At 67.7% G+C, this 85495-nt stretch carries 77 protein-coding genes and 2 pseudogenes (1 of these 79 only partly in view); 33 read left to right on the top strand and 46 right to left on the bottom strand.

The window, feature by feature from the left end; genetic code table 11:
* Window positions 1-56: 56 nt before the first annotated feature.
* Window positions 57-1877: a sulfoacetaldehyde acetyltransferase gene (gene xsc, locus QLQ86_RS08165; RefSeq protein WP_282816526.1), complete on the bottom strand. Its 1821-nt coding sequence runs from the start codon at window positions 1875-1877 to the stop codon at window positions 57-59.
* A 222-nt stretch (window positions 1878-2099) separates the two neighbouring features.
* Between xsc and QLQ86_RS08160 the strand changes: the two genes are divergently transcribed.
* A complete protein-coding gene (locus QLQ86_RS08160) occupies window positions 2100-2900 on the top strand; it encodes an IclR family transcriptional regulator (protein WP_282816525.1) in 801 nt (266 codons plus the stop codon).
* 185 nt (window positions 2901-3085) lie between these two features.
* The gene (locus QLQ86_RS08155) at window positions 3086-4222 is read left to right on the top strand and encodes an aminotransferase class V-fold PLP-dependent enzyme (RefSeq protein ID WP_282816524.1); all 1137 of its coding nucleotides are present in this window, start codon (window positions 3086-3088) and stop codon (window positions 4220-4222) included.
* 111 nt (window positions 4223-4333) lie between these two features.
* Here QLQ86_RS08155 and QLQ86_RS08150 read toward each other — a convergent pair whose 3' ends face one another.
* The gene (locus QLQ86_RS08150; RefSeq protein WP_282735622.1) at window positions 4334-5017 is read right to left on the bottom strand and encodes a CBS domain-containing protein; all 684 of its coding nucleotides are present in this window, start codon (window positions 5015-5017) and stop codon (window positions 4334-4336) included.
* 111 nt (window positions 5018-5128) lie between these two features.
* Complete coding sequence (locus tag QLQ86_RS08145) at window positions 5129-5863, bottom strand: DeoR/GlpR family DNA-binding transcription regulator (protein ID WP_282816523.1); 735 nt, start codon at window positions 5861-5863, stop codon at window positions 5129-5131.
* A 127-nt stretch (window positions 5864-5990) separates the two neighbouring features.
* On the opposite strand from QLQ86_RS08145, the gene QLQ86_RS08140 reads away from it, so the two are divergent.
* The 7 genes from QLQ86_RS08140 to QLQ86_RS08110 all read left to right on the top strand — a co-directional run bounded on the left by QLQ86_RS08140 (window position 5991) and on the right by QLQ86_RS08110 (window position 12679).
* On the top strand, window positions 5991-7259 hold the full coding sequence (locus QLQ86_RS08140) for a NupC/NupG family nucleoside CNT transporter (protein ID WP_282816522.1): 1269 nt from the start codon (window positions 5991-5993) through the stop codon (window positions 7257-7259).
* A 96-nt stretch (window positions 7260-7355) separates the two neighbouring features.
* The gene (gene deoC, locus QLQ86_RS08135; RefSeq protein ID WP_282816521.1) at window positions 7356-8132 is read left to right on the top strand and encodes a deoxyribose-phosphate aldolase; all 777 of its coding nucleotides are present in this window, start codon (window positions 7356-7358) and stop codon (window positions 8130-8132) included.
* Entirely contained in the window at window positions 8132-9472 is a 1341-nt protein-coding gene (gene deoA, locus QLQ86_RS08130) for a thymidine phosphorylase (protein WP_282816520.1), read from the top strand. The genes deoC and deoA overlap by 1 nt, the downstream gene beginning before the upstream one ends.
* Window positions 9469-10734 (top strand): phosphopentomutase, encoded by a 1266-nt coding sequence (locus QLQ86_RS08125; RefSeq protein ID WP_282816519.1) that lies wholly within the window; start codon window positions 9469-9471, stop codon window positions 10732-10734. Before deoA ends, QLQ86_RS08125 begins: the two co-directional genes overlap by 4 nt.
* Window positions 10734-11468, top strand: a complete 735-nt coding sequence (gene deoD / locus QLQ86_RS08120) for a purine-nucleoside phosphorylase (RefSeq protein ID WP_282816518.1) — start codon at window positions 10734-10736, stop codon at window positions 11466-11468. The genes QLQ86_RS08125 and deoD overlap by 1 nt, the downstream gene beginning before the upstream one ends.
* Window positions 11465-11887 carry a cytidine deaminase gene (cdd, locus tag QLQ86_RS08115; protein ID WP_282816517.1) on the top strand — a complete coding sequence of 141 codons (423 nt, stop codon included), beginning with the start codon at window positions 11465-11467 and terminating at the stop codon, window positions 11885-11887. The genes deoD and cdd overlap by 4 nt, the downstream gene beginning before the upstream one ends.
* Before the next feature lie 51 nt (window positions 11888-11938).
* Window positions 11939-12679: a dienelactone hydrolase family protein gene (locus QLQ86_RS08110; RefSeq protein ID WP_282816516.1), complete on the top strand. Its 741-nt coding sequence runs from the start codon at window positions 11939-11941 to the stop codon at window positions 12677-12679.
* Window positions 12680-12794: 115 nt separating this feature from the next.
* On the opposite strand, the gene QLQ86_RS08105 is transcribed toward QLQ86_RS08110, so the two are convergent.
* Both QLQ86_RS08105 and QLQ86_RS08100 read right to left on the bottom strand, forming a co-directional pair.
* Window positions 12795-14279: a hypothetical protein gene (locus QLQ86_RS08105; RefSeq protein WP_282816515.1), complete on the bottom strand. Its 1485-nt coding sequence runs from the start codon at window positions 14277-14279 to the stop codon at window positions 12795-12797.
* 5 nt (window positions 14280-14284) lie between these two features.
* The gene (locus tag QLQ86_RS08100) at window positions 14285-16585 is read right to left on the bottom strand and encodes a mechanosensitive ion channel family protein (protein ID WP_407650068.1); all 2301 of its coding nucleotides are present in this window, start codon (window positions 16583-16585) and stop codon (window positions 14285-14287) included.
* 158 nt (window positions 16586-16743) lie between these two features.
* Here QLQ86_RS08100 and QLQ86_RS08095 point away from each other — a divergent pair, with 158 nt between their 5' ends.
* Window positions 16744-17739, top strand: coding sequence for an amidoligase family protein (locus QLQ86_RS08095; RefSeq protein WP_282816514.1), 996 nt, complete (start codon window positions 16744-16746; stop codon window positions 17737-17739).
* Window positions 17736-18422 carry a gamma-glutamyl-gamma-aminobutyrate hydrolase family protein gene (locus QLQ86_RS08090; protein ID WP_282816513.1) on the top strand — a complete coding sequence of 229 codons (687 nt, stop codon included), beginning with the start codon at window positions 17736-17738 and terminating at the stop codon, window positions 18420-18422. The genes QLQ86_RS08095 and QLQ86_RS08090 overlap by 4 nt, the downstream gene beginning before the upstream one ends.
* A 102-nt stretch (window positions 18423-18524) precedes the next feature.
* On the opposite strand, the gene QLQ86_RS08085 is transcribed toward QLQ86_RS08090, so the two are convergent.
* Window positions 18525-18956 carry an OsmC family protein gene (locus QLQ86_RS08085; RefSeq protein WP_282735635.1) on the bottom strand — a complete coding sequence of 144 codons (432 nt, stop codon included), beginning with the start codon at window positions 18954-18956 and terminating at the stop codon, window positions 18525-18527.
* Window positions 18957-19111: 155 nt separating this feature from the next.
* On the opposite strand from QLQ86_RS08085, the gene QLQ86_RS08080 reads away from it, so the two are divergent.
* Window positions 19112-19996, top strand: coding sequence for an aldo/keto reductase (locus QLQ86_RS08080; protein WP_282816512.1), 885 nt, complete (start codon window positions 19112-19114; stop codon window positions 19994-19996).
* Between the two features lie 15 nt (window positions 19997-20011).
* Here the strand turns inward: QLQ86_RS08080 and QLQ86_RS08075 are convergent, their stop codons facing one another.
* Window positions 20012-20557, bottom strand: coding sequence for a DUF1415 domain-containing protein (locus tag QLQ86_RS08075; RefSeq protein WP_282816511.1), 546 nt, complete (start codon window positions 20555-20557; stop codon window positions 20012-20014).
* A gap of 62 nt (window positions 20558-20619) precedes the next feature.
* Window positions 20620-21330: a deoxyribonuclease V gene (gene nfi, locus QLQ86_RS08070; protein ID WP_282816510.1), complete on the bottom strand. Its 711-nt coding sequence runs from the start codon at window positions 21328-21330 to the stop codon at window positions 20620-20622.
* 75 nt (window positions 21331-21405) lie between these two features.
* Here nfi and QLQ86_RS08065 point away from each other — a divergent pair, with 75 nt between their 5' ends.
* Together QLQ86_RS08065 and QLQ86_RS08060 are read left to right on the top strand one after the other, a co-directional pair.
* Window positions 21406-22674: an exonuclease SbcCD subunit D C-terminal domain-containing protein gene (locus tag QLQ86_RS08065; RefSeq protein ID WP_282816509.1), complete on the top strand. Its 1269-nt coding sequence runs from the start codon at window positions 21406-21408 to the stop codon at window positions 22672-22674.
* Window positions 22671-25976, top strand: coding sequence for an AAA family ATPase (locus QLQ86_RS08060; protein WP_282816508.1), 3306 nt, complete (start codon window positions 22671-22673; stop codon window positions 25974-25976). The genes QLQ86_RS08065 and QLQ86_RS08060 overlap by 4 nt, the downstream gene beginning before the upstream one ends.
* Before the next feature lie 46 nt (window positions 25977-26022).
* Here QLQ86_RS08060 and QLQ86_RS08055 read toward each other — a convergent pair whose 3' ends face one another.
* Window positions 26023-26217: a hypothetical protein gene (locus QLQ86_RS08055; RefSeq protein ID WP_282735641.1), complete on the bottom strand. Its 195-nt coding sequence runs from the start codon at window positions 26215-26217 to the stop codon at window positions 26023-26025.
* 98 nt (window positions 26218-26315) lie between these two features.
* Complete coding sequence (locus tag QLQ86_RS08050) at window positions 26316-26834, bottom strand: peroxiredoxin-like family protein (protein WP_282816507.1); 519 nt, start codon at window positions 26832-26834, stop codon at window positions 26316-26318.
* A gap of 238 nt (window positions 26835-27072) precedes the next feature.
* On the opposite strand from QLQ86_RS08050, the gene QLQ86_RS08045 reads away from it, so the two are divergent.
* Complete coding sequence (locus tag QLQ86_RS08045; protein ID WP_282816506.1) at window positions 27073-28005, top strand: formate/nitrite transporter family protein; 933 nt, start codon at window positions 27073-27075, stop codon at window positions 28003-28005.
* A gap of 51 nt (window positions 28006-28056) precedes the next feature.
* Here QLQ86_RS08045 and QLQ86_RS08040 read toward each other — a convergent pair whose 3' ends face one another.
* The 7 genes and pseudogenes from QLQ86_RS08040 to QLQ86_RS08010 all read right to left on the bottom strand — a co-directional run bounded on the left by QLQ86_RS08040 (window position 28057) and on the right by QLQ86_RS08010 (window position 33146).
* Entirely contained in the window at window positions 28057-28407 is a 351-nt protein-coding gene (locus QLQ86_RS08040) for a DUF3147 family protein (protein WP_282735644.1), read from the bottom strand.
* Window positions 28408-28492: 85 nt separating this feature from the next.
* Entirely contained in the window at window positions 28493-29803 is a 1311-nt protein-coding gene (locus QLQ86_RS08035) for a carboxypeptidase-like regulatory domain-containing protein (RefSeq protein ID WP_282816505.1), read from the bottom strand.
* The gene (locus tag QLQ86_RS08030) at window positions 29800-30192 is read right to left on the bottom strand and encodes a hypothetical protein (RefSeq protein ID WP_282816504.1); all 393 of its coding nucleotides are present in this window, start codon (window positions 30190-30192) and stop codon (window positions 29800-29802) included. Before QLQ86_RS08030 ends, QLQ86_RS08035 begins: the two co-directional genes overlap by 4 nt.
* A 163-nt stretch (window positions 30193-30355) precedes the next feature.
* Entirely contained in the window at window positions 30356-30499 is a 144-nt protein-coding gene (locus QLQ86_RS08025) for a hypothetical protein (protein WP_282735647.1), read from the bottom strand.
* A 315-nt stretch (window positions 30500-30814) separates the two neighbouring features.
* Window positions 30815-31648 carry an ion transporter gene (locus QLQ86_RS08020; RefSeq protein ID WP_282816503.1) on the bottom strand — a complete coding sequence of 278 codons (834 nt, stop codon included), beginning with the start codon at window positions 31646-31648 and terminating at the stop codon, window positions 30815-30817.
* 73 nt (window positions 31649-31721) lie between these two features.
* Window positions 31722-32141, bottom strand: a pseudogene (locus QLQ86_RS08015) (IS1380 family transposase); the annotation flags it as partial.
* Window positions 32142-32220: 79 nt separating this feature from the next.
* Window positions 32221-33146: pseudogene (locus QLQ86_RS08010) on the bottom strand (IS481 family transposase).
* A 345-nt stretch (window positions 33147-33491) separates the two neighbouring features.
* Here QLQ86_RS08010 and QLQ86_RS08005 point away from each other — a divergent pair.
* Window positions 33492-34037: a phasin family protein gene (locus tag QLQ86_RS08005; protein WP_282816502.1), complete on the top strand. Its 546-nt coding sequence runs from the start codon at window positions 33492-33494 to the stop codon at window positions 34035-34037.
* 312 nt (window positions 34038-34349) lie between these two features.
* Here the strand turns inward: QLQ86_RS08005 and QLQ86_RS08000 are convergent, their stop codons facing one another.
* The 5 genes from QLQ86_RS08000 to QLQ86_RS07980 all read right to left on the bottom strand — a co-directional run bounded on the left by QLQ86_RS08000 (window position 34350) and on the right by QLQ86_RS07980 (window position 39454).
* Window positions 34350-35519, bottom strand: a complete 1170-nt coding sequence (locus tag QLQ86_RS08000; protein WP_282816501.1) for a mandelate racemase/muconate lactonizing enzyme family protein — start codon at window positions 35517-35519, stop codon at window positions 34350-34352.
* Between the two features lie 9 nt (window positions 35520-35528).
* Complete coding sequence (locus tag QLQ86_RS07995) at window positions 35529-35984, bottom strand: tripartite tricarboxylate transporter TctB family protein (RefSeq protein ID WP_282816500.1); 456 nt, start codon at window positions 35982-35984, stop codon at window positions 35529-35531.
* Window positions 35981-37519, bottom strand: coding sequence for a tripartite tricarboxylate transporter permease (locus QLQ86_RS07990; protein ID WP_282816499.1), 1539 nt, complete (start codon window positions 37517-37519; stop codon window positions 35981-35983). The genes QLQ86_RS07995 and QLQ86_RS07990 overlap by 4 nt, the downstream gene beginning before the upstream one ends.
* A gap of 87 nt (window positions 37520-37606) precedes the next feature.
* Window positions 37607-38557 (bottom strand): Bug family tripartite tricarboxylate transporter substrate binding protein, encoded by a 951-nt coding sequence (locus QLQ86_RS07985; protein ID WP_282816498.1) that lies wholly within the window; start codon window positions 38555-38557, stop codon window positions 37607-37609.
* Between the two features lie 159 nt (window positions 38558-38716).
* Complete coding sequence (locus QLQ86_RS07980) at window positions 38717-39454, bottom strand: FadR/GntR family transcriptional regulator (protein ID WP_282816497.1); 738 nt, start codon at window positions 39452-39454, stop codon at window positions 38717-38719.
* A 121-nt stretch (window positions 39455-39575) separates the two neighbouring features.
* Here QLQ86_RS07980 and argE point away from each other — a divergent pair, with 121 nt between their 5' ends.
* A complete protein-coding gene (gene argE, locus QLQ86_RS07975) occupies window positions 39576-40730 on the top strand; it encodes an acetylornithine deacetylase (protein ID WP_282816496.1) in 1155 nt (384 codons plus the stop codon).
* Window positions 40731-40767: 37 nt separating this feature from the next.
* The gene (locus QLQ86_RS07970; RefSeq protein WP_282816495.1) at window positions 40768-41511 is read left to right on the top strand and encodes a glutamine amidotransferase; all 744 of its coding nucleotides are present in this window, start codon (window positions 40768-40770) and stop codon (window positions 41509-41511) included.
* A gap of 100 nt (window positions 41512-41611) precedes the next feature.
* Here the strand turns inward: QLQ86_RS07970 and QLQ86_RS07965 are convergent, their stop codons facing one another.
* Window positions 41612-43312: a DEAD/DEAH box helicase gene (locus QLQ86_RS07965; protein WP_282816494.1), complete on the bottom strand. Its 1701-nt coding sequence runs from the start codon at window positions 43310-43312 to the stop codon at window positions 41612-41614.
* Between the two features lie 422 nt (window positions 43313-43734).
* Between QLQ86_RS07965 and QLQ86_RS07960 the strand changes: the two genes are divergently transcribed.
* On the top strand, window positions 43735-44190 hold the full coding sequence (locus tag QLQ86_RS07960; protein ID WP_282816493.1) for a YaiI/YqxD family protein: 456 nt from the start codon (window positions 43735-43737) through the stop codon (window positions 44188-44190).
* 263 nt (window positions 44191-44453) lie between these two features.
* Here QLQ86_RS07960 and QLQ86_RS07955 read toward each other — a convergent pair whose 3' ends face one another.
* Window positions 44454-45458 carry a glutathione S-transferase family protein gene (locus tag QLQ86_RS07955; protein WP_282816492.1) on the bottom strand — a complete coding sequence of 335 codons (1005 nt, stop codon included), beginning with the start codon at window positions 45456-45458 and terminating at the stop codon, window positions 44454-44456.
* A gap of 100 nt (window positions 45459-45558) precedes the next feature.
* Window positions 45559-46473 (bottom strand): LysR family transcriptional regulator, encoded by a 915-nt coding sequence (locus QLQ86_RS07950; protein ID WP_282816491.1) that lies wholly within the window; start codon window positions 46471-46473, stop codon window positions 45559-45561.
* A 98-nt stretch (window positions 46474-46571) separates the two neighbouring features.
* Between QLQ86_RS07950 and QLQ86_RS07945 the strand changes: the two genes are divergently transcribed.
* The 3 genes from QLQ86_RS07945 (at window position 46572) to QLQ86_RS07935 (ending at window position 51355) form a co-directional block, all read left to right on the top strand.
* On the top strand, window positions 46572-47420 hold the full coding sequence (locus tag QLQ86_RS07945; RefSeq protein ID WP_282816490.1) for a pirin family protein: 849 nt from the start codon (window positions 46572-46574) through the stop codon (window positions 47418-47420).
* Between the two features lie 221 nt (window positions 47421-47641).
* A complete protein-coding gene (locus QLQ86_RS07940; RefSeq protein WP_282816489.1) occupies window positions 47642-49375 on the top strand; it encodes a peptidoglycan DD-metalloendopeptidase family protein in 1734 nt (577 codons plus the stop codon).
* A gap of 126 nt (window positions 49376-49501) precedes the next feature.
* Window positions 49502-51355 (top strand): ABC transporter ATP-binding protein, encoded by a 1854-nt coding sequence (locus QLQ86_RS07935; protein ID WP_282816488.1) that lies wholly within the window; start codon window positions 49502-49504, stop codon window positions 51353-51355.
* 31 nt (window positions 51356-51386) lie between these two features.
* Here QLQ86_RS07935 and QLQ86_RS07930 read toward each other — a convergent pair whose 3' ends face one another.
* Entirely contained in the window at window positions 51387-52970 is a 1584-nt protein-coding gene (locus tag QLQ86_RS07930) for a L,D-transpeptidase family protein (RefSeq protein WP_282816487.1), read from the bottom strand.
* Between the two features lie 191 nt (window positions 52971-53161).
* Here QLQ86_RS07930 and QLQ86_RS07925 point away from each other — a divergent pair, with 191 nt between their 5' ends.
* The 3 genes from QLQ86_RS07925 (at window position 53162) to QLQ86_RS07915 (ending at window position 55306) form a co-directional block, all read left to right on the top strand.
* Window positions 53162-53896 (top strand): murein L,D-transpeptidase catalytic domain family protein, encoded by a 735-nt coding sequence (locus tag QLQ86_RS07925; protein ID WP_282816486.1) that lies wholly within the window; start codon window positions 53162-53164, stop codon window positions 53894-53896.
* Between the two features lie 177 nt (window positions 53897-54073).
* Entirely contained in the window at window positions 54074-54760 is a 687-nt protein-coding gene (locus QLQ86_RS07920) for an SDR family oxidoreductase (RefSeq protein ID WP_282816485.1), read from the top strand.
* A gap of 51 nt (window positions 54761-54811) precedes the next feature.
* On the top strand, window positions 54812-55306 hold the full coding sequence (locus QLQ86_RS07915) for a peroxiredoxin (RefSeq protein ID WP_282816484.1): 495 nt from the start codon (window positions 54812-54814) through the stop codon (window positions 55304-55306).
* 190 nt (window positions 55307-55496) lie between these two features.
* Here the strand turns inward: QLQ86_RS07915 and QLQ86_RS07910 are convergent, their stop codons facing one another.
* Both QLQ86_RS07910 and QLQ86_RS07905 read right to left on the bottom strand, forming a co-directional pair.
* Window positions 55497-55898, bottom strand: a complete 402-nt coding sequence (locus QLQ86_RS07910) for an ectoine synthase (protein WP_282816483.1) — start codon at window positions 55896-55898, stop codon at window positions 55497-55499.
* A 42-nt stretch (window positions 55899-55940) separates the two neighbouring features.
* Window positions 55941-57356, bottom strand: coding sequence for an amidase (locus QLQ86_RS07905; RefSeq protein ID WP_282816482.1), 1416 nt, complete (start codon window positions 57354-57356; stop codon window positions 55941-55943).
* Between the two features lie 329 nt (window positions 57357-57685).
* On the opposite strand from QLQ86_RS07905, the gene QLQ86_RS07900 reads away from it, so the two are divergent.
* Together QLQ86_RS07900 and QLQ86_RS07895 are read left to right on the top strand one after the other, a co-directional pair.
* Window positions 57686-58720, top strand: a complete 1035-nt coding sequence (locus QLQ86_RS07900; RefSeq protein WP_282735674.1) for a patatin-like phospholipase family protein — start codon at window positions 57686-57688, stop codon at window positions 58718-58720.
* Between the two features lie 226 nt (window positions 58721-58946).
* Window positions 58947-60359, top strand: a complete 1413-nt coding sequence (locus tag QLQ86_RS07895) for a PhoH family protein (protein WP_282735675.1) — start codon at window positions 58947-58949, stop codon at window positions 60357-60359.
* Window positions 60360-60402: 43 nt separating this feature from the next.
* Here the strand turns inward: QLQ86_RS07895 and QLQ86_RS07890 are convergent, their stop codons facing one another.
* From QLQ86_RS07890 to QLQ86_RS07830, 13 genes are all read right to left on the bottom strand, one after another.
* A complete protein-coding gene (locus QLQ86_RS07890) occupies window positions 60403-62217 on the bottom strand; it encodes a complex I subunit 5 family protein (RefSeq protein ID WP_282816481.1) in 1815 nt (604 codons plus the stop codon).
* Complete coding sequence (locus QLQ86_RS07885) at window positions 62214-63719, bottom strand: complex I subunit 5 family protein (protein ID WP_282816480.1); 1506 nt, start codon at window positions 63717-63719, stop codon at window positions 62214-62216. Before QLQ86_RS07885 ends, QLQ86_RS07890 begins: the two co-directional genes overlap by 4 nt.
* On the bottom strand, window positions 63716-65188 hold the full coding sequence (locus tag QLQ86_RS07880; RefSeq protein ID WP_282816479.1) for a complex I subunit 5 family protein: 1473 nt from the start codon (window positions 65186-65188) through the stop codon (window positions 63716-63718). Before QLQ86_RS07880 ends, QLQ86_RS07885 begins: the two co-directional genes overlap by 4 nt.
* Entirely contained in the window at window positions 65185-65856 is a 672-nt protein-coding gene (locus QLQ86_RS07875; protein WP_282735679.1) for a hydrogenase subunit MbhD domain-containing protein, read from the bottom strand. Before QLQ86_RS07875 ends, QLQ86_RS07880 begins: the two co-directional genes overlap by 4 nt.
* Window positions 65857-65863: 7 nt before the next feature.
* Window positions 65864-66085 (bottom strand): hypothetical protein, encoded by a 222-nt coding sequence (locus tag QLQ86_RS07870; protein WP_282735680.1) that lies wholly within the window; start codon window positions 66083-66085, stop codon window positions 65864-65866.
* Between the two features lie 78 nt (window positions 66086-66163).
* Entirely contained in the window at window positions 66164-67507 is a 1344-nt protein-coding gene (locus tag QLQ86_RS07865) for a sensor domain-containing diguanylate cyclase (RefSeq protein WP_282816478.1), read from the bottom strand.
* A gap of 109 nt (window positions 67508-67616) precedes the next feature.
* Window positions 67617-68819: a tryptophan synthase subunit beta gene (gene trpB / locus QLQ86_RS07860; RefSeq protein WP_282816477.1), complete on the bottom strand. Its 1203-nt coding sequence runs from the start codon at window positions 68817-68819 to the stop codon at window positions 67617-67619.
* Between the two features lie 86 nt (window positions 68820-68905).
* On the bottom strand, window positions 68906-69838 hold the full coding sequence (locus tag QLQ86_RS07855) for a prenyltransferase (protein WP_282816476.1): 933 nt from the start codon (window positions 69836-69838) through the stop codon (window positions 68906-68908).
* A 30-nt stretch (window positions 69839-69868) separates the two neighbouring features.
* Entirely contained in the window at window positions 69869-70537 is a 669-nt protein-coding gene (locus tag QLQ86_RS07850; protein WP_282735684.1) for an alpha/beta hydrolase, read from the bottom strand.
* A 79-nt stretch (window positions 70538-70616) separates the two neighbouring features.
* Window positions 70617-72386 (bottom strand): SLC13 family permease, encoded by a 1770-nt coding sequence (locus QLQ86_RS07845; RefSeq protein WP_282816475.1) that lies wholly within the window; start codon window positions 72384-72386, stop codon window positions 70617-70619.
* Window positions 72387-72573: 187 nt separating this feature from the next.
* Complete coding sequence (locus QLQ86_RS07840; protein WP_040185674.1) at window positions 72574-72780, bottom strand: cold-shock protein; 207 nt, start codon at window positions 72778-72780, stop codon at window positions 72574-72576.
* 395 nt (window positions 72781-73175) lie between these two features.
* Window positions 73176-74837 carry a GMC family oxidoreductase gene (locus tag QLQ86_RS07835; RefSeq protein WP_282816474.1) on the bottom strand — a complete coding sequence of 554 codons (1662 nt, stop codon included), beginning with the start codon at window positions 74835-74837 and terminating at the stop codon, window positions 73176-73178.
* A gap of 104 nt (window positions 74838-74941) precedes the next feature.
* On the bottom strand, window positions 74942-76453 hold the full coding sequence (locus QLQ86_RS07830) for a CoA-acylating methylmalonate-semialdehyde dehydrogenase (RefSeq protein ID WP_282816473.1): 1512 nt from the start codon (window positions 76451-76453) through the stop codon (window positions 74942-74944).
* A gap of 178 nt (window positions 76454-76631) precedes the next feature.
* Here QLQ86_RS07830 and QLQ86_RS07825 point away from each other — a divergent pair, with 178 nt between their 5' ends.
* From QLQ86_RS07825 to QLQ86_RS07815, 3 genes are all read left to right on the top strand, one after another.
* The gene (locus tag QLQ86_RS07825) at window positions 76632-77534 is read left to right on the top strand and encodes a LysR family transcriptional regulator (protein WP_282816472.1); all 903 of its coding nucleotides are present in this window, start codon (window positions 76632-76634) and stop codon (window positions 77532-77534) included.
* Window positions 77535-77562: 28 nt separating this feature from the next.
* Window positions 77563-78345 (top strand): TSUP family transporter, encoded by a 783-nt coding sequence (locus QLQ86_RS07820; protein ID WP_282816471.1) that lies wholly within the window; start codon window positions 77563-77565, stop codon window positions 78343-78345.
* Window positions 78346-78473: 128 nt separating this feature from the next.
* A complete protein-coding gene (locus tag QLQ86_RS07815; protein ID WP_282816470.1) occupies window positions 78474-78995 on the top strand; it encodes a cytochrome b in 522 nt (173 codons plus the stop codon).
* Between the two features lie 109 nt (window positions 78996-79104).
* On the opposite strand, the gene QLQ86_RS07810 is transcribed toward QLQ86_RS07815, so the two are convergent.
* Entirely contained in the window at window positions 79105-79578 is a 474-nt protein-coding gene (locus QLQ86_RS07810) for a PepSY domain-containing protein (RefSeq protein ID WP_282816469.1), read from the bottom strand.
* A 74-nt stretch (window positions 79579-79652) separates the two neighbouring features.
* Between QLQ86_RS07810 and QLQ86_RS07805 the strand changes: the two genes are divergently transcribed.
* From QLQ86_RS07805 to QLQ86_RS07795, 3 genes are read left to right on the top strand one after another with little or no spacing between them, the layout of a single operon-like run.
* The gene (locus tag QLQ86_RS07805; protein WP_407650064.1) at window positions 79653-80045 is read left to right on the top strand and encodes a PepSY domain-containing protein; all 393 of its coding nucleotides are present in this window, start codon (window positions 79653-79655) and stop codon (window positions 80043-80045) included.
* On the top strand, window positions 80042-80713 hold the full coding sequence (locus QLQ86_RS07800) for a response regulator transcription factor (RefSeq protein ID WP_282816468.1): 672 nt from the start codon (window positions 80042-80044) through the stop codon (window positions 80711-80713). Before QLQ86_RS07805 ends, QLQ86_RS07800 begins: the two co-directional genes overlap by 4 nt.
* The gene (locus QLQ86_RS07795) at window positions 80710-82062 is read left to right on the top strand and encodes a sensor histidine kinase (protein ID WP_282816467.1); all 1353 of its coding nucleotides are present in this window, start codon (window positions 80710-80712) and stop codon (window positions 82060-82062) included. The genes QLQ86_RS07800 and QLQ86_RS07795 overlap by 4 nt, the downstream gene beginning before the upstream one ends.
* Before the next feature lie 15 nt (window positions 82063-82077).
* On the opposite strand, the gene QLQ86_RS07790 is transcribed toward QLQ86_RS07795, so the two are convergent.
* The 4 genes in view from QLQ86_RS07790 to QLQ86_RS07775 are tightly spaced (at most 48 nt apart) and all read right to left on the bottom strand, a layout consistent with a single transcriptional unit that may run on beyond the window.
* Window positions 82078-83007: a cation diffusion facilitator family transporter gene (locus QLQ86_RS07790; protein ID WP_282816466.1), complete on the bottom strand. Its 930-nt coding sequence runs from the start codon at window positions 83005-83007 to the stop codon at window positions 82078-82080.
* A gap of 38 nt (window positions 83008-83045) precedes the next feature.
* A complete protein-coding gene (locus QLQ86_RS07785; RefSeq protein ID WP_407650067.1) occupies window positions 83046-83834 on the bottom strand; it encodes an ABC transporter permease in 789 nt (262 codons plus the stop codon).
* 48 nt (window positions 83835-83882) lie between these two features.
* On the bottom strand, window positions 83883-84770 hold the full coding sequence (locus QLQ86_RS07780; protein WP_282816465.1) for an ABC transporter permease: 888 nt from the start codon (window positions 84768-84770) through the stop codon (window positions 83883-83885).
* Window positions 84763-85495 carry the 3' portion of an ABC transporter ATP-binding protein gene (locus QLQ86_RS07775; RefSeq protein ID WP_326521272.1) on the bottom strand. 449 nt of this gene lie beyond the right edge of the window, so 733 of the gene's 1182 nt are visible here — the last part of the coding sequence; the start codon falls outside the window, past its right edge — the gene reads right to left on this strand; the stop codon is at window positions 84763-84765. Before QLQ86_RS07775 ends, QLQ86_RS07780 begins: the two co-directional genes overlap by 8 nt.

The raw sequence follows: 85495 nt of genomic DNA, 5'->3' as shown, positions 1-85495 counted from the left end.
CGTCAGACAAAAAAGCCCCCGGCAGCGCCGGGGGAACCACGTTGCAGCACCTTCGATCAGACGTAGTCCTGGTACTTCTCGAGCAGGCGCACCGGCTTCTTCAACGCGTCGCGGCGGAAGGGGTCGCCCAGCTCACGGGTGCACATGATCTCGATGATGCAGGTCTTGCCCTCGTTCATCTGCATGTCCACCGCCTTCTTCAGCGCCGGGCCCACGTCCTCGAGGCGATCCACGGTGATGCCCTCGGCGCCCATCGCCCTGCCGATCTCGGCGAAGCTCTGGTTGTCCAGCTCGCCGGCCACGAAGCGGCGGTTGTAGAACTCGACCTGGTTCTTCTTCTCGGCGCCCCACTGGCGGTTGTGGAACACCACCGCGGTCACCGGGATGTCGTGACGCACCGCGGTCATGGTCTCCATCAGGCTCATGCCCCAGGCGCCGTCGCCGGCGTAGGCGATCCCCGGACGCTCCGGCGCGGCCACCTTGGCCCCGATCATGGTGGGAAAGGCGTAGCCGCAGTTGCCGAAGCTCATCGGCGCGAAGAAGCTGCGCGGCTTCTCGAAGCGCAGGTAGCTGTGCGCTACGGCGTTGATATTGCCGATGTCGGTGGAGACCATCGCGTCCTCGGGCATGGCCTTCTCGAGCTCGCGCAACACCTGGCGCGGGTGCAGGTACTCGCCGCCGGAGAACGGCGTCTCGCCCTGGGCCTCATCGATGGCGTCGAGGCTGAAGGGGTCCTTCTCGTGGGTCCACTCGTCCAGTTCGCGCTCCCAGGCGGCCTTCTCGCTGGCGATCAGCTCGGCGCGCTTGGCCTGGGTAGCGTCGCAGGCCAGGTCGCGGCCCGCCAGGCGCTCGGTGATCGCCTCGGCGGCTTCCTTGGCATCGCCGCAGATGCCCACGGCGATCTTCTTCACCAGGCCGAGCATCTTGTGGTCGGCGTCGATCTGGATGATCTTGGCGTCCTTCGGCCAGTAGTCCAGGCCGTGCTGCGGCAGGGTGCCGAACGGCCCCAGGCGGGTGCCCAGCGCCACCACCACGTCAGCCTGGGCGATCAGCTTCATGCCAGCCTTGGAGCCCTGGTAGCCCAGCGGGCCGCACCACAGCGGGTGACTGGCCGGGAAGGAGTCGTTGTGCTGGTAGCTGTTGACCACCGGCGCGCCCAGCCGCTCGGCCAGCGCCTGGCAGGCCTCCACGCCGTCGGCCATGACCACACCGCCGCCGGAGACGATCACCGGGAACTCGGCCTTGGCCAGCAGCTCGGCCGCCTCACTGAGGGTGCGGGTGCCACCCGGCCCGCGGTCGAGGCGCGCCGGCTCGGGGATCTCGCATTCAATCTCGCCGTAGAAGTAGTCCCGCGGGATGTTCAGCTGGGTCGGCCCCATCTCGGACATCGCCCGGTCGAAGCAGCGAGCGGTGTACTCGGCCATCCGCGCGGGGTGGGTCACGTGCCCCTGGTACTTGGTGAACTCCTGGAACATCGGCAGCTGCTTGCACTCCTGGAAGCCGCCCAGGCCGATGCCGGTGGTGCCCGCTTCGGGGGTGACGATGACCACCGGGCTGTGCGCCCAGTAGGCCGCAGCGATGCCGGTCACGGCGTTGGAAATGCCCGGGCCGTTCTGGCCGATCACCGTGCCGTGGCGGCCGGAGACGCGAGCATAGCCGTCGGCCATGTGCGCCGCGCCCTGCTCGTGGACCACCGGGATCAGGCGGATGCCGGCCGGCGCGAAGATGTCCATGGCGTCCATGAAGGCCGAACCCATGATGCCGAACATGTCGGTCACCCCGTTGGCGACCAGGGTCTCCACGAAGGCCTCCGAGGGCGTCATCGTCTGCTTGCCTTTCACGACCTGGCGAGTGTCTGTGCTGTCTTGGGTGCTCATGGGGACCTCCACGGGAGCGCTGAGTGACGAATCTGGCATAAGCGTGCCATCTCTTTGTTTTTTGATACCCATGGTTCCGATATCTGGAACCTGATCAAAACGTAGCGCTCCGCCGGCGGGTCGTCAACAAAATTCCATAAAACGGTACAAATTGATTTCTTTTCAGGAACAAATTACCTTGAGTTCAAAGGGAGAGCCGATATGACGACCAATCGATCCGAGATGAGCCGCCTTGAGGGCGATACGCCGGCACAGCGCCTGCTGGCCCTGCTGGAGGTGATTGCGGGTAAGGACCAGTTCTTCACGTTGCAAGGCATGGTCGACGAGACCGGCCTGCCGAAGCCGACCTTGCACCGCATGCTCCAGCAGCTCGAATCGTCGGCCATGCTGCAACGTGAGGCCGACGGGCGGCATTACAGCAAGGGCAGCCGGCTGAGACGGCTTGCCGAGACTCTATTGCTCAACGACACGATCCAGGGGGCTCGCCATGCCGTGCTGACCCAGCTGGTCGAGGAGGTCGGCGAAAGCTGCAACATCACAGCACTCTCTGGCGGCGAGGTGCTATATCTCGATCGCGTGGAGACCTCCGCGCCCCTGCGATTCTATTTACACCCCGGTTCTCGAGTGCCGGTACATTGCTCGGCCAGCGGCAAACTGTTCCTGGCCCAGATGGCGCCCGCCCAGCGAAGGCGCTTGCTGGACCAGATGCCGCTCTCTCGGTTCACCCACAACACCCTCACCGCCCCGGAGGCTCTGGAAGCCGAGATCGAGATCGTGCGTCGCCAGGGTTTCGCCTTCGATGACGAAGAATTCCTCCCGGGCCTGCTGTGCATCGCCGTGCTGGCCCCCAACCCGGATGGACCCTCGAATACCGGCCTAGCCATTCAAGCGCCGGTAATGCGGATGAACCGCGACAAGGCGCTGGCCTGCTTGCCGGCTCTCCAGAAAGCTGCCGAGGCTATCGCCAATATTCACTGGGAAGCCCTGCCGGACAACGAGGAGCTTGCCTATGCGGAGCGTTGAGGGACCAACACATGGCTTGTTACGCGTATGAGGAGCAAGGAAGCCCGCCGCCATGACGGTCGTTACGTGTCAAGGTACGCGGTCTTTCTCGAGGGGCGTATTAATGCTGCTTCTGGCCTGAGGAGGAGATTACGCATATCCTCTGAGCCATACGTGATGGCATGAACCACAACAGGGAGACCGCAATGGCCGGCTTGCTACCCGATGTCGACCCGGATGGACTGCTCGAATACTCGGTGGTCTACACCGATCGCGCACTGAACCACATGTCGAAGAGCTTCCAGGGCGTGATGCACGAAGTCTCCTCTACGCTGAAGGAGGTGTACCACGCCCACTCGACGGTGATCGTTCCCGGGAGCGGGACCTTCGGCATGGAGGCCGTGGCACGCCAGTTCGCCAAGGGTCGCAGCTGCCTGGTGATCCGCAACGGCTGGTTCAGCTATCGCTGGAGCCAGATCCTCGAGATGGGCCAGATCCCCTCCGAGGTCAACGTGCTCAAGGCGCGTCGCCTCGACGAGGATGACCCCACCTCGCCCTTCGCCCCGCCTCCCATCGAGGACGTGATCGAGTCGATCCATGACCAGCAACCCGATATCGTCTTCGCCCCCCACGTGGAGACCGCCTCGGGCATGCTGCTGCCGGACGACTACCTGCGCCAGATCGCCGATGCCATCCACGAGCAGGGCGGGCTCTTCGTGCTCGACTGCATCGCCTCCGGCACCCTCTGGGTCGACATGGAGGACATCGGCGTCGACGTGCTGGTCAGTGCCCCGCAGAAGGGCTGGAGCGCCAGCCCGTGCTGCGGCATGGTCATGCTCTCCCGCCAGGCCCGGGAGATCATCGAGGAGACCACCAGCACCAGCTTCGCCTGCGACCTGAAGAAGTGGCTGTCGATCATGGAAACCTACGAGGCCGGCGGCCACGCCTATCACGCCACCCTGCCCACCGACGGCCTGCGCCAGCTGCGCGACGTGATGCGCGAGACCCGGCAGTACGGCTTCGACAAGGTGCGTGACGAGCAGTGGGAGGTCGGGCGCCGAGTGCGCGGGATGCTCGCCGAGCACGGCTTTCGCAGCGTGGCTGCCCCCGGCTTCGAGGCGCCCGGCGTGGTGGTCTGCTACACCGAGGACGAGGGCATCGTCGGCAAGTTCCTGGCGGCCGGTGTCCAGGTGGCCGCGGGGGTTCCGCTGATGTGTGACGAGGGCGACGACTATCGCGCCTTCCGCATCGGACTGTTCGGCCTCGACAAGCTCCACCATCCGGAGCGCACCCTCGAGAGCCTGGAAACGGCCCTGGCCAAGGTGCAGGGCGCCCACGACTGAGTCGCCGCGGCGCCAACATCGGGGAGGGCTTCGCGCCCATGACTGACCATCAAAGACAGCGGGGCGGCCATCTGGCCGCCCCGCTGTCGCATGGGCCGAGGCGTCGTCGACTCAGTAGCCGCCCATGCCCCGGGGCATGAAGCCCAGGTTGTTCTCCACCTCCGTCACGCCGGCGATGTTCTCCGCCGCGACCTGCACGGCCTGGCGCTGCTCCTTGCTGTCCACCAGCCCCCAGAGCTGCACCTTGCCATCGGCCACGATGACGTTGAGCCGGTCGACCATGACCCCGGTGTTCTCGTCCACCTCCTTGAGGATGGCGTCACGGATCGCGCGGTCATCACCGCCCGCGGCTGGCTGGCGGCTCACCGAGAAGCCGCGCAGCAGGTTGGAACGGCTGACGATGCCCACCAGCCGGCCATCGCGCACCACCGGCACACGCTTGATCCGGCGCTTCTCGAGCAGCGAGGCGATACGGTGCAGCGGCTCGTCCTCGGTGATGGTGAGCGGGTGAGGGGTCATGATCTCGCTGGCCTTGCGGCCGTGGCTCTTGACGTAGTCCACGGCATTGCCGCCGCCGCTGAAGAGCTTGAGCCACCAGGACTTGTGCTGGTCGGTGTCGTTCTCGACCCGGCGCATCAGGTCTCCCTCGCTGACGATGCCGAGCACCTTATCGTCGGCATCGACCACCGGCACGGCACTGATGCCGTGTTCCAGCAGCAGGCTGGCGATCTCGCTGACTTCACTGTCAGGGGTGACGGTGATCACGTTAGGGGTCATGACATCTGCGGCTTGCATGGGATGCGGTCTCCAGACGATAAGCGGGCGTTATTGTGTGTCTCGTGCTTTACAAGTTAGCAACCCTTTCCCCGTCCTGCCTTGATTCCGGACAGGTTTCGGCGGCGCGCGTCATGCCGGCCCCCCGTATGCTGCGACCTGGCCGTCGGTGATGACCTCGTCGACCTCCTCGAGCCCTGCGAAGCGCGCCGGGCGAATCACCCCCAGCTTGCTCTGGTCCACCACCAGCAGGCGATGCGCCGCCGTGGCGATCGCCGCCTGCTTGGGAACCACCTCGTGGAAGTGGAAACAGCTCAGGCCCTTCTGCCGGTGCACGCCCGCCGCGGAAAGGAAGGCCTTGTTGATGCCAAGCCGCCGGATGGCGTCGCCCATCTTCTCGCTGGCGAAGGAGCGAGAGGAGCCATGGTAGACCCCGCCCAGCAGGATGAGGCGCACGCCGGGCAGCGCGCTCACCGCATTGGCCATGTTCAGGGCATAGGTCACCACGGTCAGTGACTGGTCGGCCGGCAGGCCGGCGGCCAGCGGCATCAGCGTCGTGCCGCAGTCGATGAACAGGGTATCCCCGGGCTCGATGCGGCGGGCCGCCCGCTCGCAGAGCCGGCGCTTGGCCTCGGCATGACGGTCCTGCTGGGCCGCCAGGTCGTAGACCGGCGCATAGCGCGGGTCGTCACTGTGCACCAGATGGCCGCCCATCAGCCGCAGCCCGCTCTCCCCGGCAGCCAGGTCACGGCGGATGGTCATCTCCGAGACACCGCACAGTTCCGCGGCATCATGCAGACGCAGGCTCCCCCCGCGGGCCAGGGCATCACTCAGTCGGGCGAGACGCCGGGCAGTGCGTTCGTTCATGTCCTGCGGCTCCCCTGGCGGCCCGATGATGGAAAGATGTTAGAAAAATAACACTGGATGTTATAAATTTCACCTTACACGCATCCGGATGCCTGCCACCCAGGCCGACCAGCCAGATAGGTGCCCCATGACCCTCTTCATGAGCCTGGTGGGAATGGTGACCCTCGTGGTCATCGCCCTCGTCTTCTCCTACGATCGCCGCGCCATCCGCATGAGGACGGTTGTCGGTGCCTTCACCATCCAGGCCGGCATCGGCGCCTTCGTGCTCTACGTGCCCTTCGGCCAGACCGTGCTCAAGACCATCTCCGACGCCGTCAGCCAGGTGGTCCTGTACGCCAACGACGGCATCGGCTTCGTCTTCGGCAGCCTTGCCGAGGTGGACAGCGTCGGCTTCGTCTTCGCCATCAAGGTGCTGCCGGTGATCATCTTCTTCTCCTCGCTGATCGCCGTGCTCTACTATCTGGGTATCATGCAGTGGGTGATCCGCCTGCTCGGTGGCGCCCTGCAGAAGGCGCTGGGCACCTCGCGCACCGAGTCGCTCTCCGCCACCGCCAACATCTTCGTCGGCCAGACCGAGGCGCCGCTGGTGGTGCGCCCCTTCATCGCCCGCATGACCCCCTCGCAGCTGTTCGCGGTGATGTGCGGGGGCCTGGCCTCGGTGGCGGGCTCGGTGCTGGCCGGCTACGCCGCCATGGGCGTGCCCATGGAGTACCTGGTCGCCGCCTCCTTCATGGCCGCCCCGGGCGGGCTGCTGTTCGCCAAGCTGATCATGCCCGAGACTCGCGAGCCCGAGGACAGCGTGTCGAAGATCGAGGAAGAACGGGAGGAGGATGCGGACAAGCCCAGCAACGTCATCGACGCCGCCGCCGCCGGGGCCTCCTCGGGGCTGATGCTGGCGGCCAACATCGGCGCCATGCTGCTGGCCTTCATCGGCCTGATCGCGCTGATCAACGGCATGCTCGGTGGCATCGGCGGCTGGTTCGGCCTCGAGCAGCTGAGCCTGGAGTGGCTGCTCGGCTGGCTCTTCGCCCCGCTGGCCTTCCTGCTAGGCGTGCCCTGGGAGGAGGCGACCCTGGCCGGCTCCTTCATCGGCCAGAAGGTCGTGGTCAACGAGTTCGTGGCCTTCATCAACCTTGGCCCCTACCTGAGCGGCGAGGAGATGGTGGCCGCCACCGGCCAGGCGATGACGCCCCACACCATGGCGATCCTGTCGTTTGCCCTGTGCGGCTTCGCCAACCTCTCCTCCATCGCCATCCTGCTCGGGGGGCTGGGCAGCATCGCACCGAGCCGCCGCCACGAGATCGCCCGCTTCGGCCTCAAGGCGGTGCTGGCCGGCACCCTCTCCAACCTGATGTCAGCCTCCATCGCCGGCTTCTTTCTCGCCCTGGGTGGTTGAGAATGATGGCTGAGAAGGGTGTCTGAGGGCACAGACGACAGACACACGCCGCGGCCGGCGCCGCGGCTCCGACATCCCCGTTCACAGGACGCTTCCATGACCGAACTGCAGCAGGCCGCGCGCCAGGCCCTGGCGCTGATGGACCTCACCAGCCTCAACGACGACGACAGCGACGCCACCATCGAGGCGCTCTGCCAGCAGGCGAAGACGCCTGCCGGCACGCCGGCGGCGGTCTGCGTCTTCCCAGCCTTCGTGGTCACCGCACGGCGTGCGCTGAAGGCCCATGGCCTCGAGGGCATCGTCAAGGTAGTAACAGTCACTAACTTCCCCCACGGCGGCGACGACATCATGGCCGCCGCCCGCGAGACCCGCGCGGCCGCGGCCTCCGGCGCCGATGAAGTCGACGTGGTCTTTCCCTGGCGTGCCCTGATGGCCGGCGACGAGGAGACCGGCCGCGAGCTGGTCGAGGCCTGCAAGCAGGCCGCCGGCGATGCGCTGCTCAAGGTGATCCTCGAGACCGGTGAGTTGAAGGACCCTGCCCTGATCCGCCGCGCCGGCGAGCTGGCCCTGGAGGGCGGCGCCGATTTCCTCAAGACCTCCACCGGCAAGGTGACGGTCAATGCCACCCTGGAAGCGGCCGAGATCCTGCTGCGTGCGATCCGCGACAGCGGCCGCGACGTGGGCTTCAAGGCCGCCGGCGGCGTGCGCACCGTCGAGGACGCCCTGGCCTACCTGCAACTCGCCGAACGCCTGATGGGCGTGGCGTGGATCACCCCGGCCCATTTCCGCTTCGGCGCCTCGGCACTGCTCGGCAACCTGCTGCAGACCCTAAGGGCCGACGGAGACGGCAACGCGACGTCCGGGGGCTACTGATGGGCGCCCTGGATCTTCCCCAGGAGCTGATCCGCGCCAAGCGTGACGGCCGTGTGCTCGGCCGCGAGGCGATCCAGCAGCTGGTCGCCGGCATCCAAGACGGCAGCCTCTCGGAGGCCCAGGTGGGGGCCCTGGCCATGGCAATCTTCCTGCGGGGCATGGACGACGAGGAGACGGTGGCGCTCACCGAGGCGATCCGCGACTCCGGCGAGGTGCTCGACTGGTCCGGCCTCGACCTGCCGGGACCGGTGCTCGACAAGCACTCCACCGGCGGCGTGGGCGATCTCGTCTCGCTGGTGCTCGGGCCCTGGGTCGCCGCCTGCGGCGCGCACGTGCCGATGGTCTCCGGTCGCGGCCTCGGCCACACCGGCGGCACCCTGGACAAGCTCGAGGCGATCCCCGGCTACTCGGTCACCCCGGACACCGCCACCTTCCGCCGCTTGGTCAAGGAGGTGGGCGTGGCGATCATCGGCCAGACCGCCGACCTCGCCCCGGCCGACCGGCGCCTCTATGCGGTGCGCGACGTCACCGCCACCGTGGAGTCGCTGCCGCTGATCGTCAGCTCGATCCTCGGCAAGAAGCTGGCCTGTGGCCTGGATGCCCTGGTGATGGACGTCAAGACCGGCAGCGGGGCCTTTATGCCCACCGCGGAAGCCTCCAGAGAGTTGGCGCAAACCATCGCCGAGGTGGCCAGCCAGGCCGGCACGCCGACCACCGCCCTGGTCACCGACATGAGCCAGCCACTGGCCCCCTGCGCCGGCAACGCCATCGAGGTGCGCGAGGCGCTGCGCCTGCTCGGCGGCGAGAAGCGCCACGGCCGCCTGCTGGCGGTGACCCGCGACCTGGCCGCCGAACTGCTGCTGGCCGGCCGGCTGGCCGACTCCCGGGACACGGCCATGGCGCGACTCGACGAGGCGCTGGCCTCGGGTGCGGCCGCCGAGCGCTTCGCGCGCATGGTGGCAGGCCTCGGCGGGCCCGGAGATCTGCTCGAACGCCCCGGCCACTACCTACCCGAGGCGCCGGTGACACGCGCGGTGCGTGCCGCATCCCCGGGCCGGGTCCAGGCCATGGACACCCGCGCCCTGGGCCTGGCCGTGGTGGCCCTCGGCGGCGGCCGTCGCGCCCCCGGCGAGGCCATCGACCCCGCGGTCGGGCTGTCGCGCATCGCCGCCCTGGGCGAGGTGGTGGACGCCGAACGCCCGCTGGCGCTGGTCCACGCCGCCTGCGCCGCGGACGCCGACCGGGCCGCCCGGCAGGTACGCGAGGCCATCAAGGTAGGCGACGGCCCAGCCACGCCCCCACCCCTCGTCCAAGACGTCATCCGTCGGGAGGCCCCATGACCCGCGCCATCGTGCTCGTGCTCGACTCCTTCGGCATCGGGGCGGCACCGGACGCCGCGCGCTTCAATGATGCCGGCGCCGACACCCTGGGCCATATCGCCGCCGCCTGCACCCGCGGGCAATGCGACGCCCGCGGCCGAAGGGGGCCGCTTGCGCTCCCCAACCTGGCGCGGCTGGGGCTCTTCCATGCCCACCATGCCAGCACCGGCGCCTGGGCCGAGGGCGTTGCGGTGCCCGAGTCGGCCATCGGCGCCTGGGGCCACGCCCGGGAGCTCTCCTCCGGCAAGGACACCCCTTCGGGCCACTGGGAGATCGCCGGCGTCCCGGTGCGCTCACACTGGGGCTACTTCCTCGAGGAAGAGAACAGCTTTCCCGCCGAGCTGCTGGAGGCGCTGGTCCGCGAGGCCGGGCTGCCCGGGGTGCTCGGCGACTGCCACGCCTCCGGCACCGAGATCATCGCCCGGCTCGGCGAGGCGCATATGGCAAGCGGCAAGCCCATCGTCTACACCTCGGCGGACTCGGTGTTCCAGATCGCCGCCCACGAGGAGGCCTTCGGCCTGGAGCGGCTCTACGCGCTCTGCGAGGTCGCCCGCCGCCTGCTCGAGCCGTACAACATCGGCCGGGTGATCGCCCGTCCCTTCACCGGCGCGGACGCGGCAAGCTTCGCCCGCACCGCCAACCGCCGCGACTACAGCGTCGAGCCGCCCGCCCCCACGGTGCTCCAGAAGCTGCATGACGACGGCGGCACGGTGGTGGCCATCGGCAAGATCGCCGACATCTACGCCCACTGCGGCATCACGCGCACGGTGAAGGCCAGCGGCCACGATGCCCTGATGGATGCGACCCTCGAGGCTCTGGACGACACGGTCGACCGCTCGCTGGTGATGACCAACTTCGTCGACTTCGACATGGTCCACGGTCACCGACGCGACGTGGCCGGCTACGCCGCGGCGCTGGAGGCCTTCGACGCCCGCCTGCCCGAGCTGCTGGGCAGGCTCGATAACGATGACCTTCTGGTCCTCACCGCCGACCATGGCTGCGACCCCACCTGGGCGGGCACCGACCATACCCGCGAGCACATCCCGGTGCTGGCGCTGGGTGCGGGCCTCGCCCCGGGCTCGCTGGGTGCCCGCGAGACCTTCGCCGACATCGGCCAGAGCCTGGCCACGCACCTGGGCCTCACCCCCATGGACGACGGCACCAGCTTCCTTCCGTCCGCCTCGTCTTCCACCACGCTATCCAACCCTACGAGAGGCCACTGATGGCAACGCCCCATATCAACGCCGAGCGCGGCGACTTCGCCGATACCGTTCTGATGCCAGGCGACCCGCTGCGTGCCCGCTACGTCGCCGAGACCTTTCTCGACGAGGTCCGCCAGGTCAACACGGTGCGCAGCATGGCCGGCTATACCGGGCGCTACAAGGGCCGCGAGATCTCGGTGATGGGCCACGGCATGGGCATCCCCTCGGTCTCCATCTACGCCAAGGAGCTGATCACCGAGTACGACGTCGGCACGCTGATCCGCGTCGGCTCCTGCGGGGCAGTCCGCGACGACGTGGCGGTGCGCGACGTGGTGATCGGCCTGGGCGCCTGCACCGACTCCGGGGTCAACCGCACGCGATTCGGCGGCATGGACTTCGCCGCCACCGCCGACTTCGCCCTGACGCGCGCCCTGGCCGAGACCGCCCATGACCTCGGCGTGGCGACGAAGATCGGCAACCTCTTCTCGGCGGATCTCTTCTACGACCCGCGCCCCGAGACCGCCGAGCTGCTCAGGCGCTACGGCATCGTCGGCGTGGAGATGGAGGCCGCCGGCCTCTACGGCGTCGCCGCCGAATTCGGCGCGCGCGCGGCCACCGTCTGCACCGTCTCGGACCATATCCTCAGGGGCGACTCCCTGGACAGCAGCGCGCGAGAGCGCAGCTTCGACGACATGATGCGGATCGCGCTGGAGAGCGTGCTGCGCGATGATGCCGCAAGGGGAGCCACGCCATGAACGACTCCAACGACCCCGCCATCGTCACCGCGCTGCTGGCGGTGCGCGACCGCGCCTATGCGCCCTACTCCCACCATCCGGTGGGCGCCCTGGTGGTCAGCGAGAGTGGCACCCGCTATGCCGGCGCCAACGTGGAGGTGGCCCACTACAAGGGGATCTGCGCCGAGGCCTCGGCGATCGCCGCCATGGCCAGCGCCGGCGAACGCCAGCTGCGCGAGGTCTGGGTGATCGGACCCGGCCGGCACCTCTGCACGCCCTGCGGCGACTGCCGCCAGCGCATCCGCGAGTTTGCCACCCCCGAGACCCGCATTCGGGTGGTGGACGCCGAAGGCCGGCTGCTCAAGGAGTACGACATGGAGGCACTGCTGCCGGACTCCTTCGGGCCCGAGAACCTGAGTCCCGAGGCCCTGCACGACTAGTGGCAGGCGCTATGCTTTCGTCACTCACTCTGGAAACGCCGGAGCCTGCTCATGTCTCGTGCAATCGACATTCCCGCCGCCGACGGCACCATCGACGCCCATATCGTCACGCCCGATAACGCCGCCGGCCCGCTGCCGGCCGTGGTGCTGTTCACCGATATCGGCGGCCTGCGCCCCTGCTATCACGAGAAGGCCCAGCAGATCGCGGACCACGGCTACGCCGTGCTGATGCCCAACCTCTACTACCGCGATGCAGCGGGGTCCGTGGTGCCGGAGGGCAAGTCCTTTCGCGACCCCGACGTGCGACCGACCCTGCTCGAGTATGCCGCCCGCCTGACACCCGAGGCACAGACCCGGGACTTCGCCGCCCTGCTGGGATGCCTCGACAGCGAAGTCGAGTTCACGCACGGCAAGGTGGGCGTGGTCGGCTACTGCATGACCGGCGCCTTCGCACTGCGCATGGCGGCCCAGCACCCCGGCCGCGTGGCCGCCGCAGCCGGCTTCCACTCGGCGCGCCTGGCAGAGGCCGACGACCCCGCCAGTCCCGCGCATGGGGTCGATACCATCGAGGCGCGGGTCTATCTCGGCCATGCCGACCAGGATGCGCTGCTGCCACCCGAGCAGATCGCCCGCATGGACGAGGCGCTGGCCCAGGCCGGCATACACTTCACCACGGAGCTCTACAAGGGGGCGGCCCACGGCTTCACCGCCAAGGACGCCCCGTCCTACGACGCGGCCGCCGATGCCCTGCACCACAAGCGACTCGCCATGCTCCTGGAGGAGGCGCTGTAGCACGACCTTTGCAGACCCGTCAGCGATCAATGTAGAGGGGCCATAGCAGACACCCCCCGATTGATTCACCAAGAGAGCTGGCGGAGGGATGGATCCGACCTCAATGCGAAGCGGATTAGCCCCCCGGCTTGGCCTCGTGCCCCGGCCCCTCCTCGTGGACCAGCTCCACGTCAACGATTCGCGAGCGGCTCATGACAATCTTCCAGCGCTGCAGCAGCGGTTCGCCGTCGCCCTCCACCTCGCGGATCACCAGGTTGATCAGGTGGCGCTTCTCCACCGGCTCGCGGACCACCTGTCCCTTCTCCTCCAGCCGGTAGACATGGTGACTGCCCTTGTCCATCAGCCGCGCCAGCGGCGCGAGGTCCAGGGTCAGGGTCTCGCGAGTGCGGTCATAGCCGCTGAGAAAGCGGGTCGGCGACATGCGCGAGCTGGAACGGTAGTGCAGCACCACCTCCTCGCGCTGGGCCAGGTTGCGCTTGCGCACCCGGCGGATCTGCTCGTCGAGCCGGGCATAGCGCTGGTAGTCGAACCACTCGAGCTGGCGGCCCAGGACCACATTGCTGGTGGGGTCCAGGTACTGGCGCCGCCACTTGGGACGGCCCCGTCGCAGCCAGCGCCACAGGGTGATGCGCAGGTCATCCTTGAACACCTCGCGCAGCGCATAGATCACCGCCAGGGTCAGCACGAAGAGTGCGGTGATGTCGCCCAGCGACTCCCGGGCCTGCAGCAGGCCCAGGGAGACGAAGATCATCACCACCGCCGTGGCGAAGGCCTTCACCGCCTTCTGCTCGCCGCCGCCCAGCTCCTGGCTGCGCTGCTTGAGGGTCACGGGATACTCGATCAGCCGCCTCAGCAGGCGCATCTTGTTGGACATCCGGGTGGGATCCCGGGTGACCCGCTCGGAGTTGTACTCCTGGGCACGGCGATGCTCGATCTCGTCGCGACAGATTGTCAGCAGGCGCTCGCGGATCGTGCGATAGCCCTGGCCCCGCGGCAGGTGGGCGACCAGCGCCAGCAGGTTCTGCTCGGTGAACCAGGAGAGGTAGTTGTCGATGTTGGCGTAGTAGCGGTGCAGGCTCTCGTCGCTCGGCTCCTGGCGGCGCAGCCGCCCCAGGATGCCCCGAGCCAGGTCGGCGGTCTCCTCGAGCTGGGTGCGCAGCCGCTCGACCTCCTCGTCGTCCTGCGCCGTGCCGGCCCGGGAAGGGTCCTGGGTCTTCGCGGCCTTGTCGTCACCTCGCTTCTCCGCCTGCCGCACGCGACGCGACAGCTCCAGCAACGCCTGGGTGGAGCGCTCCAGGGCCACCACGTACTGGTAGGCGTAGAGGCTCAGCCCCAGCCGATACTGGCCGGCGTCCAGGCGCTTGCCCGCCAGGCGGCTCATCACCAGCGGCAGCCGGTGGCGGTCGCTGTAGTAGGTGCGCTTGACATGGATGGCGCCGTGGTAGAACGCCTCCTCCGAGAGCACATGGGAGTTGAGGCCCAGTTCGGCGGGCACGAAGAGGAAGAGGTCCAGCCGATGGGAGGTCTCCTCGCGCAGCACGCGGGAGACCTTGAGGTGCAGGCTGTCCCGGCGCTCGACCGTGATCTGGTGGGTCGCCATGGGGACTAGGCGGGATCCGGGGAGCCGCCCCGGGCATTGGTATCGCCGGCGGGGTCGGCGACCCCGGCCTCGCCGGGCCGTCGCCCGCTGGCATCGCGGCCCTCGGCACCCTCGCCGGTCCCATCCAGGCGGCCCCCGCCCTGCCCTTCCATGCTCACGCTGAGCCGCGGCACGCCGAGGTCGACGGACTGCGTCTCCATGCGCTGCTTGAGCAGCAGGTTGAAGGCCCGCGCCACGTCCCACTGCATCTCCGGGGCGGTGCGGAAGCGCATGCGCAGGATAGCGCAGCCGTCCTCGAAGCTGTCGATGCCCTGCATCTCCAGCGGCGACCAGATGTAGTGGCGCATCATGGGGTCCTGGCGCAGCTCCAGGGCGGTCTCCTGCATCAGGGTGGTGGCATCGTCGATCTTCATGTCGAAGGGGACGCGGACCCGCATCAGGGCGATACCGAACTGGCGCGACATGTTGTGGATGGACTCGATACGGCTGAAGGTGATGATGTGGACAACGGCATCCAGGTCGCGCAGGCGCACGGTGCGCAGGGTCAGCCCCTCGACGGTACCGATATGGCCGTTGATCTTGACGAAGTCGTCCACCGCCAGCGAATCCTCGATGAGGATGAAGATGCCGGTGATCAGGTCCTGCACCAGGGTCTGGGCGCCGAACCCGATGGCCAGGCCGATCACCCCGGCACCGGCCAGCAGCGGCGTGACGTTCACCCCGAGGTTGGCCAGGCCGACGATGGAGGCAATGATCACGATCGTGGCGAAGATGATGTTGCGGATCATCGGCGTGATGGTCTGCGCCCGGGCCAGGTTGACCCGCCTGCCCCGGGCACGCGCCGGGCTGGTCAGGGCGCGCTGGATGGCGGTGTCGGCGAAGATCCAGATCAGCCAGGCCAGCAGCACGGTGAAGCCGATGGCCAGCAGCGCCTGGCCGATGCGTACGCTGGCCACCCCCTGCTGGCCGATGCCGATCAGCGAGCCCCCCCATACCTGCAGCGAGAGTTCGGCGAAGGCGATCCAGGCGAGCACGTGGGCCAGGGCATAGCCGAAGCGTTCCAGGCGCCTGCGGTAGTCGCTCAGCCGACGGCGCTTGGAGCGCCGCTCGCCGTGCCGGCGGATCAGGCCGGTGACGACCAGCGTCAACACCAGCAGCGACGCCGAGATGATCGAGCGGGCCAGCGCCGTGCCCACGTCGCCCACGGTGATGAAGATCGCCAGCAGCGAGCCCCCCACCAGCAGCAGGGCCGGCACGTGCCACAGGCCGCCCACCAGCCGCGCCACCTCGGAGGAACTGCCCCTGTCGCGCCGCAGGGTATAGGGGCGATTGCGGATCAGGTGCTTGATCGGGCGCTTGAAGCGCAGGATGAAGCGTCCGCTGATCATCGCCGCCAGCACGTTGGCCAGCACCGACATCAGGCTCGCCAGGTCGCTGCCCATGATCCCCGAGAGGCGGGTGGAGTTGAACGCATCACCCAGCGCGATCAGGGCCCCGATGATGAACAGCGGCCTCAGGCTTTGCTGCTGCAGGATCTGCACGGCGATGAAGCGGTGGCCGCTGGTAAAGACCGAGATCACCGTCTCCACCACCACCGAGAGGGTGCGCCCGCATAGCGCCACATAGGCGATCACCAGGGTCGCGGTGCGTCCCGAGCTCTCCGGCACCAGTTGGGCGATGCCCAGCACCAGCAGGAAGGCCAGCGCCCAGGGCAGCATGCGGCGCAGGAAGTGCACCACCAGCAGCCAGGCCCGAGGCTCGCGGGGCAGATCCAGGGGCCAGCCCCGGCGCCTGGCGAGCATCCGCCCCAGAGCGATCAGGATCACCAGCAGCCCGGCCCAGATCACCAGCAGCACGGTCAGCTCGATGACGAAGCGCAGCAACTCGGTATTGCCGGTCTGCACCACCAGGTCCACCAGGTCGGACCCGCCCTGCTGCAGCTGGCGCTGCCACTCATCCACCGGCGACCGGCCGGCCTCGGCCTGCTCGCCGAGGTCGCTGATGGTCTCGGCGAGGGCGCCGAGCAGGCCCTGGGGGCGGGTGATCCCGGCCTCCTCGGCGGTCGGGTCGTGGGCCTGCTGCAGCTGGCGCAGGTTCTCCAGCAGGGCCTCGCGCTGGTCGGCATCCTCGAGGGTGGCGATCACCTCGCTCAATGACTCCTGGAAGGCCTGGGGGTCATGGGAGGCCGCCTCCTCCCCGCTCCCCGGTGTCAGAGCGGAAAGGGGCGTGGCCTGGGCCGAGGCCAGCGTTGGAAACAGCATCGCAAACAGCAGCCATATCAACAGGCTGCGAACGACAACGAACATCCGGTTCGTTTCAGGCACTCTCTCGACTCCCTGGCATTTCGTCTCCCTGGTCTCTCCGGGTCTCGTCTCTCTGGCGAACGGATGACGGCTCGGGCCGCATCCATGATTCCCGAGGCAGTGTGATAGGCTGCCGACAACATGTCCTACAGGATGCCGTCATGACGCCGCAACCGCCACCCGAACCCCGCAATGTCGACGGCGAGACGCGTCGCGTCGGCGTCGAGATCGAGTTCGCCGGCCTGCCCCCCCGGGAGACGGCCGAACTGGTGCGCGAGCTGTTCGGCGGCGAGATCGAGACCCTCAGCCCCCATCGCCTCAAGGTCGTCGACACCCGCTGGGGCGCGTTCGGCATCGAGCTGGACACCCAGTACGCCCATCCCGATCAGACCGCGGTGGATGCCGAGGCCGCCGGCGACAGCGAGTGGGAGCGCATGCGCCTGGACTTCCATGCCCGGACACGGGAGTTGATCGGCGACGTGGTCACCGGCCTGGTGCCCACCGAGATCGTCTGCCCGCCGGTGCCCTGGGACGAGCTGGAGGAACTCGACGCCCTCTTCGAGGCGCTGCGCACCCATGGGGCCAAGGGCACCGACGCCAGCCTGCTCTATGGCTTCGGCCTGCACCTCAACCCCGAGGTGCCGCGCCTCGAGGTCGAGAGCCTGCTGGCCTACCTGCGCGCCTACCTGCTGAGCGCCGCCTGGCTGCGCGAGCAGATCCACGTGGACATCACCCGCGAGGTACTGCCGCATGCCAATCCCTTCCCTAGAGCCTATGCCCTCAGGGTGCTGGACCCGGACTATGCCCCGGACCTGGACACCCTGATCGACGACTATCTGGCCGACAACCCGACCCGCAACCGTGAGCTGGACCTGTTCCCACTGTTCGCCCACCTGCGCCCGGAGCATCCCCACGAGCTGTTGAGCGACAAGCTGGTCAAGGCGCGCCCGACCTTCCACTACCGCCTGCCCAATGCCCAGCTCTCCGAGCCCGGCTGGGGGGCGGTGACGGAGTGGAACCGCTGGCTGGAGGTCGAGCGCCTGGCCACCACCCCGGAGACACTGGCCGAGCGCAGCGCGCAGTTTCTCGCCCGCCACCGCCCCTCGGCGCCGCGCCGCTGGCTGACCCGCCTGCGCCGCTGGGTGTCTCGCCGATGAGCCGTACGACGCGTCCCCTGATCGGCATCACCACCTCCGACGCCAAGAGCCGGATCGCCTGGTGGTTCGACTGGTTTGCCGTCTGGCGCCACGGCGGTCGACCGCGGCGGCTGTCACCCTCGCGCACCTTCCCCGAGGCGCTCGATGGCCTGATCATCGGCGGCGGCGACGATATCCAGGCCCACCTCTACGACGACGAGGTACGCCTGGACGTCCGCGTCGACCCGCAGCGCGACGAACTCGAGCTCGAGCTGCTGGAACGCTTCATCCCGCTGGGCAAGCCCGTACTGGGCATCTGCCGCGGCGCCCAGCTGATCAACGTCTACCAGGGCGGCACCCTGGACCCGGACATCTACACCACCCACGAGGGGCTCAAGCGCCGCCGCACCGTGCTGCCACGCAAGACCGTGGACATCGTCGCCGACAGCCAGCTGCATCGCATCCTCAAGGTGAGCTGGTGTCGCATCAACAGCCTGCACCACCAGGCGGTGCAACGGACGGGAAAGGGCATCGAGATCGTCGCCCGGGACCGCGATGGCCTGGTGCAGGGCATCGAGTCCCGCGACCACGAGTTCCTGATCGGCGTGCAGTGGCATCCCGAGTGGCTGGTCTTCAACCGCCCCCAGCAGCGGTTGATCCGCGCCCTGGTGAAGGCCGCCCAGCGCGGCATCGCCTCGCCGTAGCGCCCCCGGGACAAGCGCGATACCCGACACAAGACGCCGGGGCCACCTCACGGTGGCCCCGGCGCGATGATACCTGCCCGGCCGGTCAGGCCGGAGCCGGGCTCAGTTTTCCAGCGTCGCCGACAGGCTGATCTCGGCGTTGAACAGCTTGGAGACGGGGCACCCTTCCTTGGCCTTGTCGGCCGCGTCCTGGAAGGTCGCCTCGTCGGCGCCCGGAATCTTCGCCACGGTGTCGAGATGGATGGCGGAGATGGCGAAACCGCCCTCGACCTCCTCCAGGGACACCTTCGCCTCGGTGGCGATGCGCTCGGCGGTCAGGCCGGCCTCGCCCAGGATCAGCGACAGGGCCATGGAGTAGCAGCTCGCATGGGCGGCGCCGATCAGCTCCTCGGGGTTGGAGCCCGCCTCGCCCTCGAAGCGCTTGGCGAAGCTGTAGGGGACGTCCTGGATCGCGCCGCTCTGGGTGGAGACCGTCCCCTTGCCGTCCTTGAGGCCGCCCTGCCAGACGGCGCTGCCGGATTTCTTGATGCTCATGTCGACTCCTTCTCGTTGTCAGGGGTAACTTGCTGCCTCTTCACCATACACCATGGGGATGCCCTCCTCCTGAGGCAAGGTCGATTGCATCGGCGACCGCCAGCAACCAGACTAGATGAAAAATATTTCCACACACCTTGCATCAGGAGATCCCCATGCCGACACCACCCAGCGTGCGACTCCCCGCCACCGCCCATGAACCGGCCCGCGACCTGCCGGCCATCGGCCAGGGCACCTGGTACATGGGCGAGGGGCTGGCGCCGCGCCGCGACGAGGCGCGCGCCCTGCAGCATGGCCTGGCCCAGGGCCTCACCCTGATCGATACCGCCGAGATGTATGGCGACGGCGGCGCCGAGGAGGTGGTGGGCGAGGCGCTCGCGGGGCGCCGCGACGAGGCCTTCCTGGTCTCCAAGGTCTACCCCTGGAACGCCGGGCGCGACAGCGCCATCGCCGCCTGCGAGGCGAGCCTCGCCCGCCTCGGTACCGACCACCTCGACCTCTACCTGCTGCACTGGCCAGGCAACATCCCGCTGGAGGAGACCCTGGAGGCCTTCGAGCGGCTGCAGGAGGCAGGCAAGATCCGCCGCTTCGGCGTCTCCAACTTCGACGTGGACGAGATGGCCGCACTGACCGCCCTGCCCGGGGGCGCGGCCTGCGCGGTGAACCAGGTGCTCTACCATCTGGGCTCGCGGGGCATCGAGCACTCGCTGCTGCCCTGGCAGCGCCAGCGTGGCATCCCCACCATGGCCTACTGCCCCCTGGCCCAGGCCGGCAGCCTGCGACGCGACCTGCTCGGCCATCCCGAGGTGAAGGCGGTCGCCGACGAACTCGGGATCACGCCCACCCAGCTGCTGCTGGCCTGGGCGATCCGCCCTATCGACGGCACCAGGGACGTGATCGCCATACCCAAGGCCACCCGGCTCGCGCACGTGGAACAGAACGCCGCCGCCCTGGCGGTCGAGCTGGACACCGATAGCCTGGCCCGCCTCGACGCCGCCTTCCCGGCGCCGGACCGCAAGACGCCGCTGGATATCGTCTAGGCTCGGCCCTGCAACCTAGCCGCGCAACCTGGCCAGGGCATCGGAGAGGGCCTCATGGCCCAGCTCGCGCATCGCCGCGATATTTCGCTCGGGGATCCCCGCCGGGTCCGGGTGGTGGGCCAGGGCCCGCGCCAGCCCTTCCTCGCGCAGCAGGTGCCACATCGGGAAGGGGGAACGGTTGGTGAAGTTGGCGGGGGCCTCCGGCTCGGCGTCCGCGAAGACGTAGTCCGGGTGGAAGCTCGCCAGCTGGTAGGTGCCCTCGAAACCCTGCTCCGCCAGCAGCGCCTCGGCGACGGCCAGCAGGTCCAGGTAGTCATCGAAGTCGTCGAGCCCCTCGGTGAGCACCAGCAGCGTGGTCTCCACCTCGGGGGTGGCGTCCAGGTGGCGGCACTCGTCGAACAGCGCCAGCAGTGCCGCCTCGCGGTCCGAGGCCGGCACCGCCACATAGCGGATGGTGTCGCGGGCCACCTCGCGGCCGGCGAAGGGACAGACGTCGCGGGCGACCACGAAGGTCTCCACCCAGGCACGGGTGGCGGCAAGAGGATCGGGGGATGCGGTCATGGTCGCCTCGTTCAGGGAAGGGAGCGAAAGAAGGGAGCGACAGTATAGCCCAGGCGGCCACCCTACCCTACCCGCCCCCGCCGCGAGGCCAGGCGATCCGCCAGCCGGGTCGGCTCCGGCAGCTTGGTGCGCCCCAGGCATCGGATGACCCACGCAAGCGACGTGGGCAGCGACACCCGGTGCCCCGGCGAGACGAAGATCGGCTTCACCTTCACCCGCGAGCGCAGCACCGCGCCGATCACCTCGTCTTCCGGGCCATCCACCAGCGGCGTCCAGTCGCCCCGCGCCGGCCCCGGCTCGCCGTGGCGCCCGCACAGCCGCGACTTGGCCACGCCGATGGTGGGCAGGTCGAGCCACAGACCCAGGTGGCTGGCCACGCCGATCCGCCGCGGATGGGCGATGCCCTGGCCATCCACCATTACCAACTCGGGCCACACGGTCAGTTCATCGAAGGCCGCCAGCGCCGCCGGCACCTCGCGAAACGACAAGAGCCCCGGCACATAGGGCATGCGCGTCGGCTCGCGATGCACCACCTGCTCCACTATCTCCAGGGTGGCCGGCTCGAAATCGCCTGACGCACCCGGCGGCCAGGCCAGCACCACCACCGCCGCGCGGGTGATCTCGCCACCCTGCTCGAAGCCGATATCCACGCCGGCGAGGTGTCGCACCGGCTCCAGGCGGTCGGCACGTTCCACGCGAGAGGCCAGCCGCTTCTGCAGGGCGATGGCCTCGCTCGGGGCGAGGTTCCAGTCGTGCAAGGGCGAAATGGACATCCTGGCTCCCTGATTCGTCGGTGTCGCTCGGGTTAGACTACGGCTTTTGTCGCGTGACGGAACACCGGGGAGCCGATGCTGAAACTGATCCATACCGCCGACTGGCACCTGGGCCAGAGCTTCCATGGCCAGGAGCGCCACGCCGAACACCGCGCCTTCCTCGTCTGGCTGCTCGATACCCTGGTGGAACGCCGCGCCGACGCCCTGCTGGTGGCCGGCGACATCTTCGACGTGGTCAATCCTTCGCTGCGCGCCCAGGAACTGCTGTACGACTTTATCGTCGCCGCACACGAGCGGCTGCCGAGCCTCGACATCGTGCTGATCGCCGGCAACCACGACAGCGGCAACCGCATCGAGCTGCCCGCCCCGCTGATGCGCCGGCTGCGCACCCATGCCCTGGGCCGGGTCCGCTGGCTGGACGACGGCACCCTGGACGCCGAGCACCTGCTGGTCCCGCTGACCGACGAGGACGGCGAGACCCGCGCCTGGTGCCTGGCACTGCCCTTCCTGCGCCCCGCCGAGGTCACCGGCAACGGCATCGCGCCCCCCCACGGCGAGGAAGGCAACGACTATGTCGCCGGCATCAGTCGCGTCCACACCCAACTGGTCGAGGCCGCCCGCCACCGGCGCCGGCCCGGCCAGGCGCTGGTAGCGATGAGCCATGCCCACCTGCACGGCGCGGCCGTCTCCGAGGCCAGCGAGCGGCCCATCGTGATCGGCGGCGAGGAATCGATCTCCGCCACCCTCTTCCCGGATGACATCGCCTACGTGGCGCTGGGCCATCTGCACCGTGCCCAGCGGGTCGGCGAGACGCGCATCCGCTACAGCGGCAGCCCCCTGCCGCTGGACTTCAGCGAGGTCGCCTACCCCCACCAGGTGGTGGAGGTGACCCTGGACGGCGAGGCACTGGCCGCGACCGAGGCGATTGCCGTGCCACGCCCGGTGGCCATGCACCGCATCGGCCCGGGCCCGCTGGATCGGATACTGGCCGAACTCGAGGCCCTGGAAGATGACTCGGCCCTTGCACGCGAGCGCTGGCCCTGGCTGGAGGTGCGCGTGGAGCTCGATGACCCGATCCCCGACCTGCGCGCCCGGGTGGAGGCAGCGCTTGCCGACAAGGCGCTGCGCCTGCTGCGCCTGGAGCGCCGCCTGCCCCGAGTCGAGGGCGAGGAAGCCCCGGCGAGGGTCGACCTGGCGACCCTCGGTCCGCGCAAGCTCTTCGAGCGCACCTGGGAGGCACGCTGGGGCCAGCCGCCGGACGACGACGTGCTCGCCGACTTCGACCGGCTGCGCCAGGAGGTGCTCGATGCCGACGACGAGGCCGCCGAGGAGGGTCGCCCATGAGGATCCTCGCCCTGCGCCTGGAGAACCTGGCCTCGTTGCCCGGCCCGCTCGAGCTCGACTTCACCGCCGCCCCGCTGCGCGATGCCGGCCTCTTCGCCATCACCGGCCCCACCGGGGCCGGCAAGAGCACCCTGCTCGATGCGCTGTGCCTGGCGCTCTACGGCGGCACGCCGCGGCTGCGCCAGGCACCGGCACGGGACAGCCAGATCGACGACACCCCGGACTCCACCCTGACCACCAGCGACCCGCGCACCCTGCTGCGCCGCGGGACCGCCGCCGGCTTCGCCGAGGTGGACTTCCTGGGCCGCGACGGGCGTCGTTATCGCGCCCGCTGGGCGGTGCGCCGCGCCAGGGAGAAGGTCGGCGGCAAGCTGCAGAAGGCCGAACAGTCGCTGCGCGACCTCGAGGACGACCGCCTGATCACCACCCAGAAGCGTGAGTTCGACCGCCTGCTGCCGGAACGCCTGGGGCTCACCTTCGACCAGTTCACCCGCGCCGTGCTGCTCGCCCAGAGCGAGTTCGCCGCCTTCCTCCAGGCCGACGACAACGAACGCAGTGACCTGCTGGAGCGTCTCACCGGCACCGCCGAGTACTCGGCGATCTCCATGGCCGCCTACCGCCGTGCCAGCGAGGCCAGAAAGGCCGTGGAGGTCCTGGAAGCGAGGCTCGCCGATGACCTGCCCGCCGAGCCCGAGGCTCGCGCCGAGTTGGAGCGCGCCGCCAAGGCCACCCGGCAAGCACTCGCTGACCTGCAGGCCCAGGCGGAGTCGCTCAAGGCACAGCGCCGCTGGCACGATGACGATGCCCGCCTGCACGAGGCATACCGCCAGGGCCAGGCACAACAGCGGGCGGCCCAGGAGGCGTGGCAAGCGCTCGCTCACCTGCGTGCCGAACGCGAGTGGCGCCGGCTGATTGCCCCGCGGCGCCACGCCCTGCTACGTCGGAGCGAACTGCCCGAGGAGATCGCCGCCCTGGAGGCGAGCCACGCCGGGACCCTGAAGGCACGGGAGGCCGCCGGCACCGAGCAGCAGGCGGCGGAGACCGCCCGGACGCAGGCCGAGCAGGCGTTGAGCGAGGCCTCTGATGCCCGCCGCCGGGCCGAGCCCGGCCTGCGCGAGGCCCGCGACGAGGCCCAGCGCCTCGCCACACGGGAGAAGCAGCTCGCCGACCTGGAGGCGGCCCGCACCCGCCAGCAGGCACAGGCCGAGCGGCTGGCCCGCGAGCAGCGCAAGGCCGAGGCGAACCAGCAGGCCCGACAGCGGCAGCGCGACGACTGGCAGGCAACCCTGACGCGGTGGGTGGGCGCTCACTCCTGCCTCGACGAGGCCCGGCAGGCCGCCCAGCGGGATCACGACCAGGCCGCCCGGCGTCATCTGGCCCTGGGCGAGCTGGCCAGCCGCTGGCAGGAACTCGGCCGTACCGAGCAGGCCCTGACCCGCCTGGCCGGCCAGGTCAGCGACGACCAGGCCCGCCGTGACAGGCTGCTGGAAGAGGGTCAGCGCGCCCGTCAGCACCTGGACAGGGCCCAGCACCACCTCGACAGCGTCGCCGCGCTGATCGAACGCAGCCGCGCCGTGCGCAGCGAGAGCGTGGTGCGGCTGCGCGATACCCTCCAGGAAGGGGACCCCTGCCCGGTGTGCGGCGGCCTGGATCATCCCTTCCGCCAGCACCCACCAACCAGCAGCGAGGCCGCTCAGCTCGCCGCCCAGGAAGCGGAGGAAGCGCGCCAGCTCGACGAGGCCCGGCAGGCCCGCGACACGGCCCAGCAACAACGTGACGAGCTGGTGGGCGAGTACCGCGCCGTGGAGGCCGCCCTCACCCGGCACCGGCAGGACCGGGAAGCGGCCGAGCGGCAATGGGCCGCGGCCCGCCAGGCCCTGGAGGCGCACCCCCTCCAGGAGGAACTCGCCGCCATCGCCGAACCCGAGCGCGAAGGCTGGCTGCAGGCCCAGCGAGAACGGAGCGACACTCTACGCCGGCAGGAGCGGCAGCGCCTGGACGAACTGGCCCGGGCCGAAGCCGAGCTGGCCCCGCTGGAACAAGCGCTCCAGGAGGGCCGGGTGGCGCTGGCGCGCCTGGAGGCCGAGAAGGCAGGGGCCGATAGGCAGCTGGCCGAGTTGGACGAGCAGCTGCCACCACTGCGAAAAGAGCGCGACGCGCTCGCCCGCCGGCTCGCCGACCGGCTCGGCGAGTATGCCTCACCGGATGCCTGGCAGCAGCGGCTCGACGCCTGCCAGGAGAGCGCCCGCCAGGCGAAAGACAACGCCCAGGGGCGTCTGCACGAGGCCCAGCGTGAGCACCAGCGCCTCGCCCAGCAGGTGGAGCACGAAGCCAGGCAGCTCGACCAGCGGCGCAACGAGCAGGAGACCCTGGCCCGCGAGCTGGCCGACTGGCGCCAGGCGCACCCAGAGCTGACCGATGCCACCCTTTCGCGGCTGATGGCCCAGTCCGAGGAGGACGCCCGGCACGAGGAGCAGCGGATCGAGGCGGCCAACCAGACCCGCCAGCGCGCCGCCGCCACCCTGGCCGAGCGACGCGACGCCCTGCTGCGCCACCGACGTGGCCAGGGGCTGACCGAGGACGACAGCGACGAGGCGCTGTTGGCCGACGCCGTTGCCGACACGCTGCACCGTCGCCGCGAGGCCCTGGAGGAGGCCCAGGCCGAGCTGGCCCCCCGCCTGGAGGAGGCCCAGCGGGACCGCGACAACGCTGCCTTCGCCCTGAGCGATGACGACCGCCGGCGCGAGCGCCGCAAGGCCGGCCAGGCCGAGCGGGATGCCGCCCAGGCCGAGTACCGCCGCTGGGGCCGGATCGGCGAGCTGATCGGCTCCGCCGACGGCAAGGCCTTCCGTCGCATCGCCCAGGCCTACAACCTGGAGCAGCTCCTCGAGCATGCCAACGCCCACCTGGCCGGCCTCAGCCGCCGCTACCGGCTGGTGCGCGGCGGCAGCCCCCTGGGCCTGCTGGTGGAAGACTTCGATATGGGCGACGAGCGCCGCTCGGTGCACTCCCTCTCGGGCGGCGAGACCTTCCTGGTCTCGCTGGCCCTCGCCCTGGGGCTGGCCTCCATGGCGTCGGGGGAACTCACCATCGAGTCGCTGTTCATCGACGAGGGCTTCGGCAGCCTCGACCCGCAATCCCTGGCGCTGGCCATGGAGGCGCTGGATGGCCTGCAGGCCCTGGGCCGACGCGTGGGCGTGATCTCCCACGTGCAGGAGATGCACGAACGCATCCCGGTGCAGATCCAGGTAGAACCACTGGGCAACGGCACGAGTCGTGCAAGGTTGGCATATCCTCCTTGATTGAAGTGGTCCCCGAAATCAGGACCAGGCGCCATGCTCTGATCCGTTACTCTTCGAGTTCCGCTAAAGCCGTGGTGACGGCTTCGGCATACTGGCCTTCCGTCAGTCCCCAGTCGCTTAGCATTTTCGAGTCCGGTGTTTCATTTGTTGCGGCGCGTAGCGCTTCGGTGGTTTTTTGCTCAAAACAATGTTTGGCATACGCCTTCGTCTGCGGGTCATTCAACTGGTCAATAAGTTGCATGTTGGTTCCTCGTGATAGCCGGGTTATAAAGTCACGTCGTTCAGCAAAAATGGATTGGCCCCACTGAGGCTGGACGGTGGCGGCTTTTTTATCGCTAATCACCCAGTACCACGGGGTGGGTAATCCTTTTCCTGGATAACGCCTATTCCCTTCTTGATCATCTCCAGATCGGGACGACAAAAAGGGGCGCTGGAAATCTCAACGAAATGCAGCCCGCCATCCGGACGAAGGAAAAATAATGCAGGCTCGGCAAAAGGTTGATCGGTCTCTGTACGATCCATGGGAGTAGAGATATAAAGCCCTAAATCCCGTGCCTGATCGATACCAAGGCCATACGCAACCTCGAAATCCAGATCCAATTCAGCGGCGAAGGTTTTGGCTTTTTCTTCAGGGTCGGTGGATACCGCAACGACCTGCACGTTCATTTCGTCGAAGTCCGCTTTCATCTCTTTGATCTGGCTAAGATATTTCTTGCAGACAGGGCAATGCAGGCCCCGATAAACGACCAGCATTCGCCACTTCCCCTCCGGTGGCCGACCAAGGACCAATGCCTCACCACTGAGGGTTTGTAAGTAAATATCCGGAAATGGCGTGTCGATTTTTGCCTGTCGTGACATGGTTAATCTCCTTTTTACTGCGTTATACCTTATCCATATTCCACTCCGACCTGATAAAAACGGATCGGTAGTGACACCAAGGCGCTACCTTCGCTACCAGTTTGAGAGAAAGAGAGGGTCGTATCTGTGCGCTGCCACACAGAATGCAAAGCGGAGATGGATGATGGTGAAGCGGTCGCCGACGACATCGTCATGGCGAGACGCTACAAGCGTTTCTGGATGGCTAAAGGACGGCTGAATGAGTGACGTGGAAACCAATCGAGACACCTCCTCCGAAAAGAAAGCCAAGGAGGCCGCGGACGAGCACGAGTCTCGCGCCAATGTCCAGGATCGCGAATCCCTTGAACAGACGCCGACGTCGAGCGAAAAGTCACTGACTCGGAAAGAACGTGATACCGTAGCCGAACATGGCAATCTATCGGCGCTGACTCTCTACTCCATCACCCTGCGCGAGGGCGAAGAGGAGCTACAGCGCCCGATAACCTCGCTCTGGTGGTCCGGTGTGGCAGCGGGGCTCGGGATTTCGACCTCAGTCCTCGTTGAGGGAATTATCCGCTCCAATCTTGGCTCAGATCACCCCTACCTGACATTGATTGAAAGCCTGGGTTACTCGTTCGGGTTTGTCCTCGTGATCCTGTGCCGGCTTCAACTGTTCACCGAGAACACCATCACCGTGGTTCTGCCTCTTCTGGCCCAGCCGACGCGCAGCCGGTTCTATTCTACCGCACGCCTTTGGGGAGTTGTGCTTGCGGCGAATTTATGCGGCACGTTTATTACTGCCGCCATCGGCATCCACGGGGGCATCCTTACCGTCGACACCCTCGCGGCGATCCTTGAGATATCGCACCACTTGGCAACGCTGACCCCAGCCGAGACACTTTTGCGAGGTATTCCCTCAGGCTTTTTCATCGCTGCTATGGTGTGGATGCTGCCCTCGGCGAAGAGATCCGAAGTGCTGGTTATCGTCATGTTTACCTGGCTGATTGCGGCGGGTGACTTCACCCACGTGATTGCCGGATCATACGAGATATTTACTTTGGTACTCAATGGGGAAATGAATATTTTTACCGCCTTGATCTACCATGTTTCTCCGGTACTCATCGGTAACATTATCGGCGGTACAGGGTTGTTCGCGATGCTCGCCTATGGCCAGGTTCATGAAGAAATGTGATACGGCGCCCTTGGGGCGCAACGGAAAGAAGGTCCGTCCCAAATATTTTACTCAAAGCTCGAGGTCGTAGTGATGCAGTACCGTTACCATCAGCCAGTAACAGATGGCGGTGATTCCGATCGACACCACGAGACCGAGGTAGAAGTTGACACCCTTCGCCAACAGGAGAGGCAACGCAATAAACAATGCCAGGGAGGGCAGGACCAGCCAGAACACGCTAGTGGCAAGCTCGCTGACTTTCCCGGCATCCCCCGTATCGATGTAGAGCCAGAGCATGGCCAAGACGGAAGTCAGCGGAATCGAAGCGATTACAGCGCCGACAAACGAGCTGCGCTTGGATATCTCTGTTATCAGCACCACCAGAACCGCGGTAATCGCCACTTTTGCAATGTAATAACCCAAGGTCTTCGACTCCTTGTGCCGGAAATCAACAACGCCATACACCCGGCCAGCTTCTCCTTATTGTCACAGGATCACAGGACGAGCACTACTGGCAACCGGTCGATTCTGCCTCGCTGTTCAGCTCGCGCAGCCTGACCTCGAGATCATGTCGCTGGTAGTCGGTATCGAAGGCCATCACCTCGAAGACGCTAGCGCCGCGCAGGCCGACCAACATCGGCGCAGAGTGGTGAACGAATGTCGCGCCGTCCATCGTCAGTTGCAGCCGTGGAAGGCCCTCCTCGTCGTATTCCAGGCGCAACGATTCGAAGCGCCACGACAGCGGTGCGTCATCGGCACAGCTTGGCAGGCTCACCGGAACCCCTGGGGTCAGTTCGACCTGCTGCCTCTCGAGTTCCTTGCCTTCGGCATCGGTCACCACCACCCGGTAGACACGCGGGCCAGTGAGGGTCTCGCCCTCCTCGTGGAGTTCCGCCTGCAGCGCGGCGCGCACGGATTCCACACGAAACAACGGCGGCTGATACGGCAATTCCCGCCCGGGAAAGGGACGATAGACGAAGCGCAGCGAGAGTAGCCGTTCGCTGGTGGCATCCAGCCCCGGTACCGCGCCGGTCATGGCAGTTAGCGTTGCGGGCTCCCAGGCCAGCTTGGCGTATCGATCTTGCGGGGTGCGCAGGAAGAGCGTGCCGGGGGTGTCATCCAGCGCCAGCCGCGTCGCCGAGGGCGGCTCGGGCGAGGCATCCAGATAGCGCAGCAGATAGTCCCAGGAGTCGTGGGCGATACCCTGCTCCTCGGCCGAGACGAAGTGGAGCCCTCCCCCATCGGGCACCGCCAGGGTGACTCTGAGAGGCGCTCGATTTAACTCGAGGGGATAGAGATCGGCAAGCGGCAGGTCTCGAGTCGGGGTGTCATCGATGAACGACCAGCCGAAAGGCTCACCCACCTCACCCCAGCCCAGATAAGCAGTGCCACCAGGCAGACGCTCGTCGCGGTTGACGACTGTTTGCAGGGTCAGCTCCGCCCCCGGCGGCACATGGCTCACGTCCAAGGTCTGAAATCCCTCAGCCTCGGCTTTCAACCGACCGCCGCCGCTGCCTACCAGCCATACCGGCCCGGGTAGTGGCAACCGAAAGCGCCCATCGGCATCAGTTGTCGCGGTGGCTACATAGCGCTTGTCCCACATCAACTGGCCATGGGATTCACTGCGACCCCAGCCCTGTCGGCTTACAGTGATGATGGCATCGGCTACAGGGGAACCGCTGTGATAAGCGACCAGCCGGCCCGAAACCGGCGCCGGCGAAAACCACCAAAGTGCCAGCCAAACCAGCAATGCCAACGCCGCCAGGGTGGCGGCCAACCCCATGGCAAGAAGACGGAACAGTCGGGAACGGCCACTCATGGCGCTTCAATGCTCGTTGCACCGCTGAGGTAGCGAACGGCCTCGACCGCCACGCGCGGGTGTCGCGATACCAGCACGATGCGCTTCGGGCCCAACAGGGTGTGAAGGTCCGCCTCAAGCAGCATCTCGCCGCGGAAGGTGACAACAAGGCGCTCGCCCAGGTGGGACGACAGCCGGCTATTGAAGATCCCGAAACAGGCCGGGGTTTCGGGCATATCGAAGCGCAGATGCACAAGATCATTCTCGACGACGACGTGGTCGACCCGCTCGGCGCAGGCCGGGGTCAACACGTATTGCTCATCGCCCGTAGCGAAGACCATGCCCACCTCATCGGCCTTGGCCATAGACACCGGCAGGATCAGTGCAGCAACCAACAACAGGTACCGCATGGCTTCCTCCCAGCCCCCGATAGGATCAGCATAGCTACAGGCGCAGGCAAGCCAATGGCGACGCGACCCAAGCCATGGAAGCCTGACCTGCACCCTCGCAGTGCAGGATGAAGCCTCAACGCCCCTGGTGCAGCTCGAACACCTTCATCAACTCGCGTCTGTGCTAGAAACCGATCCCCGGCACCTGCGAGAGCGCCACCTGTCCCGACTCTCTGGGCATGGCATCGGCAAAGCCGCTATAGCGCAGCAGGTTGCGCACGGCCTGATGGGAGAAGAGGTTCTCGCCGGTGGCCGTGCGAGGGTGCATGGTGCTGGCTCAGTTGCTGCTGCAGGGCGTAGTCCAGGGAGGGGCGCCGGCCTCCTCGTACCAGCGCACGCCGTAGGGCGCCAGGCCGGCAACTGCGCCAGGGGCTGGTTCTCGACCTTGGCGACGATGTGCCAGAGCGTCCAGCGCCGGTGAAAAGGGCTCGCTATCCTGTGTAAACAGATCGATAACGGGCCGCTTTTTCCCTGCATCAGGTTGTCAGCATTCGGCTAGAATCCGATCTTTAGCAAGATTTGATATAACGTTTCCGCTTGGCAGCCGTTGGTTCGGCGTGACTTTGTGTCCCTGGATCACGTTTCACACCCCCGGCGGGGGTCGCGACAGGTCGCGAATCTCATCGCGCAAGGCGAGCACCTCATCCCGGAGCATGGCCAGTTGCTTGGCCCCTGCCAATTCGGCGTCGGTACTATCGGCGTCGCGGCCGACGAAGAAGGTGGCGAGCGCCGCTGTCACATAGCCGAAGATACCGAAGGCGTACAGGGCCAGAAAGACGCAGAGGACACGTCCCTCTGCCGTCTGCGGCCAGTACTGCGAGCCCATCGTCGTCATGATCATGGAGGTCCACCACAGCGACTCGCCGTAGCTGTGCGGGCCGCCGGGTGCCTCGCTTTCGAAAGCATACATCCCGGCCGCGCCGGCAAACGTGACCAGCACAGTGAGGGCGATTATATACCCGAAGCCCCGTCTGCTCAGACTCGCGCCGAGCGCCTTCATCCCGCGGTTCAGCGAACTGACGACGCGGACAAGACGCAACCCCCGCCCCGTCCTGGCCAGGCGGAGTAGCCGAAACGTACGGAAAGCGCGGAAGATCCGAAGCGCGGGGATCAGCAGCGAAATGGCGGTCAGCCAGTTACGCTTGAGGTAAACGGCCTTGTCCGGGGCCAGGATCAACTTTACAGCAAAATCGAGAATGAAGATGACCCAGATAATCGTGCCGAGGAAATTGAACAACAGACTCTCGCCTCGAATCAACTCCACAACCAGCAGCACCAACCACACGAACGCGAGAACGAGCATCGGCGTTTCCAGCCAGCCCTCCAAACGTTCCAGCAACTCGTATCGCTCCCGTTTCAGCACCTCCGCGTCCGTGGCATTCGTGTCAGGATTCTCGTTCTTGCCCCTCTCACTCATAGTGTGTCCCCGCTTTTGACCTACCCCGGAAGCCTCCTACCAACGAACAGTGATGTGACTTCACGTCCTGATGCCGGGCATGCAAAGTCAGCGCGCCGGAGCCCTGAGCACCTGTGCGCACCTTCGGAGCAGGCTCCACCGAGGTGCGTCCGGTTCTCCAGCAGGCGGCTCAGCACTTGATAAGCATAGTGGCTCAACAGCAGGCTCACCTCACCATCACCTGCTGAACGGTCGAATCGCCATGGTTCGTCGAGGAGAGATGCATATCGAGCGCCGATTTCCCACACCCATGTGGGCTTCGGCCTTGCCCCGCCAGCGATACGGGAGCAGAACTTTCCCAGGCGGGGATGTCGAATTTGCCGAGACGGGTGACCAGCAACAAGCTGTGCAACAGCACGTCATCGGGACGTGCCTTCACCACCAGCACCACACGCCGCAGCGCTAGTCACTCGCCAGCTTGATCGGTCAGGTCGTGGCGCCATGTGTGGGGGCGTTACAACATTCCTATGCGGCTATGTGTAGGGTCCCGGATGATTGACTACTCGCTTGGTAAATAGCGCTGGCCGTTTAGCCTACCATTCTTTCATCGCTGCAATTGGTGATTGATGGTGCAGCGCCTTCTGGGGGATATGGTGATTGTACAGCCAACAATACCGCTTCAGCGTCTGCTCTAGTTCCTCACCTGATGCATAGCATCGAGTGGCCAGCACATCGCTGATACGACCGTTGAAGCGCTCCACCATGCCGTTCGTCTGAGGCCGCCCAGGCTTGATCAAGCGATGCTCGATGCCATGTGCCTGGCACTCCTGGTCAAACGGATGCCGGCCGCTGGGCTTGCGCTCACCGGCCCGTGTGAAGCGATCGGTGAAGGATTTGCCGTTGTCAGTCAGCACCGTCTGGATCTTGAAGGGCGCCTTCTCTTCCACCTGTTTCATGAACGCGCGAGCATCCTTCGCGGACTGGCTGCTGCGGACCTCCAGATACACCCAGCGCGTTGCCCGGTCGATGGCCACGTACAGGTAGCGCTTCTGCTGCTCGTCAGGCATCTGGGGCAGGTGCTTGATGTCGATGTGCACATACCCCGGTTCGTAGTCCTTGAAAGGCTTGTATCGGGGCGTCTCATCACCGCCGACATCTTGACGGGCCAGCTCCGCGAGCGTTGGCACGTCACGCCGCTTGAGCATGCGGTGCAGGCCGGACGTGACAGCCGAGGGTTCAGGAACTCGCGGGCAACGATCAGCAGATCATCGAGGCCGAGCCGAAGAAACTCGCGAGCGGCGACCAGCACTTCCTCCTGCTCGTGGGTGAGCGTGGTCAGCAGGTTGTGGCGCGTGTGGGGTCGATCATGGACATCGCCTCGGTAGCGCCAACGGCGAATGGTCGAGTCGGACACACCGTACTGACGGGCCAGTTCGCTGTCACTGATACTGGCGGACGCTGCCTGGATCTCAGCACGAATCTTCGGTGTCGTCGCTTGCTTATGCAGCTTGATGTCCATGAACCTGCTCCCGGATGAATTGCTGTAGAAGCTCTCTGGCTGCCAGCAGAGGATAACTCCTATAGCTCAGTTGATCATCCGGGATCCTACAGCTATGCAGAATGTAGGTGTGCTACCGCACGGAAAGGTTATCGATGACTGTTTATACTTTGATTGATGTAGCGGCAGGTGCCGGCCCGACAAGGAATGATGCGCTGACATCCTGGGTTTGACGCTTCTACATCAACAGGCTAAGGCAGCATCGGATCCTTTGATGGCTTGCTTGCCGAATAGCACATTTTGCTTGAGCAGCTCCTTCACTTGAGCAATTACCAATTATATCTTTACAAGACAAGGAGATACTTGATGAGCGCTGAAAAGACAAAGAAAGATGGCGACCAGGCCACCGAGCGAGGCACCGAGCAGTTCGACAATGCCATTCTCGAGCCGGTCCGTGCCTACGGAACCCTGACCACTGATTACTTTGAAAAACTGTTCTCGGCACAGTTCGATGCCGTTCGCACCTTTGCGGACACCAGTTTGGCGCAATCCCGCTCCTGGCTCGAAGTCAAGGATCCCGACAGCTTTCGGCAGGTGATCGAGGAGCAGCAGCAGGCCATCCGGGAAATGAGTGAGCGATTGAAGGAAGACACTGACAAGATACAGTCCTTGAGTCAGGAATACCTGAAGGAGACCCAGCAACTGACGATGGAGAGCGTGCAGTCGGGCCGCAAGCAGCTCGATGAAAACATGCAGAAGGCCCAGAAGCAGTTTCAGGACAACCTTCAGAAGGGGCAGGACCAAGTAGAAGACAGCCTTCAGAAGGGTAAGGAAGAGGCAGACACTACTCAACAGAAAAGCCAGCCGCAGACCGACAAGAGCAAGAAGTCGACCAGCACTGCGGACAAGTAATATTGAACACTTGATCAGAAAATCTTGATTTTCAGGGCCGTTTCCCCAGGAAAGCGGCCCTTTTGCCGTCTGTCTGGCTAGCTAGACGCCATCGGCAGCGGAACCATATCGATCGCTTCGACATATCCCGGGGACGTATCAAAAAACGGAGTGCCGCATGCATGTCGAATCGACTTGTCGATGGCGTGGGCATGTCCGGGCGCCATCGCGCTGCCACCACTGCTCCCACCGGCGTCCCTTCAGCGGATGATGCTCGAGCCAACGTCCAGGCGCTTCCTCATGCCCTGCACCGGCGCAGGGCATGACGCGACCTCAGCGCCCCAGGTGCGCCTCGAACACCTTCATCAGCTCGCGCTTGTCCTCGAAGCCGATCCCCGGCGCCTCTGGCAGGGCCACCTGCCCCGCCTCGATGGGCGTGGAGTCGGCAAAGCCGCCGAAGGGCGCGAAGACCCGCGGATAGGACTCGTTGCCGCCCAGCTTGAGGCCGGCGGCGATGTTCAGTGCGAACTGGTGGCCGCCATGGGGAATGCACTGCCGCGATGACCAGCCGTGGGCGCGCAGCACCTCGAGCATGCGCAGGTACTCCACCAGGCCATAGCCGAGCACCGGGTCCATCTGCAGGATGTCGCGGTCGGGGCGCATGCCGCCATAGCGCAGCAGGTTGCGCACGTCCTGGTGGGAGAAGAGGTTCTCGCCGGTGGCCGTGGGTGGCGCATAGTGCTCGCTCAGCTGCTGCTGGAGGGCGTAGTCGAGGGGGTCACCGGCCTCCTCGTACCAGCGCACGCCATAGGGCGCCAGACCATCGGCGAAGGCCAGCGCGGTGCGCAGGTCGAAGCGGCCGTTGGCGTCCACCGCCAGTCGCCCCGCGTCTCCCACGATGTCGATGGCGGCCTCGACCCGCGCGAGATCCTCGGCCAGCGGCACCGCGCCGATCTTCATCTTGGTGCAGGTGTAGCCCAGATCGAGATAGTCGCGCATCTCCTCCTGCAGGCCCTGGACCTGCTTGCCCGGGTGGTAGTAACCGCCCGCCGCATAGACCGCGATGCGTTCGTCGGGGCGGCCGTCGCCGTGGCGCTCGGCCAGCACCTGCGCCAGGGGCACGTTCTCGACCTTGGCGACGATGTCCCAGATCGCCATGTCGATGATGCCCACCGCCACGCTGCGCTCGCCGTGCCCCCCCGGCTTCTCGTTGGCCATCAGTACCGACCACACCTTGAAGGGGTCCAGGTTGTGGCCGCTGTCGTCGAGCAGCGACCTCGGCTCGGCGTCGCGCAGGCGCGGCAGGAAGCGCTCGCGCAGCAGCCCGCTCTGGGCGTAGCGGCCGTTGGAATTGAAGCCGTAGCCCACCACCTGGCGGCCCTCCACCCGGGCATCGGTATAGATGGCCAGGATGGAGACGTCCATGGTGGCAAAGGAGATGTAGGCGTTGGCGATGTCGGAGGCGATCGACACGCGGGCCTCGCGGATATCGGTGATTCTCATGGATGACTCCTAGAACAGCAGGCCCGTCGGCAGGCGTACATTGAGCACCTCCTTGAAGGTCAGGTAGAAGACGGTGACCAGCCCAAGGATCACCGGCGTCCACTTCAGCAGGCGCTGCCAGGTCACCGGCGTCTCGACCCGGGCCAGGTACCAGGTGAGGGCGTAGAAGGCGACCAGCGTGGTCACCAGGAAGCCCAGTACCTCGACCAGCCCCCACCAGAGAAAGAACCCGGCGATCACGGTGAACAGCCGCTTGGGGCTGCCGGTGATCTCGACCTGGCGACCACCGGGGCGGATCACACCCTTGACGATCAGCGCGACTGCGATCAGGCACAGGAGCACCAGGATGGCCCGCGGGAAGATGATGCTCAGCCGCCCGATGTCCTCGCGGGGCAACCAGAGCACGGCGGCAAACACCAGGCCGACGGTGCCCGCGGCAATGTCAGTATTGAGGCGCAGGATCATGGCGACCTCCCGTCGTCCTCGTCGACCCTGTCCAGCAGCCCCTTGCGCGCCAGCCACATGGGCACCAGCGTGGTCGCGGCCCCCAGCACCACCAGGCCGGCGAGCACCATGGAGAGCGGATTGTGCAGCAACCTCAGCCAGGGGATGGGATCGACGACCGCCGCCATCAACGTCTGCACATAGCCCTCCTCGGCGATCCCGCCGAGGATCAGGCCCAACACGATGGGCGCGGGCTGGATGCCGATCAGGCGCAGGAAGTAGCCGGCGGTGCCCAGGATCAGCATGATGCCGACATCCAGCAGACTGTTGCGCAGGGCAAAGGTCCCCAGGATGGTCACCATGGCGATGCTCGGCACCAGGAAATAGTAGGGCGTGCGGATCACCACGCGGTGGATCAGCCTTCCGCCGAGCAGCCCGACCGGCAGCAGCAGCAGGGCCGCCATCCCCATGGAGAGGATGAAGCCATTGGTCAGCACACCGGACTCGGTGAACAGGTCGAGCCCCGGGCGCAGGCCGTGCATCAGCAGCACGCCGAGGATGATGGCATCCGGCGGCGCCCCGGGAATGCCCAGGGTCAGCAGCGGCACCATGCTGCCCGCCACCATCACGTTGTTGCTCGACTCCGAGGCCACCACGCCGTCGACGTTGCCCTTGCCGAAGCTCTTGGGGTCCCGGGAGAAGCGCCGGGCCTCGTTGTAGGCCACCAGGCTGGTGACGTTGCCGCCGGCACCGGGAATGATGGCGATGATCTGGCCGATCAGGCAGGAGCGGATCAGGTTGACCGGCTTGCCGAAGATATGGCGGGCGATGCTGAGGATGGAGACTTCCTTCTTGCGCAGCTCCGTCTGTCCGGGCAGCGCTCCCCGGCCTTCGGCGGCCATGGTCAGCAGTTCGGGAATCACGAACAGGCCGATGAGTGCCACGATCAGCTCGATGCCCCCCTGCAGCGGCGGGTAGTCGAAGATGAAGCGGGACTCGCCGCCTACGGGTGAGACGCCGATGGTGCTGAGCAGGATCCCGATGCAGCCGCCCAGCAGCCCCTTGAGCAGGGAGTCGCTGGAGAGGCTCGCCACCAGGGTCAGCCCAAGCATCGCCACCCAGAACATCTCCGACGGCCCGAAGGCCACGGCCCATCGCGCCAGCGGGGGCGCCAGCACCAGCAGGAAGATGACCCCGACGATCCCCCCGGCCACCGAGGCGATGGTCGCCGCGGCGATGGCCTCGTAGGCCCGGCCCTGGCGGGCCATGGGATAGCCGTCGAAGGTGGTGGCGATCGACGAGGGGGTGCCGGGGGTGTTGATCAGGATGGCCGTGAAGGCACCGCCGTAGATGGAGCCCATGTAGACCCCGCCCAGGGCCATCAGGCCCTGCAGGGCCTCCATGGAGAAGGTGAAGGGCAGCAGGACCGCCAGCGCCATGGTGGCCGTGAGCCCGGGCATCGCGCCGATGAAGAGGCCCGCCGAGACGCCCACCAGCACGGTGATGACGCTCTCGAAGGTCAACAGGGAGGCCAGTGCCTCGAGGAGCATATCCATGCATCACTCCGTCTGGGGCCATGCGCACATGGCCCCGCTATGACAGGAGAGGAAGGGGGCGAGGAGCCCCCGCGGCAGTAGGAAGGATTACTCGGCGTCCTCGAGGATCGGGCCATAGGCATCGCGAAGCATGCCGATCACCTCGTCGATCTCGTCACCGGTGATGGATTCCATCACGAAGCCCAGCGGTTCCTGCTTCTCGGCGATCTGGCGGTTGGCCTCGGCGAAGGCCTCCTCGAGGGTCTCGACCACCTCGTCCGGGGTCCCCTTGGGCACCGCCACGCCGCGATAGGCGCCGCCGACGATGTCGTAGCCCTGTTCCTTGAAGGTGGGCGCATCGGGCAGCGCCTTGACGCGCTCCTCGGAGGCCACCGCCAGCACCTTGACGCTGTCGGCCATCTCCGTGCCGAGCATGGTGTAGTTGAAGATGCCGGCGACATGGCCACCCTCCAGCGCCCCCTTGAGCGGTCCAGTACCGGAGAAGGGAATGTAGGTCAGGTCGATGTCGGCTTCCTGCTCGAAGCGCAGCATGTCCAGGTGGTTGGCGCTGTAGGTGCCGCTGCCGCCCAGGGTGATCGCCTCGGGGTTCTCCCTGGCATCCTCGACGAGGTCCTCGAGGGTGTCGTAGGGGCTGTCGTTGTGCACGATCAGGGCATTGGGCGTGGAGTGGAAGAAGGTGACGATTCGCCAGTTGTCGGTCTCGTAGCCCGCGTTGTTACGCTGGATCGGCTGGCCGATGATGTGTGGGATATTGACGCCGATGATCTCGTAGCCATCCGGCTCGGCGCTGCTCTGGAACTCGCTCCAGGCCACGGCCCCGCCGCCGCCCGGCCGGTGGGTCACGTTCACCGAGACGCCCAGCACCTCTTCCAGGATCGGCTCCTGGAAGCGTGCCGTGACGTCCGATTCACCACCCGGATCGAAGGGGATGATGTAGGTGATGTCCTCTTCCGGGTATTCGGCATGGGCGGCGCCGGCCAGCCCCACGGCGGCGACGGCCGTCATGGCCAGCACCAGCTTCTTGTACGTGTATTTCATGGCATGCTCCAGACGTTGTTGTGTCGTGATCGTCTCCTGGCAGCCGAGCCCTCTTATTATCGGTGTTGTCCCGCCCGGCTACCGGGCCCCAGCGCCTCGCCCCCCGTCGCTGATGCCCTGTCCCTGAAGCTAGCCGAGTTGTAAAAGTTGTCAAGAACGTCATCCCTCGAAGACCCGTCGCCGAGAATTGCGCAGGTGGCGCTGCATGCACCGGCCGGCCCGCTCCTCGTCGCCGGCCAGGATGCTGTCGTGGATGTCGCGATGCTCCTGCTGGACCTCCGGGACATGGTGCTCCGGGCGCCTCAGGCCGAGCCCGCGTGCCAGGTTCTGGCCATAGGTGATCGCCGCCTCGAGCGAGAGCAGGGTGTCGGAGAAGAAGCGGTTGTGGGTGGCCCGGGCGATGGCGAGATGGAAGCCGAAGTCGGCATCCACCCCCAGGGCGTTATCGCGGATGCGCTGTTCGAGCAGTGCCAGCGCCCGAGTGAGCACCGTGCGGTCCTCGCGGGTGGCCTTGAGCGCCGCCAGGCGGGCGGCCTCGGACTCGACGGCGACCCGGAACTCGAAGCAGCGCTGGATGTCTGCCAGGCTCTCCAGCGGGGCGAACTCGAGCATGGCCCGGTCGGGACGACGCTGGACGAAGCTGCCGGAGCCGCGATGCGAGCGCACCAGGCCATCATCGCGCAACCGGGCCAGGGCCTCGCGCACGATCGGGCGGGACACGCCGTAGCGGCACGCCAGCTGCTCTTCCGAGGGCAGACGCTCGCCTTCCGCAAAGTCGCGGTTGATGATGCGATCGATGATGTCGCCATAGACCCGATCGCTGAGCTTCTCTCCCTTGCGGCATGACTCGCCGCCCGGCGAGCCGTCAGAGGCGCGTTTCTCCACCCGTGAATCCATGGTCGTCTCCTGCGGCTTTCCCACAGCATAAGCTACCCCTCGCCCGGAGAGGAGAGGGGCGGTCCAGCCGCCCGACCAGCCGTGTTAGGCTTGGCCGACACTGTTACCCGGGAGCCTGATCATGACCGCCGCCGAGATACTCGACCGCCTGGTGGGCTTCGCCACCGTCTCGCGGGACTCCAACCTGGCCTTGATCGAATGGGTCGAGGGTTGGCTCGACGACCACGGCGTGGCGCATTGGCGGGTGGAAAGCGACGACGGCCGCAAGGCCAACCTGCTGGCGCGCATCGGCCCCGCCGTGGCCGGCGGCGTGGTGCTCTCCGGCCATACCGACGTGGTGCCGGTGGATGGGCAGCCTTGGTCCACCGACCCCTTCACCCTGATCGACAAGGGCGATGGCCGGCTCTATGGCCGCGGCACCTGCGACATGAAGGGCTTCATCGCCTGCGCGCTGGCGGAAGTTCCTCGCTGGGTGACGCAGGAGCTGGCGACGCCGATCTGGCTGGCGTTCTCCTACGACGAGGAGGTGGGCTGCATCGGCGCCCCGCGGATGATCGAGCGGCTGCTGGCCGACCACCCTCGCCCCGCGGCGGTGATCGTCGGCGAGCCGACCATGATGCACCCGGTAGTGGCCCACAAGGGAGCCACCAACCTGCGCACCACCGTGACCGGCCGCGCCGCCCACTCCAGCCAGGTGAATCAGGGGGTCTCGGCGATCCACGTGGCCGCCCGCCTGGTGACGCGGATCGAGGACGTGATGGCCGAACTCAAGGCCGAGGGGCGCGTGGACGAGGCTTTCAACGTGGTGCACTCGAGCCTGCACGTCGGCAAGATCCAGGGCGGCACGGCGATCAACATCATGGCCCGGGAATGCACCTTCGAGTGGGAGATTCGCCATCTACCGTCGGATCGCTTCGAGGAGCTGCTCGCGCGGGTGAACGACACCGCGGCCGGGCTGGAGGCCGAGATGCGCAGGCGCGCGCCGGATGCCGCCATCGTGACCGAGGCGCTGAACACCACGGTGCCGGCACTCGCCGACGACAACAACGCCGAGGTGCTCGCGCTGTGCCGCGACCTGCTCGACGAGCGCCCTGCCGGTGCCGTGGCCTATGCCACCGAGGCCGGGCAGTTCCAGCGCGAGGGACTCCCCACGGTGATCTGCGGCCCGGGGAGCATCGGCCAGGCCCACCAGCCCGACGAGTATATCGACATCGAGCAGCTCGAGGCGGGCAAGGCCTTCATGGCGGCACTGGGCGAGCGGCTGCAACGAAAGTAGAATGCCGGCTCCCTGCTACCCGCTGCCTGGAGCCCCCATGCCCCGCCTGCTGATCGTCAAGACCGGAGACAGCTTTTCCGACGTGGCTCGCGACCACGGCGACTTCGAGACCCTCTTCCGGCGGGTGCTGGTGGACTCGCCGGCCGCCCCATCGGTGCGGGTTTTCGATGCCCCACGCGCCTCTGTTCTGCCGGATCTCGACGACATCGACGGCCTGCTGATCACCGGTTCCCACGCCATGGTCAGCCACGCCGAGCCGTGGAGCGAGGCACTCAGGCCTTGGCTGGTCGAGGCGCGTGCCCGCGACATCGCCATGCTCGGCGTCTGCTACGGCCACCAGCTGATGGCTGCGGCCTTCGGCGGCACCAGCGACTTCCACCCCGCGGGCCGGGAATCCGGCACCCGCGAGATCGCCCTGACCGAGGCCGGTCGCCGGGATCCCCTGCTGGGGAGCCTGCCGACCAGGTTCCGCGCCCACCTGAGCCACGCCCAGACCGTCCTCACGGCACCGGCCGAGGCCTGCGTGCTGGCGGCCAATGCCCACGACCCGCACCAGGCGCTGCGTCATGGTCCTCGCCAGTGGAGCGTGCAGTTCCATCCGGAGTTCACCCCGGCGGTGATGCGCGCCTATCTCGCGCACCAGCGGGAGGCCCTGCGAGACCAGGGCGAGGCGCCGGAGCGCCTGATCGCCGACGTGACTGCCACGCCCGAGGCAACCGGCCTGCTGTCGCGCTTCGCCCTCCTGGCGGCCAGGGCCCGCGAGACAACGCCCCAGGCCTGAGGCCGGGCGAGGAGCGGATCAGTCGCCGAATGCAAAAGGCCCCCGCACCTGGTGGTGCGAGGGCCTTGGCATTACGGGCCGGGCTCATGCCCGGCCGCGATCAGGCGCTGGTGCGACGGCGAATCGGCGCGTCACCGTCCTGGCGACGACGCGGGGCGCGCTCGGGCGCGCCCTTGTCCTCGCTGATCTCCAGCGGACGACCGGCGACGCGGGCGCGGGCCATCTTGCTCAGAATGCTCTCCGGCAGCGAGCTCGGCAGCTCGACCACCGAGAAGGCGGTGCGGATGTCGATGCGGCCGATGCGGCTGCCCTCGATGCCGCCCTCGTTGGCGAGTGCCCCGACCAGCTGGCCGGGCTTGACGCCATCCTGGTGGCCCACGGCGACACGATAGCGGGTCATGCCCTCACGCGGTGCACTGTCGCGACGCTTCGGCTTGGCGTCGCGCGGGTTGCGGTCGTTGCGCTCGGCACGCGGTGCCTGAAGGCGACCGATGGGCGCCTCGTCGGCACGCGCCATGCGCGCGAAGGCACAGGCCAGCTCGATGGGGTCGTGCCCCTCCTCGATCATCCGCTCGACCAGGGCGAGCTGCTCGTCGGCACCAGCGGTCAGGGCAGCGACCACGCGCTGGTGGAACATCTCGTCGCGGTGGGCGCGGATGGCAGCCTCGTCGGGCACCGCCATCTCGCTCATCTTCTGGCCGGTGGCCTGTTCGAGCCAGCCCACCTTGCGGCCTTCGCGGAAGCCGACGAAGGTGATGGCGATGCCGGTGCGCCCGGCACGGCCGGTACGGCCGATGCGGTGGGTGTAGGCCTCGGCATCCTGGGGCAGGTCATAGTTGATGATGTGGGTCAGGCGCGACACGTCCAGGCCGCGGGCGGCCACGTCGGTGGCGATGAGTATGTCGATCTTGCCACGCTTGAGGCGCGTGATGGTGCGCTCACGCAGGCTCTGATCCAGGTCACCGGAGAGACTGGCGACGTTCATGCCGCGGGCGGAGAGCTGCTCCATCAGGGTGGTGCAGGCGGCCCGGGTACGCACGAAGACGATGGCCCCGTCGACCGGCTCGACCTCGAGGATACGCGCCAGCGCCTCCTGCTTGGCGCCACCGTCGACCCGCACCATGCGCTGTTCGATGCTGGCGGCGGTCCCGACCTTGGACTCGATGGCCACCTTGACCGGATCGACCAGGTAGCGATTGACGATGCGCTCGATCTCGGCCGGCAGGGTGGCGGAGAAGAAGACCCGCTGGGCGTCCTTCGGGGTGTCGGCCACCACGCGCTTGACGTCGTCGATGAAGCCCATGCGCAGCATCTCGTCGGCCTCGTCGAGCACCAGGGCGGAGAGGCCGTCGAGCTTGAGGCTGCCGCGATCCAGGTGATCGATGACCCGGCCCGGGGTGCCCACCACCACCTGGGCGCCACGACGCAGCGCGGAGAGCTGCTCGCGGTACTCCTGGCCGCCGCACAGGGTGGCGACCTCGAGACCCTTGAGGTTCTGGCCGTACTTGCTGAAGGAAACGGCCACCTGCTGGGCCAGCTCGCGGGTCGGCGCCAGCACCAGCACCTGGGGCTCGCGGCGGGTCAGCTCGAGGCGAGACAGTAGCGGCAGGGCGAAGGCAGCGGTCTTGCCGGTGCCGGTCTGGGCCTGGCCCAGCATGTCACGTCCTTCCAGCAGCGCAGGGATGGTCTGCGCCTGGATCGGTGACGGGGTCTCGTAGCCCTGGGATTCCACGGCAGAGAGAACGGCGGGCAGCAGGGCCAGATCGCCGAAGCTCGGCGAGGCGACAGAAGTCGAGGTCATTAATCACACCTTGGTAGGCCGACGGGGCCGGCAGAAATTCAGTGGCGTCCCTGACGCGTGCAACACGCTCAGGCATCCGCGTTCCGTCAAACGGATCGTCAGATGAGGAAATCGGAGTCGGGGACGCCGGTCGCACCTGGCATTCGGTCCACGCCATCGGGGATGGCCCGTGAACCGCTGTGGCGACCATTTGCGCCGATCTCGCCCGGGTGGCGTGATCTCGGTGGCGCTCCATCTACACAATTCGAACGCGCGTGGATCAGTGCTTGCGTCACTGAGCCCGGCGTTTCGGCGCCCACCTGCCTGAGGCAGCGTGGCGTCGTCATGATGGTGGGGTCAACACATGCGAGGAGCGCGCATGCTACCATCGTCGACTGCCACTGACCAGCCTTTTCTAGGCCCCTACCCCGCGGGAGTGCTGCATGCCGAATCTGTGGGTCGATGCCGATGCCTGCCCCAGGGTGGCGCGCGAGATCATCGTGCGCGCCGCCGAACGTACCGCCACACCGACCTGGTTCGTGGCCAACCACGCGGTGCCGCTGCCGCCCTCACGGTGGGTCAAGGGCCTGGCGGTGAGCCAGGGCTTCGATGCCGCCGACAACGAGATCGTCGAGCGCATCGCCCGGGGCGACCTGCTGATCACCTCGGACCTGCCGCTGGCCCTGGAGGCCATCGAGCGCGGCGCCGGGGTGATGACCACCCGCGGCGAGGCACTGGATGCGAACAATATCCGCGCCCGGGTACAGATGAGGGACTTCATGGAGACATTGAGAGCCAGCGGCGAGCACACCGGCGGCCCCGGCGGCTACTCCGACAGCGACCGCCGCGAGTTCGCCAATGCGTTGGATCGGTGGTTGGCAAAGAGCTCTCGTCGCTAGTCCACCTCTGAACGCGAAGCGCACAGATCAGGCCGCCGCTTCGCGACGGATCGCGCTGCCAGCAGCGCTCCCACAAGGGTGCAGAGCCACCGGATCGACTTTCCCCCATAGGCTGAGGAGCCACTGGTCAGGTTGTCGTGGGAGCTTTGCTTGCAAAGCGATGGGGGCGCAGCCAAGGCCGCCGCTTCGCGACGGATCGCGCTGCCAGCAGCGCTCCCACAAGGGTGCGGAGCCACCGGGTAGGCTTTGCGCCTACAGGAAACCTACCCCTTCTCCCGGATCCCCTTGCCCGGTAGCCGTTCGCGATCATGGGGCCGGTCGAGGCCGAGCAGCGGGCCGTAGGGCACGATGCCGGTCGGGTTGATGGTGTCGTGGCTGACATAGTAGTGGCGCTTGATGTGGTCGAAGTCCACCGTCTCGGCGATGCCCGGCCACTGGTAGAGCTCGCGGACGTAATTGGCGAGGTTCGGGTAGTCCTCGATGCGCCTCAGGTTGCACTTGAAATGGCCGTGATAGACGGCATCGAAGCGAATCAGAGTGGTGAACAGCCGGATGTCGGCCTCGGTGAACCACTCGCCGGCCAGATAGCGGTGCTCCGCCAGGCGCGCCTCCATGCGGTCGAGCGCCTCGAACAGCGCCACCACGTGCTTCTCGTAGACCGACTGCTCGGTGGCGAAGCCGGACTTGTAGACGCCGTTGTTGATGTGGTCGTAGACGTCGGCGTTCACCGCATCGATGGTCTCGCGCAGGTCTTCGGGATAGAGGTCCAGGCGGTTGCCGGTCACTTCGTCGAAGGCGCCATCGAGCATCCTCAACATGTCCGCGGACTCGTTATTGATGATGCGTCCCGACTGCGTGTCCCAGAGCGCCGGCACGGTGACCCGCCCCGTGTAGTGCGGGTCGGTCAGGGTGTAGAGCTGGTGGTGGAAGTCCACGCCGTTGAGCGGATCACCGCTCGAGCCCTCGTCCTCCCGATAGCTCCAGCCCTGGTCGAGCATCAGCGGGCTGACATGGGAGACCCCGATGGCCGACTCGAGTCCCTTGAGCCGGCGCATGATCAGCACACGATGCGCCCAGGGACAGGCCAGCGACACATAGAGGTGGTAGCGGCCCGTCTCGGCAAGCAGCCCCGGCTGGCCATCGGGTCCCGGGCTGCCGTCCGGGGTGATCCAGTCGCGCAGCTTGGCGGACTCACGCACGAACTCGCCGCCGTGCTTGTCGGTGTCGTACCACTGGTCGTGCCAGGTGCCGTCGATCAGAAGCCCCATGGATCATCTCCTTGCATGCTGGTGAGCGAGTGCTCGATAACGAGGATGCGCCCAGCATACGGCGAAACCATCGACGCTCAAGCGCAGGTTTTTCGCCCCATCATTCGACGGCTTCGAATGGTTCTCCCGGCGGGCAGGCCGCCACCGCCACCTTCAGGGCCTCGGCAAGGACATGGGTCGCCGGGCCCGCCCGGTCCCGGTCGCGATGGATCAACTGCACCGGATACTCGCGGCTGCCACCGGCGGCCAGCGGCAGCTGCGCGAGACGCCCCTCGGCCAGTGCCTGGCGAAGGCGGGTCTCGGGAATCCAGGCGAAGCCCAGGCCCCGCTCGAGCATGTCGATGGAGGTCTGCAGGTGGCTCACCGTCCAGCGCTGTTCCGCCTTGAGCCAACCGGCATCCATGGACTGGCGCAGCGCGGAGTCGCGCACCACCAGTTGCCGGTGCTGCTCCAGGTCGCGCAGGTCGAGCGGGCGACCCAGGCGATGCAGCGGGTGCTCGGGGTGGGCCACGGCGACGAAGTGCACCCTGACCAGCGGCTCGCCCAGGAAGCCCTGGGCCGAGATGCCCGAGACCACCAGGTCGGCACTGGCGTCATAGAGCATCTCGATGCCGCCGTTGAGCACCGTCTCGTGGAGTTGCACGCGCACGTGGGGATAGGCCGCCGAGAAGGCCTCCAGGGCCCGGGCCAGGGCATCGGGGGGGAAGATCTGGTCGACGGCCAGCACCACCTCTGCCTCGAGCCCTTCGGCCAGGCGCGTCGCCACATCCTCCAGCGAGGCAGCATTCTCGAGCAGCTGGCGGGCACGGCGCAGCAACAGCTCGCCGGCCTCGGTGAGACGCACCTGCCGGCCCACCGGCTCCATCACCGCCACCCCGAGCTGCTCCTCAAGCTTGTGCACGGCGTGGTTCAGGGTCGAGGGGCTCTTGTGGATCGCCTCGGCGGCACGGGCAAAGCCGCCATGGTCGACCACGGCCGCCAGCATCTGCCATTGGGCCAGGGTGACATGGGACATTTCGAATTCCTCGAATTTATAGAGCGAAACGTTGCGCTTAATTTTCGAAAAACCCGTCCTAAAATGCCAGTCAAACCTTTCACATGCGGAGACAGGCCATGGCCCCCACCCACACCACCCGTCAGGTCGACCAGCTGGTGACCAGCCAGCCGAGCCAGGACGGCGACGGCGTCAGGATCCAGCGCATCCATGACTTCGGCGGAGGACTCGACCCCTTCCTGATGCTCGACGAGCTGGGCTCCGACCGGCCGGATGACTACATCGGCGGCTTCCCGCCCCATCCCCATCGCGGCATCCAGACCCTGACCTACGTGATCCACGGCGGCCTGACCCACGAGGATCACCTGGGCCACTCGAGCACCATCCGGGCCGGCGATGCTCAGTGGATGCACACCGGCCGCGGGATCATCCATTCGGAGATGCCGCTGACCGACCAGCAGGGCCTCCATGCCTTCCAGCTGTGGCTGAACCTGGCGGCCCGGGACAAGCTGAGCCCGGCGACCTACCGCGACGTGCCCGCCGCAGAGATGCCGACGCTGAGCGGCAAGGACGCCACCCTCGTCGCCCTGGGAGGGCGCTGGCAGGACGCCGCCGGCGAGAGCGTGAGGGGTCCCCTGGAGGCCTTGGCCGGCCAGGGCGCGGTGGCCCATGCACGGCTGGCGGCAGGCGGCGAGCTGGCGCTGGCCGCCGCGGCCACCACCCTGCTGGTGTACGTCTTCAAGGGCAGCCTCGAGATCGCCGACACCCCGGTGCCCCAGGGCCGACTCGCCCGCCTCGGCAGCGGCGAGCGGCTATCGCTGACCAGCCGCGAGGGCGCCGAGGCCCTGCTGCTCGCCGGCGAACCCCATGGCGAGCCGATTGCCCACTACGGCCCCTTCGTGATGAACGCACACGCCGAACTGGAGCAGGCGCTGAGAGAGTACCGCGACGGCACCCTCACCGGTTGAACGACAGCTACCCGGACCGGGGGTTGAAATTCCCCGGCCCGGCGTGTCCAATGCCCACTTAACAAACAGCGTTCGCGCTCCCGCACCGACGCCCTCTTCCACAAGGGGCGGGTGGCGGTTCATTGCTGTATGTCCGTACAGACTAGGCATCCCATGCATCATGGGGTATGGTTCTGATGCCACTTATTTATCTCCTTTTCATCTGTCACGGCCCGTTACCCATGATGCGAATCCTCCATTCGCTGCCCCGCACCCACAAGCTGTTGCTGTTACCCGTTGCCACCATGGTCACCGTGCTGGGCGCACAGAAGATCGTCACCTCCTTCGAAGATGTCCAGCGTGACAGCCAGACGCTCGACACCGTTCTTGTCCCCCTCGAGGCCGATGCCAGCCCTGGTCTGCCCTCGCTGCGCACGGAGCGGACGCCGGTCGCCGATGCCATCGAGATGGCCAGCCGTGCCCTCGACGCCACACGAGGCCATGTCCCGCTCTCCGAGCTCACCGCCTCGGAAATCGTCGATATCGACCTGGTCAGCTCGGCCAAGGCCAGCCGTGCCGACCCCGGGATTCCCGAGACCCTCGCCCTGCCCGCCCAGCGCCCCGGCGCCCAGCAGGGTGACACCGGGATACTGACGGATGGCGTTGCCAGCCTCGATGATGGGGCCCTGCACATGGCCGTGGTCATCGGGACCATCGCCGGCGGCATGCTCGATCACGATGGCGGGCTGGTGGCCGATGCCACCTCCTACGAGGAGATCTCCGAGGACGAGCTCGAACTGTTCGACGAGGGGCCGATCCAGCTGGAGGAGGAGATTGCCGCCAGCGAGCCCTTCGTGCCGGAGTGGACCACCTACGAGGTCCAGGCGGGCGATACCTTCGCGATCATGGCGCAGAAGCACCTCGGCATGGGCTACCGCGAGGTGATGAACCTGCTGGAGGGCCTGCCCGAGCCTCGGCTCCTGACCCACTGGCGGCAGGGCAACCGCTTCGAGTACCAGCTCGACGAAGAGGGTCGCCTGCTCGCGCTGCGCCTGATGAAGAACGCCCGGGACGGCTTCCTGGTCGAGCGGCAGGAGGAGGGCTTCGAGGTCGCCACCATCGAACGCGCCGGCGAGGCCACCCAGCGCCTCTTCGCCGGCAGCATCAGCGGCAGCTTCGCACGCTCGGCCAAGGCCACCGGCCTGACCAGCGCCGAGGTCTCGGAACTCTCCCGGGTCCTGGAAAAGAAACTCGACTTCCGCCGCGACACCCGTCGCGGCGATCGTTTTCAGGTGCTGGTGGAGTCCGACATCATCGACGGCGAGAGCCTCGACCCACGGGTGCTGGCGGTGGAGTACGCAGGCGAGCGCATGAATCTCACCCTCGTGCGCAACGCGGATGACAATCGCTTCTACACGCCGGACGGCGAGAGCCTCGACCCGGCCTTCAACCGTTACCCCTTCGACGGTCGCTACCGGCTGAGCTCGCACTTCAATCCGCGCCGCAAGCACCCGGTCACCGGCCGCATCAGTCCCCACAAGGGCACCGACTTCGCCATGCCGATCGGCACCGCCGTCCAGTCGCCCGCCAACGGCCGCGTGGAGAAGGTCGGTAACCATCCGGCGGCCGGCCGCTACGTGGTGATCCGCCATGACAATGGCTACAAGACCCGCTACCTGCACCTCTCCAAGCCCCTGGTCAGCAACGGCCAGCGCGTTGCGATGGGCGAGCGCATCGCGCTGTCCGGCAACACCGGGCGCAGCACCGGCCCTCACCTGCACTACGAGGTCCTGGTCAACAACAGCCAGGTGAATGCCATGAAGGTCGCCCTGCCCGAGAACCAGAGCCTCCAGGGCGAGCAGCTGGTGGCCTTCCAGCGCCAGGCAGAGCCCGTGCTGGCCGCCCTGCAGAGCGGCGAGACCGGCACCGTGGTCGCCAGCACCGGCGAGGTGGAAACGACCGACGACGGGGGCTGACCCTCGCCGCCACCGCCTCTCCGCGCCCCGCCCTCGAGCGGGGCGCGGTCGTTCAGGGGTGCCGCGCCTACTGCCGGAGGCCCCACCGGGGTACACTGGCGCCCCCACGGATCGGAGCCCCTCGGCATGTCCTCACCCCATGCCCATCCCCGACCGGCCGCGCCGCCCGAGCGCCGCCTGGCGAGCTTCCTCGGCGTCTTTCGCTATAGCCACCGTGCCCTGGCGCTGGTCTGGCAGACCTCCCGCCCGCTGACCCTGGGGCTCGCGCTCTGCACCCTGGTCGCCGGGGTCCTGCCCGCGGTGGCGGCCTGGATCGGCCAGCTGATCGTCGATGCCGTGGTCGCGGCAATGGCACTGCATCGCGACACCGGGGAGGTCGACTGGTGGGGGGTGCTGCGCTACGTGCTGGCCGAGGCGGGCGTGATCGCCACCATCGCCCTGGCTCAGCGCGGCCTCTCGGCTCAGCAGTCGCTGCTGCGCGCCCTTCTCGGCCAGAAGGTCAACGTGATGATCCTCGAGAAGGCCGGCACCCTCTCGCTCGAGCAGTTCGAGGACTCCGAGTTCTACGACAAGCTGACCCGGGCCCGCCGCGAGGCCTCGACGCGCCCGCTGGGCCTGGTCAACAAGACCTTTGGCCTCGCCCAGAACGCCATCTCGCTGGCCAGTTTCGGCGTGCTGTTGGTGCAGTTCTCGCCCTGGGCGCTGCTGGTGCTGGTGATCGGCGCCCTGCCGGTGTTCATTTCGGAGGCCAAGTTCTCCGGCGATGCCTTCCGGCTGTTCCGCTGGCGCTCGCCGCAGACCCGCATGCAGATGTACCTGGAGACGGTGCTGGCCAGGGAGGACAGCATCAAGGAGGTCAAGCTGTTCGGGCTTGAGCCGCTGCTGCTTGAGCGCTACCGGAGCATCTTCGAGACGCTCTACGACGAGGATCGCCGCCTGACGCTTCGCCGCGAGAGCTGGGGCTTCCTGCTCGGGCTGCTGGGTACCCTGGCCTTCTACGCCGCCTACGCCTGGGTGGTGGCAGAGACCGTCACCGGGAGACTGACCCTGGGCGAGATGACCATGTACCTGATGGTCTTCAAGCAGGGCCAGGCCGCACTCTCGGCGAGCCTCACCGCCATTGGCGGGATGTACGAGGACAACCTCTACCTCTCGAACCTCTACGAATACCTGGAACAGCCGGTGCCCGCCGAGAGGGGCACCCTGACCACGGGGGCACGTCCCGGCGACGGCATCCGCTTCGAGGGCGTGGGCTTCACCTACCCCGGCGCCGAGTCCCCGGCCCTCTCGGGCATCTCGCTGCACCTGCGCCCGGGCGGTAGCCTCGCCCTGGTGGGCGCCAACGGCTCGGGCAAGACCACCCTGATCAAGCTGCTGACACGCCTCTACGAGCCCAGCGAGGGGCAGATCCTGCTCGACGGCAGTGACCTGCGCGACTGGGAGGTCCAGGCCCTGCGCCGGCGCATCGGGGTGATCTTCCAGGACTTCGTCCGCTACCAGATGAAGGTCGGCGAGAACCTCGGGGCCGGAGATGTCGCGGCCTTCACCGACGAGGCCCGCTGGCAAGCCGCCGCCCGTCGCGGCCTGGCCGACGAGTTCATCGCCGGGATGCCCGGCGGCTACCACACCCAGCTGGGGCGCTGGTTCAAGGGGGGCCAGGAGCTCTCCGGTGGCCAGTGGCAGAAGATCGCTCTCTCCCGGGCCTACATGCGCGAGGGCGCCGACATCCTGGTCCTCGACGAGCCCACGGCGGCCATGGATGCCGCGGCCGAGGCAGCCGTCTATGCCGACTTCCGGGAACACAGCCGCGACCGGATGACCATCCTGATCTCGCACCGTTTCTCGACGGTGCGCGCCGCCGACTGGATCCTGGTGATCGACAACGGCGAGATCCTTGAGCAAGGCGACCATGAGAGCCTGATGGCCGCCAATGGCCGCTACGCACGGCTGTTCCGCCTGCAGGCCAGGGGCTACCGCTGAGCCAGGCCACGGCAGCGGCCCCGCTACCGGGTCAGGGGCGGTCCAGGGCCGACAGCAGGGTGGCATCGCGCTGGTAGACGTCCGGCCGGAAGACCAGCTCGCCATCCTCGCCCGGGTGCACCGTCCAGTAGTGCAGGATCACCGGTACGTGACGCTCGAGATGGATGTTGCGGGTCGCGCCCTCGGCGACCAGCGAGGCCACATGGGCGGGGGTGCCGGTATCATCGAAGAGGTGCTGGGCCAGTTCGAGTACCCCCTGCACGCGGATGCAGCCGGAGCTGAAGGCCCGCTGCTCGCTGGCGAAGAGGCCCTGGGCCGGGGTGTCGTGCAGGTAGACGAGGTGATTGTTGGGGAAGCGCAGCACGACGCGTCCCAGGGCGTTCTGCGGGCCGGGCCGCTGGCGAAGCATGACGTTGCCGGGCCGTGACCAGTCGACCTCGCGCGGATCGAGTCGCTGGCCGGAAGGCCCCAGCACCATGAGGTCCTCCCGCCACAGGTAGCCGAGGTCGCGGCGCACCTTGGGCAGCACGTCCTCGCGCAGGATAGTCGGCGGCACCGTCCAGGTGGGGTTGAGGGTCAGGTGAGTGATCGCCGAGCGCAGAGAGGGAGTGCGGCGGTAGGGCCGTCCCACCACGATGCGCGATCGCCACACCCCGCCGTCGGGACGGAAGTAGCTGATCCGGTAGCCGGCGATGTCCACCAGCACGAAGGAGTCCGGCAGCCCGTGGAGCAGCCAGCGGGCGCGCTCCAGGTTGACCCGGATCTGGGCGATGCGCTCGTCCACCGGCACGTTCAGGGCCTCCCGGGTACGGGGACCGACGATGCCGTCCGGCTCGAGCAGGTGGCGACGCTGAAAACGCTTCACGGCCGCCACCAGGGCGTCATTGTAGCGACGTGGCGCCACGTCAGCCGACTCGTCCCCGGCAAAGAGATCGGCCACCATCACCTCCAGCTCGCCGATGATCGCCAGGCGCTCGCGCAGCAGCGGCACATCGTCGTGGAGGTCGCCCGGGCGCAGCGATTGCTGGCGGGCCGGCAGCCTCGGCCAGCCGCCCTGTCGCTCGATGTGGCGGTAGCGGGACAGCCCTGCGCGCAGGCGCTCGTAGGGAACCGCCGAAGGACGCGCCTGGGCGAAGGCCCGCTCGACGCGCCGGGCATCCACCGCCCGCGAGACCGCCGCCAGGTCCAGGGGTGGCGCATCGATGGGCACCTCCCAGTCCGGGTCGATGCGGTGGGGATCCACCTTGCCGCGCTGGAGATGACGCAGGGCCGTCAGCAGGGCACGGCTGGCCTGCAGGTCGAAGCGTGCCCGGGCGGCCGGCCTCTGCTCCTCGGCCCGCATCTGCCGGTGTCCCGCCACCAGTACATCCGGCCGGTAGTCCCGCGGGTTGAGGCCATCTGCCTCCAGGCTTCGCAGGGCTGCGGCAAGGCCGGTGACGGCCTCGGCCTCCTGCCAGGCGAGCCGCCCCTCACGGGCGGCGTAGAAGTCCTGCAGGGCGGCCTCTTCCTCGGCTAGCCGCTCGGCGAGGGCAACGACCACGGCGGCCTCGCCCTCCTCGGCGAGGGCCCAGCCACTCACCGAGAGCAGCATCCCCACCACGAGAACCAGTGTCATCAATCCTCTGGCTGAGGGCATGGGGTCCTGGCTCCTGCGTTGAGAATGCGGTCTGGTCATCGTGTTGTCCTTGGCCATAATAGTGGTCGACATTGAGCCGCAGGGAAGCCGGCCCCTCTTGCACGTGTTCCCCTCGCCGTCCAGGAATGGCCGACGACCGGGCCCAGCATGCCACACGACAGGTTTCCCTAATGCCCACACCCTTCCTGAATCGATGGCTTCCCGGCATCGCCCTGTGCAGCGGACTGCTCCTGGGCACGCCGGCCACCCTGGCCGGCGACGACTTCCTGGCCCAGGCCTACAAGCCGGATACGCTGCGCCAGTTCTCTCTCGACCAGACCCTGACCCGGCTGGCGCCCGATGCGGACCCCCGGGTCCTGCGCCTGGCGGCCCGTGCACTCTCCTGCGCCGACCCCGACGCCAAACGGCTGGCGGTGATCGACTTCTCGCTGCCTTCCACCGAGCCGCGCCTCTGGGTGTTCGACCTTCAGCGCCGCCGGCTGTTGTTCGAGGAACTGGTCTCCCACGGCCAGGGTTCCGGCAATGCCATGGCCGAGACCTTCTCCAACGTCCCGGAAAGCCACCAGTCCAGCATCGGTCTGTTCCGCACCATGAACAGCTACCGGGGCCGTAACGGCTACTCGCTCCGCCTGGAGGGCCTCGAGCCCGGCGTCAACGACCTGGCCTACCAGCGCGCCATCGTCATCCACGGCGCCGACTACGTCAGCGAGGCCTTCATTGAGCAGACCGGCCGCCTCGGCCGCAGCCACGGCTGCCCGGCGGTTCGCCAGAAGGTTGCCGCACCGCTGATCGACAGCATCAAGGAGGACCAGTACCTGTTCACCTACTACCCCGATCCGGAATGGCTGGCGAGCTCGGACTTCTTCCACTGTGACCGGGATGAGGCGCAACTGGCCCTGAACTGACCCGCGTCCTGCCATGATGCCACCGCCGGCGGCACCATGGCAGGACACACCGGTACCGGGCACGACTCCGATATCCTCGATACCGACTGGCGGTGTTGCGTTGAGCGCCAGGATTGCAGCCGTGTCCTGGCCTGGGCCATGCTGGAAATTCACGGGTCACTGGCACAGGAGAGGACGATGCAGCATCGTGTATTACTGATTACCGGAGCGTCGAGCGGGATCGGGGCCGCCACGGCACGGGCCGCCTCACGGGAAGGCTACAAGCTGGTGTTGGCCGCCCGCTCCCGAGATAAGCTGACGACCCTGGCCGAGGAACTGGGCCCGGAGAATGTGCTCGCCATCGGCTGCGACGTCACCGCCATGGAGGATCAGCAGGCGATGGTCGAGCAGGCCATGGAACGCTTCGGTCGCATTGATGCCGTGTTCGCCAACGCAGGACGCGGCGGCTCGCCGGGAGGCTTCAGTGGCGCCGACCACGAGGCCTGGCGTGAGATGATCCTGACCAATATCTACGGCGTGGGGCTGACCCTGCAGGCCACCCTGCCGGCACTGCGCCGCAGCCGTGGCCATGTGCTGCTGACAGGCTCGGCCGCCGGCCGCACCACCATACCCGGCTCCATGTACGGCGCCACCAAGTGGGCGGTGAGCGGGATCGGCTACAACCTGCGTGAGGAGCTACGCGGCAGCGGCATCCGCGTGACCCTGATCGAGCCCGGCATGGTGAATACCCCCTTCTTCGACGACCCCCCGGAGCACGCCCTGGAAGACCGTGACATCGCCAACGCGGTGACCTATGCCCTGGGTCAGCCGGAACACGTGGATGTCAACGAGATCCTTATTCGTCCCACGCCCCCGCTGGCATGACCCTCACCTCGGCACACGAACAACGCTCAAATCAACCAAAAGGCCTACCCCATGACACTCTCGATCGGTGACAGGATTCCGGACATCACCCTCAAGACCAACGGCCCCGATGGGCCACAGGACCTCTCCACCGGCGAGTTCTTCGCCGACCGGCGCGTGGTGCTGTTCGCGGTGCCCGGCGCCTTCACGCCTGGCTGCTCCAACACTCACATGCCCGGCTTCGTGGTCCGCGCCGATGACATCCTCGCCAAGGGGGTCGATGCCCTCGCCTGCCTCTCGGTGAACGATGCCTTCGTGATGGGCGCCTGGCAGAAGGACCAGAATGCCCAGGCGATCACCATGCTCGCCGACGGCAACGCCGAATTCACACGTGCCATCGGCATGGACAAGGATGCCACGGCCGGCGGCATGGGCATCCGCAGCCTCCGCTATGCCTTGATCGCCTATGATGGCGTGGTGGAGTACCTCGGCGTCGATACCGAGAAGGGCGTGGTGGACAAGAGCAGCGCCGAGACAATCCTCGACAAGTTGGCCAGTTCCAGCTAGCGCACGCTCTCTAACCGGGCGATGCTCGAGTTACCGCGACTGAACTGACAGGCATGCTTCGGCGGCCGACGGGGCTGCCTTCAAGGATAGGCCAGCCTCCCTGCCGAAGTGATAGTCGGCATCCGCATCGAACTGCCCACCAGGTTCGGGCAGCAAAATGCTCGGATGCACGACCCTGGAGAGGTCACAACTAGCGACTGAGAGTGGACCCATCATCGTCATACAGCGGGTAGCTGCCCTGCTCGTCGTGATCCTCGGGGCCGACCAGGGCCGGCGTGAAGACGCAGAGCACGGTCATCCCCCTCTCACTGCTGAGGACATGCTGCTGGTGCTTGTCCAGGGCATAGAGGACGCCCGGTTTCAGCGCCCACCTGCCCCCCTCGGTCAGGTCTTCAATGCTGCCCTCCCCCTCCAGGCAGATCACCGTCTCCCGGTGGTTGCGATACCACATGCGCAGTTCCTGCCCCGGCTTGATATAGGTCTCATGGACGGAGTGGCCCATCCCGTCGGCGCGAAGCGTATAGCGTCGACTGATGAACTTCTCCTCGTCGATGGCATTCTTTTCGGCGTCCTCATGGGTTCGAACGATCATGTCCGCTCGCTCCTCTCACGTTTGAAACCGTCTGATGGCAGGTCAGGCTCGCTGGGAGGGATCCGGAATGGTCGGGAACCGTGGCGGATGAGCCTCCATGAAGGCATGACAGGCGCGTAATACCCGAATGTCGTCGTACTTGCCGCCCGCCAGCTGGAAACCCACCGGCAGCCCGGTATCGGTGAAGCCGCAGGGCACCGAGGCCGCGGGTTGCTGGCTGAGGTTGAAGGGATAGGAGAACGGTGCCCACTCCTCCCAGTCCTTCATGCCGCTCCCCGGGGGAACTTCCTGATTGACCTCGAACGGCGGGATGGGCACGGTCGGCGTCATCAGCAGATGGTACTCCTGATTGAAATGCTCGAGGCGCTCGGTAAGTCGCGCCCTTTCCACCAGCGCCCGAAACAGATCTACGGCGCTCCAGCTCTCTGCCTCACGCGCATTGGCCACCAGGCCGGGATCGAGCTTGTCACGCAGACGATCATCGAGCTGTGACCACTGTTCCAGCGAGGCCGTGAACCAGAGCTTCTTGAAGATATCCAGGGGGGACTCGAAGCCGGGATGAATTTCCACCACCTCGGCTCCCAGCGTTTCCAGCTTCCGCGCGGCTTCGTTCACCCGGTCGGCGACTTGACGATCCACCTGGGCATACCCCAGATCCGGTGAGTAGGCGATACGCAGGCCATGCAGCCCCCGGTCGAGATCCTGCCCCCAGTCATCCGGCTGACCCCGCGTGGCATAGGGATCCCGATAGTCATAGCGGCCGATGACATTGAGCATGCTGATGGCGTCGCGCACGTTGCGAGTCAGGGGTCCCAAGTGCGAGAGGGTCGGCTCCTTGGCCGGCGGCCACTGCGGCGTCCAACCGAAGGTAGGCTTGAAGCCGAAGACCCCGGTAAAGGCCGCCGGAATACGGATAGAGCCACCGGAGTCTCCCCCCTGATGGAGTACCCCCATGTTGAGGGCGGCGGCCACGGCGGCCCCCCCGGACGAGCCCCCGGGGGTCAACCGCGTATCCCAGGGATTGAGGGTGGCACCGAACGCCCGAGTGTCGGTGACCGCTTTCCACCCGAATTCAGGGGTGTTGGTCTTGCCCAGGATGACGGCCCCCGCCTCCCGCAACATTCGGGCGGGCGGGGCGTCCTGTTCACAGAGCGTATCCGGTACGGTCAGCGATCCCTCCCGACACGGCATGCCGGCAACCTCGGTGAGATCCTTCAGCGAGACTGGCACCCCATCGATCGGGCTCAACGGCTTGCCCTTACCCCAGCGCCGTGCCGAGGCCTTGGCCGCTGACTCTGCCCCTTCATGATCCACGTGGACATAGGCATTCACCTTGTCGTTGAAGCGATCGATGCGCTCGAGAGCGGCTCTTGTGGCTTCCAGTGGCGAGGCGTCACGCGACCTGAAGAGCGCCAGGAGGCTTTGTGCATCCATCATGCCAAGATCCGAATCGCTCATGCCGATGTTCCTCCGATGGTCGCCCTGATAATGGTTTATCCACCTTAGATCAGGCCGATTCGGTGATCCAACCGCAGCGCACGCTGCTTCACTTCCCATTCTTTGATTCGCCTAAGTCCCCATGTTGCTCCTCGGGACCATCGGATTAGAGCCGCCGGGCAGCCTGATCCTGCAGTGACACCACTTGCCTTCCCATCAACGACAGCGGTTTACCCTGAAAGCCAGGCTCGTGCCAGGGTGATGGTCGTCATCAGGCTCGGCCGTTATGCTGCTGGGGTTGATGCACTGCAGCGGCGGCCAGGCCTGGCCGCCCGGGCCGAGGAGCCAAGATGAGCGAGAGACGACGGATCGACCTGGCCCTGCAGGGTGGCGGCGCCCACGGCGCCTTCACCTGGGGCGTGATGGACCGCCTGCTCGAGGACGAGCGCATCGAGATCGAGGGCATCAGCGGGACCAGTGCCGGCGCCATGAACGGCGTGGTGATGGCCGATGCCCTGACCCGCGGCGACGAATCCACCGCCCGCGTGGCCCTGCGCGACTTCTGGCGCGCCGTCAGCCGGGCGGGCATGGCGAGCCCCGTGCGCCGAACCCCGCTGGACGTGCTGACCGGGAACTGGAGCCTCGACCACTCCCCGGGCTACATCGCCCTGGACCTGATGAGCCGGCTGGTCTCGCCCTACCACTTCAATCCCTTCAACTTCAACCCTCTGCGCGACATCGTCGCCGAACGGGTCGACTTCGACCGGGTCCGCGGCTGCGAGGACCTCAAGCTCTTCGTCACCGCCACCAACGTGCGCAGCGGCAAGCAGCGGATCTTCTCCCGCGAGGAGATGAGCCTCGATGCGGTGATGGCCTCGGCCTGTCTGCCCACGGTCTTCCAGGCGGTAGAAATCGACGGCGAAGCCTACTGGGATGGCGGCTACATGGGCAATCCCTCGCTCTCGCCGCTGCTTCACCAGTGCAGCGCGGGCGACATCCTGGTGGTGCAGATCACCCCCATGTACCGCCAGGAGGTGCCCACCAGCGCCGCGGACATCCTGAACCGCCTCAACGAGATCACCTTCAATGCCGCCCTGATCAAGGAGGTGCGGACGATCGTGATGCTGCAGAAGCTGCTCGGCGAGCATGACATCGACATCGGCTGCTACCGGGAGGCGCGGCTCCACCACCTCAGCGGCGACGAACCCCTGTCGCACCTCTCCGTCTCCAGCAAGCTCAACGCCGAGTGGGCCTTCCTCTCCCACCTGCATGAACTGGGGCGCGAGACCACCGAGGCCTGGCTCACCCAGCACTTCGACGATCTGGGCCAGCGCTCCACCCTGGACGTGGAACGCATCTTCCAGGAGGCAGAGGCGCCTCGCTGAGCCAACGTTGACGGGGCCTCGCGATATCGCATTGCAGCATGAGCGAACACCGACCATGCTCGAAACAGGATGGCACCTCGCCGTCCGACAGGCATCCAACCAGGCAGGACCACAGGCAAGGAGGTGAACGTCGTATCGAGCGGGACGACACCGCGGGGCCCCTGTCACGTCACTGACATCGTGCGCCGGCAGTGTCGACACTATGACGACAAGGAGAACTGCGCCGATGGTACGCATCGACAAGAAGGCCACCCGGCTCTACGTGCTGGACACCAATGTCCTGATCCACGACCCCGCCGCCCTCTACCAGTTCGACGAGCACGAGGTGGTCATCCCCATGACCGTGCTCGAGGAGCTCGACAAGCACAAGAACGGCATCCGCGAGATCGCCCGCACCGCCCGCCAGGTCAGCCGTACCCTGTCAGACCTCACCGCCAACGTCGATATCGACCAGATCCGCGACGGCATTCCCATCCCCCGGCTCATCGGCCCCGAAGGCCGCCTGCGCCTGCTCTGCTACACCGACCTGAAACCCCTGGACCCGCTGGAGGAGAGCCCCGACAACCGCATCCTGGCCGAGACCTGCCGGCTGCGCGACGAGCGCCCGGACGCCTCGGTGATACTCGTCACCAAGGACATCAACCTGCGGGTCAAGGCGGCCGCGCTGGGGGTGCCGGTGGAGGACTACCTCACCGATCGCGCCTTCGACGACAGCGACGCCATGATCGACGGTGCCCGGATCTATCCCGATGCCGGCCACGACGGCAGCGGGCTCTGGGACAGCCTGGCGGTCGACGTCAAGGTCGAGCGCCAGGACCACAGGATCGTCTACCGCCTGGCCGGCGACATCCCCCGCGAATGGCACCTCGGCATGCTGGTCTCCGACAGCGACAACGGCGCCAGCTTCGAGGCCATCGTGCGCGAGGCGGGGCCGAAGCACGCCCACCTCGAGCTGCTCACCAACTACCGTCACGCCACCAGCGTCTGGGGGGTGCACGCCCACGACAGCCGGCAGAACTTCACCCTCAACCTGCTGATGGACGACGACATCGACCTGGTGACCATCGCCGGCAGCGCGGGCACCGGCAAGACCTTCATGACCCTGGCCGCGGCCTTCCAGCAGACCCTGGACACCAAGCGCTTCGAGCGCATCGTCTTCACCCGGGCGCCGATCTCGATGAGCGAGGACATCGGCTTCCTGCCGGGCACCGAGGAGGAGAAGATGTCGCCCTGGATGGGGGCCTTCCACGACAACATGGACAACCTGCTGCGCGACGAGCACGACGGCAGCAGCACCTGGAACCAGGACGCCACCCGCCAGCTGCTCGGCTCGCGAGTGCAGATCCGCGCGCCCGGCTTCATGCGCGGGCGCACCCTCAACGACACCTTCCTGATCATCGACGAGGCGCAGAACTTCACTCCCAAGCAACTCAAGTCCCTGATCACCCGGGCCGGGCGCAACACCAAGATCGTCTGCCTGGGCAACGTCGGCCAGATCGACACGCCGTACTTGACCGCCAACACCTGCGGCATGGCGGCGGTGGTCCAGCACTTCCGCGACTGGCCCCATGCCGGCCACGTGACCCTCAAGAGCGTGGAGCGCTCGCGCCTGGCGCTGGCCGGCGAGGAGCTGCTCTGACCCGCGCCCCCGCCCGGCCTGACCCGTCGCCATTGGCGGCGGGTCAGGCCGGGCCAAACACCATCAACAGGGCCAGCCCCGCGGCCACGCCCATCATCAGCACCGCCGCATGGCGGCGTAGCCATCCCTCGCCGCGCGTCATGCCGTCCAATGCCTCGATGGCGTCGCGCTCGCGTGCCACCCACCAGGCCACCCAGGCGCCCTGGACGCTGCCGAGCCGGTCCAGACTGCCCTGAGCCCACGCACGTAGCCGCTGCCAGCCCCCCATCAGCAGCCACCAGAGGTCGCCGGATGGTAGTCGCCGGGTGACCCGCAGCGGACGCCACCGCGCCACGCCCCAGGTCGCGACCGAGCCCGCAAGGCCCAGGACCAGCGGCCACAGCAGCCCGGGGAGCTCGGCCAGCGGTGGCCAACCCTGATCGACGAGCTCATCACCCAGCCACCAGGGCAGGGTCAGTGCGGCCAGCAGGGTCGCCAGCCAGGCCAGCGGCATGGCCGACAGCAGGGGTTCCAGGCCATCCTGGCGGGCCTGGCGATCGGTCTGCCACTGGCACCAGAGGGTGCGGGTCATCAGCGCCGTGGTGCCCACCGCCGCCAGGGAGAGCCAGGTCGCCACGACCTTGTAGCCGCCGTCGTAGAGCACCGCCTTGAAGGCCCACTTGGCGGCCAGCCCCGAGGCCAGGGCCCCGGTAAGCGACAGCGCCGGCAGTGCCAGCAGGGTCCAGAGCAGCCAGGCCGGCAGGCGCGGCGGGTGCTCGCCGATACCCACCCCGAGGAACAGCGCCCCCTTGGTCAGGCCGTGATGGGCGGCGAACAGCACCACCGCCATCGACAGCGCCGGCCACAGGGCGGGGGCGACGAGCCCCATGGCCACCAGGGCGGTGATCATGCCCATCTGGCTGACGCTGGAGTAGGCCAGCACCACCTTGGGGTGGCACTGGCAGACCCCGTAGAGGGCCGCCCCGATGGCGGCCGCCAGGCCGGCCACCAGCATGGCCCGGCCCAGCCAGGCGAACGCTTCCGTGGCGGCCGGCTCACCCAGCGGCAGGGTAGCGAGCCAGCCGACCAGGCCTGCCTTGATCATCGCCCCGCTGAGCACCGCGCTGGCCGGCGTCGGCGCCACCGGATGGGCCAACGGCAGCCAGAGGTGCAGCCCCACTACCCCCGCCTTGACCCCGAAGCCGAGCCACAGCAGCAGGCCCATCCAGGCACCGCCCGGTGCCTCGCCCATTCCCTCGCGCAGGCCGCCCAGCGTGGTGGTGCCGGCACTCCCCGCCCCCCACAGCAGCCCGGCCAGGATCAGGCCCTCGCCCAGCACCGCCATCACCAGGTAGGCCTGGCCGCCGGTGCGCGCGTCCCGGGTCCCCGCATGCACTACCAGGCCGTAGCCAGCGAAGGTCATCACCGCGAAGCCCAGATAGAAGCTGGCGATGTCCTCGGCGACGAGCAGCAGCAGGTTGCCGGAGAGCGTCAACGGCCAGAGCAGCGCGAAGCGCGTCAACCGGGCCTCGGCGCCCCCGTCGCCGGCCACCGCCTTGTCCAGTTCTCCGGCCAGGTAGCCCCGGGCATAGCCCCCCGCCAACAGCCACAGCAGCGCCGTGACGGCCAGCAACGCGTTCCGCGTACCGTCAAGCGCCCAGTGCCCGCCGAACAGCCACCAGTCCAGTACCAGCGCCCCCTCCTCCACGCTCAGGGCCAGCGCCAGGGCGGGCAACGGCGCAGTACACCAGAGCCCGTCGATCAGAGCAGCCGGACGTCCACGATCGGCCAGGGCCGCCATCAGCGGCACCCGCAGCATCAGCAGCAACGGCCAGAGCAGTGCGGTAGGCATCGCAAGGGCAAGAAGCGCATCGCTCATGGCAGATACTCCGCGTTGACCACACGGGTCGCCCACTCCAGCGGGCTGAAGGGCATGCCCGCCAGCATGCCGGCCATCAGGCTGAACAGCGCCGTTGCCACTGCCGGCACCAGCAGCCAGCCGTGGGTCTCCAGCCGGCCCAAGCGACGCTCCTCGGGCCATACCCCCACGCCATGATCGGGTCCGGGACGAAACCACAGCCGGCCGAGGACCGGCAGGAAGTAGGCGGCGTTGAGCAGGCTGCTGGCCACCAGCACGATGATCACCCAGGGCATCCCGGCCTGGATTGCCCCGGTGCCCAGGTACCACTTGCTCAGGAAGCCCACCACCGGTGGCAGGCCGATCATGCCCAGCGCCCCCACCGTGAAGGCCAGGCTGGTCAGCGGCATGCGTCGACCGGCACCGTCGAGTTCGTCGATGCGGTGGATGCCGAGTTCCTCGGCGTAGTTGCCCGCACAGAAGAACAGGGTGATCTTCATCAGGCCCTGGTGCAGCAGGTGCGAGAGCGCGGCGATGGTGCCCAGCGGGCCGAACAGGCCGATGCCGAGCACGATGTAGGAGACCTGGCTCACCGTGGAGTAGGCCAGCCGTGGCTTTAGCTCCTGCTGGGCCAGGGCACGCAGCGAGCCGAAGAGGATGGTTACCGACGCCACGACCACCAGGCCGTACAGCAGCCCCAGCTCGGCGCTCAGCTCGATGCCGTACACGTCATAGACCAGCCGCACGATGCCGAAGGCGCCGGCCTTGACCACCGCCACCGCATGCAGCAGGGCGCTGACCGGCGCAGGCGCCACCATGGCCCGCGGCAGCCAGCCGTGCAGCGGCACCAGGGCCGCCTTGACGCCGAATCCGGCGATCAGCACCCAGAAGAGGCCCACCAGCAGCGGGCGGCGCTCGGGGCCGAGCTCGGCGAGGATCTCCCGCTCGCCGAACCGGATGTCCCCGGCCAGGACATGCAGGATGACCATGCCGACCATCAGTCCCATTCCGGCGGTCAGGGTGAAACGCAGGTAGACCTTGCCCGCCGCCAGTGCCTTAGAGGTTCCCCGGTGCACCACCAGGGGATAGGTGGAGAGGGTCAGCAGTTCGTAGAAGACCAGGAAGGTGAAGAGATTGCCCGCCAGGCTGATGCCCAGGGTACTGGCCACGCAGAGGCCGAAGAAGCCGAAGAAGCGCTTGCGATTGGGCGAGTCCTCCAGGTAGCCGATGGCATAGATGGTGGTGAGCAGCCAGAGCAGCGAGGAGAGCCCCGCAAACATGATGCCCAGATCGTCGGCGCGCAGCACGAAGGCCAGCCCCTCCAGGACTGGAAACTCGATGACATACTCGCGGCCGTGACTGAGTCCCCAGACCATCCAGGCCACCAGGCTCAGCTTGACCAGGGCCGCGCCCAGGTTGATGCCGGTGCGCGCCCGGAAGGCCCGCTCCGGCAGCAGGAAGATCACCACCGCGGCGACCAGCGATGTGCCCAGGGTCGCCAGGAGCAGGAGCGCCCCGCTCATGGCATGCCCTCCTCACGCAGCAGGGCCAGCGGCCACTCGGCGCCGAGCCCCAGCCCCAGGGCCGCCAGGGCCAGCAGCAGGGCGACGAGGTCCATGCCCGCGGGCAGCGGCCGGACCTCGTGGCGGGGCGAGGCCTCGACGAAGGCGCAGCGGAAGACCCGGAACACATAGGTGGCCGTCAGCAGGGTGCCGACCACCAGGACGACGACCCAGGGCCACTGCCCGGCGAGGATGGCCGCCTGCAGCAGCAGCCACTTGGCGGTGAAGCCGGCGCTGGGCGGCAGGCCCATCAGGGTCACCGCGGCGATGCCGAAGGTCATCAGCGCGAGCGGCAGCTGCCGACAGGCTCCCGCCAGGTCGGTGAGGCGGCTCACGCCGTCGGCCAGCACCAGGTTGCCGGCCGCCATGAACATCGCGGCCTTGGCCAGGGCATGCCCGGCCAGCTGCAGCCAGGTGGCCTGCCAGGCCAGGGTCGCCACCGCCGCCGAGGTGCCGGCCAGCAGCGGGAAGGCCAGCATCAGGTAGCCCAGCTGGCCCACCGTGGACCAGGCCACCACCTGCTTGAGGGCGCTGGCCCGGCAGGCCTGCAGCCCGCCCCACAGCACGGCCAGGCTGCCGAGCAGCCCGAGCAGCCAGGCGGCGGCCACCGCCTCGGGCACCAGCCGCTGCCACAGTTGCATCAGGATGAAGAAGGACGCCTTGACCACCAGGGCCCCGTGGAGGGCACTCACCGGCGTCCAGGCGCTGGCATGCACCGGCACCAGCCAGCCGTGGAGCGGGAAGATCGCCGCCTTGAGCAGCAGGCCGGCGGCCAGCAGTGCCATGGCGATGCCGGTTACCGCTCCCGGCTCGCTGGCGGCCGCCAGACCCGCCAGATCCAGCCGCCCCGTGGCCCCCAGCAGCAGCGCCACGCCCAACAGCCAGGCCAGCGACCCCACCAGGGCATAGAGCAGGTAGCGCATGCCCGCCAACAGCGCTTCCCCCGTGCCGGGCAGCAGCATCATGCCCACGGCGGTGAGCCCCATCAGCTCCAGCGCCGCGTAGAGGGTCAACAGGTCGGCGGCCACCCAGATCAGGCCAAGCGCCGCGGCCAGCCCCCCCAGCAACGGCCAGAACAGGGCGAAGGTCCGCTCGGGCACCGCGGCAGCTCGCCGGTGCCCGATCGCATAGGCCGCACTGGCCAGCAGCAGCAGCTGGGTGAGCAGCAACAGCAGGCCCGCCAGGCCGTCCAGGTGCCAGTGGAGCCGCAGCCCAGCGAGTGACCAGGCGCCCTCTAGCCCACCACCGACCGAGACGCGATGCAGCAGCCAGAGGGTCGCCAGCGGCAGCGGAGTGCCGACCAGGAGCACCGGCAACATGCGCCGCGGGGGAAGGCGCCATGCCGCCAGGCCCAGCAGCGGCGGGGCCAGCAGCGCCAGCCATAGCACCACCGCCTCGACCGACGGGGGCGCGTCCAGCGGCGCGCTCATGGCGTCGTCTCCGGTCCGGTCTCCAGGGTGACCCGGCCGTCCAGGGCATGCAGCCGACGCAACAGCGCCGCACCGAGCACCGAACCGACAAGGGCCACCATCAGCCCCACCAGGATCAGCCCCTGGACCTCCACCACCGGGCCGGCCAGACCGGCCAGCAGCAGGAAGACCCCGGAGCCCAGGACGTTGAAGGCCAGCAGGCGACGCAACAGGTGATGGTGGTGGGCGAAGGCCCACAGGCCCAGCGCCATGATGGCAAGCCCCGCAACCAGTAGCGGCCGGCGCGCCACCTCGGCCGACGCGGCGACTTCGCCGCTACCGGGCACCCCCCATACCGCCATCCCCGCCAGGGCCAGCCAGATGAGGGCCGCCAGCCAGCGAACCGGGGCCTGGTGGCGCGGGCGACCTTCATGGTCGCGCGGGGGAAGAGGAGACCGGGAACCCGGACGGCCCAGCCCATGGAAAAGGGCCATGCCGGTCAGCAGCGCGCCCATCACGGCCTCGGCCAGTGCCAGCCAGGGCGCACCAAGCCGCCACCAGGCCAGTGCCATCAGCAGCGCGAAGGCGATGAAGGCCAGGCAGGCGCGAGGAAGGTAGCGGTCGAGAAGACAGGACGCCGCCAGGACCACCAGCAGGCCGGCCGCAAGCAGCTCACCCGACAGCGACACCGCCGACTCAGCGGTCTTGGCGGTTGACGGCCTTCTCGATCAACGCCTCGCTCTCGCTGCAGGGGCCCTTCCTCAGTACGGTCTGGGCCTCGTGCCAGAGGCAGACGAAGCGATGGCAGGAGGCGCAGTGCACCTGGTCATCGGGGTTCTTCACCTGGGAGACCCGCATCAGGTGGCTGCCGCAGCTCGGACAGGCGACCGGCAGGCGAAAGTCTTCCGACAGGGACATGGCAATGCTCCTTGGGTTGCGTGGTGGATGGTACCCATCCTGCCGATTTCGTCCGCGATTCTCCAGCCACCCGCCCCGTCATCGGCGGGCATCCTCGTGAATCCGGGAATAGTCCGGCGACCCTGCCAGTCGATTGCGCCCCTCGTGCTTGGCCCGGTAGAGCGCCTGGTCGGCCTGGGACAACGCCAGGTCCAGGCTGCCCTCGGGTGGCAGCACCGCCAGACCCAGGCTCACCGTGATCCACAGCGTGGTGTCCGCCACCTCGATCTCGATCGCCTCCACCGCGGCGCGCAGGCGGTCGAGCACTCCCCAGGCCTCCTCGGGTGAGCTGTCCACCAGCATGATGGCAAACTCCTCGCCGCCGATGCGGGCGAAGAGGTCATAGGGGCGCAGGCTATCACGACAGGTCATGGCGAAGGCCTGCAGGGCCAGGTCACCGACGGCATGGCCATGGCTGTCGTTGAGGCGCTTGAAGTGGTCGATATCGAGCATCGCCACGGGCACCGAGCGGCCCTGGCGGGCGGCATGGGCGCGCACCGCCTCGCCGAAGTCGAAGAAGGCCCGGCGATTGAGCGCCCCGGTGAGCATGTCGGTGCTGACCAGCCGCTGGGTGCGCTGCTCTTCCTGCTTGCGCGGGGTGATGTCGAGCAGCATGCCGTCCCACAGGGTCGTGCCGTCACGGCGGCGAGAGGGGCTTGCCCGGCCCTCGAGCCAGCGGATGCCGTCGGCCGTCTCGAGGCGGAACTCCAGCGCCCAGGGTTCCAGGCTCACCGCCGACTGGGCCAGGGAGGTGCTCAGGGGGCTCTGGTCCTCGACATGAACCCGCTCCAGCAGCGCGTCGCTGCGGTCCATCACCGAGCGCGACGACAGGCCCGAAAGCGAGCACAGCCCGTCGCTGAGATAGAGGAAGTCGAGTCCGCCCCGGGCGTCCTGGCGAAGCTTGAAGACCGCCCCGGGGAGCCGCGAGAGGGTCCCCTGGAGCCGCTCCAGCAGGGCGTGGTCGTGCAGCGCCTTCTGACGCAGCTCCGTGATGTCGTGGAGGGTCACCAGCAGCCGCAGCGGCTCGCCCCGGTCCGCGCCAAGGGGCTGGAAGTCGCCATCCTGATGGGTCAGCCCGCCGTCGGCCCGGCGACACAGCAGCACGCCCCGCCAGGGCCGGCGACGCGCGACGCAGTGGGCCAGGGCATGGCTGATGTCGCCATGCAGCGGGTCCACGTCCAGGCAGGTGATGCGGCGGCCGACCAGGGCCTTGGCCGAATGACCGCTATGCTGCTCGAAACCCGGGTTGACGCGCAGGATGACCCCGTGGGCATCGGTGAGCACGACGACACCCGGGAAGCAGTCCAGCAGCGCTTCGGCCAGCGGCTCCTGCTCCCTCCTGTGCGATATCCACCTTCGCCACTTGTCCCTGATTCGCGCCATGCCCCGCACCCTGGGGATCCCCGCATCGGTTTCGGAAAGGGGCCTCCCGCCCCCATTCCCCACCCTACCCCAGGATGGCACGCAACACATCGAAAAATGACGAGGCCCGCTAGAGTTTCAGCCGGTCGGCCACATAGTCGGCGTCCTTGTCGCCGCGGCCGGAAAGATTGACCAGGATATGCTGGTCGACCGGCAGGGTCGGGGCCACGCGCATGGCCCAGGCCACGGCGTGGGCGCTCTCCAGCGCCGGGATGATCCCCTCGACCCGCGAGAGCGTCAGGAAGGCCTCGAGGCACTCGTCATCGGTGGCGCTCTGGTAGTCCACCCGGCCCAGCTCCTTGAGGTAGCTGTGCTGCGGCCCCACGCCCGGATAGTCGAGGCCCGAGGCGATGGAGTGCACCGGCATGGGATGGCCCGCCTCGTCCTCCAGCACGTAGCAGGCCATGCCGTGGATCTCGCCGGGCCGGCCCAGGGTCAGGGTGGCGGAATGACGACGGGTGTCGAGCCCCTCGCCGGCCGGCTCCACGCCCACCAGGTGCACGCCGTCATCCTCCAGGAAGGCGGTGAACATGCCGATGGCGTTCGAGCCGCCGCCCACGCAGGCGGTAACGTGATGGGGCAGGTGGCCGTGACGCGCCAGGAACTGCTCGCGAGCCTCGCGGCCGATGATCGACTGGAAGTCGCGCACCATCTTCGGGAAGGGGTGCGGCCCCACCACCGAGCCGATGGCGTAGATGAAGTGCTGTGGATCCTTGAGGTACTCCTCGAAGGCGCTGTCCACGGCATCCTTGAGGGTCGCCGTGCCGCGGGTCACCGGGATCAGGGTGGCGCCCAGGATCTTCATCTTGGTGACGTTGGGGTGCTCCTTCTCGATGTCCACCTGCCCCATGTGGATCTCGCAGGGGATGCCCACCAGGGCGCAGGCGGTCGCCAGCGCCACGCCGTGCTGCCCGGCGCCGGTCTCGGCGATCACCTTGGTCTTGCCCATGAACTTGGCGAGCAGCGCCTCGCCCAGGCAGTGGTTGATCTTGTGGGCGCCGGTGTGGTTCAAGTCCTCGCGCTTGAGGTGGATCTGGGCGCCGCCCAGTTTCTCGGAGAGCTGCCGGGCATGGAAGATCGGGCTGGGACGCCCCACGTAGTCGGCGAAGAGGCCGTCCAGCTCGTTACGGAAGTCCTCGCGGACGCGGATCTCCTCGTAGGCGGCGTCGATCTCGTCCATCACCGCCTTGAGCTCCGGGGGGATCAGCTGGCCGCCGAAACGGCCGAAATAGCCCTGGGCATCGGGGAGGTTGGCGAAGGGGGAAGCGCTCATGGTCTCGGTCCTGACGGCATGCGGAATAACGGCCTGCCATCCTGCCCCGCCCTCCCGACGCTGTCGAGGCGACCTTCGCCGAAGCCTCAGGCTGCCAGCCAGAGCCCGAAGTTGAGCAGCGCAAGGCTACCGAGCAGCAGGGCGACATTCAGCCCCAGCCACGGCAGCAGCGGCGAGGGATCGCCGGGGGCCAGCTCGGCAGGCAAGCGCCAGAGCCCGACCGCCAGCCTCAGTGCCGCGGGGGCGGCCAGCCACATCAGCAAGGCCCAGGCGGGCAGCCAGCCACCCAGCCAGGCCAGCGGGATCACCGCATAAGCACCGAGCACCAGGACCGCCACCAGGCGCGCCGCACGCCTCGGACCCAGCACGATGGGCAGGTGGTGGCGCCCGGCCTGGCGGTCAGGCTCGATATCCGGCAGCTGGTTGGCCAGCAGCAGCGCACTGACCATCAGGGTCGGCACCAGCGAGGCGGCCAGGGCCGTGGCGGAGAACGTTCCGGTGAGCGCCTGGTTCGCGCCCACCACCATCAGCGTGCCGAAGCCGATCCCCGGCGCCGCCAGGCAGAGCCAGGGGCGTCGGGTCAGCCAGCCGGTGTAGGCCACCACCAGCGCCATGCCGAGCAGCCCGTAGAGCAGCATGACCGGGCCCGAGCGCCACAGGAACCAGGCACCGATGGCGACCACCCCGGCCAGGCAGGCGAAGGCGGCGCGCCGCACCACCCCCGCCGCCTCGGGGTGCCGGGGCAGCGAGCCACTGCCGCCCGAGAAGGGCGTGCGGACGGTGGTGGCATCCAGGCCGCTGACGAAGTCGTGATGCTCGTTGAACAGGTTCACCGCGGCGTGGGCCAGCAGGGCGGCGAGCAGCACCAGCAGGATCGCGTGCCCCTCGGGGGCGTGGCCATCCTGCCAGGCGGTGGTCACCGCCAGGCCCGCACAGAGCGGCGAGAGCACCAGAAAGCCGGGGCGCGCACTGCGCCAGCAGGCGAGCAGCCCGGCGGCCGGGGACGTGGCCGCCGTCATGGGGCACTCATGGGCATGGAACGGAGCCCCTCAGCGGGCGAGGCGTTCGGCGAGCCAGCGGCCGATGTCACCGACCTGCTGCGGGCAGAGCGCATGGGCCATGGGATAGCGGCGATAGTGTGCCGGATAGCCCAGCGATTCGACCTGCTCGTAGCCGGCCTTGCCCAGCGACTCGGGGACCACCGGGTCGAAGCTGCCGTGGTGCACCTCGATGGGCAGGCCGCGATTGGCCTCGGAGAGCTCGATGCTGTCGGCCGTGGCGAAGTAGGTGGAGAGTGCCAGCAGGCCACCCAGCGGCGCCTCGAAGGAGAGCGCCGCCTGGTAGGCCACCGCCCCGCCCTGGGAGAAGCCCGCCAGGATGATGCGACGACTGTCGATGCCGTGCTCGACCTGTTCCCGCACCAGGGCCTGGATGCGCTCGGCGGAGGCCATCAGCTGAGGCTCGTCGATCTGACGGTCGAGGCTCATCTCCTTGATGTCGTACCAGGCCGGCATGACCATGCCGCCGTTGATGGTCACCGGCAGGCGCGGCGCATGGGGCAGGATGAAGCGCACGCCGGCATCGTCGGGCAGGGGCAGCGCCGGCACCAGCGGTTCGAAGTCATGGCCGTCGGCACCCAGCCCGTGGAGGATGAAGACGCAGGCGTCCGCGGGCTTGCCGTTTCTCGGCTCGATGATCAGTTCGCCGGGGTGATTCATGAGATCGTCTCCAGGGCCGCTCAGGGGATCGGTCAAAGGTCGACACCCTACCGCAAACGCCGCCCGGCGGCGAGCGCGTTCAGAAGGGCCAGATCAGCGGGATCAGGGCCAGGGCCACCGCGGCGGTCAGCAGGTTCAGGAGCCCGCCGAGGCGCAGGAAGTCACCGAAGCGGTAGCCACCGGGGCCGAAGACCATCAGGTTGGTCTGGTAGCCGATGGGCGTCAGGAAGCTGGCCGAGGCGGCGAACATCACCACGACCACATAGGGCATCGGGCTCACGCCAAGGCTCTCGGCACTGGCCATGACCACCGGAAAGGTGATCACCGCGGCGGCGTTGTTGGTGACCAGGGAGGTCAGCAGGGTCACCAGCACATAGACCGCACCCAGCAGCAGCCAGGGGTTGCCGTCGGCCAGCCCCAGGGCAACGTCGGCCAGGGTGGCCGCCGCCCCCGAGCTTTCCAGTGCCGCGCCGAGCCCGAAGGAAGCGGCGATGGTCAGCAGCACCTGGGTGTCCAGCCCCCGCTTGGCCGCCCCCACCGTGCAGCAGCCGGTGGCCAGCGCCAGGGCCGCACCGAGCATGGCGGCATTCATCATGCTGGTCACACCCAGGGTGGCCAGCAGCACCACGCCGGCCAGGATGCCCCAGGCCAGCCCGGCCTTCTCGTGGACCGGACGGGCCGAGCCGTTGACCTTGCTGATCAGCAGGAAGTCGCGCGACTGGCGATGCCGCTCGATGAAGGGCGGGCGCGCCTCCAGCAGCAGCACGTCGGCGGGCTGCAGGCGAATCTGGCCGAGGTTGCCGGCGACCCGCTCGCCGCCACGGCACACCGCCAGCACGGCGGCACCATAGAGGGTCCGGAAGTGGCCGTCGCGAATGCGCCGGCCGATGAACTGGCACTGGTCGGAGACCACTGCCTCCACCAGGCGGCGCTCCTTGAAGTCCTTCTCGAGGCTCGACGCGCCCTGCCGGGTCGGCACCAGGCCGCGGATCTGCTGCAGTTCCACGGCCCCCTCGCTGGTGCCGGCGAATACCAGACGGTCGCCGCCCTTGAGTCGCTCACCCGGCCCCACCACGCTGACGATGTTGCCCTCGCGCTCGATCTCGACCAGGAACAGCTCCTGGAGGTGGCGCAGCCCGGCCTCCTCCACCGTTCGGTCGACCAGCGGGCCGCCGGGGTCCACCTCCATCTCGATGGTGAACTCGCGGGGATTCTCGAAGGCCGCCTCCGCCCCTCGCCGCGCCGGCAGCAGCCGCGGCCCCAGCAGGATCAGGTAGACCAGACCCACCACCGCCACCGGCACGCCCACCCAGGCAATGTCGAACAGCCCCATGGCCAGGGAGGGGTCACGATCGATCAGCAGGCCATGCACGACCAGGTTGGTACTGGTGCCGAACAGGGTGATGGTGCCGCCGAGGATCGAGGCGAAACTGAGCGGCATCAGCAGGCGATGCGCCGGCACGGACACGCGCCGGCTCCAGCTCAGCACGGCCGGGATGAAGGTCGCCACTACGGGGGTATTGTTGAGAAAACCGCTCAGCGAGGCCACCGGCAGCAGCAGGCGCACCAGCGCCCGCCCCTCGCTGCGGGGACGCCCCAGCACATGGCGGATGATCAGGTCGATGCCACCGGTCTCGCGGATGCTGGTGACCAGCACATACATGAAGGCCACGGTGAACAGGCCCGTGCTGGAGAAGCCCGCCAGGGCCTGGCCGGGGTCGATCACCCCCAGGGTCAGCAGCAGGATTACCGCACCGAGCAGCACGATATCGGGGCCCACGCGCGAGAAGGCCATCAGCGGGAAGACGGCGATGACGACGGCGAGAGAGAGCCAGGCATCCAGCGGCATGGTCAGGTCCGGTCACGAAAGGGAAAGGCCCATTGTGACCGCCACCAGTTATTCTAAAAAGTTATTTTTAGAAATCTATCTATGTTTTATTGGAATATAAATAACGAAGGCTGCACAACGAGGAAGGCCCGCTTTCGCGGGCCTTCCTCACCTGCCGTGAGGCAGTCACATCATGGTCGGTCGACGTTCAGCCGATGACCTGGATGTTGGAAGCCTGTAGGCCTTTCTTGCCCTGGGTGACGTCGAAGGAGACCTTCTGACCGTCCTGCAGGGACTTGAAGCCTTCGGCCTTGATCTCGGAGAAGTGAGCGAACAGGTCGTCACCGTTGTCGTCCGGAGAAATGAAGCCAAAGCCCTTGGTGTCGTTGAACCACTTGACAGTACCGGTAGCCATTATCGAATTCCTCGAATAGCGTTAGATTGTGCCGGGAAATACCCGAGTTGCAGTGGGTAAAACAAGAAACTTTCACCGGGAAATCGACGCCATGAGCTTTCGATGACCACTTGCGATGTTCCACTTGCTAACCAACTGCGGGCATAGTGCGCCGTTGCCGGGCGCAGGTCAAACACTATTTGCTGTGCATGACAGGAATATTGCCGCCCTCCATGGCGCCCACGAGGACGCACCTGGAGAGGCCCGACCCGCCGGGCGGGATCACCGGGACGTCCGAATGCCCATCGCCATGACGCCATCGATGGCAAGGGAGCCCGCGTCGGCAACACCTTCCCCGATACGACAACGGCAGGCCAAGGCCTGCCGTTGTCGTGTCTCGAGAGGGGAGGAGCCCGTTACGCCCCGCCGAGGATCCAGCCCGCGGCCTTCTCGGCGATCATCAGCGTCGGCGCGTTGGTGTTGCCGCTGGTGATGGTGGGCATGACGCCCGCATCCACCACGCGCAGCCCCGCCACGCCCCTTACCCGCAGGCGAGCGTCCACCACCGCCATGGGATCGTCGTCACGCCCCATTCTGGTGGTGCCCACCGGGTGGAAGATGGTGGTGCCGATGTCCCCCGCCAGGCGGGCCAGGTCATCGTCGCTCTGGTACTCCAGGCCCGGCTTGACCTCCTCGGGCGAATACCTCGCGAAGGCCGGCTGCTCGGCGATGCGCCGCGTGACCCGCAGCGAGTCCGCCGCCACCTTGCGATCCTCCGGGGTGCTCAGGTAGTTGGGCGCGATGGCCGGGGCCTGGCGCGGGTCGGCACTCTTGATGCGCACCGTGCCACGGCTGGTCGGATTGAGGTTGCACACGCTCGCCGTGATCGCCGGGAAGTCATGCAGCGGCTGGCCGAAGGCCTCGAGGCTCAGCGGCTGGACGTGGTACTCGATGTTGGGATGTTGGTACTCGTCGGAGCTGCGCGTGAAGGCACACAGCTGCGAGGGCGCCATGCTCATGGGGCCCGAGCGCTTGAGCAGGTACTCGAGCCCGATGCCCGCCTTGCCGACCAGCGAGTTGGCCATGGTGTTGAGGGTCTTGGCGCCCTTCACCCGATACACCGAGCGGATCTGCAGGTGGTCCTGGAGGTTCTCGCCGACCCCCGGCAGGTCATGGATCACCGGGATATCGTGCTCGCGCAGCAGGTCGGCCGGGCCGATGCCGGAGAGTTGCAGCAGTTGCGGCGAGCCGATGGCGCCGGCAGAGAGGACCACCTCGCGGCCGGCCTGCACCGTGATCGCCTTACCGCCGCGCTCGACGCGCACGCCGGTGCAACGGGGCTGGTCGCCCTGGCCGGGCTCGCCTCCTCGTTCCAGTTCGAGCCCCAGCACCTGGGTGGAGTGCCACAGGGTCAGGTTGTAGCGCTTCTCGGCTCCGCGCAGGAAGGCCTTGGAGGTGTTCCAGCGCCAGCCCGAGCGCTGGTTGACCTCGAAGTAGTCGACCCCCTCGTTGTCGCCGCGGTTGAAGTCGCGGGTCCGCGGGATGCCGGCCTCCACGGCCGCGGTGGCGAAGTCATCGAGCACTTGCCACTTGAGGCGCTGCTTCTCCACCCGCCACTCGCCGCCGTGGCCATGGTAGTCGCGGTGGGCAGCGTCGGCATCGCCGCCGGCATCCAGGCGGTGGTGATCCTCGTGCTTCATGAAGTCGGGCAGGCAACTCTCCCAGCGCCAGGCGTCGTCGCCGGTGGCCTCGGCCCAGCTGTCATAGTCGCGCGACTGGCCGCGGATATAGAGCATGCCGTTGATGCTGGAACACCCGCCGAGGGTCTTGCCGCGGGGATAGATCAGCGAGCGACCGTTGAGGCCGGGGTCGGCCTCGGTGCGGAAGCACCAGTCGGTGCGCGGGTTGTTGATGCAGTAGAGGTAACCCACCGGGATGTGGATCCAGTGGTAGTTGTCGCGACCGCCCGCCTCGATCAGCAGCACCCGGTTGGCCGGGTCAGCGCTCAGGCGGTTGGCCAGCAGGCAGCCGGCGGTGCCGGCCCCCACCACGATATAGTCGAATTCCTGGTCAGCCATGGCACGCTCTCGGTGATGACTTCACTCGAGGCTGTTCCGGTGACGACATAACTTCCTCTTCACGTCGTCCCCGGCGCCTCTCGCTCATTGAGTGATCGGCAGCCTTACTTGTGGGTCGGCATGGCGAACTCGGAGCCGCCATGTATGGAATCCGACCAGCGCTGCATGATCGACTTCTGCTTGGTGTAGAAGCGCACTCCCTCCTCGCCGTAGGCGTGGGTGTCGCCGAACAGCGAGCGCTTCCAGCCACCGAAGCCGTGCCAGGCCATGGGCACCGGGATCGGCACGTTGATGCCGACCATGCCCACCTGGATGCGACGCCCGAACTCTCGGGCCACGCTGCCGCTCTCGGTGAAGCAGCTCACGCCGTTGCCGAACTCGTGGTCGTTGATCAGCTGGATGGCGGTGGCGATGTCGGGCACCCGCACGCAGGCCAGCACCGGGCCGAAGATCTCCTCCTGGTAGATGGTCATCTCCGGGGTGACGTGGTCGAACAGCGAGCCGCCCATCCAGAAGCCCTCGGCGCAGTCGTCGCCGGTCGCGGCGGCATCGAAGTCACGGCCATCGACGACCAGCTCGGCACCCTCGCTCACGCCCTTCTCGATATAGCCGGTGATGCGCTGGTGCGCCTGGGCGGTGACGATCGGGCCCATCTCGGCATCCAGCTCCAGGCCATTCTTGACCTTGAGCGCGCGCGCCCGCTCGGCCAGGCGCGGCACGAGCTCGTCGGCCACGTCGCCCACCAGCACCGCCACGCTGATCGCCATGCAGCGCTCGCCGGCACTGCCGTAGGCGGCGCCGATCAGCGCATCCACGGCCTTGTCGAGGTCGGCATCGGGCATCACCACCATGTGGTTCTTGGCGCCGCCCAGGGCCTGGACGCGCTTGCCGTGGCGGGCACCCCGCTCGTAGATCAGGTTGGCGATCGGCGTGGAGCCGACGAAGGAGAGCGCCTTGACGTCGGGATGGTCGAGGAGCGCCTCCACGGAATCCTTGTCGCCCTGCACCACGTTGAAGACACCATCCGGCAGCCCCGCCTGCTTGAGCAGGTCGGCGATCAGCAGCGAGGCGCTGGGGTCCAGCGGGCTCGGCTTGAGGATGAAGGTGTTGCCGGCGGCGATGGCGATGGGGAACATCCACATCGGCACCATGACCGGGAAGTTGAAGGGAGTGATGCCGGCGACAACGCCCAGCGGCTGGCGCAGGGTCCAGTTGTCGATGCCGGTGCTGACCTGCTCGGTGTAGTCGCCCTTGAGCAGCTGCGGGATGCCGCAGGCGAACTCGACGATGTCGATGCCGCGTGCCACCTCGCCCTGGGCATCGGTGAACACCTTGCCATGCTCCAGGGTGATCGCCCGCGCCAGGTCATCCTTGTGCTCGCCCAGCAGCTGGAGGAACTTGAACATCACCCGGGCGCGGCGGATCGGCGGGGTATCGGCCCAGGCCGGGAAGGCGGCCTTGGCGGCGTCCACCGCCGTGGCCACATCGGCCTGGGAGGCCAGGGCCACCTGGCCGGTCACCTGGCCGGTGGCCGGGTTGGTCACGGCCTGGTGCTGGCCGGATTCGCCGGCTGACATTTGCCCGTTGATATAATGCGGGATGCTGGCTGTGCTCATGGCGGTCTCGTCTCGTCGTTGTCGGAATCGGGGATGGACGTCCGTTGTCGGGGAGGGGGAGTGACAGAAGTGCCCCCATTGGCGCCTAGACTAGCCCTATCGCCATCAGGATCAATTGAGTAATTCAAAATCAGCGTATAAGTTTGGCTGATATCACTCCACCCAAGGAAGCGACACCATGCAGGACCTCCAGACCCTGCGTGCCTTCGTCACCGTGGCTAGGGAAGGCAGCGTCTCGCGTGCCGCCGAGCGCCTGCACCTGACCCAGCCCGCGGTGAGCCTGAAGCTCAAGCAGTTCCAGGCGAGCCTTGGCCTCGCGCTGTTCCAGCGCCGCCCCCAGGGGCTGGAGCTCACCGCCGACGGTCGCGCGCTGCTGCCCGCCGCCGAGAAGGCGCTGGCGGCCATGGCCGCCTTCGAGCAGAACGCCCGGGCCCTGCACAGCACGCTGCGTGGCCGGCTCAAGATCGGCACCATCGTCGACCCGGAGTTCATCCGCCTAGGGGCCTTCCTGCGTCGCCTGGTGGAGCGGGCCCCGCAGCTCGAGACCGAGCTGCACCACGGCATGAGCGGCACCGTGCTGGAGTGGGTGCGGCGCGGCGAGCTGGACGTCGGCTTCTTCCTGGCGCCGCCCGGCGAGGGGCCGGGCGACCCGGAAATCGCCCATTGCGAACTCACCCACTTCGACTACCACGTGATCGCCCCGGCCGGCTGGGGCAGCCGCCTGGCCGGCGCCGACTGGCCTCGGCTCGCCACCCTGCCGTGGATCACCACGCCCGAGAATTCCGCCCATCACCGCCTCCTGCACGGCGTGCTCGACCCGCTGGGCATCGTGCCCAACGGCGTGGCCCAGGTGGACCAGGAGGCCTGCATGCTCGACCTGGTGCGCGCCGGCGTGGGCCTCAGCCTGGCCCGCGATGCGCTGGCCATGGCCGAACGCCAGGAGCGCGGCCTGGTGGTCGCCGAGGGCGTGCGCCTGCCCTGCGCGCTCAGCTTCGTCTGGCGCCGCGACCGCGGCGAGGAGGCGGTGATCGCCGAGGCGCTGGAGGTGCTCACCGGCGTCTGGGGGTCGCTGGCGCCATGACACCACCACACGGGAAAGGAGCGCCCTGATGGCCGACCTCGAGATCCCCCAGCTCGTCCTGATCGGGCTGATCTTCGTCTGGAGCGGGTTCGTGCGCACCAGCCTGGGCTTCGGCGGTGCCGTGCTGTCGCTGCCCTTCCTGCTGCTGGTACTCGACGAGCCGCTGGTCTTCCTGCCGATCATCGCCGTGCACCTGCTGATCTTCTCCAGCTGGATCGCCTGGCGCGGCCACCGACAGCTGGTGGCCGACAACGCCGGCCAGGCGCCGACCGAGGGCAACATCGACTGGGGCTACCTGCTCAGAGCGATGAAGGTGATGATCATCCCCAAGCTGATCGGGGTGGTCGGCCTGCTGACCCTGCCGGGCAACGTCCTGACCAGCATCATCTTCGTGATCGTGATGGTCTATGCGGTCGGCTACCTGCTCGACAGGCCCTTTCGCAGCCGCAACCGGGGGGTGGACGCGGTGCTGCTGGCGCTGGGCGGTTACGTCAGCGGTACCTCGCTGATCGGCGCCCCGCTGATCGTCGCGGTCTTCGCCACCCACGTCGCCGCCCACCAGCTGCGCGATACCCTCTTCGTGCTGTGGTTCATCCTGGTGCTGATCAAGATGGTCTCATTCGTGATCGCCGGCGTCGACCTGCAGCTCATCCACCACCTGTGGCTGCTGCCCTGTGCCCTGGCCGGCCACCTGCTGGGCGAACGTGCCCACCAGCACATGCTCGCCAGCCGCACCAACCTCTACTTCCGGGTGCTCGGCGGGGTGCTCATCCTGGTCAGCGTGATGGGGCTCTTCGGCTCGGCGGGCTGAGCCACAGGGAAGAAACCGTCGGGAGCGCGGCTGCGCCACATGAATGCCGGATGAACGGGGCGTTAAGGCTGCTGCAAGGCGAGGAGGTGTAAGACGGATCACGTACCCACCAACGAGGAGTGATACTGATGAACTGGCTCGATACCGAACGCCGCTACGGCCCCGTCTCCCGCGCCCTCCACTGGTCCATGGCCCTGCTGGTCCTGCTGATGCTGGCCAGCGACTGGTGGATGGAGGAACTCGAGGCCCTCAGCGAGGCCGCCGCGATGGACCTGCACCAGAGTATCGGGATGGCGCTGCTGGCCCTGCTCGCCTTCCGCCTGGCCTGGCGGGCCGTCAACCGCGGCCGTCCGATCCTGCCCGCCCACTGGCGTCTGGCCGCGCGACTCGGCCATCTGGCCCTCTATGCCCTGCTGCTGATGATCCCGCTCAGCGGCCTGCTCGCGGCCTGGGGCAGCGGCGAGGGCGTGACCCTCTTCGGAGCCCCGCTGATCGCGGCGGGAGCCGAGATCGAGTGGCTCGAGGAGGCCTTCGAGGAGACCCACGAGCTGCTCGCCAATCTGCTGTGGTTCGTCATCGCCGGCCATGTGCTCGCCGCACTGGCCCACCAGTGGTGGCTCGGCGAACGCAGCCTGCAGCGCATGACCTGAACCGCGCCCGCACGAAAGGGCCCGGCGCGAAGCTGTCGCGCCGGGCCCTCTTCATGACGGGCTTCATGCCGGGTGGAGGAATCGCCGGGGCAAGGCCCCGGCGATGGGCTCAGTCGCGCTCCACCTCGCTCGTGCCCTCCTCGCCCTGGCGACTCCTGACCTCGAGCTCGCGGCCCTCGCCATCGCGACCCTCGACCTCGACGCGGCCGTCACGGTCGACCTGGATCTCCTCGAACTCGGCCAGCCCCTCGGCCACCGCGGCCTCCATGGCCAGACGCACCTCGTCCTCGTTCATCCCCCAGGCGCCACCCTCGCGACGCTTGCGCTCCTCCTCGAGGGACTCGCCGGTCTCCAGCGACAGCCGGACCTCGGCCTGCCACTCGTCGTCGAGCCAGCCCTCGATTTCCACGCTGTCATCGTCCTTTACCTCGATCTCCCCGAAGTGGGTGAAACCGAAGGCGCTGGCCTTGGCCAGGATGTCGTCGAGGCGCTCCGCCGGCAGGCGGCTCTCCTCTGCCTGAGCCAGGCTGGCAGCGGCCATCAGGCTGGCCAGGGTACCGGCCAGGATCATCTTGCGTTTCATGGGTCATACCTCCGTTCATGGGTGCCACCCCGTTATATCGCCCCCGACCTTGCCACAGGGTGACGAGGCCATTCATGCTGCATTCATGTTCGCCCTGGCACCCTGTGGCCATGATGAATCGTTACCTGCTTCCAAGCCTGCGCCTGCCGGCGCTGGCCGCCCTCCTCGCCATGCTGGCCGCCTCTTCCGCGCCGGCAGATGAGGGGTGGCACGACCTCCACGAGGCGGTGCGCGAAGGAAGGATCGTACCCCTGCCCGATATCCTCGACTGGCTGGAGGCCCGCTATGTGGGCCAGGTACTGGAGGTGGAACTCGAGCGTGACGACGGCCGGATGACCTACGAGGTCGAGATGCTCGGCCCCCAGGGGCAGGTGGTGGAGTTCGAGTTCGATGCCGCCAGTGGCCAGCTGATCGGCATGGAAGGGGTGAACATCAACGGGATGCGACGCGAGGATGGCGCGGAATGAAGGTGCTGCTGGTGGAGGATGACCGGGCTCTGGCCGAGGCGCTGAGCGAGGCCCTGGGGGACGCCGGCGTGCTGCTGGAAACCGCCACCGCCGGTGGCGAGGCGGACTTCCTGGTGCGCACCGAGGCCTACGACGCGGTGATCCTCGATCTGGGCCTGCCCGACGGCGACGGCAGCCGCTGGCTCGCCCAGTGGCGCGAGGACGCCATCGACACCCCGGTGCTGGTACTCACCGCCCGCACCCGCTGGGCCGACAAGGCCGCCGGCTTCTCGGCCGGGGCCGATGACTACGTCACCAAGCCCTTCGAGACCGCCGAAGTACTGTTCCGGTTACGCGCCCTGGTGCGGCGCAGCCACGGCCACGCCCACCCGGTGCTGAGGATCGGCGAGCTCTCCTTCGACACCCACGCCGGCAGCGTCACCCTGGCCGGCCGCCCGGTAAGCCTGACCGCCCAGGAGTCGCGTCTGCTCGCCTACCTGGCCCACGCCGCGCCCCGCGTGGTGAGCCGCAGCGAGCTCGCCGAGCACGTCTACGACCGTGACCACGAGCCGGACTCCAACGTCATCGACGTCCAGATCAGCCGGCTGCGCCGCAAGCTGGGCGCCGCGCGCATCCAGACCCACCGTGGCCAGGGGTATCGCCTGGCCGGAGGCGACGAGGCGCCATGAGTCGACTGCGGCAGCTGTCGCTGGCCAGTCGCCTGCTGCTGGCGTCCCTGCTGACCCTCACGATCGCCCTGCCGCTGGCCGCCACGGGACTCTCCCACTACTTCCGCACGACCGCGACGGGCGCCTTCGACGAGCGCCTGGAAGCCCTGCTCAACGTGGTCGTCGCCGGCCTCGCCTGGGAGCCGACGGAGCAGCGGCTGATCCATGAACGCTCGCTGGGCGATCCGCGCTTCGAGCAGGTGCTCTCCGGCTGGTACTGGCAGATCAGCGACGGCGACGAGCGGGTGCTGACCTCCCGCTCGCTGTGGGACCAGCGCCTGCCGGTGCGCTCCCACCGCCAGGTGATGATCCGTGACCTGGAAGGCCCGCGCGGGACGCCGCTGCGCGTCATCGAGCGCGATATCCGCCTGGCACCGCTGGACAGTCCCCTGCACGTCAGCGTGGCCGTCTCCCGAGAAACGCTGGACGCGGGGCTCGCCCGCTTTACCCGGCTGGTCACGCTCTTCCTGGTCGGCCTGGGGCTGCTGCTGCTGGCCACCCTGGCCCTGCAGGTCCGCTGGGGCCTGGCCCCGCTGCGCCGGATACAGGCCGACCTGCAGCAGGTAGAGAGCGGCGAGGCCGAGCGCCTCGATACCCGCCTGTCGCCTGAGCTGGCCCGCCTCGCCCGGGCCATGAACGGGGTACTGGACCGTGACCGACGACTGATGACCCATGCGCGCCACGCCGCCGGCAACCTGGCGCATGCGCTGAAGACCCCGGTGAGCGTGCTGACCACCCTGGCCGACGGGATCGAGGAGCCGCGGCGCACACGCATCCGCGACGAGCTGGCGCGCATCGATGCGGCGGTACGCCACCACCTGGCCCGCGCCTCGGCGGCCGGAGACGCCGGCCTGGCTCCCCGGGTCGACGCCGGCGAGGTGCTCATCCCCATCCTCGCGGGGCTTGGGCGCCTGGGCGAGCGACGCGGCATCACCCTCCGCCACGACCTGCCGGCCGGGATGCGCGTGCGCATGGAGGCCCAGGACCTGCAGGAGCTGGTCGGCAACCTGCTGGACAATGCCCTGCGCTGGGCCGAGGGACGGGTCGAGATGCGCGGCGGCAGCGCTGCCGGAGAGAGCTGGCTGGAGGTCGAGGATGACGGGCCAGGCATGGACGAGGCCCAGCGCCAGGCCGCGCTGGCCCGCGGGGCCCGGCTCGACGAACAGCGCCCGGGCAGCGGCCTGGGCCTGGCCATCGTCGCCGACCTGGTGAAGCTCAACGGCGGCCGGCTGGAGCTCGCGCGCTCGCGCCTCGGCGGCCTGGCGGTACGCGTCTGGCTGCCCGACCGTCCCTTCCAGACCGCCGACTGACGCGGCGAGCGCGCCTCAGCCCTGGCGGTCCTCGCCGGGTTCGGGCTCGTCGGCGCAGTGGTGCCGACTCTCCAGCTGGATGGTGGCATGGTCCAGGCCATAGCGCTCCACCAGCAGGGTCCGGATCGCCACCAGCGCAGCCTGGCGGTCCTCGCCCTCATCGATGGCCGCATGCAGCGACACCAGGTGCCGCCCCGGCGTCAGCGACCAGACATGCACGTGATGCACGTTGCAGACCGCCTCCAGCTGCTCGGGAATCTCGCGGCGCAGGGTCGCCGCGTCCAGGTCGTTCGGGGCGCCTTCCAGCAGGATATGGCCGGACTCCCGGGTCAGCTTCCAGGCGCTGCGCAGGATCAGCATCGCCACCAGCACCGAGAGCAGCGGGTCGATGGGCATCCAGCCGGTGGCCAGTATCACCAGGGCGGCGACGATGGCCGCCACCGAGCCCAGAAGATCGCCCAGCACGTGCAGCGCCGCGCCGCGGATGTTGAGGTTGTCGCGGTCGCCGAAGTGCAGGATGGCGAACACCACCACGTTGACCAGAAGTCCCAGGGCGGCGATCACCAGCATGGGGGTGCCCATCACCTCCACCGGCGAGAGCAGCCGGCGGATCGCCTCGATGAGGATCCACACCACGATGGCGATCAGCGTCAGGCCGTTGACGAAGGCGGCCAGGATCTGCACCCGGTGGTAGCCGAAGCTGCGTTTCTCGTCGGCCGGGCGGCGGCTGATGCGCGCGGCGAACCAGGCCAGCGCCAGGGCGGCGGTGTCGGTGAGCATGTGGCCGGCATCGGCGAGCAGCGCCAGCGAGCCGGAGAGGATGCCGCCCACCACCTCGGCGACCATGAAGCCGCCGGTGAGCAGGATCGCCCAGGCCAGCCGGCGCTGGCTGTCCTGCCCGGTGTGGGGAGTGGTGTGACGCGCGTGGTCGTGATCGTGAGCCATGAGCCCCTCCCTTGCCAGGCCCCAGCATAGCGCAGCGGTTAAACTCCCTTCACGCTTCTCGCCGCCTCGCGGCGCCGCTTGACCTCGTAGGCCACGGCCAGCAGCACGGTGACCAGTATCAGGATCAGTCCCAGGGCGTTGACCGCCGGCGTGAGGCCGGTACGCACCTTGGAGGCGATGTAGACCGTCAGGGTGGTGTCGTAGCCCACCACAAACAGCGAGGTGTTGTAGTTCTCGAAGGACTGCAGGAAGGCGATCACCGCCGCCGAGAGGATCGCCGGCCTGAGGTAGGGCAGCAGGATGCGCCGGAACATCTGCCACTGGCTGGCGCCCAGGTCCAGGGCGGCCCGCTCCATGGTGCGATCGAAGCGCTGCAGCCGCGCGGTGACCATCAGCATCACGTAGGCGGCGATGAAGGTGGCCTGGCCGAGCACGGTGAGGAAGATGCCCCCGCCGACCCCGAGCTGGCGCCAGAAGATCAGCGTGGAGATGCCGATGATCACCCCCGGAGTGAGCAGCGGCGAGAGGATCAGCGCATAGAGGAAGGGCTTGGCGCGGCTCTGCACCGTATTGAGGAACAGCGCCGTGGCGATGCCGATGGGCACCGCCAGGCAGAGCACCCCGACGGCGACGATGGCGCTGTTGCCCAGCGCCTGCCACATGCCGCCGTCGGCGGCGAGCTCGCCGAACCACTTCAGGGTGGTGCCGTCCCAGGGCGTCACCGTGGGGAAGCGGCTGTCGTTGAAGGTAGCCGCGGCCATCACCAGCAGCGGCAGGAAGAGGTAGGCGAAGAACACCACCACATAGAAGCGCAGGCCCAGGGCCATCAGTCGCTGTGCGCTCACGCCCGATCCCCCGTCACTTGGCCCAGTTCCTCATTTGGCAATGTCCCCCAGGCCCACCTTGAACACCTTCATGACCAGCGACATGAAGCCGATGCACAGCACCAGCAGCAGGAAGGCGTAGGCCGCCCCCTGGTTCCAGTTGCCACCCTCGAAGAACCAGTTGTAGATGATCTGGGTGAACCAGCGGCTGCCCGGCGAGCCGAGCAGCGCCGGCACCGCATAGCTGCCCGCCGCCAGCATGAAGGTCATGATGCAGCCGGTGGCAATCCCCGGCTTGGCATGGGGAATGACGATGCGCCGATGGGTACGCACCGTCCCTGCCCCCAAGTCTCGCGCCGCGCGCACCTGGTTGTCGTCGAGGCTCTCGATGGCGTTGTAGACCGGGAAGACCATGAACAGGATATAGGCGTAGACCATACCCACCATGACCCCGCCGTCGCCGCTGAGAAAGCGGATCGGCCGGTCGATCAGCCCCAGCATCATCAGCACCTCGTTGAGCGGCCCGCGGAAGGCGAGGATGATGAACCACGAGTAGGTACGCAGGATCTCGTTGATCCAGAAGGGAATGATCAGCAGCAGGATGCACAGCGCCGCCTGCCGCGGGGTGGCCACCTTGGCCAGGTACCAGGCCAGCGGATAGCTCACGCCAAGCGTCAGCAGGGTCACCAGCACGCTGGACCACAGCGTCTTGAAGAAGATCGCCCGGTGGATGTCGTTGGCGAACAGGGTGGCGTAGTTGGCCAGCGTCCAGCCGTCCTGCGGCCCGCCCTGCTGGGCCGGCAGCAGGTTGGGGCGCAGCGAGTAGTCGATCATCTGCAGCTGCGGCAGGGTCACCATCACGATCAGCCAGATGCCCAGCAGGGCCAGGATCGCCATGGCCAGGGGGCCGCCGAAGCGCGCGGCGAGCTGCCTAAACATGGCCGGCCTCCACCACCTCGCCGGTCGCCTCGTCGACCCGGGGGCTGCCATCCTCGGGCAGCACCACCGCATCGTCGGGGTCATAGCCGAATCTCATGCGACGCCCGGCGACCAGGGCATCCGTGTACTGCCGGGATATCTCATGGCCCAGCTGCACCCTGAGCATCTCGCCAGAGGCATCGAGCCTCGCCTCCAGCACCACCCAGGCGCCCTCGAAGTGCACCGCCTCCAGGGTGGCCGCAAGGATCGGGCCGGCGGCCCCCTCCTCGACCGGGCGCAGGTGCTCGGGACGGATGTAGAGCGCCGCCCGGTCGCCGCCCTCCAGCCGGGACGACGCCGCGACACGGCCGGCCAGCTCGCCCAGCACTCCGCCGTCCAGGCGTACCCACTCGCCCTGGCGCTGGATCAGGGTCGTCCGAAGCCGGTTGTTCTCGCCGACGAAGGCCGCCACGAAGCCGGTGGCCGGCGAACGGTAGAGGGTCACGGGGTCGGCCACCTGCTGGATGCGCCCCGCCGACATCACCGCCACCCGGTCGGACATGGTCAGCGCTTCGCCCTGGTCGTGGGTGATATAGATGAAGGTGATGCCGGTCTTGCGCTGGATCGCCTTGAGCTCGGCGCGCATGTGCTGGCGCAGCTTGAGGTCCAGCGCCGAGAGCGGTTCGTCGAGCAGTAGCACCCGCGGTTCCACGGCCAGCGCCCGGGCGATGGCCACCCGCTGCTTC

The organism is Halomonas rhizosphaerae, assembly GCF_030012485.1.
In the GTDB taxonomy this organism is placed as follows: domain Bacteria; phylum Pseudomonadota; class Gammaproteobacteria; order Pseudomonadales; family Halomonadaceae; genus Halomonas; species Halomonas rhizosphaerae.
This window is presented reverse-complemented; position numbering and strand designations above follow the sequence as displayed.

Excerpts from the sequence above, each read along its gene's own strand:
- QLQ86_RS08065 (WP_282816509.1), top strand. The coding sequence starts at position 21,406 with ATGCTGAAACTGATCCATACCGCCGACTGGCACCTGGGCCAGAGCTTC.
- QLQ86_RS08095 (WP_282816514.1), top strand. The coding sequence starts at position 16,744 with ATGACGCCGCAACCGCCACCCGAACCCCGCAATGTCGACGGCGAGACG.
- QLQ86_RS08055 (WP_282735641.1), bottom strand. The coding sequence starts at position 26,217 with ATGCAACTTATTGACCAGTTGAATGACCCGCAGACGAAGGCGTATGCC.
- QLQ86_RS07905 (WP_282816482.1), bottom strand. The coding sequence starts at position 57,356 with ATGAGCGATTCGGATCTTGGCATGATGGATGCACAAAGCCTCCTGGCG.
- QLQ86_RS08005 (WP_282816502.1), top strand. The coding sequence starts at position 33,492 with ATGAGCGCTGAAAAGACAAAGAAAGATGGCGACCAGGCCACCGAGCGA.
- QLQ86_RS08030 (WP_282816504.1), bottom strand. The coding sequence starts at position 30,192 with ATGCGGTACCTGTTGTTGGTTGCTGCACTGATCCTGCCGGTGTCTATG.
- deoD (WP_282816518.1), top strand. The coding sequence starts at position 10,734 with ATGGCAACGCCCCATATCAACGCCGAGCGCGGCGACTTCGCCGATACC.
- QLQ86_RS07910 (WP_282816483.1), bottom strand. The coding sequence starts at position 55,898 with ATGATCGTTCGAACCCATGAGGACGCCGAAAAGAATGCCATCGACGAG.
- trpB (WP_282816477.1), bottom strand. The coding sequence starts at position 68,819 with ATGAGCGCTTCCCCCTTCGCCAACCTCCCCGATGCCCAGGGCTATTTC.
- QLQ86_RS07825 (WP_282816472.1), top strand. The coding sequence starts at position 76,632 with ATGCAGGACCTCCAGACCCTGCGTGCCTTCGTCACCGTGGCTAGGGAA.
- QLQ86_RS08090 (WP_282816513.1), top strand. The coding sequence starts at position 17,736 with ATGAGCCGTACGACGCGTCCCCTGATCGGCATCACCACCTCCGACGCC.
- QLQ86_RS08025 (WP_282735647.1), bottom strand. The coding sequence starts at position 30,499 with ATGCACCCTCGCACGGCCACCGGCGAGAACCTCTTCTCCCATCAGGCC.
- QLQ86_RS08160 (WP_282816525.1), top strand. The coding sequence starts at position 2,100 with ATGAGCCGCCTTGAGGGCGATACGCCGGCACAGCGCCTGCTGGCCCTG.
- QLQ86_RS07950 (WP_282816491.1), bottom strand. The coding sequence starts at position 46,473 with ATGTCCCATGTCACCCTGGCCCAATGGCAGATGCTGGCGGCCGTGGTC.
- QLQ86_RS08050 (WP_282816507.1), bottom strand. The coding sequence starts at position 26,834 with ATGTCACGACAGGCAAAAATCGACACGCCATTTCCGGATATTTACTTA.
- QLQ86_RS07985 (WP_282816498.1), bottom strand. The coding sequence starts at position 38,557 with ATGAAATACACGTACAAGAAGCTGGTGCTGGCCATGACGGCCGTCGCC.
- QLQ86_RS07880 (WP_282816479.1), bottom strand. The coding sequence starts at position 65,188 with ATGAGCGCGCCGCTGGACGCGCCCCCGTCGGTCGAGGCGGTGGTGCTA.
- QLQ86_RS07810 (WP_282816469.1), bottom strand. The coding sequence starts at position 79,578 with ATGAAACGCAAGATGATCCTGGCCGGTACCCTGGCCAGCCTGATGGCC.
- nfi (WP_282816510.1), bottom strand. The coding sequence starts at position 21,330 with ATGTCCATTTCGCCCTTGCACGACTGGAACCTCGCCCCGAGCGAGGCC.
- QLQ86_RS07945 (WP_282816490.1), top strand. The coding sequence starts at position 46,572 with ATGGCCCCCACCCACACCACCCGTCAGGTCGACCAGCTGGTGACCAGC.
- QLQ86_RS07845 (WP_282816475.1), bottom strand. The coding sequence starts at position 72,386 with ATGCCGCTGGATGCCTGGCTCTCTCTCGCCGTCGTCATCGCCGTCTTC.
- QLQ86_RS08080 (WP_282816512.1), top strand. The coding sequence starts at position 19,112 with ATGCCGACACCACCCAGCGTGCGACTCCCCGCCACCGCCCATGAACCG.
- QLQ86_RS07795 (WP_282816467.1), top strand. The coding sequence starts at position 80,710 with ATGAGTCGACTGCGGCAGCTGTCGCTGGCCAGTCGCCTGCTGCTGGCG.
- QLQ86_RS07805 (WP_407650064.1), top strand. The coding sequence starts at position 79,653 with ATGCTGCATTCATGTTCGCCCTGGCACCCTGTGGCCATGATGAATCGT.
- QLQ86_RS08110 (WP_282816516.1), top strand. The coding sequence starts at position 11,939 with ATGTCTCGTGCAATCGACATTCCCGCCGCCGACGGCACCATCGACGCC.
- QLQ86_RS07900 (WP_282735674.1), top strand. The coding sequence starts at position 57,686 with ATGAGCGAGAGACGACGGATCGACCTGGCCCTGCAGGGTGGCGGCGCC.
- QLQ86_RS08060 (WP_282816508.1), top strand. The coding sequence starts at position 22,671 with ATGAGGATCCTCGCCCTGCGCCTGGAGAACCTGGCCTCGTTGCCCGGC.
- QLQ86_RS07915 (WP_282816484.1), top strand. The coding sequence starts at position 54,812 with ATGACACTCTCGATCGGTGACAGGATTCCGGACATCACCCTCAAGACC.
- QLQ86_RS07995 (WP_282816500.1), bottom strand. The coding sequence starts at position 35,984 with ATGATCCTGCGCCTCAATACTGACATTGCCGCGGGCACCGTCGGCCTG.
- QLQ86_RS07960 (WP_282816493.1), top strand. The coding sequence starts at position 43,735 with ATGCCGAATCTGTGGGTCGATGCCGATGCCTGCCCCAGGGTGGCGCGC.
- QLQ86_RS07920 (WP_282816485.1), top strand. The coding sequence starts at position 54,074 with ATGCAGCATCGTGTATTACTGATTACCGGAGCGTCGAGCGGGATCGGG.
- argE (WP_282816496.1), top strand. The coding sequence starts at position 39,576 with ATGACCGCCGCCGAGATACTCGACCGCCTGGTGGGCTTCGCCACCGTC.
- QLQ86_RS08150 (WP_282735622.1), bottom strand. The coding sequence starts at position 5,017 with ATGCAAGCCGCAGATGTCATGACCCCTAACGTGATCACCGTCACCCCT.
- QLQ86_RS07990 (WP_282816499.1), bottom strand. The coding sequence starts at position 37,519 with ATGGATATGCTCCTCGAGGCACTGGCCTCCCTGTTGACCTTCGAGAGC.
- QLQ86_RS07780 (WP_282816465.1), bottom strand. The coding sequence starts at position 84,770 with ATGTTTAGGCAGCTCGCCGCGCGCTTCGGCGGCCCCCTGGCCATGGCG.
- QLQ86_RS08035 (WP_282816505.1), bottom strand. The coding sequence starts at position 29,803 with ATGAGTGGCCGTTCCCGACTGTTCCGTCTTCTTGCCATGGGGTTGGCC.
- QLQ86_RS07965 (WP_282816494.1), bottom strand. The coding sequence starts at position 43,312 with ATGACCTCGACTTCTGTCGCCTCGCCGAGCTTCGGCGATCTGGCCCTG.
- QLQ86_RS07885 (WP_282816480.1), bottom strand. The coding sequence starts at position 63,719 with ATGAGCGGGGCGCTCCTGCTCCTGGCGACCCTGGGCACATCGCTGGTC.
- QLQ86_RS07930 (WP_282816487.1), bottom strand. The coding sequence starts at position 52,970 with ATGACACTGGTTCTCGTGGTGGGGATGCTGCTCTCGGTGAGTGGCTGG.
- QLQ86_RS07865 (WP_282816478.1), bottom strand. The coding sequence starts at position 67,507 with ATGGCGCGAATCAGGGACAAGTGGCGAAGGTGGATATCGCACAGGAGG.
- QLQ86_RS07955 (WP_282816492.1), bottom strand. The coding sequence starts at position 45,458 with ATGGGGCTTCTGATCGACGGCACCTGGCACGACCAGTGGTACGACACC.
- QLQ86_RS07980 (WP_282816497.1), bottom strand. The coding sequence starts at position 39,454 with ATGGATTCACGGGTGGAGAAACGCGCCTCTGACGGCTCGCCGGGCGGC.
- QLQ86_RS08145 (WP_282816523.1), bottom strand. The coding sequence starts at position 5,863 with ATGAACGAACGCACTGCCCGGCGTCTCGCCCGACTGAGTGATGCCCTG.
- QLQ86_RS08140 (WP_282816522.1), top strand. The coding sequence starts at position 5,991 with ATGACCCTCTTCATGAGCCTGGTGGGAATGGTGACCCTCGTGGTCATC.
- QLQ86_RS07820 (WP_282816471.1), top strand. The coding sequence starts at position 77,563 with ATGGCCGACCTCGAGATCCCCCAGCTCGTCCTGATCGGGCTGATCTTC.
- QLQ86_RS08020 (WP_282816503.1), bottom strand. The coding sequence starts at position 31,648 with ATGAGTGAGAGGGGCAAGAACGAGAATCCTGACACGAATGCCACGGAC.
- QLQ86_RS08125 (WP_282816519.1), top strand. The coding sequence starts at position 9,469 with ATGACCCGCGCCATCGTGCTCGTGCTCGACTCCTTCGGCATCGGGGCG.
- QLQ86_RS07815 (WP_282816470.1), top strand. The coding sequence starts at position 78,474 with ATGAACTGGCTCGATACCGAACGCCGCTACGGCCCCGTCTCCCGCGCC.
- xsc (WP_282816526.1), bottom strand. The coding sequence starts at position 1,877 with ATGAGCACCCAAGACAGCACAGACACTCGCCAGGTCGTGAAAGGCAAG.
- QLQ86_RS08100 (WP_407650068.1), bottom strand. The coding sequence starts at position 16,585 with ATGTTCGTTGTCGTTCGCAGCCTGTTGATATGGCTGCTGTTTGCGATG.
- QLQ86_RS07940 (WP_282816489.1), top strand. The coding sequence starts at position 47,642 with ATGATGCGAATCCTCCATTCGCTGCCCCGCACCCACAAGCTGTTGCTG.
- QLQ86_RS07785 (WP_407650067.1), bottom strand. The coding sequence starts at position 83,834 with ATGGCCCTGGGCCTGCGCTTCTATGTGGTGGTGTTCTTCGCCTACCTC.
- QLQ86_RS07895 (WP_282735675.1), top strand. The coding sequence starts at position 58,947 with ATGGTACGCATCGACAAGAAGGCCACCCGGCTCTACGTGCTGGACACC.
- QLQ86_RS07970 (WP_282816495.1), top strand. The coding sequence starts at position 40,768 with ATGCCCCGCCTGCTGATCGTCAAGACCGGAGACAGCTTTTCCGACGTG.
- QLQ86_RS08045 (WP_282816506.1), top strand. The coding sequence starts at position 27,073 with ATGAGTGACGTGGAAACCAATCGAGACACCTCCTCCGAAAAGAAAGCC.
- QLQ86_RS07835 (WP_282816474.1), bottom strand. The coding sequence starts at position 74,837 with ATGGCTGACCAGGAATTCGACTATATCGTGGTGGGGGCCGGCACCGCC.
- QLQ86_RS07855 (WP_282816476.1), bottom strand. The coding sequence starts at position 69,838 with ATGACGGCGGCCACGTCCCCGGCCGCCGGGCTGCTCGCCTGCTGGCGC.
- QLQ86_RS08155 (WP_282816524.1), top strand. The coding sequence starts at position 3,086 with ATGGCCGGCTTGCTACCCGATGTCGACCCGGATGGACTGCTCGAATAC.
- QLQ86_RS07935 (WP_282816488.1), top strand. The coding sequence starts at position 49,502 with ATGTCCTCACCCCATGCCCATCCCCGACCGGCCGCGCCGCCCGAGCGC.
- QLQ86_RS08085 (WP_282735635.1), bottom strand. The coding sequence starts at position 18,956 with ATGAGCATCAAGAAATCCGGCAGCGCCGTCTGGCAGGGCGGCCTCAAG.
- QLQ86_RS07800 (WP_282816468.1), top strand. The coding sequence starts at position 80,042 with ATGAAGGTGCTGCTGGTGGAGGATGACCGGGCTCTGGCCGAGGCGCTG.
- QLQ86_RS08075 (WP_282816511.1), bottom strand. The coding sequence starts at position 20,557 with ATGACCGCATCCCCCGATCCTCTTGCCGCCACCCGTGCCTGGGTGGAG.
- QLQ86_RS07840 (WP_040185674.1), bottom strand. The coding sequence starts at position 72,780 with ATGGCTACCGGTACTGTCAAGTGGTTCAACGACACCAAGGGCTTTGGC.
- QLQ86_RS07790 (WP_282816466.1), bottom strand. The coding sequence starts at position 83,007 with ATGGCTCACGATCACGACCACGCGCGTCACACCACTCCCCACACCGGG.
- QLQ86_RS08105 (WP_282816515.1), bottom strand. The coding sequence starts at position 14,279 with ATGGCGACCCACCAGATCACGGTCGAGCGCCGGGACAGCCTGCACCTC.
- QLQ86_RS07850 (WP_282735684.1), bottom strand. The coding sequence starts at position 70,537 with ATGAATCACCCCGGCGAACTGATCATCGAGCCGAGAAACGGCAAGCCC.
- deoC (WP_282816521.1), top strand. The coding sequence starts at position 7,356 with ATGACCGAACTGCAGCAGGCCGCGCGCCAGGCCCTGGCGCTGATGGAC.
- QLQ86_RS07830 (WP_282816473.1), bottom strand. The coding sequence starts at position 76,453 with ATGAGCACAGCCAGCATCCCGCATTATATCAACGGGCAAATGTCAGCC.
- QLQ86_RS07870 (WP_282735680.1), bottom strand. The coding sequence starts at position 66,085 with ATGTCCCTGTCGGAAGACTTTCGCCTGCCGGTCGCCTGTCCGAGCTGC.
- QLQ86_RS08000 (WP_282816501.1), bottom strand. The coding sequence starts at position 35,519 with ATGAGAATCACCGATATCCGCGAGGCCCGCGTGTCGATCGCCTCCGAC.
- QLQ86_RS07925 (WP_282816486.1), top strand. The coding sequence starts at position 53,162 with ATGCCCACACCCTTCCTGAATCGATGGCTTCCCGGCATCGCCCTGTGC.
- deoA (WP_282816520.1), top strand. The coding sequence starts at position 8,132 with ATGGGCGCCCTGGATCTTCCCCAGGAGCTGATCCGCGCCAAGCGTGAC.
- QLQ86_RS07890 (WP_282816481.1), bottom strand. The coding sequence starts at position 62,217 with ATGAGCGATGCGCTTCTTGCCCTTGCGATGCCTACCGCACTGCTCTGG.
- cdd (WP_282816517.1), top strand. The coding sequence starts at position 11,465 with ATGAACGACTCCAACGACCCCGCCATCGTCACCGCGCTGCTGGCGGTG.